The sequence below is a fragment of the Pseudomonas sp. Irchel 3H7 genome (assembly GCF_900187605.1).
Lineage (GTDB): Bacteria > Pseudomonadota > Gammaproteobacteria > Pseudomonadales > Pseudomonadaceae > Aquipseudomonas.
The window spans coordinates 114,328-229,670 of sequence record NZ_FYEA01000003.1 but is presented as its reverse complement, the minus strand read 5'-3'; the positions used below and the strand labels follow the sequence as shown (position 1 = coordinate 229,670).

At 58.9% G+C, this 115,343-nt stretch carries 87 protein-coding genes, 1 tRNA gene and 4 pseudogenes (2 of these 92 only partly in view); 47 read left to right on the top strand and 45 right to left on the bottom strand.

All coding sequences use genetic code 11. The features are described from left to right. The 5 genes and pseudogenes from CKW38_RS07070 to CKW38_RS07050 all read right to left on the bottom strand — a co-directional run. A pseudogene (locus CKW38_RS07070) lies at positions 1 to 645 on the bottom strand (ATP-binding protein) (it extends 1,116 nt beyond the left edge of the window). Positions 646 to 729: 84 nt separating this feature from the next. Next, the gene (locus tag CKW38_RS07065; protein ID WP_095112302.1) at positions 730 to 3,375 is read right to left on the bottom strand and encodes an RHS repeat-associated core domain-containing protein; all 2,646 of its coding nucleotides are present in this window, start codon (positions 3,373 to 3,375) and stop codon (positions 730 to 732) included. A 27-nt stretch (positions 3,376 to 3,402) separates the two neighbouring features. Beyond that, positions 3,403 to 6,171: an RHS repeat domain-containing protein gene (locus CKW38_RS07060; RefSeq protein WP_095112301.1), complete on the bottom strand. Its 2,769-nt coding sequence runs from the start codon at positions 6,169 to 6,171 to the stop codon at positions 3,403 to 3,405. Then, positions 6,168 to 10,676: a SpvB/TcaC N-terminal domain-containing protein gene (locus CKW38_RS07055; RefSeq protein WP_095112300.1), complete on the bottom strand. Its 4,509-nt coding sequence runs from the start codon at positions 10,674 to 10,676 to the stop codon at positions 6,168 to 6,170. Before CKW38_RS07055 ends, CKW38_RS07060 begins: the two co-directional genes overlap by 4 nt. Before the next feature lie 201 nt (positions 10,677 to 10,877). Beyond that, positions 10,878 to 12,401: a fumarate hydratase gene (locus CKW38_RS07050; RefSeq protein ID WP_095112299.1), complete on the bottom strand. Its 1,524-nt coding sequence runs from the start codon at positions 12,399 to 12,401 to the stop codon at positions 10,878 to 10,880. 622 nt (positions 12,402 to 13,023) lie between these two features. Here CKW38_RS07050 and CKW38_RS07040 point away from each other — a divergent pair. From CKW38_RS07040 to CKW38_RS07030, 3 genes are read left to right on the top strand one after another with little or no spacing between them, the layout of a single operon-like run. Then, the gene (locus CKW38_RS07040) at positions 13,024 to 14,130 is read left to right on the top strand and encodes a diguanylate cyclase (RefSeq protein ID WP_095112297.1); all 1,107 of its coding nucleotides are present in this window, start codon (positions 13,024 to 13,026) and stop codon (positions 14,128 to 14,130) included. After that, positions 14,123 to 15,058 (top strand): iron-sulfur-binding ferredoxin reductase, encoded by a 936-nt coding sequence (locus CKW38_RS07035; protein ID WP_095112296.1) that lies wholly within the window; start codon positions 14,123 to 14,125, stop codon positions 15,056 to 15,058. The genes CKW38_RS07040 and CKW38_RS07035 overlap by 8 nt, the downstream gene beginning before the upstream one ends. Before the next feature lie 28 nt (positions 15,059 to 15,086). After that, positions 15,087 to 15,836 (top strand): enoyl-CoA hydratase-related protein, encoded by a 750-nt coding sequence (locus CKW38_RS07030; protein ID WP_007916244.1) that lies wholly within the window; start codon positions 15,087 to 15,089, stop codon positions 15,834 to 15,836. A 238-nt stretch (positions 15,837 to 16,074) separates the two neighbouring features. On the opposite strand, the gene pyk is transcribed toward CKW38_RS07030, so the two are convergent. Further along, on the bottom strand, positions 16,075 to 17,526 hold the full coding sequence (gene pyk / locus CKW38_RS07025; protein WP_007916243.1) for a pyruvate kinase: 1,452 nt from the start codon (positions 17,524 to 17,526) through the stop codon (positions 16,075 to 16,077). 170 nt (positions 17,527 to 17,696) lie between these two features. Between pyk and CKW38_RS07020 the strand changes: the two genes are divergently transcribed. The 7 genes from CKW38_RS07020 to CKW38_RS06990 all read left to right on the top strand — a co-directional run bounded on the left by CKW38_RS07020 (position 17,697) and on the right by CKW38_RS06990 (position 34,294). Then, a complete protein-coding gene (locus tag CKW38_RS07020; protein WP_007916242.1) occupies positions 17,697 to 18,083 on the top strand; it encodes a tol-pal system YbgF family protein in 387 nt (128 codons plus the stop codon). A 229-nt stretch (positions 18,084 to 18,312) separates the two neighbouring features. Next, positions 18,313 to 18,669 carry a PilZ domain-containing protein gene (locus CKW38_RS07015; protein WP_007916241.1) on the top strand — a complete coding sequence of 119 codons (357 nt, stop codon included), beginning with the start codon at positions 18,313 to 18,315 and terminating at the stop codon, positions 18,667 to 18,669. 359 nt (positions 18,670 to 19,028) lie between these two features. Then, positions 19,029 to 19,496, top strand: a complete 468-nt coding sequence (locus CKW38_RS07010; RefSeq protein WP_095112295.1) for a hypothetical protein — start codon at positions 19,029 to 19,031, stop codon at positions 19,494 to 19,496. 50 nt (positions 19,497 to 19,546) lie between these two features. Beyond that, a complete protein-coding gene (locus CKW38_RS07005) occupies positions 19,547 to 22,279 on the top strand; it encodes a hypothetical protein (protein WP_095112294.1) in 2,733 nt (910 codons plus the stop codon). A 144-nt stretch (positions 22,280 to 22,423) separates the two neighbouring features. Beyond that, entirely contained in the window at positions 22,424 to 26,155 is a 3,732-nt protein-coding gene (locus CKW38_RS07000; protein WP_095112293.1) for a Tc toxin subunit A, read from the top strand. Further along, a complete protein-coding gene (locus CKW38_RS06995) occupies positions 26,152 to 30,258 on the top strand; it encodes a neuraminidase-like domain-containing protein (RefSeq protein ID WP_095112292.1) in 4,107 nt (1,368 codons plus the stop codon). The genes CKW38_RS07000 and CKW38_RS06995 overlap by 4 nt, the downstream gene beginning before the upstream one ends. Next, complete coding sequence (locus CKW38_RS06990; RefSeq protein ID WP_095112291.1) at positions 30,209 to 34,294, top strand: Ig-like domain-containing protein; 4,086 nt, start codon at positions 30,209 to 30,211, stop codon at positions 34,292 to 34,294. The genes CKW38_RS06995 and CKW38_RS06990 overlap by 50 nt, the downstream gene beginning before the upstream one ends. Here CKW38_RS06990 and CKW38_RS06985 read toward each other — a convergent pair whose 3' ends face one another. Genes CKW38_RS06985 through CKW38_RS06960 form a run of 6 tightly spaced genes read right to left on the bottom strand, consistent with a single transcriptional unit; the run spans position 34,295 to position 41,014 of the window. Further along, the gene (locus tag CKW38_RS06985; protein ID WP_007949646.1) at positions 34,295 to 35,626 is read right to left on the bottom strand and encodes a DUF58 domain-containing protein; all 1,332 of its coding nucleotides are present in this window, start codon (positions 35,624 to 35,626) and stop codon (positions 34,295 to 34,297) included. Continuing rightward, entirely contained in the window at positions 35,623 to 36,624 is a 1,002-nt protein-coding gene (locus CKW38_RS06980) for a MoxR family ATPase (RefSeq protein WP_007912781.1), read from the bottom strand. The genes CKW38_RS06985 and CKW38_RS06980 overlap by 4 nt, the downstream gene beginning before the upstream one ends. Then, complete coding sequence (locus CKW38_RS06975; RefSeq protein ID WP_095112290.1) at positions 36,621 to 37,784, bottom strand: DUF4350 domain-containing protein; 1,164 nt, start codon at positions 37,782 to 37,784, stop codon at positions 36,621 to 36,623. Before CKW38_RS06975 ends, CKW38_RS06980 begins: the two co-directional genes overlap by 4 nt. Beyond that, positions 37,781 to 39,328, bottom strand: coding sequence for a DUF4129 domain-containing protein (locus CKW38_RS06970; protein ID WP_095112289.1), 1,548 nt, complete (start codon positions 39,326 to 39,328; stop codon positions 37,781 to 37,783). The genes CKW38_RS06975 and CKW38_RS06970 overlap by 4 nt, the downstream gene beginning before the upstream one ends. Further along, positions 39,315 to 40,292: a stage II sporulation protein M gene (locus CKW38_RS06965; RefSeq protein ID WP_007912778.1), complete on the bottom strand. Its 978-nt coding sequence runs from the start codon at positions 40,290 to 40,292 to the stop codon at positions 39,315 to 39,317. Before CKW38_RS06965 ends, CKW38_RS06970 begins: the two co-directional genes overlap by 14 nt. Beyond that, positions 40,289 to 41,014: an RDD family protein gene (locus tag CKW38_RS06960; protein ID WP_007912777.1), complete on the bottom strand. Its 726-nt coding sequence runs from the start codon at positions 41,012 to 41,014 to the stop codon at positions 40,289 to 40,291. Before CKW38_RS06960 ends, CKW38_RS06965 begins: the two co-directional genes overlap by 4 nt. Before the next feature lie 181 nt (positions 41,015 to 41,195). Here CKW38_RS06960 and sbcB point away from each other — a divergent pair, with 181 nt between their 5' ends. Then, positions 41,196 to 42,626, top strand: a complete 1,431-nt coding sequence (gene sbcB / locus CKW38_RS06955) for an exodeoxyribonuclease I (RefSeq protein WP_007912776.1) — start codon at positions 41,196 to 41,198, stop codon at positions 42,624 to 42,626. 97 nt (positions 42,627 to 42,723) lie between these two features. Here sbcB and mvaT read toward each other — a convergent pair whose 3' ends face one another. Continuing rightward, positions 42,724 to 43,101 carry a histone-like nucleoid-structuring protein MvaT gene (mvaT, locus tag CKW38_RS06950; protein WP_007912775.1) on the bottom strand — a complete coding sequence of 126 codons (378 nt, stop codon included), beginning with the start codon at positions 43,099 to 43,101 and terminating at the stop codon, positions 42,724 to 42,726. A 336-nt stretch (positions 43,102 to 43,437) separates the two neighbouring features. Between mvaT and purU the strand changes: the two genes are divergently transcribed. Beyond that, positions 43,438 to 44,286, top strand: coding sequence for a formyltetrahydrofolate deformylase (gene purU, locus CKW38_RS06945; RefSeq protein WP_007912774.1), 849 nt, complete (start codon positions 43,438 to 43,440; stop codon positions 44,284 to 44,286). A gap of 86 nt (positions 44,287 to 44,372) precedes the next feature. Further along, positions 44,373 to 44,552 (top strand): hypothetical protein, encoded by a 180-nt coding sequence (locus tag CKW38_RS06940; RefSeq protein ID WP_095112288.1) that lies wholly within the window; start codon positions 44,373 to 44,375, stop codon positions 44,550 to 44,552. Here CKW38_RS06940 and CKW38_RS06935 read toward each other — a convergent pair. The 5 genes and pseudogenes from CKW38_RS06935 to CKW38_RS30630 form a co-directional block, all read right to left on the bottom strand. Then, the gene (locus CKW38_RS06935) at positions 44,536 to 45,534 is read right to left on the bottom strand and encodes a lysylphosphatidylglycerol synthase transmembrane domain-containing protein (RefSeq protein WP_007912772.1); all 999 of its coding nucleotides are present in this window, start codon (positions 45,532 to 45,534) and stop codon (positions 44,536 to 44,538) included. The two genes, CKW38_RS06940 and CKW38_RS06935, sit on opposite strands and share 17 nt — an antisense overlap. After that, the gene (locus tag CKW38_RS06930; RefSeq protein WP_095112287.1) at positions 45,531 to 46,307 is read right to left on the bottom strand and encodes a DUF2334 domain-containing protein; all 777 of its coding nucleotides are present in this window, start codon (positions 46,305 to 46,307) and stop codon (positions 45,531 to 45,533) included. The genes CKW38_RS06935 and CKW38_RS06930 overlap by 4 nt, the downstream gene beginning before the upstream one ends. Continuing rightward, positions 46,300 to 47,412 carry a glycosyltransferase family 1 protein gene (locus CKW38_RS06925; protein ID WP_095112436.1) on the bottom strand — a complete coding sequence of 371 codons (1,113 nt, stop codon included), beginning with the start codon at positions 47,410 to 47,412 and terminating at the stop codon, positions 46,300 to 46,302. Before CKW38_RS06925 ends, CKW38_RS06930 begins: the two co-directional genes overlap by 8 nt. A gap of 283 nt (positions 47,413 to 47,695) precedes the next feature. After that, positions 47,696 to 48,460 (bottom strand): methyl-accepting chemotaxis protein, encoded by a 765-nt coding sequence (locus CKW38_RS30635; protein WP_371043227.1) that lies wholly within the window; start codon positions 48,458 to 48,460, stop codon positions 47,696 to 47,698. A 93-nt stretch (positions 48,461 to 48,553) separates the two neighbouring features. Next, positions 48,554 to 49,585: pseudogene (locus CKW38_RS30630) on the bottom strand (cache domain-containing protein); the annotation flags it as partial. 189 nt (positions 49,586 to 49,774) lie between these two features. Here CKW38_RS30630 and CKW38_RS06915 point away from each other — a divergent pair. After that, positions 49,775 to 51,262 carry a helicase HerA-like domain-containing protein gene (locus CKW38_RS06915; protein WP_095112434.1) on the top strand — a complete coding sequence of 496 codons (1,488 nt, stop codon included), beginning with the start codon at positions 49,775 to 49,777 and terminating at the stop codon, positions 51,260 to 51,262. A 108-nt stretch (positions 51,263 to 51,370) separates the two neighbouring features. Here CKW38_RS06915 and CKW38_RS06910 read toward each other — a convergent pair whose 3' ends face one another. Next, the gene (locus CKW38_RS06910; protein WP_007912767.1) at positions 51,371 to 51,826 is read right to left on the bottom strand and encodes a DUF721 domain-containing protein; all 456 of its coding nucleotides are present in this window, start codon (positions 51,824 to 51,826) and stop codon (positions 51,371 to 51,373) included. 308 nt (positions 51,827 to 52,134) lie between these two features. On the opposite strand from CKW38_RS06910, the gene secA reads away from it, so the two are divergent. The 4 genes from secA to CKW38_RS06890 all read left to right on the top strand — a co-directional run bounded on the left by secA (position 52,135) and on the right by CKW38_RS06890 (position 57,943). Next, on the top strand, positions 52,135 to 54,870 hold the full coding sequence (gene secA, locus CKW38_RS06905; protein WP_007912765.1) for a preprotein translocase subunit SecA: 2,736 nt from the start codon (positions 52,135 to 52,137) through the stop codon (positions 54,868 to 54,870). Between the two features lie 122 nt (positions 54,871 to 54,992). Continuing rightward, positions 54,993 to 56,210 (top strand): bifunctional glutamate N-acetyltransferase/amino-acid acetyltransferase ArgJ, encoded by a 1,218-nt coding sequence (argJ, locus tag CKW38_RS06900; protein ID WP_007912763.1) that lies wholly within the window; start codon positions 54,993 to 54,995, stop codon positions 56,208 to 56,210. A 156-nt stretch (positions 56,211 to 56,366) separates the two neighbouring features. After that, complete coding sequence (locus tag CKW38_RS06895; protein WP_007912762.1) at positions 56,367 to 56,999, top strand: glutathione S-transferase family protein; 633 nt, start codon at positions 56,367 to 56,369, stop codon at positions 56,997 to 56,999. Further along, complete coding sequence (locus CKW38_RS06890; protein ID WP_095112285.1) at positions 56,996 to 57,943, top strand: Nudix family hydrolase; 948 nt, start codon at positions 56,996 to 56,998, stop codon at positions 57,941 to 57,943. The genes CKW38_RS06895 and CKW38_RS06890 overlap by 4 nt, the downstream gene beginning before the upstream one ends. A gap of 121 nt (positions 57,944 to 58,064) precedes the next feature. Here CKW38_RS06890 and CKW38_RS06885 read toward each other — a convergent pair whose 3' ends face one another. Genes CKW38_RS06885 through CKW38_RS06875 form a run of 3 tightly spaced genes read right to left on the bottom strand, consistent with a single transcriptional unit; the run spans position 58,065 to position 61,652 of the window. After that, on the bottom strand, positions 58,065 to 58,649 hold the full coding sequence (locus tag CKW38_RS06885; RefSeq protein WP_095112284.1) for a cob(I)yrinic acid a,c-diamide adenosyltransferase: 585 nt from the start codon (positions 58,647 to 58,649) through the stop codon (positions 58,065 to 58,067). 3 nt (positions 58,650 to 58,652) lie between these two features. Beyond that, positions 58,653 to 60,689, bottom strand: coding sequence for a HAMP domain-containing sensor histidine kinase (locus tag CKW38_RS06880; protein WP_095112283.1), 2,037 nt, complete (start codon positions 60,687 to 60,689; stop codon positions 58,653 to 58,655). Positions 60,690 to 60,734: 45 nt separating this feature from the next. Continuing rightward, positions 60,735 to 61,652: a putative 2-dehydropantoate 2-reductase gene (locus CKW38_RS06875; RefSeq protein WP_095112282.1), complete on the bottom strand. Its 918-nt coding sequence runs from the start codon at positions 61,650 to 61,652 to the stop codon at positions 60,735 to 60,737. A gap of 140 nt (positions 61,653 to 61,792) precedes the next feature. Between CKW38_RS06875 and CKW38_RS06870 the strand changes: the two genes are divergently transcribed. Continuing rightward, positions 61,793 to 62,278, top strand: a complete 486-nt coding sequence (locus tag CKW38_RS06870; protein WP_007912755.1) for a YajQ family cyclic di-GMP-binding protein — start codon at positions 61,793 to 61,795, stop codon at positions 62,276 to 62,278. A 139-nt stretch (positions 62,279 to 62,417) separates the two neighbouring features. Then, positions 62,418 to 63,260 (top strand): mechanosensitive ion channel family protein, encoded by an 843-nt coding sequence (locus CKW38_RS06865; RefSeq protein ID WP_034153426.1) that lies wholly within the window; start codon positions 62,418 to 62,420, stop codon positions 63,258 to 63,260. Positions 63,261 to 63,378: 118 nt separating this feature from the next. On the opposite strand, the gene CKW38_RS06860 is transcribed toward CKW38_RS06865, so the two are convergent. Beyond that, positions 63,379 to 64,728, bottom strand: coding sequence for an OprD family porin (locus CKW38_RS06860; protein WP_095112281.1), 1,350 nt, complete (start codon positions 64,726 to 64,728; stop codon positions 63,379 to 63,381). Between the two features lie 895 nt (positions 64,729 to 65,623). On the opposite strand from CKW38_RS06860, the gene CKW38_RS06855 reads away from it, so the two are divergent. Beyond that, entirely contained in the window at positions 65,624 to 66,049 is a 426-nt protein-coding gene (locus CKW38_RS06855) for an HIT domain-containing protein (protein ID WP_007912749.1), read from the top strand. A 3-nt stretch (positions 66,050 to 66,052) separates the two neighbouring features. After that, a complete protein-coding gene (locus CKW38_RS06850; RefSeq protein ID WP_007912748.1) occupies positions 66,053 to 66,259 on the top strand; it encodes a SlyX family protein in 207 nt (68 codons plus the stop codon). Between the two features lie 70 nt (positions 66,260 to 66,329). Here CKW38_RS06850 and CKW38_RS30535 read toward each other — a convergent pair whose 3' ends face one another. Continuing rightward, positions 66,330 to 66,932, bottom strand: coding sequence for a cold-shock protein (locus CKW38_RS30535; protein WP_007912746.1), 603 nt, complete (start codon positions 66,930 to 66,932; stop codon positions 66,330 to 66,332). A gap of 312 nt (positions 66,933 to 67,244) precedes the next feature. Here CKW38_RS30535 and CKW38_RS06840 point away from each other — a divergent pair, with 312 nt between their 5' ends. The 19 genes from CKW38_RS06840 (at position 67,245) to nadA (ending at position 82,304) form a co-directional block, all read left to right on the top strand. Then, positions 67,245 to 67,715, top strand: coding sequence for a Dps family protein (locus tag CKW38_RS06840; protein WP_095112280.1), 471 nt, complete (start codon positions 67,245 to 67,247; stop codon positions 67,713 to 67,715). 185 nt (positions 67,716 to 67,900) lie between these two features. Beyond that, positions 67,901 to 68,239 carry a ribbon-helix-helix domain-containing protein gene (locus CKW38_RS06835; protein WP_007912743.1) on the top strand — a complete coding sequence of 113 codons (339 nt, stop codon included), beginning with the start codon at positions 67,901 to 67,903 and terminating at the stop codon, positions 68,237 to 68,239. A gap of 132 nt (positions 68,240 to 68,371) precedes the next feature. Next, positions 68,372 to 68,593 carry an FmdB family zinc ribbon protein gene (locus CKW38_RS06830; protein ID WP_007912741.1) on the top strand — a complete coding sequence of 74 codons (222 nt, stop codon included), beginning with the start codon at positions 68,372 to 68,374 and terminating at the stop codon, positions 68,591 to 68,593. A 102-nt stretch (positions 68,594 to 68,695) separates the two neighbouring features. Continuing rightward, positions 68,696 to 70,471: an aspartate--tRNA ligase gene (gene aspS, locus CKW38_RS06825; protein ID WP_007912740.1), complete on the top strand. Its 1,776-nt coding sequence runs from the start codon at positions 68,696 to 68,698 to the stop codon at positions 70,469 to 70,471. 129 nt (positions 70,472 to 70,600) lie between these two features. After that, positions 70,601 to 71,347 carry a YebC/PmpR family DNA-binding transcriptional regulator gene (locus tag CKW38_RS06820; RefSeq protein WP_007912738.1) on the top strand — a complete coding sequence of 249 codons (747 nt, stop codon included), beginning with the start codon at positions 70,601 to 70,603 and terminating at the stop codon, positions 71,345 to 71,347. Positions 71,348 to 71,503: 156 nt separating this feature from the next. Then, entirely contained in the window at positions 71,504 to 72,031 is a 528-nt protein-coding gene (gene ruvC / locus CKW38_RS06815; protein ID WP_007951206.1) for a crossover junction endodeoxyribonuclease RuvC, read from the top strand. Positions 72,032 to 72,146: 115 nt separating this feature from the next. Continuing rightward, the gene (gene ruvA / locus CKW38_RS06810; protein ID WP_003227522.1) at positions 72,147 to 72,755 is read left to right on the top strand and encodes a Holliday junction branch migration protein RuvA; all 609 of its coding nucleotides are present in this window, start codon (positions 72,147 to 72,149) and stop codon (positions 72,753 to 72,755) included. After that, complete coding sequence (gene ruvB / locus CKW38_RS06805; protein ID WP_007912736.1) at positions 72,756 to 73,817, top strand: Holliday junction branch migration DNA helicase RuvB; 1,062 nt, start codon at positions 72,756 to 72,758, stop codon at positions 73,815 to 73,817. It abuts the gene before it with no gap. 127 nt (positions 73,818 to 73,944) lie between these two features. Next, positions 73,945 to 74,412: a tol-pal system-associated acyl-CoA thioesterase gene (ybgC, locus tag CKW38_RS06800; RefSeq protein WP_007912735.1), complete on the top strand. Its 468-nt coding sequence runs from the start codon at positions 73,945 to 73,947 to the stop codon at positions 74,410 to 74,412. Continuing rightward, positions 74,402 to 75,097 carry a protein TolQ gene (tolQ, locus tag CKW38_RS06795; RefSeq protein WP_007912733.1) on the top strand — a complete coding sequence of 232 codons (696 nt, stop codon included), beginning with the start codon at positions 74,402 to 74,404 and terminating at the stop codon, positions 75,095 to 75,097. The genes ybgC and tolQ overlap by 11 nt, the downstream gene beginning before the upstream one ends. A 23-nt stretch (positions 75,098 to 75,120) precedes the next feature. Continuing rightward, positions 75,121 to 75,573 carry a protein TolR gene (tolR, locus tag CKW38_RS06790; RefSeq protein WP_161806672.1) on the top strand — a complete coding sequence of 151 codons (453 nt, stop codon included), beginning with the start codon at positions 75,121 to 75,123 and terminating at the stop codon, positions 75,571 to 75,573. Then, positions 75,573 to 76,640: a cell envelope integrity protein TolA gene (tolA, locus tag CKW38_RS06785; RefSeq protein ID WP_007912728.1), complete on the top strand. Its 1,068-nt coding sequence runs from the start codon at positions 75,573 to 75,575 to the stop codon at positions 76,638 to 76,640. The genes tolR and tolA overlap by 1 nt, the downstream gene beginning before the upstream one ends. Positions 76,641 to 76,657: 17 nt before the next feature. After that, complete coding sequence (tolB, locus tag CKW38_RS06780; RefSeq protein ID WP_016983828.1) at positions 76,658 to 77,938, top strand: Tol-Pal system beta propeller repeat protein TolB; 1,281 nt, start codon at positions 76,658 to 76,660, stop codon at positions 77,936 to 77,938. Between the two features lie 52 nt (positions 77,939 to 77,990). Next, positions 77,991 to 78,488 (top strand): peptidoglycan-associated lipoprotein Pal, encoded by a 498-nt coding sequence (gene pal, locus CKW38_RS06775; RefSeq protein WP_003178634.1) that lies wholly within the window; start codon positions 77,991 to 77,993, stop codon positions 78,486 to 78,488. 6 nt (positions 78,489 to 78,494) lie between these two features. Further along, a complete protein-coding gene (gene ybgF / locus CKW38_RS06770) occupies positions 78,495 to 79,328 on the top strand; it encodes a tol-pal system protein YbgF (RefSeq protein ID WP_007912724.1) in 834 nt (277 codons plus the stop codon). Positions 79,329 to 79,494: 166 nt separating this feature from the next. Beyond that, a complete protein-coding gene (gene queE, locus CKW38_RS06765; RefSeq protein ID WP_007912722.1) occupies positions 79,495 to 80,142 on the top strand; it encodes a 7-carboxy-7-deazaguanine synthase QueE in 648 nt (215 codons plus the stop codon). Position 80,143: 1 nt separating this feature from the next. Continuing rightward, on the top strand, positions 80,144 to 80,836 hold the full coding sequence (gene queC, locus CKW38_RS06760) for a 7-cyano-7-deazaguanine synthase QueC (RefSeq protein ID WP_007912720.1): 693 nt from the start codon (positions 80,144 to 80,146) through the stop codon (positions 80,834 to 80,836). 62 nt (positions 80,837 to 80,898) lie between these two features. Continuing rightward, positions 80,899 to 80,974 (top strand) — tRNA-Lys (locus CKW38_RS06755). A 271-nt stretch (positions 80,975 to 81,245) separates the two neighbouring features. Next, the gene (gene nadA / locus CKW38_RS06750; RefSeq protein WP_095112279.1) at positions 81,246 to 82,304 is read left to right on the top strand and encodes a quinolinate synthase NadA; all 1,059 of its coding nucleotides are present in this window, start codon (positions 81,246 to 81,248) and stop codon (positions 82,302 to 82,304) included. A 135-nt stretch (positions 82,305 to 82,439) separates the two neighbouring features. Here the strand turns inward: nadA and CKW38_RS06745 are convergent, their stop codons facing one another. The 12 genes from CKW38_RS06745 to arcD (CKW38_RS06690) form a co-directional block, all read right to left on the bottom strand. Next, positions 82,440 to 82,928, bottom strand: coding sequence for an RDD family protein (locus CKW38_RS06745; RefSeq protein ID WP_007950167.1), 489 nt, complete (start codon positions 82,926 to 82,928; stop codon positions 82,440 to 82,442). Between the two features lie 97 nt (positions 82,929 to 83,025). Beyond that, positions 83,026 to 83,238: a cold-shock protein gene (locus CKW38_RS06740; protein WP_003227496.1), complete on the bottom strand. Its 213-nt coding sequence runs from the start codon at positions 83,236 to 83,238 to the stop codon at positions 83,026 to 83,028. Positions 83,239 to 83,642: 404 nt separating this feature from the next. Continuing rightward, positions 83,643 to 84,767, bottom strand: a complete 1,125-nt coding sequence (gene gcvT / locus CKW38_RS06735; RefSeq protein WP_095112278.1) for a glycine cleavage system aminomethyltransferase GcvT — start codon at positions 84,765 to 84,767, stop codon at positions 83,643 to 83,645. A 167-nt stretch (positions 84,768 to 84,934) separates the two neighbouring features. Continuing rightward, positions 84,935 to 86,311 (bottom strand): L-serine ammonia-lyase, encoded by a 1,377-nt coding sequence (locus CKW38_RS06730; protein ID WP_095112277.1) that lies wholly within the window; start codon positions 86,309 to 86,311, stop codon positions 84,935 to 84,937. A gap of 203 nt (positions 86,312 to 86,514) precedes the next feature. Further along, positions 86,515 to 89,367 carry an aminomethyl-transferring glycine dehydrogenase gene (gene gcvP, locus CKW38_RS06725; RefSeq protein WP_095112276.1) on the bottom strand — a complete coding sequence of 951 codons (2,853 nt, stop codon included), beginning with the start codon at positions 89,365 to 89,367 and terminating at the stop codon, positions 86,515 to 86,517. 11 nt (positions 89,368 to 89,378) lie between these two features. Beyond that, positions 89,379 to 89,762 (bottom strand): glycine cleavage system protein GcvH, encoded by a 384-nt coding sequence (gcvH, locus tag CKW38_RS06720; protein WP_095112275.1) that lies wholly within the window; start codon positions 89,760 to 89,762, stop codon positions 89,379 to 89,381. 439 nt (positions 89,763 to 90,201) lie between these two features. Continuing rightward, the gene (locus CKW38_RS06715; RefSeq protein WP_095112274.1) at positions 90,202 to 91,710 is read right to left on the bottom strand and encodes a sigma-54-dependent transcriptional regulator; all 1,509 of its coding nucleotides are present in this window, start codon (positions 91,708 to 91,710) and stop codon (positions 90,202 to 90,204) included. A gap of 262 nt (positions 91,711 to 91,972) precedes the next feature. Next, the gene (locus tag CKW38_RS06710) at positions 91,973 to 92,335 is read right to left on the bottom strand and encodes a DUF5064 family protein (protein ID WP_007908047.1); all 363 of its coding nucleotides are present in this window, start codon (positions 92,333 to 92,335) and stop codon (positions 91,973 to 91,975) included. Positions 92,336 to 92,397: 62 nt separating this feature from the next. After that, positions 92,398 to 93,327: a carbamate kinase gene (arcC, locus tag CKW38_RS06705; RefSeq protein ID WP_007908046.1), complete on the bottom strand. Its 930-nt coding sequence runs from the start codon at positions 93,325 to 93,327 to the stop codon at positions 92,398 to 92,400. A gap of 148 nt (positions 93,328 to 93,475) precedes the next feature. Next, entirely contained in the window at positions 93,476 to 94,486 is a 1,011-nt protein-coding gene (locus CKW38_RS06700; RefSeq protein ID WP_007950113.1) for an ornithine carbamoyltransferase, read from the bottom strand. A 69-nt stretch (positions 94,487 to 94,555) separates the two neighbouring features. Continuing rightward, positions 94,556 to 95,812: an arginine deiminase gene (arcA, locus tag CKW38_RS06695; protein ID WP_095112273.1), complete on the bottom strand. Its 1,257-nt coding sequence runs from the start codon at positions 95,810 to 95,812 to the stop codon at positions 94,556 to 94,558. Between the two features lie 33 nt (positions 95,813 to 95,845). Beyond that, positions 95,846 to 97,273, bottom strand: a complete 1,428-nt coding sequence (gene arcD / locus CKW38_RS06690) for an arginine-ornithine antiporter (protein WP_007908042.1) — start codon at positions 97,271 to 97,273, stop codon at positions 95,846 to 95,848. A gap of 437 nt (positions 97,274 to 97,710) precedes the next feature. Between arcD (CKW38_RS06690) and arcD (CKW38_RS06685) the strand changes: the two genes are divergently transcribed. Both arcD (CKW38_RS06685) and CKW38_RS06680 read left to right on the top strand, forming a co-directional pair. Continuing rightward, complete coding sequence (arcD, locus tag CKW38_RS06685) at positions 97,711 to 99,138, top strand: arginine-ornithine antiporter (RefSeq protein ID WP_095112272.1); 1,428 nt, start codon at positions 97,711 to 97,713, stop codon at positions 99,136 to 99,138. Further along, positions 99,135 to 99,998: a DNA-3-methyladenine glycosylase gene (locus CKW38_RS06680; RefSeq protein WP_095112271.1), complete on the top strand. Its 864-nt coding sequence runs from the start codon at positions 99,135 to 99,137 to the stop codon at positions 99,996 to 99,998. Before arcD (CKW38_RS06685) ends, CKW38_RS06680 begins: the two co-directional genes overlap by 4 nt. 727 nt (positions 99,999 to 100,725) lie before the next feature. Here CKW38_RS06680 and CKW38_RS06675 read toward each other — a convergent pair. From CKW38_RS06675 to gap, 9 genes and pseudogenes are all read right to left on the bottom strand, one after another. Then, positions 100,726 to 102,075: a CoA transferase gene (locus tag CKW38_RS06675; protein ID WP_095112270.1), complete on the bottom strand. Its 1,350-nt coding sequence runs from the start codon at positions 102,073 to 102,075 to the stop codon at positions 100,726 to 100,728. A 206-nt stretch (positions 102,076 to 102,281) separates the two neighbouring features. Next, a pseudogene (locus CKW38_RS30625) lies at positions 102,282 to 102,812 on the bottom strand (methyl-accepting chemotaxis protein); the annotation flags it as partial. A 375-nt stretch (positions 102,813 to 103,187) separates the two neighbouring features. Further along, positions 103,188 to 104,147, bottom strand: a pseudogene (locus tag CKW38_RS30620) (chemotaxis protein); the annotation flags it as partial. Positions 104,148 to 104,632: 485 nt separating this feature from the next. Continuing rightward, complete coding sequence (locus CKW38_RS06665) at positions 104,633 to 105,022, bottom strand: YbaN family protein (protein WP_007917897.1); 390 nt, start codon at positions 105,020 to 105,022, stop codon at positions 104,633 to 104,635. 153 nt (positions 105,023 to 105,175) lie between these two features. Next, complete coding sequence (locus CKW38_RS06660) at positions 105,176 to 105,772, bottom strand: biliverdin-producing heme oxygenase (RefSeq protein WP_095112268.1); 597 nt, start codon at positions 105,770 to 105,772, stop codon at positions 105,176 to 105,178. A gap of 111 nt (positions 105,773 to 105,883) precedes the next feature. Continuing rightward, entirely contained in the window at positions 105,884 to 108,469 is a 2,586-nt protein-coding gene (locus CKW38_RS06655; RefSeq protein ID WP_007917895.1) for a TonB-dependent receptor, read from the bottom strand. Positions 108,470 to 108,591: 122 nt separating this feature from the next. Beyond that, entirely contained in the window at positions 108,592 to 109,557 is a 966-nt protein-coding gene (locus tag CKW38_RS06650; protein WP_095112267.1) for a FecR domain-containing protein, read from the bottom strand. A gap of 125 nt (positions 109,558 to 109,682) precedes the next feature. Then, the gene (locus CKW38_RS06645) at positions 109,683 to 110,201 is read right to left on the bottom strand and encodes an RNA polymerase sigma factor (RefSeq protein ID WP_007917886.1); all 519 of its coding nucleotides are present in this window, start codon (positions 110,199 to 110,201) and stop codon (positions 109,683 to 109,685) included. A 187-nt stretch (positions 110,202 to 110,388) separates the two neighbouring features. After that, entirely contained in the window at positions 110,389 to 111,390 is a 1,002-nt protein-coding gene (gap, locus tag CKW38_RS06640; RefSeq protein WP_007917884.1) for a type I glyceraldehyde-3-phosphate dehydrogenase, read from the bottom strand. A gap of 220 nt (positions 111,391 to 111,610) precedes the next feature. Between gap and edd the strand changes: the two genes are divergently transcribed. The 4 genes from edd to CKW38_RS06620 all read left to right on the top strand — a co-directional run. After that, entirely contained in the window at positions 111,611 to 113,437 is a 1,827-nt protein-coding gene (gene edd, locus CKW38_RS06635; protein ID WP_095112266.1) for a phosphogluconate dehydratase, read from the top strand. Further along, the gene (locus CKW38_RS06630) at positions 113,434 to 114,384 is read left to right on the top strand and encodes a glucokinase (RefSeq protein WP_095112265.1); all 951 of its coding nucleotides are present in this window, start codon (positions 113,434 to 113,436) and stop codon (positions 114,382 to 114,384) included. The genes edd and CKW38_RS06630 overlap by 4 nt, the downstream gene beginning before the upstream one ends. A 166-nt stretch (positions 114,385 to 114,550) precedes the next feature. Then, the gene (locus CKW38_RS06625) at positions 114,551 to 115,282 is read left to right on the top strand and encodes a response regulator (protein WP_007917879.1); all 732 of its coding nucleotides are present in this window, start codon (positions 114,551 to 114,553) and stop codon (positions 115,280 to 115,282) included. Further along, positions 115,272 to 115,343, top strand: partial view of an ATP-binding protein gene (locus CKW38_RS06620; protein ID WP_007917878.1) — the 5' portion only. Its footprint extends 1,398 nt past the window's final position; 72 of the gene's 1,470 nt are visible here — the first part of the coding sequence; it begins with the start codon at positions 115,272 to 115,274; its stop codon lies off the right edge, out of view. The genes CKW38_RS06625 and CKW38_RS06620 overlap by 11 nt, the downstream gene beginning before the upstream one ends.

Below are 115,343 nucleotides of genomic sequence, written 5' to 3'. Positions count from 1 at the left end.
GCCGGGCTGATTGGCGATGAAGATAATCCCGCGCGCATCGCTGACCAGCAGCGTGTCATTGCCCTGACTCCACTCCCGTTCCAGTTCGGGGAATTCCAGCTTGACCACCATCGCGCCAAGGAACTCGTCGTTGTCACCCAGCACCGCGCTGGAGAGAAAGTAGCCGGGAATTCCGCTGGTCACGCCCACGGCATAAAAGCGCCCGGTGCCCTGGGTGCGGGTCTGGCTGAAGTAGGGACGAAAACCGTAATTGTGGCCGACGTAACTGCTCGGCAGACGCCAGTTGCTCGCCGCCACGGCGAGGCCCGTGTGGTCGAGCAGTTCAAGGGTCGAGGATTGTGCCGCGCCGTTGATCTTTTCCAGCTTGAGATTCAGCGCCGCCTGTTCGGCGGCATCGACTGGCCCGGCCAGTGCCGAACGCAATTGCGGGTCCAGCGCCAGCACGGCGGGCAGGGCACGGTAGCGGTCGATCAGGGTGTGCAGGGAATTGGCGTACAACGCCAGTTGCTGGTTGGCGCGGGCGGCGTCTTCCTCCAGCGCCTGACGTTCGGCGTGGCGGATCGCAAGTGTGGCGGCAAGCGCCGCGCCGGCAATGATCAGCAGGGTATACAACGACAGACGCAAGGTACGGGAAGTCGGCAGCATGCTGGGCGAAGGGTCGGCAGGTCGGGCGGGCACGATAGCATGCGCCGAGGTGGCTCGGCGTGCTGTTCGCGCCGGTCACATTGGTCATACAGACGTTTCCTGTATCTGAGGTCGACGCTGAAGATTCAGCCGTGGTTTCGGCACGGGTCTGGGGCGTGGTTCGTCAGCAATTGACTGCTCCAGTTGTTGCAGGCGTTCAGTCACACTGTCGGCTTCGCTGAGGTTATCAAGCATGTCTTGAGTCGTTGCCAGTGTGTCCCGGGTGTCGTTGATGAGCGCAGTGGTTTTAGCCGTTATCGTGCGGTAAGCGTCAGCGACTGAAATGCCCTGGTCCACCATTTTTGTGAAATCAAGCTGATCCAGAGGGGCGAATTTTTTGACCTCTTGCAGAATGGCCTCTGTGGCTGTTTGCCGGATCTGGTTGACCCCATCCTGAATAGACTGTGGCAGCGTGCCGTTGGCCAGATCATTTGCACCCTGGGCAAGGGTTTGTGTGGCATCGCGGACTTGAGCCGTGTGCAGTGCTTCGGTTACGCGAATGCCGCGCTTGAAAAAACGGTAGCGGATATAGGCTGCGCCCAAACCGCCTAGCAGGCCGCCGACAACACCGCCAATCGTGTTACCGATTCCCAGCGCGAATGATCCGGCTACTCCGCCGAGAGCGGCACCCACGGTGAAACCGAGTCCAAACGCCGCTAATCCGTTTTTACTGAACAGGTAGCGGCGAAAGGTCATACCTGCTCGGGTTTCCTGACTGACATTGGCTTCGTCGTCGGGGCCATCAAATTCAGTTGCGGCATCATGGGCGTGGCTGGCGACGTTGGCGGTGGTGCGAAATACACCGACGAGCTGGGAGACATCGAACCGTCCGCGCCCATCGGTATCGACGTAAATCATCGGGTTGTTCGACACCATCACGTACAGATTCAATCCATCCACATCCCCTGCCGGATCGGCACTGATCCAGCGCTGCAACCACGGTGCGTAATAGCGTGCGCCGTAGTAATACAAACCGCTGATATCCATCTCCTTGCCCGAATAGCGGATGAACTTGTAGGGGACCTCAATCTCTGAAGGCGCGGTTATCCACGCCGTGGCGCCGAACGGGTAGTACCCTTCGGCGCTGATCAGTTGTGCCTGTTGATCGAGTTCCATGACGCAGGAGCCGAGGTGATCTTCCAGGCTGTAGCGCAGTTGATCGGTGGCGATGCCTTCGGGTTTTTTCGCTGCCCAATGCAGACAACGGGCGTTGCCGAGGGTGATGACGTGCAGCTCTTCGCCGTTGTCGCGGGTGCGGATTTCCAGCCCCGGCAAATAACGCACCTGATGAAAGTGTGCGGCTGTGGAGGTATGGAATTCGTGGCGTTTGAACACGCGCATGCCCTGGCTGTAGCGATAATGTTCGGCATCATCGGGGCCGTCCTCGCACTGGATCAGAGTCACGCTTTCCAGCTCATCGCGGGCATTCCAGGTCAGCGGTTTGCGGGGGGGCATCGCGTTCAGGTTTCCGTGGCGATCAAACAGATCGTCGAACACCGGTTCCGGCTGGCCTGTTTTCCAGCGTACCCCGCGATTACTGCTCGGATCGATGCGCATTTGCCGGGTGTAATTGTTGCCCGCCCGTACATGGCACAGTTCGATCAGGTTGCCACCGTGATCGTACTGATAGATCTGGGTGTAATTGAGGCAATTGTTCGGATCGCCCGGTTGCGGCAGGCCGGGAATTTCTGACGGCGGCGCGTCGTCGTGGCCGGTGGCGCTGGTCAGCCGATAGAGCGAGTCGTAAGTGAAATCGCGATGGCCGTCGACTCGTTGATTGGCAAAATATCGCGGCTGAAAAGCGTGGTCTTCGATGCGGGTGATGTTGCCGACGCGGTCGTAGATGTATTCGAGGTCTTGCACGACGCCGCCGCCATTTTTGTGGCTGGACTGGGTAAGCAAACGACCGTCCGCCGGGTCGTACGTCCACGTACTGAGCACACGATTACCGGCCAGTTGCTCAATGATCTGGTCGTTGGCGTTGTACTGCCCGTCCAGCAATACCGGTTGCCAGTCAGACGTGCCGTTGATCAGCAGTTTAGTTCGTTTGAGTTGCCCGGCCAGGCCGTAGTGCGAGCGTCGTTGATGGCCGCAGGCGTCAGTCTGTTCCAGCAACGCGCCGAGCGGGCTGAACACCTGGTGGCTGGTGAACGGTTCACCGTCGTGGAACGTGCGGGTTTCGCACAGCGGTGTGCCGGTCAGAGAAAAACTGTCCGTGAGCAGCGAACCGGCACGATCTTTCTGCTCCCGCAACTGGCCACGCTGGTTGTGCCCCGCATCGGCCGAGGCATCGGCGTAGGTGAACGCATCTACATTTTGCTCGCCATTTTCCTCGACCGCGATGACTCGTAATTGCTTGTCGAAGGTCGCGCGCCAATGGCTGCCACGCTCGTCCCAACGCTGCAACGGCTCACCGGCCAGCCCCGGTAAAGTCAGACGCCAGCCGGCGTCGACACTGTCGGACTTCAATACCGCGCCGATCAGGCTGTAAACCGTAGTCAGACAAGGTGCCGACAGACGCGGGTCCCATTGCGCGACCAGATGCCCGGCGTGGTCATGCTGCTGACGGGTGATATGGCGCTCTACTTGCGCGCCGGCCACTGTACGCAGGTACGAGACATTGCTGAGCGGTAGATCTCTGGGGTCATGAACGCGCAGCGTTGGCGTATGCCAGTGTACTGACTGATTCATGCCCAGACACTCGCACAGACCGTCATCTCAGGCAGCCTTTTTCTTGTTGGTATGTTTCTGCTTATGCAAAAACTGATTGTCCGTGGTGCCCATTTCCTTGTACCAGGCGACCATGGCCTGAGCGCGTGAAATATTGCCCAGTACGGCGTTGGTTTGTTCACGCATGGCCGAGCGCGTGATCGGTTTCAGCCTTTGCGCGGAGGTCATATGGGTAATGTTGGGCAATATCTCGGCGGGCGAAATGACGTCGGTGCCCAGAGCGTCAAACGCGTTCTCTGCCCAGCCAGCGCGTTGTTCTACGGCGGCTTTCCATTCATCAAGCATGTTTTCGATTTTTTCGATTTTCGCTGGGTCCAGTCGATTCTTGATGTCCTCGTTATCCATTGCCTTTTTAAACAGATTAAGAAAGTGGGGGACGAACGATATGACTGCGCCAAGCACTCTGCCGATAATAAGTTCCGGGTTGAACACGGCGTTGAGGACAGGGTCGCGCAATTCGCTTTTTACATCTTTCCACGATTTGATCTCCTTGACGGGACCTTCGATGCCCAAACTTTTGTCAATGGCGCTGACAGACATTTTCGAGGTCTGAGGAATCAGCGGGCCCAAATTGATTCCGAAACTTTCCGCTACCGGATCTATCATTTTCGTAGCGACGTCGCCAGCGGCGTTGCCGCCGAACACGTTCCCTACTGTCGGATAAGCGGCGATTTCAGTGGGAGGGGGGATAATTCTATCGACAAATCCGTTACCGAGACTTCCTCCGTGGGTGGATGCGGCATACCAATAACCGCCTTCGACGACTAAGCTCAGCACCATATTTCTGTTGAGTCCAATCGGATGGAGAATGTTATGCAGCTGATTCACCACCTCCGTGGAGTAATTGTTGACGACTGAAACAAATTCCGACGTCAGTAAAATCACGCTTTCCGCACGTTTGTTGCCGTCAGGATCGACGTAGCGCATCGGGTTGTTGCCCACAAACGCATAAAGATTCAGCCCATCGGCCTGCTCTGCATCCGCACTGATCCAGCGCTGCAACCACGGCGCGTAGTACCGTGCTCCGTAGTAATACAAACCGCTGACGTCCATCTCTTTGCCCGAGTAGCGGATGAACCTGTATTCAACGTCGATCTCGTGGGAGGCGGCTATCCACGCTGTTTCGCCGAAGGGGTAGTAACCTTCCTCGCTGATCACATCGGCCTGTTGATCGATCTCCATGACGCAGGAACCGAGGTGATCTTCGAGGGTGTAGCGCAGTTGATTGTTTTCAATGCCGCCGGGGCGTCCGCTGACCCAGTGCAGACAACGCGCATTGCCGAGGGTGATGACGTGCAGCTCTTCGCCGTTGTCTTTGCTGCGGATTTCCAGGCCGGGCAGGTAACGCACCTGATGAAAGTGGCGGGTCGTGTCGGTAAACCATTCATGGCATTTGAAGACGCGCTGGCCCTGGCTGTAACGGTAATGCTCGGCGTCGCTGTTGCTGTTTTTTCGAGTCACCAGCGGCACGCTTTCCAGCTCATCGCGCGCGTTCCATTGCAACGTCGACCCTTGCTTGAGTTCCAGCTGATTGCCGTGGCGATCAAACAACGTGTCAAAGTCCGGCAGATCGTCGCCGGTTCTCCAGCGCACGCCGCGGTTGCTGTTCGGGTCGACGCACATTTGGCGAGTAAAGGGATTGCTGTTTCGTACGTGACGCAGTTCGATCAGATTACCGCCGTTGTCGTATTGATAGGTCTGGGTGTAATTGAGTCGATTGTTCGGATCGCCCGGTTGCGGCAGGCCGGGAATGTCCGGTGGCGGGGCGTCGTCGTAGCCGGTGGCGCTGGTCAGTCGATAAAGCGAGTCGTAGGTGAAATCGCGGTGGCCGTCGATCAACTGGTTGGCGAAGTAGCGTGGCTGAAAGGCGTGGTCTTCGATGCGAGTGATATTGCCGACACGGTCGTAGAAGTATTCGACGTTTTGCAGGACGCCCCCGCCGTCCTTGCGACTTGATTGAGTGTGCAAACGAGCGTCCGCCGGGTCGTAGGTCCACTGACTGCGCACCTGATTGCCGGCCAGTTGCTCGATGATCTGGTCGTTGGCGTTGTACTGCGTATCCAGCAGCACCGCTTGCCAGTCCGGCGTGCCGCTGATCCACAGATCCGCTCGCTTGAGGTGCCCGGCCAGACCGTAACAAGAGCGGCGCCGATGGCCGCCGGCGTCGGTCTGTTCCAGAACTGCGCCCATCGGGCTGAACACCGAGTGGCTGCTGAACGCTGCCTCATCCTGGAAGGTGCGCGTCTCGCTCAGCGGCTGGCCACTGAGGGCAAAACTGTCGGTGCGCAGCGAACTCGAGCGATCTTTCTGCTCCCGCAACTGGCCACGCTGGTTGTGCCCCGCATCGGCCGAGGCGTCGGAATAGGTGAACACATCGACATTGACCTCGCCATTTTCCTCGACCGCGATCACTCGTAATTGCTTGTCGAACGTCGTGCGCCAATGGCTGCCGCGCTCGTCCCAACGCTCCAAAGGCTCACCGGCCCGCCCGGGCAGGGTCAGGCGCCAACCGGCGTCGACGCTGTCGGATTTCAACACCGTACCGTCCAGACTGTAGACCGTGGTCAGGGCAGGTGCCGACAGGCGTGGGTCCCACTGCTCGATCAGACGTTCGGCGTGGTCATGTTGCTGGTGGCTGACAAGGGCAGCAGGTGTGTCATCGGCCACGTTACGCAGGTAAGCAACTTGCCGTACCGGCAGGCCCCGGGCATCGCTCACCGCGAGCGCGGGTGTACGCCGGTGCACATTGGCAGTCATGACCGCGATGCCTTGGCTGGCGGGGACGGCTCGGCGGTGTCATTGAAGTCTTCGCTAGTGTGAAACCAGGGGTGGTACGTTTCTCGAGAGCAATCGCCCTTGGCGTTGACCACTTTGATCTGTCGGCCAAGGGCGTCATAGAACACCTGATCGAAGAAGCCCATTTCGCGCAGCGACTGATCGTTGACGTAACCGTGGGTATCGGCGAAAAACGGCCGAAACTGACGGACCGGCAACCCCTTGTTGTTGTATTCGACCCGTTCGCTGATGCGCCAGCGCGAGTCAGTATCGACCTCTTTGAACTGGCCATCTTCGACGATCAATGAACCGTCGTCGCCCACGGCATATGCCTTGCCCGGATCGACCCGTTGCTGGGTTTGCAGAGCCCTGCCAAAGCCGTCGACACAGGCTTTGACGATCTGGACCTGCCTTAACGGATCATCGGGGTAGCGGTCGGCACTGAGGATCACGCTGTGCACCGGTTCTCGGCGCACCGCACCGATCGCCTGGTGCAATGCCCGCTCTTCAGGCGTCAAGGCTCCCTGGCGCCGGGCGAGTTTTTGCCGCGCACTGGCCCTGATGTGGCCGCTGGGCAGGAGATAGCCTTGGGCAATCCATGCGCTGGCGCCGTTGGCGATCTGCCCCATCCAGCTGAACAGATCCTTGCGCAGGGTACTGGCGGCTTTTTGCACGGCGGCGGGCGGATCGGCAATCGCCGTAGCCGGGCGCCGATCCTGCGGAGGCAAGTAGTCGCTCAGCGGGTTAAAACCCGCAGCCTTGTCGTTTTCGGTGCCGTAAAAACTGCTGGCCAAGGGCTGGCCGGAAGGTTCATGGAGCGCTTCGTGAGTGTTGTCGTTGGCATCGATGATGCGCAGCGGTTGCAGCGCGTGGTAGTCGTATTCAATGCGCGTGGTGCAGCCATCCGGCAGTTCCACGAGGATAACGGCCAGCGCATGAGCGTCATATTCGGCTCGGGTGTGGCCATGGCTGAGGGTTTCGCGATAGCGCAGTACCTTGTAGAAACCGTCGAGGCTGGCGTATTCGGCGTAGCCGAAATTTGCCGACCACAGGTCATGCTCCGTGCTGCCCAAGGGATTTACCCAGAACAGAAACGGCATGGGCAGATAGCCAATCTTCTCCAGTTCGTCACGCACATTGAAGGGCGCAGGCAACACGCTGTAAGCATCCAGCGCAGTCTTGTCCAGTTGTGCCAATTCCAGTGGACCGGCCAGGGCCTCGAATCCGGCAACGCCGTCGTCCAGCAGTTGGCCATCGGTGCTCAAGTAGCGCTGTACAGATTGCGTGATCAGCATCCGTTCAGCGTTCCAGTGCGCCGAATCCTCATGTTTCTTCAGGCACTCATAGGACACTTGCTCAGGCGTAAGCCCGGTGGGCAGTGTGCCTTTGGACAAGACCAGCGCATTGCCACGCTGCTGATAGGGCAAGCCGAGGCGCCAACGCAGCAGGTCTCTGATCAGATCGATAAACGTTGCACGGCTTTCATTCAGGTAAAACGACTGTTGCGCCAGGTCATGGGCGTCGCGCCACCATCGCTGTTCATCAGGATCCTTGAACGGTGGCGTATCCTTTTCTGTGAGTCGCCGGCCGTAGCTCACTGTGATGGAATGCGTCGGCTGACCGTGGACGTTGTGGCGCAGGGTCACCTCATTGCGACAGCGTGGATCATCGATAAAACCGTCGTACTGGTAACTGATCTTCTCCACCACAAGGGACAGCAGAACGGCGGCAGCATAAGGACCTTGCTCGCGCACTTCACGTACCAGGTAACGCAGCTCCTCGACGGTATAAAGCGTCGCAGTTTCGCCGCTGTCCACAGCTGTATCGGCATAGGTCTCGATGCGTGTGACGGCGCCGACCAGCGCCCGGGAGATCTGATACCGGGCGTCGTCATCGTGCGCAGGAATGATTTCATCGACATCGTCTTGTGAGTGATATCGACTGAACAGGGTGTTGCCCAGGGCTACCGCGTGTACATCCCGATTGAAGTAGTCGTCGCGCGGTCGATCCATTGATTGCCCGGTATGAAACCAGGTGCAGACCCGCATCGGTTCGCTGAATCCGGTGCCCTCAGCGCCGGTGGCGCTCTCACTGTCGGTTTGTTGCAGCAGGCCGAAACCACGGAACTCGCGCTCACGGCTGTCGTAGAAGCCTTCGCGCCAAGTGAAAGTCTGCGTCAGAACGTTGCCGGTGATTTCATCCAGTTGCTGCTGTTTATGGACCACCGCCACCGGGAACGGCAGGTGGCACGCCGGAAAACGTCTAAGGGTGGGCATTTGGCGTTTTTCATCCAGCCATTCCTGCGCCGAGCTGCGGTAGACCACGCTGGCACTGCAACCCATGTTGTTGTTACTGCTGGTCAGCAGATACGGCTTGGCCGAGACGAAATCGTAGCGCCAGTGCTGCGGTTGCATGTGCGTCACCGTCAGGATCAGGCTGGCGCAGCCCAGGCCTTGCAGATCGGCGAAGCTCACTTGACTGAGCCGGTCGTAGCGCACGCCGTCCGGCCACGGTACGTTGATCGGTGTTTGCTCCAGACCATTGCCGCCGCGATTCAGGTAGATCTCGAAGAACTCCGATTGCAGGTAAATCAGCGACGCGGCACCGGAGCCGTCCAGGTCAGCAAGGCGCACGCGGGACGAGTCGAACGTTTCGTATCTGAAAGGCAATTCGCCGATCTTGCGACCTCTGCCAAACCGGCCGTGACCCAGGTTCGGCCAGCAGCGAATTTCGTCGTGACGTATCCGGCACAGCTCGGGCATGTCGCTGCCCAGCAGGTTGCCCAACAGCACCAGTTCCGTGCGGGAGTTGCTAAACAGTGGCAAGCGGTCGTCGTCGGGCTCGTGCGGCACCTCTTCAGGCGCGGCGAAGCCTTGTTCGCGCTGGTTGGCGTACAGCCGCACGGAGTGCGGCCCGATCAACGCCAGGCTACTCAAACCGTCGCCGATCAAGTCACCAAGCGTCGAGAGGGTGTTGAAAAACTCCGGCGGGAATCTGCCGAAAGGGACGAAGTCGGCAAACGTGCGTTGTTCTGTCAGGGTGCGAAAACCACTGATGCCCGGTTGTGCGGTGACCCAGTCGAGCCGACCGTCACCCGTCAGGTCGGTCAGCAGTTGCTGGACCGGACGGTTGCGATCAGCGACCGGAATCTTGTCCAGCGCGAGCCAGGGCGCATAGTCGATTTCATCGGGGCCTTTCGTCGCGCGGCGTGGTTCGCGGTAGTACCAACTCTGGTCATAGCGGCAGAGAAAACCCGGGATGCCTTCGCCATAAAGATCGACGCACTGGTAAAAACCACCGTCCTCGATACCCGGCTGAACATCGAATTCGAGGAAGCGCGCCGGGGTTTTATTGATGTCGAAAGGGGCGTAGTCGAACTCGACCGGTGGTGTGTTTTCGACTACGCCGCTGGCATCGAATGCCTGATAGTGCGCCGCGCTGATCTGGCTGTAGGCCCACTGCGCGATATTTTGCGGTTGTTGATATTCCAGTAACAGGCGGCGCACCAGTTTCGGTTGCTCAGTCGATTGCCCGGGAAAGTGATGAAACAGCAACGCCTGTTGGCAGAGTCTGCGAGTGCCCAGTTCAAAACCCTGACCGTGGGTTGAAAAACGATCAGGACGGACTGTCCAGGGTTTGAGGGAGTCACCGTCATATACCGGGATATCGGTCAGTGACGTGCTGCGCTCGCCGTAATCGAACAGCAGATGAAAGTGCCAATCCAGTTCGGCCGGATTATCCGTTGTCCAACTGTACAGATCGCTGCTGGCCGTGAAGTTGCCGTAACACACGCGGCGCAGATAACGCTGGGCGCGGTAGTCATGCAGCGGGTCGGGATCCTGATCATCGGCCTTGTATTCGAAGCAGATGTGTTCGCCGCGCGCGTTCATGCTTTCGCACAGCAGCCATGTGGCTATGTGTCCAGGGGCGTCCGGGTCGGCAACTCGTGTGGCTTCGGTTTTGCCGTAAAGGTGCAGCGAGCCGTCAGCGCCGTGTATCAACCAGAATACCGGTGGATCGGCTTCCCCGGTTTGCCGCTGCCAGCGCTCGCGCAGGGCGAAATCGCTTTCCACTCGAGGCCAGTAGCGCACGACTCTGTGCGGGCCGATGTCGACGCTGTTGTAGGTGCTTTCCTCACGGAATTTGAATTCACCGTTTTCATCCAGCTCCGGCATCCACACTTCGCCATCGACCCCGATGATCTCGTCGTGGTCGGAGTAACGCGGCACGCCTTTGTTGGTTCTGCGATTGATCTGACCGACGCCACCCAAATGCCAGGACAGGCCGAACGGACCATTGCCGCTTTGGCTGCTGTAATTCAGCGAAAACTGCGGATCCCAGCCCCGCCCGGCAGACGTCGGAATCGGCAATTCGAACGACGCCGCCCCGGTCGGCCCCACTGCGCCCCAGCTTTTGCCGATGGTAGCGATCGATGCGCTTTTGGCGATGGAAGGGGTGGTGATGCTCAGCTCTTGTTGATCAGGCATGGTCGAATCCATTGCGCGCGAGAGGGGCGTGAATGGACTGACGCTAACAAGAACAGCGCATAAATGAACCTGTCAGATCTGACAGGTGCGCAAGATCATTTTGTGTGCTTCGGCAGGTTTTTTATCGCGATTGGTTTGCACATATAAAAACGGCCGGGTCATCCCTCTGGATGAACCGGCCGTTTTCAGGGGGCGAAGGGCTTACTGCACTTCTACCGCCAGGCTTTCGCTGATCTTCTGTTGCCAGATCGCAGGGCCGGTGATGTGCACCGACTCACCTTTGCTGTCCACCGCAACGGTGACCGGCATGTCCTTGACCTCGAACTCGTAGATCGCTTCCATGCCCAGTTCGGCAAAGGCCAGCACTTTCGACTTCTTGATCGCCTGAGCGACCAGGTAGGCAGCGCCGCCGACAGCCATCAGGTACACGGCTTTGTTGTCCTTGATCGCTTCGATCGCGGTCGGGCCGCGCTCGGACTTGCCGATCATGCCCAACAGGCCGGTCTGCTCGAGGATCTGCCGGGTGAACTTGTCCATTCGCGTCGCGGTGGTCGGGCCCGCCGGGCCAACCACTTCGTCACCGACCGGATCAACCGGGCCGACGTAGTAGATGAAGCGACCTTTGAGGTCCACCGGCAGGGTTTCACCTTTGTTGAGCATCTCGACCATGCGCTTGTGCGCGGCGTCGCGACCGGTGAGCATTTTTCCGTTGAGCAGGACGGTTTCGCCCGGCTTCCAGCTCTGCACGTCTTCCGGGGTCAGGGTGTCGAGGTTGACGCGACGGGCCGACGGGCCGGCTTCCCAGACGATTTCCGGGTAGGCGTCCAGCGGTGGCGCTTCCAGCGAGGCCGGGCCGGAACCGTCGAGCACGAAGTGTGCGTGACGGGTGGCGGCGCAGTTCGGGATCATGCACACCGGCAAGGACGCGGCGTGGGTCGGGTAATCCATGATCTTCACGTCGAGCACGGTGGTCAGGCCACCGAGGCCCTGGGCGCCGATGCCCAACTGGTTGACCTTCTCGAACAGCTCCAGACGCATTTCTTCGATGCGGTTCTGCGGGCCACGGGCTTTCAGCTCGTGGATGTCGATGGATTCCATCAACACTTCCTTGGCCATGACCGCGGCTTTCTCGGCGGTGCCGCCGATGCCGATGCCGAGCATGCCCGGTGGGCACCAGCCGGCGCCCATGGTTGGAACGGTCTTCAATACCCAGTCAACGATCGAGTCGGACGGGTTGAGCATGGCCATTTTCGACTTGTTCTCGGAACCGCCGCCCTTGGCCGCCACGTCCACTTCCACGGTGTTGCCCGGGACGATGGAGTAGTGAATCACGGCCGGGGTGTTGTCCTTGGTGTTTTTCCGAGCACCCGCCGGGTCGGCGAGGATCGAGGCACGCAGGACGTTTTCCGGCAGGTTGTAGGCGCGACGCACGCCTTCGTTGATCATGTCGTCCAGGCCCATGCTGGCGCCATCCCAACGCACGTCCATGCCGACGCGCACGAACACGGTGACGATACCGGTGTCCTGGCAGATCGGGCGGTGGCCGGTGGCGCACATGCGCGAGTTGATCAGGATCTGCGCCATCGAGTCACGGGCCGCTGGCGATTCTTCGCGCAGGTAGGCTTCGTGCATCGCCTGGATGAAATCCACGGGGTGGTAATAGGAAATGAACTGCAGGGCGTCGGCAACGCTCTGAATCAGGTCGTCTTGCTTGATCACGGTCATGAGTCGCGCTCCTCTAAAAGACGGGAACATTCAATAAGGTGCCTGCGGCTTGGGTGCATCGGTCGGTCGCAAGCACCTTTCAAGGCACGCCGGGGCTGCTGGCGCGACGCTAAAAAGGCGCGGCAGTATACCGCGCCTCGGTGGGGCGTACACGCGCCGGCAGTCATTCGTTGGTCGCATGGGTGGGCGAATATCGGACAGCGGGTTTGCACGTCAAGATTTACCCCCTCACCCCAGCCCTCTCCCCCAGGGGGGCGAGGGGGAAAGGGAGCCGATCTTGATGCTGTTCAAACCTGAGCTCGACTCAGGAAAGGGGTCGATGTGCATGCTGTTCAAATCTGGTTTCGACTCAGGAAAGGGAGCCGATCTTGATGCTGTACAAACCTGAGTTCGGCTCGGTATTCCAGGTCGGCGTATCACCAACAACCGACTCGGTCAGTCCCCTCTCCCTCTGGGAGAGGGCTAGGGTGAGGGGCTTTTGGCGGTATAAGCAGGCCACACTTTTGACGTCAAATTTCGAGCCCGAAAATCGGTGGTCATTTATCGACTACGCCTCTAAAGTGGCAGCCGGTCTGTAGAGTAGGACACTCGGTCAGCCTCTTATCGCACGGTGAGTCAACGATTGACCCATAACGCCATTCAACGTCTTTTGCTCAAACGCTTTGCCCTCGCTGCGGCCACCTATGGATTGGCTTTGCTGCTGCTGTGGCTGTCGTTTTTCACGGGTCATTACGAGCAGTCCCTGACTTCTGTGGCCGTCGGCAGTGCGCTGGTGGTGATCAGCCAGTCGCTGCTGTTCGCACTGTTCTGGAGCGGGCGCAATCTGCGCTTTGCCGATCCCAGCCTGACCGAAGCACAGGTGCTGATCGGTCTCGGCTGGCAGACCTGGCTGATCGCCCATCTGGATGAAGCCCGCGGCGCCTTTCTGGTGTTCTACGTGTTGATCCTGCTGTTCGGCCTGTTCCACCTCAGTCGACGGGCGTTCATACGCTGTGCCCTGCTGGTGTTCTTCAGTTTCTGTGCCATCACGCTGTGGGACGGCTACTACTTCCGCTTGCGCGAGCCGGCGCTTGCCGCCTTGCAGGTGTGCATTCTGGCGATGGTGCTGGCGTGGCTGGTGCTTTACGCGCGCTTCGTCCAGGTTTCGCGACAACGCCAGCGCCAGCGCCGGTTTGCCTTGCAGGCGCATCAGGACACCCTGCGCGGGATGATGCGTCAGCTGGAAGATCTGGTCGCCACCGACGAATTGACCGGGCTGTTCAATCGTCGGCATTTTCTGCGTCTGGCCTCGCGAGAGCTGAATGCGATGGACGACGATGTCGTGCACGGCCTGGCGTTGATCGACCTCGACCACTTCAAACGCATCAACGACCTGCACGGTCACGCGGCGGGCGATCAGGTGTTGCAGGCCTTCGCCGGCGTTGCTCAAGCATGCCTGCGCGACGGCGATGTGCTGGCGCGTTATGGTGGTGAGGAATTCGTTGTGTTGTTGCCCGATTGTGATGCCGAAAGGTTGACCGCGTGCTGCGAGCGTCTGCGTATTGCTTTCACCGACGTTGAACTGGTCGGCCTGAATGTGCGCAACCTCAGCCTGTCGGCCGGCATGACGCTGTTGGCATTGGGCGATGATCTGGACGACGCCTTGCAGCGCGCCGATCAGGCCTTGTATCGGGCCAAGCGTGACGGGCGCAATCGTTGTGCGGCCGCGTGGGAGAACGTCGATGCCTGAACTTCGCGTCGGTGAACGACACTGGTCAGTGGCCACGGGCAGCAACCTGCTCGATGCCCTCAATCAGAATGGCGTCGCGGTGCCTTACAGCTGCCGCGCCGGCAGTTGCCATGCCTGTCTGGTGCAATGCGTGCAAGGCCTGCCGGCTGACAATCGGCCGGACGCCTTGAGCGCCGAGCAGCGTCAGGAGGGCTGGCGCCTGGCGTGTCAGTGTCAGGTCGTCGAAGATTTGCAGGTGCATACGTTCGACCCGATCACCGACGGTCGCCCGGCAGTGGTCGAAGCGCTGGACTGGCTCAGCGACAGCGTCCTGCGTTTGCGCCTGACCCCGCAGCGGCCGTTGCGCTACAGCGCCGGGCAACATCTGGTGCTGTGGATCAATCACATCGCGCGGCCGTATTCGCTGGCAAGCCTGCCGGAAGAAGACCGCTTTCTCGAATTCCATCTCGATTGCCGCCAGCCCGGTGAATTCAGTGATGCCGCACGGCGCTTGCAGATCGGCGACCCGATCCGCCTCGGCGAACTGCGTGGCGGCGCCTTGCATTACGACCCGGACTGGCACAACCGGCCGCTGTGGCTGCTGGCCGCCGGCACCGGTTTAGGCCCGCTGTTCGGCGTGCTGCGTGAAGCCTTGCGTCAGGATCACCAAGGCGCGATCCGCGTCATTCACGTCGCCCATGATGCGGGCGAGCATTATCTGGGCAAACCCCTTGCAGCGCTGGCTGCACAGCGGGAAAACCTCAGCGTCGAGTTGTGGACAGCGGCCGAGTCAGCCGCCGCTTTGGCGCAACTGCGCCTTGTTTCCCGACAAACCCTGGCCTTAGTCTGCGGCTCGACGGCCAGTGTCGATGCCTTCGCCCGACGTCTGTACCTGGCCGGATTGCCGCGCAACCAACTGCTGGCCGACGTATTTTTGAGCCGTGGTTGAGCGCTGAATTTCAGACGCGAGACACGCCATGACTGATGCCATCCTGCTGGAACGCGAACGCGGTTTGCTGACCCTGCGCCTCAACCGCCCGGACAAGAAAAACGCTCTGACCCGCGCCATGTACAGCCGTCTCGCCGAGGCGCTGAAGCAGGCCGATGGCGACCCTGAAATCAACGCCGTGCTGATCACCGGCAGTGCCGAGTGCTTCACCGCCGGTAACGACATCGCCGACTTTGTCCAGCAACCGCCGAGCGACCTCGACAGTCCGGTGTTTCACTTCATGCTCAATTTGCTCGAGTGCCGTAAACCGGTGATAGCGGCTGTGGCCGGCGCGGCGGTGGGCATCGGCACCACGCTGTTATTGCATTGCGATTTGGTCTACGTCAGCCGCGATGCGCGGTTGCGCATGCCGTTCGTCAATCTTGGATTGTGTCCGGAATTCGGCTCCAGCCTGATTCTGCCGCGTCTGCTCGGCCAGGCCAAAGCAGCAGAGCTTTTGTTATTGGGCGAAGGCTTTACCGGTGAACAGGCAGCGGCGTGGGGCATTGCCACCGAAGCATTGGGCAGTGGCGATGCGGCGTTGCGCAAGGCACGGGAGGTGGCGTTGCGTTTCGACGAACTGCCGGCTGAGGCGGTGCGTATCAGCAAGCAATTGATGAAGGCGCCGGATCGCGAGTTGATTCGTAAGGTGATCGAGGAGGAGGGCGCATTGTTCACTCAAAGACTGCGCTCGCCGGAAGCGTTGGCGGCGTTGACCGGATTTATCAAACGACATTGAAAAGCCAGCCCTCACTCAGAGGGAGAGGGAGCCGACCGAGGTGTAATGCGTTATACATCGACTTGAAAGAACCGGTCGGATTCAGCGCAGAGATAACAGGTCGGTGCAATTCTGCAATATCCCTCAATCGGTTCCTTATCCCTCTGGGAGAGGCTAGGGTGAGGGGCTTTCGATTCAACGCAGACAACAAAAAGCCCCGGCACTCACATGCCGGGGCTTTGGTTTTTCAGCGTGTCACTCAGACCTGCGGGTCGCCCACGTGCAGGATCTTCATGCCGTTGGTGCCGCCGGTGGTGTGGTAGCTGTCGCCTTTGGTCAGGATGACCCAGTCGCCTTTTTCCACAACGCCGCGCTTGACCAACTCGTCGATCGCCTTTTGGCTGACTTCGTGCGGTTCCAGCGAAGCCGGGTCGAACGGTACGGTATACACGCCACGGAACATCGCTGCGCGCGCCTGTGTTTCACGGTGCGGCGAGAACGCATAGATCGGCACCGAAGAGCGGATACGCGACATGATCAGCGGGGTGTAGCCACTTTCGGTCAGCGCGATGATCGCTTTGACGCCCGGGAAGTGGTTGGCGGTGTACATGGTCGCCAGTGCGATGCTTTCGTCGCAGCGGGTGAATTCCTTGCCGATGCGGTGGCTGGAGGTTTTACCGGTCGGATGCTTTTCAGCGCCGACGCAGATGCGCGCCATTGCCTGCACAGCTTCCAGCGGGTACTGGCCAGCGGCGGATTCGGCCGAGAGCATCACGGCGTCGGTGTAGTCGAGCACGGCGTTGGCCACGTCGGACACTTCGGCGCGGGTCGGCATCGGGTTCTGGATCATCGACTCCATCATCTGGGTCGCGACGATCACAGCCTTGTTGTGGCGGCGTGCGTGCAGAATGATTTTCTTCTGAATGCCCACCAGTTCGGCGTCGCCGATTTCCACACCCAAGTCACCACGGGCAACCATCACCGCGTCGGACGCCTTGATCAGGCCGTCGAGGGTTTCGTCGTCGGCCACGGCTTCGGCACGTTCGATCTTCGCCACCAGCCAGGCGGTGCCGCCGGCTTCGTCGCGCAGTTGACGGGCGTATTCCATGTCGGCAGCGTCACGCGGGAAGGACACCGCGAGGTAGTCGACTTCCATTTCAGCGGCGAGCTTGATGTCGGCCTTGTCTTTTTCCGTCAGGGCCGGTGCAGTCAGACCGCCACCGCGACGGTTGATGCCTTTGTGGTCGGACAGCGGGCCGCCGATGGTCACGGTGCAATGCAGTTCAGTGGCGGTGGCGGTATCAACGCGCATCACCACGCGGCCGTCGTCGAGCAGCAGCTCGTCGCCCACGCCGCAGTCTTTGACCAGATCCGGGTAGTCGATGCCGACCACTTGCTGGTTGCCTTCGGTCAACGGATGGCTGGTGGAGAAGGTGAACTGGTCACCGATCTTCAGCTCGATCTTTTTGTTGGCGAATTTGGCGATACGGATTTTCGGGCCTTGCAGGTCACCGAGCAGGGCGACGAAGCGACCGTGCTTGGCTGCGAGGTCACGCACCAGCTTCGCGCGAGCCTTGTGCTCGTCGGGGGTGCCGTGGGAGAAGTTCAGACGGGCAACGTCCAGACCAGCCAGAATCAGCTGTTCGAGAACTTCCGGCGAGTTACTGGCCGGGCCAAGGGTAGCGACGATTTTGGTACGACGGACGGACATGCAAAGACTCCTGAGTTCAAGCGCTAGCGAAGGCTACTATGCTCTTGGGGTGTAGTCATTGTTCGTTTGCACTACTTAATGTTTTCTTTATTGAACTCGACAACTGGCGCAAACACTTCTGAAGATTTCTCGGCAAGGGTCGATACAGAGCACAAGACAGGAGAACCTTCATGCGATTCGTACCCATTGCCGCCCTTGCCCTCAGCGTCCTCGCCGTTTCGGGCTGCACCCGTTGGTCGATGAACCATCATTTGAACAACGCCTACAGCGCCTATGACCGTGGCAATTGCGAGCAGGTCATGCTCGAACTGTCCAAGGTCGAACGCGCCAGCCGCGCCCGTCCGTACGTGTGGCCGGAAGTGTCGATGATGCGCGGCCAGTGCCTGGAACGGCAGAAAATGTTTGTCGACGCGGCGCAGACCTACCAGTTCATCATCGCCTCGTACCCGAACAGCGAATACGCCTACCGCGCCCGTGCCCGTCTGGAAACCTTGCAGAGCCTGGGCCACTACCCGACGCGCAGTGCCGCTGCCGTGGTGCGACCGACCCGTTTCTGATGACAGTTGTCATACAAAATCTGGCTGTGTGTACAAGCTGAGCTATAGTCGAATAACCCGGATTCAGCGTCAGGTTCCTGAATCCGGAGCAACACCCGCGACTGGCAGTTGTAAGGTGACGGCGACGTAGCGACCGTTACACCGGAAGCGGGGAGAGCGGCCGGCGAATCCGGCTCGTTCCGAAGCAAAGGTGCGGCTCTGTGATGGAGCCTTGCATGGCGAACTGCGCATGTTTACCGAACGGATCGAACGGCATCAGTTGCCGTATTTCCTCAGAGTGTTCAACAGCGTCACCGACAAGCCCATCGGTTTTCTCGGCAACCTCTCCGAAGACGGGCTGATGCTCATCAGCCAACTGCCCATGATGGTCGGTGTGGATTTTCAGTTACGCCTGAAAATCCCCGCCAGCGATGGCTGTCAGCAGGTAATCGACCTCACGGCTTGTTGCGTGTGGTGTCACGAAGACGCCACCCCGCTGCACTACGACGCCGGCTTCGTCCTGCAACGCGCGCCGCCGGAATTTGGGCAGCTGGTGCAGGCGTTGCAGCGCTATTTCAGTTTTCAGCCGTTGCCGGCTTCTGCCTGATTCAAAACCGCTAAAAGCTTTGCGAGCAGGTTCACTCCCACACTGGATCCGGTGCACCTGCATCCTGTGAGAGCGGGTTTGTCCGCGAAAGCATCTTCACTGGCACGCGCTTATTAACGGTCGGGTTGCATCAATTGCGCCCGCTCGTTATTCAGCCTTCTCTCTCAGAAACAGTTTCCGATCAGTCAGTTGATCGACAACTGATCAGGGGTTATCCGACCGAAACAAGTCGGTTTATTCGCTGGAAAAAATACCGTTCGTCGGGACTGTCAGATCTTACAGGTGTGCACTTGCACAGGCTGAGCGTTCAATGTTTTTGCAACAGGAACAAATCAGCTCAGCAAAGTGCGGAGGTTTTTATGAGTGACAAGAGAAAAAAACTGACAACTTCAAATCCGGACGGTCTTGAGGACGTCAGCGCTACTCAGTCGATTTCAGAGGAGGAGTTCAAGTCGATCGATAGTGCTCAGACAGTCACCAAAACACTGCGCGTCAGTGTGGGTAACTTTATAGGTGATCTGACTTTTAGCTATTGGTGGAAACATGGTGGAGGTTTGTTTTATTGCTATTCCTCACAATATCGTATTACCCAGTTGGTTAATCAAGGAGGCAACAAAGCAAACTTGCATTTTAGTTTCGACTCTAGTCAATGGTGGGGCAACGACTCCCCTGATGCCATGTGGCAGGACGGCGAGTGGCATAGCTATCCTCGCGGTGGATGGATTGCTGCCAACGGACGTGCTCGAGTCTTTATCAGATACATCTTCGATAAAGGGGGGTCTGATCCAGTGGGCTCCAATGAAATTTGGGTGGACTTTAGTATTTGAATGATGTTTGGCTTTTTTATGTAAAGTCTTAAACAACAGGGAGGCTGCAGATGATTACTGAAGGCGAGTCAGAGGGAGTGCTGATTACTTCGATTACAACTCCGGTGAATAATGCCTATGTGAGAAATGGCGATATTGTCGTTGCCGGTAATTCAGATGTTAACTTCCCTATCGTTTTGCGTATGTTCAGTGGAAATGACGAGGTCGCTGCCGAAACGATTACGCCAAAAAATGGGCGCTGGGACACTGTGATAAAGGGCGTGTTCCGACCCGATCAATACAGGCTTGAGCTCCAGCCGGTTGGTGGCGTGAAGGTGACGGTGAATCTACGCGTCACACCAGTGACGATCATCTCTCCCGTTTCCGGAGAGGAAGTCGACGAACAATTCTCCATACGAGGAGCCGGTGGCGAGTATGGCGTGGGGACGGTGAGGGTGCATAACGCATCGACTGGCGGGGTCTTGGGCAATGCTGACATTCAACCCGATGGGACGTGGGAAAAGCGCTTGACGCTATCAGGTAACAGCGCGTCTTACTTTGCCACGCAAATCATCGGCGATTTTCCTTCGCCCCCATCTGCAACGATCAATGTCACGAGCAGATCGACGCCCGTCATCACCAGCCCGGTTGAGCCTTTACAGAATTGCTCTTTCTCGATCGGTGGCACGCAGGGCTGGCCCGGCTCAGTCATGCAGATTTTCAAGGATCTATCGACCATTCAAGTGGGGGAAGATGCAGTATCCGCTGCCAACTGGTTTGCTCCAGTCATTGTCGAGCCAGGCCCCGTCTCGCTTGTCGCGATGCAAACCTTTGGCGGCGTACCGTCCAAGAGAAGCGCCCCCCGCTCTTTCCGAATCCGCCCTCCCAAACTGGCAGAGCCTGACGTCACCCTTCTTCCTGATACAAGCTTGAAGTTCTCCGGCTCCGGCCATTTCGATCAAAACCTCTCGACCGAAATCCAGTTCTCTGCCAGCGACGGCTCGCTGCCTTTGCCGCCCAACGTCCGCGTCAATGCCCAGGGCTATTGGGAAACGGCCCCCGTTGTCTGGTCTCTGGGCAGCTACAAGATGAAGGTGATTCAAAAAATCGCCGACAACGCCAGTGGCTGGATCGAATCAGAGCCTGTTGAATTCGAAGTTCACAACGACATGCCGGATATCACCGAGGCGAGCTACACCGAGGAGTATCTACCGGTCTTCAGCGGCAAAGGTTATACAGGTGCCACCGTCTCGCTCAGGTTTCCCGATACAAACGAGGCTGCACGGAGTGTAGTGGTCGTGAACGGCCAATGGTCGACGTCTGCATTGGTGGATTGGGGGCCAACCAACAAGCGGGAAGTGCGCATTACACAGCATCTGGGAGACCATCCCTCGCAACATCCTTTCATCGTGTACGTCACGATTCCACCGTTGGCGCCAGGCGTGGATGATCTTGGCGAAGAGGGGCTGGAGCCGGTATTTCGCGGCACTTGCTTGTCGGGCGCCACGGTGAGCATCAGGTTCAGCGACGATACCGAGACGCATGTGGCGACCGTGACGGGATCCACCTGGACATTTCAGCGACCAACCCCGTTCGAGGCAAATATCGAACATGCTGCGGAGGTCACGCAAACAATCCTCGATCTCCTTTCAAAACCGACCTCGAAAACCTTCACTGTCCACAGAGTCATGTTGCAACCGCTCATTGTCGCGCCGGGATCCGGCTCGGAAGTGGGGTTCGACGTCACCATTGAAGGTGATAACGGCATGCAGGGCGCGGTGATGCAATTACATGACAGCCTGATGGGAGGAACGCTGGGTGATCCGCTCGAATTGCTTGAGGAGGGCAAATGGTCTATCCAGTTGCTCGGTCTGGACCTGAGGGAATATTTCCTCCATGCGCAGCAGACGCTCAACGGGCGAGATTCGGCAAACAGTGCTGAGCACAGGCTCAAGGTGGTGGTGCCGCCGCCTCGATTCACGATGCCGATCCCTGGCGGGAGAGCGCCGCGCACTTCGAAAATTGCTGGCACCGGCAGAGCTACCGCGCAGGTGGAGGTCTGGCTGGAAGGCGCTACTGAGCCATTGCTGACGGATATTGAGGTGAACGCGTCAGGCAACTGGGATGCCGAAGTGAGTTTGCCGGTGGGCAACACGACCATCTGGGCTTTTCAAACCTTCGTCCACAATGGCATTGCGCAGCGCTCTCAGGCCAATGAGCGTTTGCGTTACAAGGTTGTGCCGGCGGCTCCGTTTATCGAAACCCCGACTGCCGATGACCATGTCGGCCGACGGGTCGTGGTCTCGGGTTTCGCGACGCCCGGCGATACCGTGACCGTGACGCTGGGTAGCGACCAGGCCAGCGCCGAGGTGCGGGAAAACCGGACGTGGTCGGTAACGCTGGAGCCCGGTCAAGACGAGGGCAATCATGAGCTGGACGCTGTGGCGGCTTGCGAAGGGTTTGTATCCGATAGCGCGAAACGCACGCTTCAGCTGGCAACTTATCTGCCCACCGTTGAGATCCCAGAACCGGGACGCTGGGTCAGCAACCCGGTGCTGTTTGCCGGCAAGGGCCGTCAAGGCGTCGGTGTTCTGGTCGATCCGTTCAACCCGGACAAGACATGGCTAGCGTCGATTCAGGTCGACCCTGACTGGCAAGGCCTGTCTGACCAAACGCTACCGTTGGGCGGCAACTGGTGTCGTTTCAAGCTGCAGCCGAGCGACAGCGATCCGATGGGTTCTGACTGGGTCGTCAGTGAGCGGTTTGAAATCGAATCAGTGCCGACGGATAAAACCCGGTTGTAAATTTCCGATGAGCGGTCATAAAACCTGTCATTTCTGACAGTTGGCAGCGACTGCGTTCAAGCGCTAAATCCTTATGCAACGCTGGGTCCGCCTGACACCACAGTCAGGCGGCCCGGGCCGGTTATCGACTCAAGGAAAGTGACCATGGCTGACTCACTCCGTCCCGCTGCGCAGTTGTTCATTCAACTGTTTGGTGCGCAAACGTCTTCTGCGCAAAACCGGCTTTCAACGCTCTGGAGTTACCTTGAGCAGGGGGGATCGTTTTTCCCTCTGGTCGAAAAGGGTCTTCCGGTACTGGTCGGCGAGTACGGACTTGAGCAGGAAGAGGCCCGGCGCTTTTTGCGTCGGGCCAACAGCCTGGCGACCTATGTGCGGCGTCGGTTTATTGAGCATCACGCGCAGTGGGACAAAGCCGGGTCGACAGGACCGTCCAGCGGTTTGATGTCGCTCTTTGACGGGCCGCAACTGGAGCGAATATTCGATCTGCAGTTGAGCGCCAAATGCCCTTCGGATTCTCTGGAGTCCATGTTCGGGCCTTCGGCGTATCTCGTCTTCCTGTATCGCTTGATTCGCGACTTGATCGAATCCGTTGGTGACGGCACCAAGCTGCCGTTGCATGAACGTCGCACGGATTTGATGAAGTTGACGGTCGACAGTAAAACGGTGAACGCGCCGGAGCCATCAGTCGACGTGATCGTACGCGTGCTACAGGCGTTCATCACTACGAACACGGAGGTTCCAATTGAACAGGCATTGATCAACGCACGCTATCCCAACGGTCTGCCGTATTACCAACATTGGGACACGATTGATGGGGTTGCGGGTTTCAACGGACGATCAGTGGGGGATTTTGCCAACATTGTTGACGGGAAATTCCCCAACTTCTTGCACTCCGGGTCCCTGACCAGTCTTGCCGCTGCTGCCTTGGCTCATGCCTCTCGGCTTGGTCCGTACCAGCAGAAGTTGGTGACTGAAGAATACAAAAATTCCGAGGATATGTATCAGTTCTATCTGGAGAACTTTGGCACCGAAGACGTTGAGTATATGAATCTCAACCAGATATTTTATTTGGCTCAACGTACAAATCTTGTGGCCGAGGAGGTTACAAGTCTTTTTTCGGTTGGGGACTACGCGCCGCGGCGTTCGGACAATGTGGATTACCCCAGTAAACCCGACGTCCCGGAAGGCGGCCGATCCGGCTCGGTTTACATCAATGGTAACGCTCACCCCGGTATCGGTATCAGCACGCAGTCAGGGACTAATCTTCATCGGATACTCGTTAATCCCAATAACCCAAAAGGCTTGAATACATTTGATCGGCTCAACCGCAAGTTACGCCTGGATAAATGGCTGAATCTGCCTCCTGAGCAGACTGACGCCTTGTTGGCGGCAGCCATCAGGGCTGAAGCACGTGGTGCCGAAAAACCTGAGGTTTGGGCGATTTCGGTAAACGTGATCCATGCATTGGGTCTGTTTCAGCGACTGCGTGAACGCTACAACTGCACGGCAGCAGATTTCGCCGTGTTCCTCGATGAACTGTCACTGTACGGTCGCGGTGATGCACTGTCGCAGTTCGATCAGGTCTTCAATAATCAGGACAATTATCGCAAACCGCTGAAACTCGACGACAAAGCGTTTGCGCTGATACCGACATCGGATCAAGACAATCTGACGGTCAGCCAGCTATGCAGTGGTTTGGGCATTGATCTTCAGACTTACCACTATCTGGCGTTGGCGATAGCCCAGGCTCATGATCTTACCGATGATCTGGTGCGCAGTTCGGCGGTCATCTCCAGTTTTTACCGTTTGGTAAAACTGCCCCGGCTGTTGAATATCACGCCGGTCGAAGGCGTGTTGATGCTCCGTGTGCTGGGCGGAGAAACCTGGCTCAAAGGGCTGGCAGGCAAGCCGCGTATTGTCGACGTGGCGGTTGATGACAGCCGCACTGACGCTACGCCGGGTGTGCTGAGCCTGATCGAAGCCATGCAGGCCTGTGTGCAATGGTGCGAGCAAAGCAACATATCGGTGCTGTGGATGTTGCAGCACGTGAGTGCACCACTGCGTTTAAGCGAGTTCTCGCAGCAGGATCAGCAGTTCTTCGACAAGATCGGCGCCCTCCTGCCCAGCGCGCGGTTGTCCGGTAATTCTTTTCTCCTGGCCGGTATTCCACCGGCCGGAGAAAGCGACTGGCTGGATTTACTCTCGATTGACAGTGAGGGGCTGGCGCCGGTTGTCGATGTCAATGGCCTGATACTGGCCACTGACCTAACGCCGGAAGATTATTTGGCCTTTGCCCGCGAGAAACTCGAATGGGCCGTCAGGAACGGCCTGGAGATTGAGGAAACCCAGGTCAGCGTCTTGGTCGAGATCATGCTCACCGTTCTTCTGCGGGCCAGAGACGCGCAGGTGTCGCTGGTCAGGGAGTCGCTGGCAATCTACGCCGGCATCGAGGGCGAATTGGCCATTCTGGTGTTGGACTGGGTCGATGCCTCGGTATATCAACTGTTGCGCCAGGTGTATGACCGCACCGCCCTCGAATCGCCAGCGAGGGCGCGCAGGCGCGACGAACCTTCCGATCCGTTACTCGAGCTGCTGGCTGTTGTGCGTCAGCGCGCTGAAGTTGTTTCGACACTGGGCTTGAGTGCGGCATTGGTCCGGGACTATCTGGATTATGGATACGCCAAGTGGATCGACCAAATCACCATCATCGATCCCTCTGAAAAATTTGTGTTCTCGGTGCGCATACTTTACGCAATGACCACGCTGACTCGCGCGTTCAGTCTGAGCGAACAGCCGGAGCAGAAGTTGCTGGATTATCTGCGCCAGGTCCATTCATTACCTCCCATGCTCAGCGCCGATGCATTACGCGTGGTGCAGCAGGCCGCGGCCATCAAACTGGCTGAGTTCTTTGCCTGGAGCGCGCAGGAAGTCAGCGAATGTGTTCGCCATATCGATCCTGAAACCCAAGTGTTGAAAACCCTGGATCAACTGGATCTGCTGATGCGCGTTTATCAGTTGTCGATGCAGACCGGTATGGATGCGCGGACCATTTTGCGGATCGGTACCTTGCCGGAGACAACCGATGCCAGTGAGGCCTACGCCCAGGCGGCTGAACTGGCTTTGCTGAGTCAGACCCAGACGCGTGTGCCGGTCGTGCAAGCACCGGGCGAACTGAAGCAGTTGGTCCGGATGACTTGCACCGTAACGCCTACAGAAGTCTTCGCTGGTAAACCAGACGAGAAAGCGATCATTACGATGACGCTTACTGACGCCCGGGGCGCAGCGTTGAAAGGTGTCGCGGTTGACTGGCACTCCGAGCTAGGGACCATCAGCTTGGGTATCACCGATACCCAAGGAGTCCTCACGGCTGAGTATGTTCCGGGCAAAGTCTTGGGCACGGACAGTCTTTATTTTTCCATGAGCCTGCTCGAGCCTGAGTGGGCAGTGAGCATCAACGTCATTGCCGACGCCGAAAGCATGAATTTCCCGACATCGGAAATGTCTCCGGTGCCAACGGAGGTCGTGGAGCTTGGTAAGACAATCACACTTTTCGCCAAGATGGTGGATCAGTACGAAAATCCTGGGGCCAACATGCTGGTGGACTGGGCCTGGGAAGAAGGAACAGATCCCGAGAAAAGGCCAACGATCCGCCCGGCACAGGGTTTCACCGATCAGGACGGTAGAACCACGGTTTATATCACCAGCGCTTTCAGCGGGGAATTCGAAGTCGGTGTACGCAGCCTGGCAAGCGCGAAGGGGATTGTCTTCGAACCCATCAGGTTTGGGGTGTCGCAAGGCCGCAGCCACTCGCTAGAACAAGCGTCACCGCCTTCTGACAGTGACGCGGGAACCTCTTCCACGGAGCAAGGATCATGACATCGAACAACATTGGTCTGTTGCAGGAAAAACGTCGTACCGCGTTGCTTGATTATTGCATCGGGCAAGTAAGGGCGGAGCGTTACCCGCCTTTGCGGACCCCGGAGGACCTGTTCGAATTGCTACGCATCGACCCGCTGGACAGTGCTCGGGTGCAGACGTCGGGGGTGGCCGAAGCGATCAGTTGTGCGCAGCAATACATCAGTGCCGTGTACAACAAAATGGAGCCCGGTTTCGAAAACCACGAATTTCCCCCAGAGCAGTTGGAAAACTGGGCGCTGTACAACAACTACTCGGACTGGGCTGCGGTGCAGATGATCGCGCTCTACCCGGAAAACTACATCAATCCGTTTGTGCGTCAGCGCAAGACGGATCTGTTCAAGACCCTTGAAAACAATCTGAACCAGGCCCGTCTCAACACCGATTCGGTTCAGGCGGCGCTGCAGGATTACTTGCAAGCCTTCGAGCAGATCTGCGATCTGGATGTCGTCAGTGGCTACATGGACGGCACAAACCCTGAGCGCGCCGATTATTATTTTGTCGGGCGTCAGCGGGTGCCGCCGTTCCAGTACTTCTGGCGCAAGGCGCAAATCGAGATAACGCCCACTTGCCGCGCCGTCAACCCGGCGGCGTGGAGTGAATGGAAAGCGGTGGACATTCAACCCGCCGGGCGGGTGCTGGACATACGTCCGGTGATCTGGAACGGACGCCTGTGTCTGGTCTGGGCGGAGTGGCGGGACAAGGTCGGCGAGATCATCAAAACCGATCCTCCGGATCCCGATAAGGACGACAAATCCCGGTTCGTACCGCATCAGCTGGATATCAATGTGGCCTTCATGAGGCAGAACGGCCAGTGGTCGGCGCCTTTGAATTTACGCCATCGCGAGTTTGATGAGGATCTCTCTGCAGGTGCCCGGCTGATTGCAACTGTGTGGGTCGATCCTCAGATCCCCAAAGGCAAGCTGGGGGTATTGCTGGTCAACGATAAAACCGGCACAGGTGCCTTGAAAGAGATCGCGATCATCGATGTGCTGATGCGTCCCGTTACCGGGGACAGTGGTAACTGGCTTGAGCTGGCCAATACGGATCGATTTGTTTCTGCCTTGACGGTTCAGCACCCCTTGGGTCTTGAGGTTACGGTGGTATCCAGCGAGTCGCCGTCAGGCTCCATGGCCGCTTTTCTGGGACTGAACGTCTTCGCCATGCGCGTGAATGACAACGACGTGCTGACGGTTGAGGGCTTTTGCAGGTCAACAGGGTTACCAGGCATCGGGAAGACTGCGTTTACCTTGCAGTTGGAACTTGCAACTGTTAACGACCCTGAACCTGTGAAAAGTGACGTTGCAATCGCCGGCGATTGGACAATGGCGTTCTTGAAGACCTTCACTCGACCAAAAGGGACGTGGAAAAACGTCAGGTTCACTCTAAAGAATGATACTGAAGGCTTTGGCGGTAAACAGTTTGACCTGAAGATTGTCGATCTCTCGGATTTCCTCGCGCCAACGCTGCTGAAAAACACCACGGATGCCGCCCAGTTCCTCGACTTTCAACTGGGCGCTGGCTGGGCGATGCAATACGTTCGGCTCAATTCGCTGTTCGGTCCCGAGTTGGTCACACGCTCCACTGTCTCTCCAGCGACTCTGATTAATTGGGACTCCCAGCATCTGTCAGAGCCGCCGCCTGCCGGTGTTGATTTCGAGGAACGCAATGGCGCTTTCGACGGTGCCAACGGGCTGTTTTTCTGGGAGCTGTTTTTCCACTTGCCGCATTTGATCGCGACACGCTTGCGTGATGAAGAGCGGTTTGCCGAAGCACAGACGTGGTTGCATTTCGTCTTCGATCCCCGGGCTAATGCCGACAGCAGCACGGTACCCGAGAAACCGAATTACTGGCGCTGCCGACCGTTGATCAACGATCTGGGCAATGTCGGCTGTGAAGCCGTGGCGCCCGCCGACCCGGACGCGATTGGATATTCAGCGCCTGTGCATTTGAGGCTGCTGATGTTCATCGAGTATGTGAAGAACCTCATGGCCTGGGGGGACTGGCATTACCGTCAACTGACCCGCGAAAGTCTGGTGGCGGCAAAGCTTTGCTATGTGCAAGCGGGATCATTGATGGGCAAACCGCCTCTGACTCAAACGGTGAACTTGTGGCAGACCGCGACGCTGAAGGACCTTTTGGCCCAAAGTTGCACGCGTACGGCACTGGAAACGTTCGAGCAGACATTGAATTACAGCCTGGCAGATGTTCCGGCCGGCTCCGATAGGGCTCCCATGCTGGGCATGTTGGGGTGTCCGCCGTTCAGGGCACCCATCAATGATGAGTTGTTCACTTGGTTCAACCAGCCGCAGGACCGCATGAACAACTTGCGCAACAACCTGACGATTGATGGCAAGCCCATGCTCCTGCCGTTGTTCAACCCACCGACCGACCCGAACCAATTGCTGCGCGCTCTGGCTGCAGGTGGTGTCGGTGGCGCCAGACCGATGGGCGGACGGCTGGTGGTGATTGCGTTTCGCTGGCGCGTGATCTTCGAGGTTGCCTTGCGTGCGGTGCAGGCCTTGCAGGATTACGGCAGCCAGGTACTCAATCTGCTTGAGCGGCGTGATCGTGCCGAGCAGGAAGAGCTGCAGCAAAACCATCTGGTGGAGTTGGGCAACTACGCCAAAACCGTACAGGAGCAATCCATCGCTCAGTTGGAAGCGAGCATGACGGCGCTTGAGCAGAGCCGGGCAGTGGCGCGGGAACGGGCTGATGCTTACGCAGCACGCTATGACGAAAACGTATCGGCTGTCGAATATCAGGTCATGGCAAACCTGGACCAGTCCAAAGAGCTGGCGCTGGCTGCCAAAATCCTCAAACCGGTAGGCGTGGCATTTGCGACCGCACCCAATATCTTCGGTATGGCGAACGGTGGTTTTCGGATCGACAAAGTTACGGATGCCATCTGCTTTGGCCTGGAAATCGCTTCGTCGATGCTGCAAATCGATGCCGACAAGCAAGCCACCACCGAAGGTTATCGCCGTCGCCGCAATGAATGGGGGCTGCAACGCGATCAGGCGCTGGCCGAAATCGCTGCCATCGATGCGCAGATCGTCGCGCAGAGCCATGCGATTGATGCGGCCAGAACCAACCTCGCGCAAACGCTGCGAGCTAACGCTCAGGCGTTGACGATGTACAACTATCTGAAAAAGCGCGCGACCAATGCCGAATTGTTCGGCTGGATGCTCGGCCAGCTCAAGGCTTTGCACTATCAGGCTTACGACGCGGTGGTCAGTCTGTGCCTCAGCGCACAAGCGGCGATGAGCGCCGAAACCGGCGATTACGATTCATACATTCCCTTGCCGCAGGTCTGGCAGGATCAACGCCACGGTTTGACCGCTGGCGAGCATCTGCGCGCGTATCTGCTGCGTATGGAGCATGAGTACCTGCAGCGCACCGAGCGACGAGTTGAAGTGGTAAAAACCATCTCCTTGCGTCGCCTGTTCAACGATGCAATAGACCCTCAGCTCGGCATCGGTAGTTGGGAGGCTGCATTGGCGCAATTGCTGGCGACCGGCTCGCTGGTGTTCAAACTCACCCAATTGCTGTTCGATCGGGATTATCCGGGACATTACTGTCGGCAGATCAGTTCGGTGGAAATGGACTTTGCAGTGTTGACGGGCCCATTCGAGGACGTGCGCGCGACCTTGCTGCAGATCGGCAGCATGACCACCAGCCGGGCTTCGGTGCAGTCAGTGCAGTACTTGCACAATCCTGATCCTGATGTAGTGGCCCCTTCCGATCTGCTGTTCAACTTGCGTCCGGGCCAGCAGATAGCCCTGTCTGTGGGGATTGCCGACAACGGCATGACGGCGGTGAAGCCAGATGAAGGTTTGCTCTATCCATTTGAAAATACCGGTGTGGTGTCCACCTGGGAGCTGAAATGGCCATGGCATAAAGAACCGCGACAGGAGGCCATGCTGCGCTCGATGAACGATTGCATCTTGCGCATTCGCTATTCGTCCAAGTGCGGAGATCAGTCGTTTACCGATTCGGTGAAGGAGTTGGTCAATGCAGCGCAAGAACGCCTGGCCGGCAAGGGAGTGCGCAATCATGAGTGATCCTGTCGTTCGGATGAATGAAAACCTGGTGTGCAACGGTGATTTCGAAGAAAGGTTCGAATGTTGGGCAAGGACGGGGACAGTTGTCATAGGCTCAGCGTATTACGAAAACAAGCCTGTCAAGCACCTCAAAGCGCCGAAGGGCGCGGGGGTCACTCAGGACGTCACACTTCCCAGAGATCCCGATGGCAATGGTGCTTATTGGCTGAGTTTTCTATGGGAAAGCAGTTTCGGCCAATCAGGCTGGGTGAAGATTTCTCAGGGAGAAGCGGAGCATTACCGCATCGAACTCGAACCCGTCGGTAAACCTGATCTGGCACAACAGCGCGAGGGTTTCGGATCTGGGCCAGAGAGGCGATTCAGTCCGACCCTGCATGAGGTAGAACTGACATCGCCCATCTCAAGTTCAAAGCCACTGCGCATCGAAATATACAGCTCGACAGAGTCTTCGAGTCCATTTGGCGAACTCTGGGTTACACGCGTCAAAGTCGAGTTGAAACTCGCGCCACTTGAGTTGCAGGAAATTGAGCTGGACGGCATCTCGTTCCTGCCCTTGCGCAAAATGTACCTGTGTCAGGGCGCCAGCAGCGGCGGAGCTTTTGGCAGCGACGCATTGATCACGCCCCACATGCTCGGTTTTGTACCTGTGCCGGATAACCCTTGGGACGGCACCCAGGTCGCATTGAGCATCGACAATAACCCGCAGGGCGCGATTGTCGCGACGCCTGCCTGGGACACCCCGCAATTGCTGGACGAGCCATGGACGCTCGATTGCCCGCTGATCGATGATCAGGACTACGAATTCACCCTGAGCTTGCGCAACCGTTACACCGCGCAGGCCTACGAGATCCCTGTATCGCTGGGGCATCATCGACTGATTTTTCGTGAGGTGGTCGAGGCCGCTTACTACCCATTGATTGAGCAAAGTGTCCGTTTGGGGGTGCAAGTGGCGTCGTATTACACCGGCCAGCCATTTGCCGGGCTTACGGTGAACTGGGCGACCGCCGAGCGGGGGGTGTTGGCGGCGGCCGTTACTGATGAACAAGGTTGGGCCTACTACTGTTATGAGGCGAAGGCAGCAGGGGACTTCGTTATTGAAGCCTCTGTGGTCAGCCTTTATTACGAGCAGGGTGTGTGGACTCAGACGTTTGACGTGCGGGTACTGGGAGAGGATCCGTGGGCACAGATGACTGTCTGTGAGAATAACGAAATCAGGGACTGGATTGATAACAGTTATCCGAACCGGGGTTCTACCCATTCCATTGATGTAATGCTGGCGGCCAACAGTCCTCTGCGAGGCAGCGACTTCTATCTGCACTGGCACGGTGACAGGCATGAGCAACTGGGTGTCGTGGTCAGTCCGCCTCTGGAAACGGCAGTGCCCATGCCGATCGATGGTGAGGGCACTGCCTCGTGGAGGCTGAGTTGTGAAGACCGGCGCGACGGGATGTTCGAATTGTCACTGGTCTGCTCGAAGCTGTTGTTGCCGTCGCCCAGAAAGCGCATGTCGCTGGCGCGCAACAGGATCAAGATCAAAGAGGTACGCCAGGCCGAGAATAGTCCGGTAGTGGATGAGAACGGAGTTGCGTACCTGCGCTTGCAAGTGGTGCATGTTACTGATCAGGGGGACGGCGAGCCGGTAATCGGTGCGAAGATCGAGTGGCAAACCGACAAAGGCATTTTCCGCAGCCAAACGGGAAGCGCTGGTTGGGGGAGCCTGAAGTATTACACCAGAGAACCCGGGATTCACGCGATCACCGCGGCGGTCCGAGCGCATGAATCGGCCGAGTCGCATGAGTGCGAATTTAGCGTGACCGCGATTGCCAGGAGTTCCTGGAAAGACAAGGTCAACATCACATTTGATCGTGGTCGGATCGAACAAGATCTAGGGGTTGCCTGCAAACGAGGTCTCACCCATTCCCTGGAGGTCACTGCCCTCGCCGGCAGTCCTCTTATCGGCCAGGAAATCACGCTGGCATGGGGCATTGACGAACCAGGCATCGGGCTGGTGGTGAGTGAGCTTGACGAACCCAGGGAGTTGCGGGCAGATGAACCGCTGATCTGGACTCTGAGTTCTGAATACGCCAAGAGCCGCAGCAGTATGTTCGGACTGCGGTTGTTGACCGATTCACTGGAAGATCGAGAGTTGCTCGGCCGCTTGGTTTCACCGGATATTCACGATGAGTTCACGCTTGTTCTGGATCAAATGAGCCCCGAACGAGGTCAGTCGCTGTATCCCTGCCTGGGCGCCGTACACCGGTATATTTTTAGAACCCATGCGCTGAGTGCCCTTGTGGGGCTTACGATGGATTTGCAATGGAACGGAACTCCAGCATCAGAATTGGGCATCGTCCTCGACCCTCCTCCAATGAGCCGCAATGTTATTGATGAAAGTGGCATGACTTGGACACTGAATTGTTTGGCGAGTCGGGTTGCCGGAAGTTTTAGAGTTAATTTTAATGCGGAGCTTGGGGGCCGAACCGATTCAACCACGCTGCACTTGGGCCACAACAAACTCAGCATTGAAACCGTGCGTGAGTCTGCCATTTTCCCTATCGTGGGTCAGGCCCCGGCATGGATGTGGGCGAAGGTCCGTTCGGACTTCTCGGAAGAAGCCATGGTTCAAGTACCAACGCAGTGGAAGGTTGATGGTCACTCTGAAGAACATGTGACTGCTGACGATGGCTGGGCAGGCTTTGCGCATTGGGCAACCACAGACGGATCGGCGACGGTTGAGGTGTCTGTCAGCAGTCCGTATGACAATGTTACAGATACACGTTCGATGGCGGTCTGTTCGCTGGCCGACGATCCGTGGGATCGATTGCAGTTCAGTATGGACAACGGGACTGCGCAGCCTTTTGGCCAGGACACCGGTTTTGCGCGGCGTAAACAGACCCATAGAATCGATATAACTGCTCCGGAAGACACCTTCTTGTCCGGTAAAAGGTTGATGCTGGGCATGGTCGGCACCGGGCCTGAGGCACTCGGTATTCGTTTTACTCAACCAGTACTCGGTTTGCCACGGACCTTCAGCCGCGAGGCGGGATTCACCGATTCCTTCATGGTCGATGACAAGCGTAACGGCAGTTTCGGCTTGTTTCTGGCCTGCGAAAGCCTGGCTCGATGGTCACCTGTCAATGCAATATCGGTGGGTGAAGGCGCGCAAGTGGTGAAGATTGCCGAGCGTTCGCGGCTTAGCCAGACGCTGTACTGGGGCGAAGCTGTGTCCGAGCGGATCACCCTTGTTTCGGCTGTCAGCGGCAGGCCGATGGCGGGGATGAATGTTGTCTGGCGCACTCTGGATCTTGGCGAGGTGACGACGACCACCAACTTCTACGGCGAGGCGTGGATCCGCTTTGTGCCCAAGACTCCCGGAGCGGCGCAACTGACCGCGACGGTGGGGGACGCGCAGTATTCGGAATCGATTTCATTGCCGTATTTCCTGCACGAGCCGCGAGAGATCAAAGAGCTGGTCAGTGATGATTTGACCGGTTATCCGGGACAAGAAATTTCAGCTCAGGCTTTGGTGGTTTCAGCCAATACCGGCGAGCCTTTGGCCAATGTCGAAGTGATGTGGGAGTACGACAACACATCTTTACCGGCAACACTGACGGGTGCCGATGGGATGGCAACGGCGCGCGTTGTCTTGGGCGCAGCAGGTGAGGCTTCGTTGTGGGCGTCGGTAAATGGCAGCTTGGCTGGCTGGGACGTGAAAGCGCTGTGGTTGACTGTCAATGAACGTCCAGCGACTGTGAAGTCCGTTGTCGCCTCGCCGAATCCGGCTTTCGTGAACGACTGGGTAACCATGACTGCGTTGATCGTAGACAAGGCTTCTGGAGAAGCGATACGGGAAAGGAAAATACTTGTCTCCATTAACGGGAGGCCATTCATTGAGTCCAGTACGAATGGCAACGGTAAATACGAAACCGCTTGGAGGGTGATGGATCTGTCGGAAACCGTGTCCCTTGAGGTCAAAGTCGAGAATCCTGACGGGACCTCGAGCAGCGGATCTGTGCACGTCAAGATCGAGAGATGATCAAAGCGCCGCACTTCTTTTCCAGCTCAGATACAGCGTCACCAGTTCGGCCCCCAACTCCGCGGGCCGGACATCCAACACCGGAACGCCATGAGCGCTCAATCGCTCATGGAGTTCTGCCCGCTCATTCATGTAGTTCACCGTGCCGCAGTAAGCCAACGCCTCGGGCAATGTTTGCACCGTGGTCTGACGTAACGTATCCAGCGTTTCTTCGCGCAGACTGGCGACCAGCACCCGATGCTGTGCGCTCAGGCGTTTGACCGCACTCAGCAGTTCCTCATCGTCCTCATCGCGCAGGTTGGTCACCAGCACCACCAGTGCCCGGCGTTTCTGGCGGCTCAGCAACTGATTGGCGGCGGCCTGAAAGTCGGCGGGGCGCTGCGTGCTGTCGAGGTCATAAACCGTGTTGAGCAGCACGTTCAGTTGCCCGCTGCCTTTGACCGGCGCGAGATGGCGTGGCTGATCGCAGGCGAAGGTACTCAAACCCACCGCATCGCCCTGACGCAGCGCCACATAACTGAGTAGCAGACAGGCATTGAGCGCATGGTCAAAGTGCGACAGCTCATCGTCCTGGCTGCGCATGCGGCGGCCGCAATCGAGCAGGAAGATAATCTGCTGGTCGCGCTCGTCCTGATATTCCCGGGCAATCGGTGTGCGTTGACGGGCCGTCGCTTTCCAGTCGATCTGACGCAGGCTGTCGCCTTCACGAAACTCGCGCAGTTGGTGAAATTCCAGGCCCTGACCGCGACGTTGCCGCTGGCGTACGCCGAGCTGGCTGAGCCAGTTGTCCACGGCCAGCAGCTCACCGCCGTAGAGCCGGGCGAAGTCGGGGTAGACGCGGGTCTGATCGCTGACCCTGAGCAAGCGTTTGCCTGACCATAATCCCAAGGGACTGGGCAGGTTGACTTCGCAGTGGGCAAAGCTGAAATGACCGCGTTGGAGCGGGCGCAGGCGATAGCCGAGCAGACTGCGCTGGCCGGGTTGCAATTCAATCGCCAGCGGCAGGTTTTCGAAACTCAAACCTTCTGGCGGGTGGTCGAACAGTTCAATGTGTATCGGCTCGCTGAAGTCATGTTCGATTTCCAGACGCACTTCACCCCAACGGCCTAGTGCCAGACTGCCGGGCATCTGTCGCGTGATGCGCGGTGTCGGCAGACGTTGCAGGCGTAGCGCATCCAGCGCCGCCAGAGCCAACAGCGCCAGCAGCAACCCCCAATTGATCGATACCAGGCTCGCCGGAGTTTCGATCTCCAGTGTGCGCAATGTGCCCAGCACAATACCGATGGTCAGCAGCAAGGCCAGCCAGATCAATAGCAGGCGCGAGGGTTTCACAGACGCGGCGCCGGAATCTGGTCGAGCAGTTGCTGGAGCACTTGATCTACTTGCAAACCTTCAATGTCCAACTCCGGGGCAATGCGTACACGATGGCGCAGCACGGCCAGCGCGCAGCCCTTGATGTCGTCGGGAATCACAAACTCACCGCCACGCAACAAGGCGCGGGCGCGGGCGCAACGCACCAGGGCAATCGACGCGCGCGGCCCGGCGCCAAGGGTCAGCCCCGGCCAGGTGCGCGTGCCGCGCGCCAGACGTACGGCGTAATCGAGGACCTGATCGTCCAGTGGCAGGTCACTGGCGATACGCTGCAAGGCTTGCACGTCCTTGGCTTGCAACACCGTGCGTAGCGGTTGCACATCAAGCATGTCAGCGCGGGTCGAACGGCAGACCTGACGCACCATGTTCAGCTCTTGATCAGCGTCGGGGTAGTCCATGCGTACCTTGAGCATGAACCGGTCGAGTTCGGCTTCCGGCAGGGGATAAGTGCCTTCCTGTTCGATCGGGTTCTGCGTGGCCAGGACCATGAACGGTTGCGCGATGGGCAGGGCACGACCTTCGAGTGTGACCTGACGCTCCTGCATCGCTTCGAGCAAGGCGGCCTGGGTTTTCGCCGGCGCGCGGTTGATCTCGTCGGCCAGCAACAGGTTGGTGAACAACGGGCCTTTGCGCAGCTTGAACTGTTCGGTTTGCAGGTCGTACACAGCGTGGCCGGTGACGTCGCTGGGCATCAGGTCCGGGGTGAATTGAATCCGTGCAAACTCGCCACCGAAGCAGCGGGCCAATGCCCGCACCAGCAGGGTCTTGCCCAGCCCCGGCACGCCTTCAAGCAACACGTGACCACCGGCGATAAGTGCCGTCAGCACGTCGTCGATTACCTGGTTCTGGCCAATCAGCGCTTTCTGCAATTCGCCGCGCACCGCTTGTGCCAACTGGCTGGCACGCTGGCGTTGCTGGGCGGCGTGGCTGGCGCTGCCGGGCTCGATCTGTTCAGTCATAGCGTGTTCCTCAGGGTTTGCAGGTGGGCGACCTGGCGGCAGAAATCGGCGCTGGAAACCCGCCGGTTCGGCACCGGGCTCAGGGCCTGGCTGATAGCGCGGGTGGGTTGTCGGGTCAGGCGCGACAACGCCAGCCATTGTTCGGCAACGTTCAATTGGTCAAAGCCTGGATGGCGGCGGCGGGCGCGGCGCAGCACGTCCTGTTGCAGTGCTTGCAGCAGCGCCTGCTGGCCGTTGTGGCGCAACAGGAAATCGGCGCTGGCGCGCAGGTGTTCATGCAATTGCCGACGTCCACTCGGGGCGGGTAATTGCAGTGGGCCGTGGCGTACGCCGACGTGCCAGAGCCACAGGCCGATCAATGCGAGCAGGGCGACGATGGCTTGCGGGAAGTAGCGCCAGAGCAAGGTGAGCAGACCATCATGCTCGGTGTTGTAGATCAACGTGACGTCGGTGTCGGCGCTCAAATACCAGAGCAGCCAGGCGTTGTCGTACTGGGCGATGGCTGCGGTTTTCCACAGATCGGCGTCGGTGACCACGGTAATCGTGCCCAGGCTGTAGGGCAGTTGCATCATGTGCGTGGCTTTGGCGCTGTTGGCCCAGGCTTGCGCAAGATTCTTCGGGTCGTCGAGGTGGAAGTCGGTGTCGAAGCCAGCGTAGGCCGGTGCGTCTTCGTCTTCCAGATAGAGTTTGGTCAGTTGCGGGAAGCGATCGGGTTCAGCGTCGGCGGGCAAGTCTTTCAGATCCTTGCTCAGGGATTGATGCAGTTGCACCTGATCGAGCAACAGGTCGTTGCTCTGTCTGGTTTGCTCATCCCACAGCGATTCGGCGACGAACACCAGACGTCCGCCGGCTCGCGTCCAGTTCAACACTTGATCGACCTGCCGCGGCGTCATTCGCGAGCGGTCGTTGAACAGCAGAAGCGTATGCCGGCGCGGATCGATATCGGGGAGCATCGCGAGGCTTTCGGCATGGCTGACGTTGAGGCCGCGCTCACGCAAAAACAGCTCGGCCGCCAGATAAGGATTGGCTTGCGCGGCGGGCGAGGGGCCGTGATCGACTGCTTCCTGATAAGGCTTGGCCTTGAGGACGAGGAAAACGCTCAGCGCGCCCAGCAGCAAGGCGATCAACGCAGCGACCCACCACAGTGTCCAGCGACTCAACGGGCGGCTCCGGGGCCGAACAAGGCGCGCCAGCCATCGCACAATTCCTGCTGCAGAGACGCCGCCGGCACGCGATGCCCGTAGGCCATGTTCTGCCAGTGGGTAGTCAGGTTGCGGCTGAACGCGAGCAGCTCGGGACGCTGCAATTGTTCAACGTGCGCCAGTACCTGGAGTTCGGTGTCGGCGGGTTTCAGCGTCAGGTCGAAATCGTGGAGCAGATGGCTGAGCAGTCCTCGATACAACAGGCCCAGTGCTGCGCGGGGTTGGCTTTGCCAGAGTTGTTCGGCGCTGGTGGCGATGTCGTCAGGCAACGCGTCGCGGTTCAAGTCCAGGCCAAAGGCTTGTTGCGGCACCGCACGTTTGGGCTTTGCCGGCAGTCTCGGGCGGCGGCTGACGAAGGCTTGGAGAAAATCGCGATAACGCCAGATCAGCCAGCCGATTGCAGCGATGACCGCCCCCCACAGCAACACTTCAATGAGCTTCGCCAGCACGTTGAGGTGTTGCCCATCGAGCCAGCCCAACAGGCTTTTCAGCCACTGCGGCGCTTCACCCGGTGTTTGCGCTTTGGCCGGTTCTGCGGGGTCCTCGCCGAAGCGATAGCGGGTGACGAATTCCTTGTTCTTGAACGGCGGTTGCTCAAGCAGTGCCTTGATGCTGTCACGCGATGCCTGACTGGTCAGCGGCTGATTCAACAACCGCGGTGTCTGTGGACCGTCATCGGGCTCGGCGGCCCAAACCGTGGGCACGTTCGGCACAATCAGACAGACTGCCAGCAGCAATCCCAACACACCGTTGTTCAGACGCTGACGCAAGCGGCGGAATACCAATTCGATGTCCCATGCTTCCAGTTGCGTGCGCCGGTTCAGATAAAGGCTGAAGCCGCAGGCGACGTAGACCGGTTCCCACACCACGAGCACCAGCGCATAGAAGACATTGGTCAGATGTTCCAGCCAGCGCCACTCGTTGTCCGCCGCGAGAACCAGTGACTGCCAGTCCCAATCCGTTTCGATCTGCTGCGGCAGCAACATGTAGAACAGCACCATCAGGCCGATCCACAACGCGGTTTCCAGATGCACGCCGATGATGGTCAGCCATTGCGCCGCGCCGGCGTTGCGTTGCAGCAGCACCTGCAGGCGCTGTTGCCGGGCGCTGCCGTCGAGGCCTTCGAGTTGCAGCACCGGCAATAGAAAGCTGCGGCTGAAACTCAAGCGGCGCCAGGTCAGGCTGGCCAGCAGTTGGGGTCTGAGCAGGCGCGGCCATTCGCGCAAGGCTTGTTTGAGCGTCGGCGTTTCGCCAAACAGCGCTTTCGACAGGATGTACAACGGCAGGCGTTCATACGCCGGTTTCAGCCACCAGAAGATAAACACCGCCAGTGATGGCGAATCCCACAGCAACAGGCTGAGCAAGGTGAACAGCGGCAGGGTGACGATCGCCCAACTGCTCATCAGCAGACGCCGATGTTGCTGGCTCATCAGCACACCAAGGTCCATGGCTTCCCAGGTTGTGCGCGGACGGATCACCACGGTGGCGTCACTCAGGCGCATGGCGGGTCCTTCCGGCGAACGACAGATAGATCGCAACCAAGGCCCAAAGTCCGGCCCCGACCAGATATTTGGTCAGCGGCGTGACGCTGGTTTTCGATGACCAATAGGCTTCGATAAACGCGGCAATCAGCAGGAACAACATCACCCCGCAGACCAGCAATACGCTCTTGCGCGCGGCCCGTTTCAGCGCTTCGCCGCGAGTCAGCCGTCCGGGTGCGATCAAGGCCCAGCCGAGTTCCAGGCCAGCCGCGCCAGCGAGGGCAATGGCCGTGAGTTCAAAGGCGCCGTGGGCGATGACGAATGACCAGAAAGTCTGGCCGAAACCGATCTCGCTCAGGTGCCCGGCCACCGCGCCGATGACCATGCCGTTGTAGAACAGAAAGAACGCACTGCCCACGCCCATCAGCAAACCGCTGGCAAAGGTCTGAAAGGCGATGCCGATGTTGTGCATCACGTAGTAACCGAACATCACCCAGTCTTCGCTGGCCGCGCGTTCGGCGGGGCGCCCGAGGTGGCCGGCGACCGGGTCGTACATGCCTTGCATTTCACGCACCTGATCGGCGGGGATCAGGTTGTAGACCAGCTCGGGAAACACATATACCAGCATGCCGACGCCAATCAGGCTGCCAAAGAACAGCAGGCTGGCAACCAGTACAAAGGGCCATTCGGCGCGCACCAGACGTGGAAAGTCAGCGAGAATGAAACTCAGCAGATTGGCACCGAGCCGGCTGCGGTGGCGGTACAGCTGTTGATGCCCGCGTAACACCTGTTGCTGCAATGAGTCGATGAGAAAACTGCTGTAACCGCGCTCCTGTGCCAGCGCAAGATGCTGGCAAAGCCTGCGATAGGCCTTGGGGAAACCGGCGACTTGTGAGGTGTCCTTGCCCCGTTCAAGGCGTTCGAGGGCCAGCGCAAAACGCTCCCATTCGTCCTTGTGGCGACTTTCGAAAAGGCTTTGCTTCATGTCGGGCCCAACAAGCCGCGAGCGATGCCGTTGAGTTCAGCGACAGCTTTGGGCGCAGAAATATGCAGGGGCTGGGCGAGCAGGGCCGCCAGTTCATTGACCCGCGCTGGCGATAACTCTCCTTGGCGCTCGGCGAAACCAAGCACGGCGCGTTGTTCGCTGAGGGTGAGTGGCACGGGTGAGCGCCGCGGTTCGGCGTCAGGCAATTGTGGACGGCTGAGCGGGCGTTCACTGTAGATCACCAGCGTACCGGCAGCCATGTCACCGAGGCGTTTGAAGGTCGGGTGTTGCAGGCAACTGAGGGTGCCGAGAAAGTAGCCAAAAGGCAGCAGATCGACAAAGCGCAGCAAGTTTCGCAATAGCGACGCCGACCAGCCGATCGGTGTGCCGTCGTCGTGCACCACGCGCAGCCCCATCCATTGTTTACCCGGCGAGCGGCCCTGACGCAGCACTTCGAACAGCACCATGTACCACCAGCTGATTGCAAACAGCAGCAGCGAACCAAGACCCATGCCGAGCTTGCCGAGAAACGCCAGGGCAATGAAAAGCACGCCCATGATCACGCCGCGAATAACCAGATCGAGCGCAAAGGCCACGGCACGCACCATCAACCCGGCGGGACGCAATGGCAGGTCGATGCCTTCCGGCGTTTCGACCTGATGCCGCGTATCCAGCGGCGGGGCCAGCGGTGCTTTCCTTGGCGGTGCTGTGGGCTCGAGCATGGGCTACCTGATGTTCGCCTGTTCGGGGTGCAAGTGAGGCCGATGCTAGCAGCCTCTCGGGGGAAAACGACATAACTATGTATTGCACATCGTGAAGCGCGAAGTGTTTGAATGACGCGAGGCTGGCCGCGAGCGCGGTCGAGCGCCTAGACTTTGCCGATCTTCAGTTCAGGAACCGCCCGTGACTTCAATCTTCTGGTACGACTACGAAACCACTGGCATCAATCCGCGTAACGACCGCCCGTTGCAGGTGGCCGGGATCCGCACCGACCATGCGCTCAACGAGATCGACGAGCCGGTCAATCTTTATTGCCAGCCCAGCGAGGACATCCTGCCGCATCCGGCAGCGTGCGCGATCACCGGCATCACCCCGAGCCAGCTCGCCGAAAAGGGTTTGAGCGAGGCTGATTTCATGACTCGCGTGCATGCCCAACTCGCGGCACCGGGCACCTGTGGCGCCGGTTACAATACGCTGCGCTTCGACGACGAAATGACCCGTTACAGCCTGTATCGCAATTTCTTCGACCCGTACGCCCGGGAGTGGCAGGGCGGCAACAGTCGTTGGGATCTGATTGATGTGGTGCGCGCCGCTTATGCGCTGCGTCCTGACGGCCTGGTCTGGCCGACCGATGACGAAGGCCGGGTGACCCTCAAGCTCGAACGCCTGACGGCCGCGAACAATATCGATCACGGGCATGCCCACGAAGCGTTGTCAGACGTACGCGCGACCATCGCACTGGCGCGGTTGATCCGCGAGAAACAACCAAAACTGTATGACTGGCTGTTCCAGTTGCGCAGCAAGCAAAAAGTCATGGATCAGATTCGCCTGCTGCAGCCGCTGGTGCATGTTTCCGGGCGTTTCTCGGCGGCGCGCAGTTATGTCGGTGTGGTGCTGCCACTGGCCTGGCACCCGAAAAACCGCAATGCCCTGATCGTCTGCGACCTGCACCTCGATCCGCAGGGGTTGCTCGATCTCGACGCGCAAACCCTGCGCGAGCGTTTGTACACGCGCCGCGACGACTTGCTGGAAGGCGAGTTGCCGGTGCCGCTCAAGCTGATTCACATCAACCGTTGTCCGGTGGTGGCACCGCTTGCGGTTTTGCGCGCGCAGGATCAGCAACGTCTGGGGCTGGACATGGCCCTGTATCAACAGCGAGCACTGCGGCTAACTGACGCACAACAAGTTTGGAAAGATAAAGTAGCGGAAATTTATGTCAGCGAAGATTTCATTCCGAGTGAGGATCCGGAACAACAGTTGTACGACGGATTTATCGGTGACCGCGACCGGCGTCTATGTGAGCAAGTGAGGAGCGCCGACCCGTCACAACTAGCGCAAGAGCAATGGCCTTTCGATGACGAACGTTTGCCCGAATTACTTTTTCGATATCGCGCACGCAACTTTCCCGAGACGTTGAATTTCGAAGAGCAAGAACGCTGGAGATTATTTTGTCAGCAGCGCTTGTCCGCGCCTGAATGGGGCGCGCCGAATACCTTGAAGTCTTTTACAGAAGCGGCAGAGCAGTGGTCACTTAATGCCACGCCGCTGCAGAGTGAAGTGCTCAATGAATGGCAAAATTATGTCCAGGCATTACGCAAACGTTTGAGTCTTTGAAATCGAACATGACCGGGCTTAAATGCCGGGCATAAAAAAACGCCAGCATTCGCTGGCGTTTGTTTTTTCGCGGATATCTCTGCGAAGGCGTTGCGGCTTAGCCCAGCAGGGTAGCCCAGCCTTCAACCACGTCACCGCCCCACTTGGCTTTCCACTCTTTCAGAGTTTTGTGGTTGCCACCTTTGGTTTCGATGACTTCGCCGTTGTGCGGGTTTTTGTATTGTTTAACTTTGCGAGCACGCTTGGTGCCGGTAGTTTTTACTGCGCCGCCGCGTACTGCTTTGGTTTTTGCTTCCGGGTCCAGCAGCGCGATGATGTCACGCAGGGACTTGGAGTATTCGCCCATCAGGGTGCGCAGTTTGCCTTCGAATTCCAGCTCGGCTTGCAGTTTGTCGTCTTGGGACAGGTTCTTCAAACGGGCTTGCAGCTCTTTGATAGCTTCTTCGGTGGCGCGGTATTCGTTGATCAAGGACATGATTACTACCTTAGTAGAGTGCTGAATGGCAGGGGGACAGTGCCGCAATAATAGTCAGGCTGTTTCATCAAGTAAACATTTAACCTGAGTTTTTATTTAAATTAGTTACGAGAAACTGCCATCTATTGAATATTCAGTTAAATAGTGTGACCCAGTCATCACAGATATTCACAGTTGTCTGATCAAGCGATACCACGGGATCACTGTCAGGTGGACGATCACCCCGTCAAGCATCCGTCATGCCGAGCCTGCCCCGGACCGTGCTGATCAATACTGCAGTTTTCCTGCGCAGCCGCTAGAATGGCGGCCTTTGCGAAGTTCTGGAGTTTCCCCCTCATGCGCACTTTTCGGCTGGTGATATCTTGCCCGGACCGCGTTGGCATTGTTGCCAAAGTCAGTAATTTTCTGGCAGCCCATAACGGCTGGATCACCGAAGCGAGCCACCACTCGGACAACCAAGTCGGCTGGTTCTTCATGCGTCACGAAATTCGTGCCGATTCGCTGCCTTTCGGTATTGAAGTGCTGCGCGAGAAGTTTGCGCCGATCGCCGAAGAGTTCTCGATGGACTGGCGCATCACCGACACCGAGCAGAAAAAGCGCGTTGTGCTGATGGCTAGCCGCGAATCCCACTGCCTCGCCGATTTGCTGCACCGCTGGCACAGCGATGAACTGGACTGCGAAATATCCTGCGTGATTTCCAACCACGATGACCTGCGCAGCATGGTCGAGTGGCACGGCATTCCTTATTATCACGTCCCGGTCAACCCGCAGGACAAGCAACCGGCCTTCGACGAAGTGTCGCGCCTGGTCAAACAGCACGACGCTGAAGTGGTGGTGCTGGCGCGTTACATGCAAATCCTGCCGCCGGACATGTGCCGCGAATACGCGCACAAGGTCATCAACATTCACCACAGCTTCCTGCCGTCGTTCGTCGGCGCCAAGCCGTACCACCAGGCTTCCCTGCGTGGCGTGAAACTGATCGGTGCGACCTGCCACTACGTGACCGAAGAGCTGGACGCCGGCCCGATCATCGAGCAGGACGTGGTTCGCGTCAGTCACAGCGACAGCATCGAAGACATGGTGCGTTTCGGCCGTGACGTCGAGAAGATGGTGTTGGCGCGCGGCCTGCGTTATCACCTTGAAGATCGCGTGCTGGTGCACGGCAACAAGACTGTGGTGTTCTGATCGAACCCACACAGGCTTGAAAAACCAAGGGTCTGGGCGTTCAATCGTTCCAGGCCCTTCGCCGTTTCTGACCCGAGGAAATGTTCATGAGTGATCCACTGGACAAAGCCACTTCCAAAGCTCCGGCAACGTTGGGCGAGGGTTGTTTGAGTCGATATGATCCCGAGGACATGAGCCCTGAGGATGGTACCGAGTTTCTCGGCGCTGCCGAGTTGTGGGAACAACTCAAAGAACAGCAGCAGGACGACGTCAAGAAGCCTGTCTGACGTTCATCAGCTTCTTCAACAGCGGCCGCCCCAGCATCAACAGAAACACCGGGCCACCCACCAGCAGGTAAAAGTAATACGTCACCACCCGCCAGATCAGAATCGCCGCCGCTGCGGTGGATTTCCCCACCATCGGCGCCAATAAGGCCGCCGAGGTCAGTTCCGCCGCCCCCGCACCGCCCGGCAGCAGACTGAATTGCCCGGCGCCCAGCGACAGCATCTGCACCAGAAAACTCCAGGCCCATTGCAAGTCTGCGCCCAGGCCGCGCAACGCCAGATACAACACGCTGTAACGCAGCAACCAATGCACACACGTCAGGGCGAAGACTTTGCTCAGCGTCTGCCAGGGCAACTTCAGCGTGTCGGTGAACGCAGCGAGAAAGTGCAGCAACTTGCGCGCCCAGCGGCGTCGGGTGCTGGCCTTGACGTTCATTCTGGCTAACAGGCGCCCGCTCAGGCGAATCAATGCGCGGTGATAACGCGCGAGCAATACACAACTGAACAAGCCGCCGAACAACGAAACGGCGCTGACCATCAGCAGCCACTCCAGCCGATCGCTGAGGTGTTGAAACAACGCATAAATCAGAATCCCGCTGAGGGCGCAGAGAAAGAACAGCAGGTCACTCAACTGATCCATGGCAAACACTGCGCTGCCTCGCGCCGGGCGCACACCCGATCGGGCCAGCAGGGCCATGATCGTCAGTGGTCCGCCGCTGCCACCGGGTGTCGCGCAATAGGCGAATTCGGCGGCCATGACCACGCCAAGACTCTTCATCGGCGTGACGCGATCGCACTGATCGCCGAGCAGCAAACGTAAACGCAGGGTATTGATGCCCCAGCACAGCAGGATCATGCCGAACATCACCAGCAGCCAGTGCAGCGGAAAGCTTTGCAGGCGCGCCCAGGTTTCGCTGCCGCCGAGCACCACCGGAATCAGCACGGCCGCGAGCAGGCCGATCAGCAGCAGAATGCCGCGACTCATGCGGCGCGCTCCCATTGGCTGTGCTGTTGCGCCAGCCAGTCGATTTTAGTCATCGGTACGCGTCCTTCCGCCAGCAGTCGTTCAAGGGTTTTCAACCAGTAATCGCGGGAGAAACGGTGGCGCATGTCCACCGGGTGCAAGCCTAGCCGAATCACCGGTGCCTGGCACCAGCGCTGTTCCCGCTGCTCGCAGACTAACTTCGACAAGCCTCGGCGCCAGGCACTGCGGGCGCTCCAGACCAGACCTGGAGCATTGATGGCGGTGAACTCCGGCAACCGATACAGATGCTGCGGATCACTGGTATAGCTCAGCGGCAACTCACGCAGGGCCTGGCGGGTGCCGTCACTCATCAGCCAGGCAGGGGCGACGAAACCGTGCAGGGGCCAGTCGTAACGCTGAAATACATCGATACCCGCGCGCAGACGGGCGAGGGCGGACTCGCGGGACAAGCGGTAGAACTCGCCTTCATGGGTGTAGACCCGGCGCATGAACCAGTCGCGCGGGGTTGTCGGGCCGGGTTCCTGATCATCATGGAAGTAACCGTGCAGGGCCAGTTCATCGCCACGGGCAACGCGTTCATCGAGCAATCGGCGAAACGCCGGGTGAGCATTGAGGGCGTTGTGCCGATGGAAATCCGGCACCACCAGCCACGTCATCGGCACTTGTCCCAATGCGTCGACCGCTGCGACAAACGGTTGGTAATCCGCCCAAGTCGAGGGCGCCACGTCGTGCAGCACCAGCAGCACAGCCGGGAGATTCGTCGATTCAGCCATTGGCGACTCGTGGCAGTGTGTGGCCGAGGACGGCGTGATAGTGATCGAGCAGACTGTCGACCACCGTGTCCCACGCGTAATGCTGTTCAACATGCTCGCGCGCCTGTTGGCCGAGTTTCACGCAGCCGCGACTAAACAGTTCGCGCACGGCATTGGCCATCGCTTGCGGGTTGTTCGGCGCGCACAGCAAGCCACAGGACTCGCTGATGATTTCCTCGAAGGCACCCGCGGCCACGGCGACCACTGGAATGCCACAGGCCATGGCTTCAAGAATCACCAGACCGAAGGTTTCCTGATCACCGGCATGGACCAACGCGTCTGCGCTGGCCATCAATTGCGCGACTTTGTGTGGCGGGCAGAACTCATCGATCACACTGACGTTGTCCGGTACGGCAGCGGGCATTGATGAGCCGACCAACAGCAGGTGATAACGCGGGCCAAGGCGTTTCATGCAATTGAGCAGTACTGGCAGGTTTTTCTCTTTCGAACCGCGCCCGGCGAAAATCAACAGGCGCGTCTCTTCGGCGATGCCCAGTTCCGCGCGCAGATTGCGGTTGCCCGCGTCTGGATGAAAGGTCTGCAGGTCCACGCCCAATGGCTGCACGAAAACATTGCGCACGCCGAGTCCGCTGAGCTTGTCAGCCATGACCTGACTGGGCGCCAGGACCCGGTCGAAGTTGCCGTAAAGCCGGGTGACATAGGCCTCGATATTCGGCGTTACCCAATGGCCCATGCGATTGCCGACCAGCAAGGGCAGATCCGAGTGATAGAAACCGATCACCGGCACGTCCAGCTGCCGCCGCGCATCCAGCGCAGCCCAGGCGGTCAGATAAGGATCGCCGACTTCGATCAGATCGGGCTGCAAATCCTGCAGCACATTGCGCCATGGCGCGAGGCGTACAGGGAAGCGGTAACCTTTGCCGAACGGCAGGGCAGGGGCGGGAACCGTGTAAATGCCGTCGTGTTCGCCGAAATGCGCGCCGGGAATCAACAGGCTGTGGCGAATGCCGGGTTTGACCCCGAGCCGGCGGTGTTTGGCATCCAGATAAGTGCGCACGCCGCCGCTGGCCGGGGCGTAGAACATAGTGATGTCGGCGATATGCACGGTGACCAACCCTCCGCTGCGTGGTTCTCCCTTGGTTGACCTTTATCAAGAATAGATGTTCGGTCGGGATTGCGCGGTAGAGCTGAAGAGCTTCAGAGCGGAAGAGCCCCTCACCCTAACCCTCTCCCGGAGGGAGAGGGGACTGACCGAGGTGTTTGGGTTTTATGCATCGACCTGAAAGTCTTCAGTCGAACTCAGGTTCTGAACAGCATGAAGATCGGCTCCCTTTCCCCCTCGCCCCCTGGGGGAGAGGGCTGGGGTGAGGGGGTAAAGCTTTTGATCTTCAGATGCGGAAACTACCCACCAACTGTTTCAACCGCGAAGCCTGCTGCTCCAGATCCGAACAAGCACGCAACGTCGCCTGCAAGTTCTCCACGCCCTCCTGATTCAGCGTATTGATCTCGGTGATATCGACGTTGATCGATTCCACAACAGCGGTCTGCTCCTCGGTCGCCGTGGCCACCGACTGATTCATCCCGTCGATCTCGCCAATGCGCTGCGTCACGCTGTTCAAGCGCTCCCCGGCGAGGTTGGCAATCTCGACGCTGTCCTGGCTGTGGCGCTGGCTGTCGCTCATGGTGCTCACCGATTCACGAGCGCCAACCTGCAGCTCCTCGATCATGGTCTGTACCTGTTGCGCCGACTCCTGGGTGCGGTGCGCCAGATTGCGCACTTCATCGGCCACCACGGCAAAACCACGGCCGGCCTCACCGGCACGTGCCGCTTCAATCGCAGCGTTGAGCGCCAGCAGGTTGGTTTGCTGGGAAATGCTGGTGATCACTTCGAGAATCTGACCGATGTTCACGGTCTTGCTGTTCAGCGACTCGATATTGCTGCTCGATGCGCTGAGCATGCTCGACAGTTGATTCATCGCCTTGATGCTGCGATCGACCACTTGCTGGCCGTCTTCAGCCAGACCGCGAGCGTCGCTGGCCTGATTCGAAGCCTGGGCGGCATTGCGGGCGATTTCCTGCGCGGCGGCGCCGAGCTGGTTGATCGCCGCGGCGACACTGCTGGTGCGGGAGGCTTGCTGATCGGAGTTGTACATCGACGAGTTCGACGCGGCGACTACACGCAGGGCGACCTCGTTAACCTGGCCGGTCGCCGAAGACACTTCGCGGATCGAACCGTGAATTCGCTCGACGAAACGGTTGAACGCGGTACCGAGGATGCCGAATTCATCGTTATTGACGATGGTCAGGCGTTTGGTCAGATCACCTTCGCCGTCGGCAATGTCTTCCATGGCGCGGGTCATTACATGCAGCGGCTGGATCAGCAGGCGGATCAGCATGCCGAGCAGGGCAATGATGATCGCCACGGCAATCACTGTCGCGATCACTGCCGAGGTGCGGAACTCGCTGAGCATCGCGAACGCCTGATCTTTGTCCACCGACAGACCGATGTACCAGTTCACTGACGGCAGGCCTTTGATCGGCGCGAAGGTGACGATGCGGGTCTTGCCATCGACGGTGACTTCACTGAAGTCGCTGCTGATGCGCGGGGTGTCCTGTGGATAGGCTTCTTTCAGTGATTTCATCACCAGCGCCTTGTCCGGGTGCACGAGGATCTTGCCGTCGGCGCTGACCAGGAACACATAACCCATGCCGTCGAAATCGCGGGCGGCGAGGGTGTCGACCAGCGATTGCAGGCTCAGGTCGCCGCCGACTACGCCCACGCTCTGGCCGGCCTTTTTCGAGGCGGTGGCGATGGAGATGATCAACTGGCCAGTGGCGGCGTCGATGTACGGCTCGGTCAGGGTCGAGGTGCTGCTGCTCTCGGCACCTTTATACCAAGGGCGCACCCGTGGATCGAAACCGTCCGGCATCTTCGCATCCGGGCGGATGGTGAAGTGGCCGGTGGCATCACCGAGGTAGGACGCCATGAACGTCGAGGTCAGGGCTTTCTGGTCCAGCAGGCTGGCGACATTGACCGGTTCCGGGTTGATGGCGATGTTCTGGGCGGCGTTCTCGATCAACAGAATGCGGCCGCTGAGCCAGGTCTGGATATTACCGGCAGTGACTTCGCCCATCTCGTTGAGATAGTTGTTCAGGTCATCGCGGATCGCATTGCGCTGCAACCAGTCGTTGTACAGCGTAAACGAGGCGAAAGCGGCGATGACGATGAGGGCGGCGGCAAGCAAAATTTTATGGCTGAAGCGCAGATTTTTGTTCATGGCTTGGGGTTCCGCTAAGGTCTTAATGTCCAGGGCGTGCTTTTATAGAAGCGCGCAAAATGGGCAAGGGTGAAAACAAGCTGATATTTCCGTCTCTCCTTAGGGAAATGTCCGGCCTGACTTGTGGTCGGGTCTCTCACTCTTCTGTATCGGCCATGCGTAATCAAAGATTAACCATTGGGTGACAAAATGCCTGACTCCTCGCAACTCGTAATCGGCGCAGACCTCGCAGGCCAGCAGATTGCTCAGGCCATGCGCCTGGCAAACCGTCACGGACTGGTCGCCGGCGCCACCGGTACCGGTAAAACCGTCACCTTGCAGCGTTTGGCCGAGGCGTTCAGTGACGCCGGGGTCGCGGTGTTTGCCGCGGACATCAAGGGCGATCTGTGTGGCCTCGGTGCGGCCGGCAACCCGCAAGGCAAGGTCGCCGAGCGTATCGCCGGGATGTCGTGGTTAAACCACAAGCCGCAGGCGTATCCGGTGACCTTGTGGGATATCCACGGTGAGTCCGGTCATCCATTGCGCACCACCTTGAGTGAAATGGGCCCGCTGTTGATCGGCAGCCTGCTGGAACTGACTGACAGCCAGCAATCGGCGCTTTACGCAGCCTTCAAGGTCGCTGATCGCGAGGGCTTGTTGCTGTTGGATCTGAAAGATCTGAAGGCGCTGCTCAATCACCTCAAGGACAATCCGCAACTGCTGGGCGAAGACGCGGCGTTGATGACCACCGGTTCCAGTCAGGCGCTGTTGCGCCGCCTGGCGATCCTTGAGCAGCAGGGCGCCGAAGCCTTGTTTGGCGAACCGGCACTGCAACTCGAAGACATTCTGCAACCGACTGCCGAGGGGCGGGGGCGCATTCATCTGCTCGACGCCAGCCGTCTGGTGCACGAGGCGCCGAAAGTCTATGCAACGTTCCTGTTGTGGCTGCTGGCTGAGTTGTTCGAGCAGTTGCCAGAGCGAGGCGATGCCGACAAACCGCTGCTGGCGTTGTTTTTCGATGAGGCGCATTTATTGTTTGGCGATACGCCCAAGGCCTTGCAGGAGCGCCTTGAGCAAGTGGTGCGCCTGATCCGCTCCAAAGGCGTTGGCGTGTATTTCGTCACGCAGTCACCGGCGGATTTGCCCGATGATGTGCTGGCGCAACTCGGTCTGCGCATCCAGCACGGCTTGCGTGCATTTACCGCCAAAGAGCAGAAATCCCTACGTGCAGTGGCGGACGGCTTCCGGCCGAATCCGGCGTTCGACAGTTTGTCGGTGTTGACTGAATTGGGGATCGGCGAGGCGTTGGTCGGCACGCTGACCGAGAAAGGCACGCCGGAAATGGTTCAGCGCGTACTGGTCGCACCGCCGCAATCGCGGATCGGGCCGCTGACCGAAACCGAACGCACGCTGCTGATTGCCGGCTCGCCGTTCAAGGGGCGCTATGACAAGCCGATTGATCGTGAATCGGCTTATGAAATTCTGATGGGGCGCAAAGGCCTGGCGCCTGAAGCCGAGGCGCCCGCCGGCAAGCCTGCGCCTGAAGAGCCGAGCCTGGCCGACAGAGCAGGAGAGTTCCTCGGCACCGCTGCCGGGCAAGCGCTGAAATCGGCGATGCGCCAGGCTGCCAATAACCTTGGCAAACAACTGGTACGCGGCTTGATGGGCTCTTTACTCGGTGGCAGCAAACGCCGCTGACCTAATGTAGGAGTGAGCCTGCTCGCGATTGCGGTATGCCAGTCACGACAATGTCGACTGTTTCACCGCTATCGCGAGCAGGCTCACTCCTACAATTATTGATAGCTGTCAGGACTTGTCTTTGGCGTGCGCCGCCAGGCGCTCCAGCGCCGCGCGCAATCCCGGATCAGTGATCCCGTCTGCCGTGGCCTGAATCGTCGCCGCTGCATCCGTGGACAAATCCATCGTGTGCCCGGCTGACCCGCGTTGAACCGTCGGCGGCTGCACCTTGAACAGAATCCGCGTCAGACTCGCGAACTCGTCAAACATCTGCAATTGTCGCTGCAAGCGTTTTTGCTGGTAACGCAGGCGCGTGGCCCAGTGACCATCGGTGACGATCAACAACAAACTGCCCTCACGCCACGACGCTACATGGCAATGTTCGCGGGCGGCGGGCTGCAATTGGCTTTCGAGCAGGCGTTGTAAATGGCCCAGGCGCTGGGCATGGCCGAGGATGGCTTTGAGCGGCTTGGCTTCGCGCAGGAGAACGGCGGGTGCTTTGGCCGTAAGAGGGCGAAATGCCATGATCGAACACCTGAAGTAACAGAATCGCCATGGTAGCAGAAAGGCCAAACTCACTCGCCCATTGCTTTTGCCCCCGCTTTACCCATTAAATCAACAACTAACTTCTGCCTTGTATGACTTGAAGTTGAGCAAAACGCCCCTATTTTAAGTGAGCCCCGTCAAAGCGCAGTGCCAGCATCGTGGAACATCGCCACTTTCCTCACTTCCGTTTCCGGGTAGAATGCTCGTTCGCATGCGGCCATGAGGGCTGCACGGGCGACGCTCACGGGGCCGCCCTCCATCCCTTTAGTGTGGAAGATCCTGCCGATATGTTTGCGCCTTTGTTAAAGAAACTTTTTGGAAGCAAGAACGAGCGTGAAGTCAAACGCATGCTCAAGACGGTGCAGCTCGTCAATGCCTTCGAAGAGCAAATGGTGGCCCTTTCGGACGATCAATTGCGCGCCAAGACCAATGAGTTCAAGGCCCGCATCGCCAAAGGGGAAACCCTCGACAAGCTGCTGCCAGAAGCCTTTGCGGTCGCCCGCGAAGCCGGCAAGCGCATCATGGGTATGCGCCACTTCGACGTGCAGCTCGTCGGTGGCATGACCTTGCACGAAGGCAAGATCGCCGAAATGCGCACCGGTGAGGGTAAAACCCTCGTAGCGACCCTGGGCGTTTACCTCAACGCACTGTCCGGCAAGGGCGTGCACGTTGTGACGGTGAACGACTACCTGGCGCGTCGTGACGCCAACTGGATGCGTCCGCTGTATGAATTCCTCGGCCTGACCGTTGGCGTCGTGACACCGTTCCAGCCGCCGGAAGAGAAACGTCTGGCGTACGCCGCCGACATCACCTACGGCACCAACAACGAATTCGGTTTCGACTACCTGCGCGACAACATGGCGTTCAGCATGGAAGAAAAATTCCAGCGCGAACTCAACTTTGCCGTGATCGACGAAGTCGACTCCATCCTCATCGACGAAGCGCGTACCCCGCTGATCATCTCCGGTCAGGCCGAGGACAGCTCCAAGCTGTACATGGAGATCAATAAACTGATCCCGCAGCTGGAACTGCACGTTGAAGAAGTCGAAGGCGAAGTCACCAAGGCTGGCCACTACACCGTTGACGAGAAGACCCGTCAGGTCGAACTCAACGAAGCCGGTCACCAGTTCATCGAAGACATGCTCACCCGCGTCGGCCTGCTGGCTGAAGGCGAGAGCCTGTACTCGGCACACAACCTGGGCCTGTTGACCCACGTGTATGCCGGTCTGCGTGCGCACAAGCTGTTCAATCGCAACATCGAATACATCGTGCAGGACGGCCAGGTCGTACTGGTCGACGAACACACCGGTCGCACCATGCCGGGTCGTCGTCTGTCCGAAGGCCTGCATCAGGCCATCGAAGCCAAAGAAGGCCTGAACATCCAGGCCGAGAGCCAGACCCTGGCCTCGACCACGTTCCAGAACTACTTCCGTCTGTACACCAAGCTGTCCGGCATGACCGGTACCGCTGACACCGAAGCGTTCGAATTCCACCAGATCTATGGTCTGGAGGTCATGGTCATTCCGCCGAACAAACCGTTGGCGCGTAAAGACTTCAACGACCTGGTGTTCCTGACCGCCGAAGAGAAATACGCGGCGATCGTTGCGGACATCAAGGAAAGCATGGCGGCCGGTCGTCCGGTGCTGGTGGGTACTGCCACCATCGAAACCTCCGAGCACATGTCCGCTTTGCTCGTGAAAGAAGGCATCGAACACAAGGTTCTGAACGCCAAGTTCCACGAAAAAGAAGCCGAGATCATCGCGCAGGCCGGTCGTCCGGGCGCCCTGACCATCGCCACCAACATGGCCGGTCGTGGTACCGACATCCTCTTGGGCGGTAACTGGGAAGTTGAAGTTGCCTCGCTGGAAAACCCGACCCCTGAGCAGATTGCCCAGATCAAGGCCGACTGGCAGAAGCGTCACCAGCAAGTGCTGGAATCCGGCGGTCTGCAGGTGATTGCCTCCGAGCGTCACGAATCGCGTCGTATCGACAACCAGCTGCGTGGCCGTGCCGGCCGTCAGGGTGACGCCGGTTCCAGCCGCTTCTACCTGTCGCTGGAAGACAGCCTGATGCGCATCTTCGCTTCTGATCGAGTGAAGAACTTCATGAAAGCCCTGGGCATGCAGCCGGGCGAAGCGATCGAGCACCGCATGGTGACCAATGCGATCGAGAAGGCGCAGCGCAAGGTTGAAGGCCGTAACTTCGACATCCGTAAGCAACTGCTCGAGTTCGACGACGTCAACAACGAACAGCGTAAAGTGATCTATCACATGCGTAACACGTTGCTGGCCGCTGACAACATCGGTGAAACCATCGCCGATTTCCGTCAGGACGTGCTCAACGCCACCGTCAGCGCACATATTCCGCCGCAATCGCTGCCTGAGCAGTGGGACGTGGCTGGTCTGGAAGCGTCGATTGCCAGCGATTTCGGCGTGACATTGCCGATTCAGCAATGGCTCGACGAAGACGATCACCTGTACGAAGAAACCCTGCGCGAGAAGCTCATGACCGAGCTGATGGCGGCGTACAACGAGAAAGAAGATCAGGCCGGTGCCGACGCACTGCGCTCGTTCGAGAAACAAATTGTGCTGCGCGTGCTGGACGATCTGTGGAAAGACCACCTGTCGACCATGGATCACCTGCGTCACGGTATCCACTTGCGTGGCTACGCTCAGAAGAACCCGAAGCAGGAATACAAGCGCGAGTCGTTCACGCTGTTCTCCGAGCTGCTCGATTCGATCAAGCGCGATTCGATCCGTGTGCTGTCGCACGTTCAGGTGCGCCGCGAAGATCCGGAAGCCGAAGAGCAACGTCTGCGTCAGGAAGCCGAAGCACTGGCCGCCCGCATGCAGTTCGAACACGCTGAAGCCCCGGGCCTGGAGCAACCGGAAATACTCGGTGAAGAGGTCGATGTGGCCCTCGCCACTGCCCCGGTTCGCAATGAGCAGAAGCTGGGCCGCAACGAACTGTGCTACTGCGGTTCGGGCAAGAAATTCAAGCATTGCCACGGGCAGATCCAGTAAAACCCGTTTCAGTCGCTGAAATACCCGCGCCGCGACCGGCTCCTGCCGTCGCGGCGTTTTGCCATTTAAACCACCGTTGCCGCGCGCGACGGTGCTGACATCATTGAGTAAGGAGCGCATTCATGGCTGTTGGTCTTGGTCCTTTGCCAACGTTGCACCCGGTTGCCGGTTTTGAACTCGGTATCGCCTCGGCCGGCATCAAGCGCCCCGGGCGCAAAGATGTTGTTGTGATGCGCTGCGCCGAAGGTTCGACCGTGGCGGGCGTGTTCACCTTGAACGCCTTTTGCGCAGCGCCGGTGATTCTGGCGAAGAAACGCGTACAGAACGCCGTGCGTTATCTGCTGACCAATACCGGCAATGCCAACGCGGGCACTGGCGAGCCAGGCCTGGCTGCCGCTGAGCGCACCACCGCCAGACTGGCCGAACTGACCGGTGTTGATGCCAGCCAGATTCTGCCGTACTCCACCGGCGTGATCGGCGAGCCACTGCCGGTCGAGAAGATCGAAGGCGCGCTGCAAGCCGCGCTGGACGACCTGTCGGAAAACAACTGGGAAGCCGCTGCTACCGGAATCATGACCACCGACACCCTGCCAAAGGGCGCCAGCCGCCAGTTCGAGCATGACGGCGTCACCATCACCGTCACCGGCATCAGCAAAGGCGCGGGCATGATCCGCCCGAACATGGCGACCATGCTTGGCTATATCGCCACTGACGCTAAAGTCTCCCGCGAAGTCCTGCACAATTTGATGCTCGACGGCGCCAATAAATCGTTCAACCGCATCACCATCGACGGCGACACCTCGACCAACGATTGCTGCATGCTGATCGCCACCGGCAAGGCTGCGCTGCCGGAAATCACCCGCGCCGAAGGCGAGCTGTTCGGCAAACTGAAGCAAGCGGTGTTCGAAGTGTGCATGGACGTGGCCCAGGCCATCGTGCGTGACGGCGAAGGCGCGACCAAGTTCGTGACGGTTGAAGTGAATGGCGGCGGCAATCATCAGGAATGCCTCGACGTCGGCTACACCGTGGCGCACTCGCCGCTGATCAAGACCGCGCTGTTCGCCTCCGACCCGAACTGGGGCCGTATCCTCGCTGCCGTTGGCCGTGCCGGCGTGCCGGATCTGGACGTGAGCAAGATCGACGTGTTCCTTGGCGACGTGTGCATCGCCAGCCGTGGTGCTCGCGCCGCGACCTACACTGAGGCGCAGGGTTCGGCAGTGATGCAGCAGGAAGAGATCACTATCCGTATCGAGTTGGGTCGCGGCGATTGCAGCGAAACCATCTGGACCACCGACCTGTCGCATGAATACGTGAAGATCAACGCTGAATATCGCACGTGATCTAACCTGAGACCGAGTCGCCTGCATCGCCAGCAGGCTGGCTCCCACAGGGATCTGTGTATTTCACAAATCCCTGTAGGAGTGAGCCTGCTCGCGATGGCGACCTGTCAGGCACCGAAGATCCGGCCTGTCCATCCTGATGAAAGGCACCCAACCATGTCCCTGCACCTGATCATCGGCGACAAACTGCTTTCCTCCTGGTCCCTGCGCGCCGCCCTGGCGCTTGAACTGACCGGCGCACCCTATACCGAAGAGCTGATCAAACTCGGCAAGCCCGATACCCGCGAACGGCTGCTCAAGCACTCGCCGACCGCCAAGGTACCGCTGCTGCAAACCTCGCGCGGTACCGTCGCGGATTCGCTGGCCATCGCCGAATACCTCGCTGAACAGTTTCCGTCCGAGCAGCTCTGGCCGAGCGATATCTTCGCCCGTGCTCAGGCCAGATCCGCCTGCGCGCAAATGCACAGCGGTTTCTTCGCCATGCGCAATCACATGCCGTTCAACCTCAACCATGACGCACCGCTGAACCCGGTACCGCCGGAGGTCAAGGCTGATATCGAGCGCATGCTCGCGCTGTGGGCCGAGTGCCGTGCCGCTGCCACCGAGAGCGGCCCCTATCTGTTTGGCCGTGTCAGTCTGGCCGATGCCTTCTTCGCGCCGATTGCCGTGCGTCTGCGCACTTATCAGGTGAAGCTGCCGGCCGCCGACGAAGCCTATGTTGAAACCGTCTACCAATGGCCCGCCTTCAAGGCGTGGCAAAAGGCTGGACTGGAGGAGTTGAATCCGTGAAACGTGTACACGTCGCCGCTGCCGTCATTCGTGACGACAGCGGCAAAATCCTCATCGCCCGCCGCGCCGACACCCAGCATCAGGGTGGTCTGTGGGAGTTTCCCGGCGGTAAGGTCGAGGCCGACGAGTCGGTCGAAAGCGCACTGTCCCGTGAGCTGCACGAAGAGTTGGGCATCGTCGTTGGCGCCGCCCGACCGCTGATCAGAGTGCGCCATGATTACCCGGACAAGCAGGTGTTGCTGGATGTCTGGGAAGTTTCGGCATTCACCGGTGAACCGCACGGTGCCGAAGGCCAGCCATTGGCCTGGGTTACCGCGAAAGAACTGGCGAACTACGAGTTCCCGGCCGCCAACCAGCCCATCGTCGCGGCAGCGCGTCTGCCGGCGGAGTACCTGATCACGCCTGAGGACCTGGAAACCCCGGCGTTGCTGCGCGGTATCCAGAAGGCGATTGCCGGCGGGATCAAGTTGATTCAGCTGCGCGCACCGAACGGCTATGACCCCAAGTACCGTGATCTGGCTGTAGACGCGGCGGGGCTATGTGCCGGTAAGGCGCAGTTGATGATCAAGGGGCCGTTCGAATGGCTCGGCGATTTCCCGTCGGCCGGTTGGCACATCACCTCCGCACAGTTGCGTAAATACGCGGCGGCGGGGCGTCCGTTGCCGGCGGAGCGCTGGTTGGCGGCGTCGTGCCACAACGCAGAAGAACTGGCGCTGGCCGAGCAGATGGGCGTGGATTTCGTCACGCTGTCGCCGGTACAACCGACTTTGACCCACCCGGATGCGCAGGCGCTGGGTTGGGAACAGGCTCAGGTGTTGATCGAGGGCTTCAGTAAACCGGTATTTTTGTTGGGTGGGGTTGGCCCGGCGGAGCGCGAAAAAGCCTGGGGCGTGGGTGCGCAAGGCGTGGCGGGGATTCGCGCGTTCTGGCCTGACTCTCTGTAAAGGCTAGCGGTCTCATCGCTGGCAAGCCAGCTCCCACAGGTTTTAGTGCCGTTCACAAATGTTGTGTACACCATGAAACCCTGTGGCAGCTGGCTTGCCAGCGATGGCGGCCGATCAAACACTACATCTCTGCGGGTTTTGCCGCCGGCTGCCAAAGAATCTCCGCAATCCCCTGCCGCCGCGCAATCAACCGCGCCGCGACAAACAACAAATCCGATAACCGATTGATATACGCCAGCCCCACCCCGGCCAACGGCTCCAGCGCATTCAAATGCTGACAGCGCCGCTCTGCACTCCGCGCCAGGCTCCGGCATACATGCGCCTGCGCAATCAACATCGACCCGCCCGGCAGAATGAAATTCTCCAACGGCCCCAATTCCTCGTTCCACACATCGATCGCGGCTTCCAGTCGTTCGATCTCTGCGGCATTCAACGCCTGATACGCCGGCATCGCCAACTCGCCACCCAGATCAAACAAGCGGTGCTGACAAGGCGCCAACACCTCGATCAGTTCATTCAACCCCGGAAACGTGTTGCGTTCGGCAATCAACCCGGCCAACAACACGCCGACCTGACTGTTCAGCGTATCGACCTCACCAATCGCTTCGATGCGTGGGTGATCCTTGGGCACGCGGCGGCCATCGCCCAGGCCGGTTTCGCCTTTGTCACCGGTGCGGGTGTAGATTTTCGACAGGCGAAAGCCCATGGGTTACCTCGATAATGGATTGGTTTCGGCAGCGATGGACAGCGGTTGCGTCAGCGGCAGGCGCAAGGTGAAACACGTGCCCTGGCCCGGTGCTGACTGCACCTCCATCTGCCCTTTGTGATTGTTGGTAATGATGAAATACGACACCGACAAGCCAAGCCCGGTGCCCTGACCGATTTCCTTGGTGGTGAAGAACGGCTCGAAGGTGCGTTTGCGTACGTTCTCGCTCATGCCGATGCCGTTGTCCTCGACCTGGATTTCGGCCCACGGTGGATTGAGCTTGGTGCGCAGGATGATCCGTCCCGGTTCGCTGTCGTCTTCACGCTGATGGATGGCCTGCGCGGCGTTTTTCAACAGGTTGAGCAGCACTTGCTCAAGTTCATTGGCGGTGCCCGGCACCGGACCGAGCGCCGGGTCGAACTGACGGATGATCGCCTGGCCCTTGAAGTCGAAACCGATGGCCAGATCGAAGTCATTGCCGGCGATTTCCACCGCTTGATCGATCAATGCCGGCAGATCACACGGCGCCATTTGCCGGGTGCTGCGCCGGCTGAAGCTGAGCATGTGCGTGACGATTTTCGCCGCACGGGCGCCGGCCTGTTGAATGCCGTCGAGCAGTTGCGGCACTTCCCGGCCCTGCAGGTAGCGGTTCACGGTATCCAGTTCGATGCCCAGTTGCTCGGCGGTTTCGAGGTTCTTCGGCAGATCGGCGGACAGGCGCCGCCGGATGTTCTGCACGTTGTGCAGGATCGCGCCCAGCGGGTTGTTGATTTCGTGGGCCATGCCAGCGGCGAGACCGCCGACCGAGAGCATTTTTTCCGACTGCACCATCATTTCTTCCAGCGACAGACGCTGGGTGATGTCGTCGATACGGATCACCACGCCACGCCCGGCACCGCCCATCAATGGGTAGAAGGTCAGCGCGTAATGCTTCGGTTCGTCGTCCTTGAACCAGGTTACCCGTTCGATTTTCGCCACGGTGTGCTGCTCGACGGTCTGCTTGAGCTGCGGCAGAAACGGCTTGAGCGGTTCGAAGGCGAGGAAGATCGGCTGGTTCAGCGCTTCGTCGAGTCGGGTGCCGGAGAGGGCGCTGGCCTCCTGGTTCCACTGGGTGACGTAAAGCTGCTCGTCGAGGGCGATCAGTGCCGAGGGCATCGAGTCGATGATGCTGTTGAGGTAATTCTGGAAGCCGGTGAGCTTCTTCTCGATCTTGCTGCGCACCTGGACTTCCAGTTCCAGCTTGCGGTTGGTGTGGCGGGTTTCCTCGGCCAGCCCCTGCGCCTGATCATAGGCCGCTTGCGAGTCATCGCGGGCACGTTTGAGTTGCTGTTCGCGGGCTTCGATGCGCGACAGCATGGTATTGAATGCTTCGGCGAGGCTGCCGATTTCGTCATGATTGCCGCGTGAGGCACGCAGAGCGTAGTTCTCCTCGCGGGTGACCTGACGCGACAATTCCTCGAGTTGATGGATCGGCCGGGTGATCAGGCGTTTGATCTGCCGGGCAATCACCAGCCACAGCAACACACTGAAAATCAGAATGCCGAGGCTCGCGGTCAGGGTGCCGGTGTAGAACGCCATCGGCAGTTCGCTGCTGGCGACCAGCAACAGATGGCCCGGCGCGGTGCCGGGGCGGGGCAGGGTGATCAACTGGTTGCTGCGAAATTCAGTCAGTTGCCACGCTTCGATGTGCCGATAGCGCTCCGGCAAGTTGAGTTTATCGCCACGCTGGACTTGCGCCAGGCGTTCGCCCTTGCCGTCATACAGCGCGGCGGCGCGTAGCGGTGAGTAACTGTCGAGTTCTTTGAGCAGGCGCTCGGCGCTTTGCGGTGATTGCAGGGCTTCGCTGACCAGACTCGGGTTGGAAATCAGTCGGCCGATGGTCTGCAAGGCCTGCGGTGCCATGCTTTCCTGGGAGATGTAATAGGCGGCGCTGATAAAGGTCAGGTTGGCGACCAGCAGAACAGTGGTCAACAGCACCAACAGGGCAGCCAGCAGTTTCTGGCCGACCGGCAGGTTTTCGAGACGCTGGCGCAATGGCATCAGGTTTTTCGCAGCAAAGGAACAAGTGGCCAGCGTAGCCGCTGCTCAGTCGCTGGGCAATCCAAGGCTGTGCAGATGAGTGACCAGGCGCTGCTGCAATTGATTGAGGTGCGGCAGGTTCAGTTGATGGCGCGCGGCGACTTTGCAGGCGTGGCCCAACAGATAGCTGATCTCGGTGCGGCGCTGGTTGGCGACGTCCTGATACATCGACGAGTAATTGGCGGCGGTCGCGTGGATGACCCGTTCGACTTCCTGTTGCAGATTGTCGGCGGCGGCCGGCTGGCCGCAACGCTCCAGCAGCTCGGCGAGTTCGCCGCACAGGGTGGCGACTTCGCAGTAATGCTCCTGCAGCCCGCCATTGCGACAGTTGTGCAACACCGTCAGCGGATTGATCGCGCAGTTGAGCGCCAGTTTGCGCCACAGCCGCGTGAGGATATCGATGCTCCATTCGTGGGGGATTTTCGCGGCCTCCAGGTCGTCCAGCCAGATCGGTGCGACGGGATGGCCAGCGTCGCCCAGCCAGGTGAAACCGTGGCCGGCAAACACTACGCGCCAGTCGCCATCGCGAAATGCACCCTCGGTGCTTGAAGCGCTGATGCAGCGTGCCAGTGGCACACGGTTGGCGACGGCGTCCTGACTGCCGAGGCCGTTCTGCAGAAGGATCAGTTCGGCGTCCGCTGTCAGTCGTGGGGCGAGGCGGGCGACGGCGTTTTCTGCGTCGTAGGCTTTGCAGGCCACCAGCAAACGGCTGATCGGCTCGGGACTATCCGGTGTCTCGCCGGGGATCGCGTAGGTGCTGGCCAAGCCATGTTCGACCAGCGTCAACCCGCCCGCTGCTTCATAGCTGCGCAAGCGCTCGGCATCACGCACGATCAATCTGACCGGTAGGCCGGCGCGGGCCAGACGTGTAGCCCACAGCGTGCCGAGGCTGCCGGCGCCCAATACATGCCAGGGGGTGGACATCAGTTTTTTGCTCGATTGCGTACAGGCATGTGCGGCTCGCCGTGTCGGTGGGAAAAGACCCGTTATAATGAGCCCGATTTTAACCGCAAGCCAAGCGCGCTCCATCCACATCGAGCGCGCCTTTTTATTGGAGAGATTACATGCCGTCGTTCGACGTGGTATCCGAACTGGACAAACACGAACTCACCAACGCGGTCGAGAACGCCGTGAAGGAACTTGATCGTCGTTATGACCTGAAAGGCAAAGGCAGCTTTGAGTTCAAGGAAAAGGACCTCACCGTCAGCCTGACCGCCGAAGCCGGGTTCCAGCTGGAAGCGATGATCGAAATCCTCAAGCTGGCGCTGGTCAAGCGCAAGATCGACGTGCAGTGCCTTGAAGTCAAAGACGCCTACGCATCGGGCAAACTGATGAAGCAGGACGCCGTGCTCAAGGAAGGCATCGACAAGGAGCTGGCGAAGAAAATCGTCGGCCACATCAAGGACGCCAAACTCAAAGTGCAGGCTGCCATTCAGGGCGAGCAAGTGCGTGTGACCGGCAAGAAGCGTGATGACCTGCAAGAGGCCATCGCGGCACTGCGGGCCAAGGAATTCGGCATGCCCCTGCAGTTCAACAACTTCCGCGACTAAGCTTCCCGGTCGGGGAACCTCTCGGCGTTTTCAGCGTCCGAGGCCCAAGCAACGGCAGAAACGATTGAGCCCCAACAGGTTCAGTCTTTCTGCCGCTGATTTTTTACAGCCCGGGTAGCCGGAAATCAGGAGATAGAACATGGATTTGAATGCTGAGGTGGACAACCTGGTCAAGGCATCCCAGGCGTGGATCCCGATGATCATGGAATACGGCAGCCGCGTGCTGTTGGCAGTGATTACCCTGGCCATCGGCTGGTGGCTGATCAACAAGGTCACGCAAAAGCTCGGCGGTCTGTTGGCTCTGCGCAACGCTGACTTGGCGCTGCAAGGCTTTATCAGCAGCCTGGCGAACATCATTCTCAAAGTGCTGCTGATTGTCAGCGTCGCTTCGATGATCGGCGTTGAAACCACCTCCTTCGTTGCGGCGATCGGTGCGGCTGGTCTGGCCATCGGTTTGGCGTTGCAGGGCAGCCTGGCGAACTTCGCTGGCGGCGTGCTGATTCTGCTGTTCCGTCCGTTCCGTATCGGTGACTGGATTGAGGCGCAAGGCGTGTCGGGTACGGTTGACAGCATCCAGATTTTCCACACCGTGCTGCGTACCGGTGACAACAAAACCATCATCGTGCCAAACGGCAACCTGTCGAATGGCATCATCACCAACACCAACCGTCAGCCGACCCGCAAAGTCGTATTTGATGTAGGCGTTGATTACGAAGCCGATCTGCAGAAGGCCCGTCAGGTGTTGCTGGATCTGGCCAAGGATGAGCGCGTGTTGCAGGATCCGGCGCCGCAGGCCGTGATTTCGACCTTGGGCGACAGTTCGATCACTGTTTCGCTGCGTGTGTGGGTTAAAACTGCAGATTACTGGGACGTGATGTTCATGTTTAACGAACAGTCGCGCGATCGTTTAAAGACTGCAGGCATTGATATTCCTTTTCCACAACGGGTGATTCGTGTGGTGCAGGAATCGGCAACACAATGATAGGTTGCTAATTAATTGCCTGACTTGTCGGTCAGGCAACTATTGCAAGTGACCGGCAATAAAAAAGGCCCATCGCAAGATGGGCCTTTTTTTATGCTTCCAAACTAACCACTGACAATTACAAGATGTTCAGTGGGTATTCGGTGATCAGACGGAACTCTTTGACATCGCCTTCGCCTTGGTCAGCGTTGGCAGTGTGCCAGGCTTGACGAATGCGGAAGGACAGGTCTTTAGCCGGGCCAGACTGAACAACATACTTGGCTTCAAAGTTGGTTTCGTGGTGTTTGCCATCTTCACCGTACAGACCGGTGTAAGGGCTGCCAGCTGGAGTGCTGGTACCGTCGATGTCCCAACCTTTAACGTAACGAACCATGAAGCTCAGGCCTGGAACGCCGTACTCGGCCATTTTCAGGTCGTAGCGAGCTTGAACGGATTTCTCGCCAGGACCGTTGAAGTCAGAGTACTGGATGGAGTTAGCCAGGAAGATCGAGTCGCCACCGCGGTTGTTCTTGCCCACGCCGATGTAGTCGAACGGGGTATCGCCGTTGACCTTCTGGAAGGCCAGGGTGAAGGTGTGTGCTTTCAGGAACGACAGCGCGGTTGCCAGGGAGAAGGCAGTGTTGCTGATGTCACCTGCCAGCTTGTCACCGGTGTCGGTGGTGCGGTAGATGTTGAAGTCAGTGTTCAGCGAAGTGTCACCACTGAATGGGGTGGTGAGGTTCACGTTGGCGTAGTACTGGTTCCAGATATCTTCCAGCTTGGCGCCGTAGAGCGATGCGCTCAGGTTTTCGGTGATGCTGTATTTACCACCGAAGTAGTCGATCGAGTCGGCTTCTACGCCTGCGTAGTTAGCGTACAGACCGCCGTTACGGGCGTTTTTGTCCTGGCTGGAAGCCGAGTAGAAATGACCGGCTTCGAGGTCCAGGTCTTTGACTTCGCTGCTCTGCAACTGGAAGCCAGTAGCCGTTTGCGGAAGGATACGGGAGCCGCCGACAGCGAACACTGGAGCAGTGCTTGGCTGCATGTCGCCGAATTTCAGTTCGGTTTTGGAAACGCGGAATTTGACCGACGCGCCGGCTTTGCCCTGGCTGTCGTTAACGTCGCGAGCGCCGTTGTTCGGGTTAACGGTATCGCTGCGGCTCATGTTGCCCGAACCGGAAGTACCGTCGCCGCCGTCCAGTTTCAGTGCCAGGTAACCGTAGGCATCGATACCAACACCGACAGTACCTTGGGTGTAACCGGAGGTGAAGTTACCAAGGAAGCCCTGGGTCCAGTCTTTCTGGTCGCGGCCGCCGTTCTTGTTGTCGCGGTTGAAGTAGTAGTTCTTCAACGTCTCGGTGAGTTTCGCGTCTTCAACAAAACCTTTGGCTTCAGACTGGTCACTTACAAACGGTGCGGCCGTAGCCATTTGAGTACTGGCTGCTGCTGCAACTGCCAGTGCGATCATGCTCCACTTCATCACGCGCATCGTGATTTGCTCCTTTGGTTTTAGAAGAGTACTGCCGTCCCACCTGTTTTATTATCTGGGCGGCTCTTTCTTTTTGTGTCGGCGCAAACTTATATCACGCCGACAATGTTGGCGATACTTGCTAATCCAACCTTTCAGCATCTTTACGACGTTGTCGCAAATGGCGTGGTGGATGTCGCAAATTCACAGTACCGACGCAGCCGGACTGACAACTTTCTCGCTGTTTATGGGCCTTTTTGCATCGGTAAAAAAGAGTCCCTGGCAAAACACTTGAATCTCCATCGGGCAACCCTGCCACTGTTCTTATGGGGCTTAAGGCATCCACTTCCAGTGGTGCGCTTATAGTCCATATGGGTACGAATGCAACAAGCGTGCACAAACCGCAATTTTGCTGCGGTTATTTTTCTGAACACCCGCCTGTGTTTGTGAAAACCTTGTGAAAGCGGGGCTTCAAGCCTGATTTTTTCTGTGCTTGACGCCATACCTCCTATGGTGTTGCCACGCCGAGAAACGCGCGTGACAACCAAAAACGTTACCGGTTCACCCCGCCAGTGAGTATTTGGCGGATGCCCGACGCAGTGAGCGTAGACGCACTGTGCAGTTTTGGTGCAAAAAAATTTACAGCTGTTCTGAATTCATACAGCTTGCAGGGGCGATGACGCTGAACGTCTCTGCTGTTTTCGGTCATTTTGTCGGGCTGAGTCTGGATGCTGGTTTCATGCTGGTGCGTTGTGCTCGCAAATGTCACATGTCGGGGCGTTCGCAGGGCGATGGGGTACACCGTCGCCGTGAAGGCAGGCGCATTCGCAGGTATGCTGCCGTCCTGTCGCTTGGTGCGCCGTCCATAAGGATCGCCGCTAAGCTGAATAATGAAGATCAGCCGGGAGTGCGCGCAGTGTTTGCTTTAGATTCACGACTTCAACAGGACACGCTGACCATCGGTGATTTCCCTCTGTGCCGACTGCTGCTGTCCAATGACGCCAACTACCCTTGGTTCATCCTGGTGCCTCGTCGCGACGATATCAGTGAGTTGTTTCAGTTGGATGTCGCCGATCAGCAACAGTTTTGGCTTGAAACCACCGCGCTGGCTGAGCTGCTCAAGGATCTGTTCGATGCCGACAAAATGAACGTCGCCACCCTGGGTAACGTTGTCAGCCAGATGCATATGCATGTGATTGTGCGCAAACGCGATGACGCAGCCTGGCCGGCGCCGGTCTGGGGCAAGCTCCCGGCCAAGCCTTACAATGCCGAGCAAGTAGAGGCCATTCGCGCAAAGTTGCGTCTGGTGTTGACCGAAGACTTTACGTTTCTGGAGGGCTGATTCATGAGCCTGGAAGACCGCGTTACCGATCTGGAAAGCCGTCTGGCATTTCAGGATGACACTATTCAGGCATTGAACGACGTACTGGTCGCTCAGCAGCGCGTGGTCGAGCGCCTGCAATTGCAAATGGCAGCAATGCTCAAGCGTCAGGAAGAGATGGTCGGTCAGTTCGAGTCCTTTGAGGATGAGGCGCCCCCGCCACACTACTGAGGCAGGTACTTTTCATCAGGCGTAAAAAAACCGCGAACAGCAGGCTGCTCGCGGTTTTTTTATGCCTGGATCAGCGTCGCGGCAGTGCGGCGATCACATCCTCGGCTTGCAGGCCTTTGTCGCGGTTCATCACCGAGAACTCCACGCGCTGGCCTTCGACCAGTACGCGATGACCTTCGCCACGGATCGCGCGAAAGTGCACGAAAATATCATCGCCGGAATCCCGGGAGATAAAACCGAAGCCTTTGGAGGTGTTGAACCACTTGACGGTACCGGTATCACGATTGGTCATGTCATAGCTGGTTGGAGCAGCAGCAGGTGAAGAACGATAGAAGCTCACAGCCAGATGCAGGACCACGGCAACCAGCGCGATCACCAGGGTGAACAGTACGGCTGGCTGGCCGGCGATGACGGGCATCGGCGCGATCAGGGTCAGGGTTTGCAGGACGACAGTCAGTACCAGCAGCGCGCTGACCAGGTTTTGCAGATGCTGACGAGGGCCTTTGTTCCAGAAAGGAATCACAGGAGCAATCACCAGGTTCAGCAGGCCGAAAAAGGCCAGGTAAAGTGCATCGGGTTGTTGCAGGTAGGGAACGGCTTCGGATTTCAAGCTGGGTATGAACGACAGCAGCAGTGCCGCTGCGCCCATTAGCAGGTGGACGATTTTCAACATTTTGATTGGCTCACGTTTATGACGGCTCACAAGGAAGAGCTGAAGGCGCACGGTTCGCTTCGGGACAAAATAAGAGGCGGTGGACACGTTCACGGCATCAGCCTATGCGCAACGCCCCGAAAAATGGGGCATGGCGACACACTGCCTATTTAACAGCAAAGCCTGCGGCTACTCAAATCAGCCCGGCCAGCGGCATGGCGTCGGTCGATTTGTCGCAGCGTGTGCATCTGATCGGGGCTGCGGGGTGTCGATAGCCTTGCTAGAGTGGGTCTGCACCTGTTGGATGAATTCAATCGCCGTTAGGGGGTAAACATGGCAATCGATATCGGTATCAGTGAAGAAGACCGCAAGTCCATCGTCGAAGGCTTATCGCGTCTGCTGTCGGACACCTACGTGCTGTATCTGAAAACCCACAACTTCCACTGGAACGTCACCGGTCCGATGTTTCGGACGCTGCACTTGATGTTCGAAGAGCAATACAACGAACTCGCGCTGGCCGTTGATTTGATTGCCGAGCGTATTCGCGCCTTGGGCTTTCCGGCGCCAGGCGCCTACGCCACCTACGCACGCCTTTCTTCTATCAAGGAAGAAGTGGGTGTGCCGAGTGCCGAAGACATGATCAAACAACTGGTCGACGGCCAGGAAGCCGTGACCCGCACGGCGCGTGGCATTTTCCCGCTGCTCGACAAGATCAGCGATGAGCCGACCGCAGACCTGTTGACCCAGCGCATGCAGGTTCACGAGAAAACCGCGTGGATGCTGCGCGCCTTGCTGGAAGCGTAAATCTGCCGGTGCGCGGGCCAGCAGCAGAAGGCTCGCGCGCTGTCCGCAATCCCACCTGTATCGTTGGCTTTTCCTACGTTGTCGGTCAATAAGTCGTCTGGCTATAACGTTGTGTCTGCGCTTTTATGAAAGCCACAGGATGTGACTTTTCAAACAAGCAGAGATGGCAAAGGAGTGTCACCGATATGGTAGAGGGAGACAGGCGAGGCGACAGGATTGTCGGCTTGCCACATGAATTGAAAGTCGATCCGTTCGTCCACGAATTCGACATGGCATTGGTTCAGCCATCGTCACGATCCGTGCGTCTGAACGGTTATGCGACCTGCCTGCGGCTGGAGCGGGTCTACTGGAACATCCTTGGCAATATGGCCGCAGACAACTGCTGTTCGATCAGCTCGCTGTTGTCCCACGTCGACCGTGAAGTGCATCTGCGTCATGGCGGGGTGAGAAATTTCAGCGCGCTGGTGCGGGTGGTGTGTGTCATGAACGGCGTCAAGCAAGCTACACCTGTCGAATCGCTCTGAAACGGCAGTTGCAAACGAGGTCGCGGCCTGTGCAGTCTTACGGCTGCACAGGCCGCATTTAATCGATATAATCCCGCTCTTTCGCCGCAAAGCCCTGCGCGCGGTGGCAACCTGATCGCCGAGACACCCCCCATGCCGATGTACGATTATCAATGTGCTTCCTGTGGTCATCAGTTGGAAGCCATTCAAAAGATCAGCGAGGCACCGCTGGTCGACTGCCCTGCCTGTCAGGCGCCAGAGCTCAAGAAGCAACTGTCGATGCCAGGCTTTCGCCTCAGTGGCGGCGGTTGGTACGAAACCGATTTCAAGACCGGCGCCAAGAAGAACCTGGCCGGTGGCGACAAATCTGACTAGGGTTCAACCCCGGGTTGAACGACACGCGTGAGTTTCCGCATTGCTTGAAAAGCAACGGGAGCTCCACCGAATTTTTCGAATTACGAGAAGCGAACCACGACCATGATGCGCAGCCACTATTGCGGCCAACTGAACGAAAGCCTGGAAGGCCAGGAAATTACCCTTTGCGGATGGGTTCACCGTCGTCGCGACCACGGCGGGGTGATTTTCCTCGATATCCGTGATCGTGATGGTCTGGCTCAGGTAGTGTTCGATCCGGATCGCGCCGAGAGCTTCGCCGCTGCCGATCGCGTGCGCAGCGAGTACGTCGTGAAGATCACCGGTAAGGTGCGTCTGCGTCCGGCCGGTGCCACCAACGCCAACATGGCGTCGGGCATGATCGAAGTGCTGGGTTATGAACTGGAAGTGCTGAACGAGTCGGAAACCCCGCCGTTCCCGCTGAACGAGTTCTCCGACGTTGGCGAAGAAACCCGTCTGCGTTATCGCTTCCTCGACCTGCGTCGTCCGGAAATGGCCGAGAAGCTGCGTCTGCGCTCGCGCATGACCACCAGCATCCGTCGCTTCCTCGACGAGAACGGCTTCCTCGACGTTGAAACGCCGATCCTGACCCGCGCTACGCCTGAAGGCGCGCGTGACTATCTGGTGCCTAGCCGTACCCATGCCGGTTCGTTCTTCGCCCTGCCGCAATCGCCACAGCTGTTCAAGCAACTGCTGATGGTCGCTGGCTTCGACCGTTACTACCAGATCGCCAAGTGCTTCCGCGACGAAGACCTGCGTGCCGACCGTCAGCCAGAATTCACCCAGATCGACATCGAGACCAGCTTCCTCGATGAAAAAGAGATCATGGGCCTGACCGAGCAGATGATCCGCAACCTGTTCAAGGAAGTGCTGGGTCTGGAGTTCGGCGAATTCCCGCACATGACCTTCGAAGAAGCCATGCGCCGCTACGGTTCCGACAAGCCAGACCTGCGTAACCCGCTGGAACTGGTCGACGTCGCCGATCAGCTCAAAGAAGTTGATTTCAAAGTGTTCAGCGGCCCGGCCAACGATCCGAAATGCCGTATCGCCGCACTGCGCGTTCCAGGCGGCGCAAGCATGCCACGCAAGCAGATCGACGATTACACCAAGTTCGTCGGCATCTACGGTGCCAAGGGCCTGGCGTACATCAAGGTCAACGAGCGTGCAGCCGGTGTTGAAGGTCTGCAATCGCCGATCGTGAAAAACATCCCGCTGGAAAACCTCAACGCCATCCTCGATCGCGTGGGTGCAGTTGACGGCGACATCGTGTTCTTCGGCGCCGACAAGGCCAAGATCGTCAGCGAAGCCTTGGGCGCACTGCGCATCAAACTCGGTCACGACCTCAAGCTGCTGACCTGCGAGTGGGCACCAATGTGGGTCGTCGACTTCCCGATGTTCGAAGAAAACGACGACGGCAGCTTCTCCGCGCTGCACCACCCGTTCACCGCGCCGAAGTGCTCCCCGCAAGAACTGGAAGCCAACCCGGCTGGCGCTCTGTCCCGCGCGTACGACATGGTGCTGAACGGCACCGAGCTGGGTGGCGGTTCGATCCGTATCCACCGCAAGGAAATGCAGCAAGCGGTATTCCGCCTGTTGGGCATCAACGAAGCGGAACAGGAAGAGAAATTCGGCTTCCTGCTCGACGCGCTGAAATACGGTGCGCCGCCGCACGGTGGTCTGGCCTTCGGTCTGGACCGTCTGGTGATGCTGATGACCGGCGCCCAGTCGATTCGTGAAGTGATCGCATTCCCGAAAACCCAGAGTGCTGCCGACGTGATGACGCAAGCGCCGGGTGTCGTGGATGCCAAGGCACTGCGCGAGCTGCACATTCGTTTGCGCGAAACGCCAAAGGCTGAGTAAGACGGGCCTGAAGGCGCATCTTCGGATGCGCCTTTTTTCTTTCTATAGAGAGCAGGTCGAGATTTTTTTGTTTGCTGGCCGCTGCATGAGCAGGGCGGGCAACGTTTCAAAGAGAATTCGGAGCGAGTTATGGCAGGTCATTCCAAGTGGGCGAACATCAAGCACCGCAAAGAACGTCAGGATGCCAAGAGAGGCAAGATCTTCACCAAGTGGATCCGCGAACTGACCGTTGCGGCCCGTCAGGGTGGCGGTGATCCCGGATCCAACCCGCGTCTGCGTCTGGCCCTGGACAAGGCACTGAGCGCGAACATGAGCCGTGACATCATCGATCGCGCCGTGGCGCGCGGCGCCGGTGCCACCGAAGCGGACAACGTTGAAGAACTGACTTACGAAGGTTACGGCCCGGGCGGCGTCGCGGTGATGGTCGAGTGCATGACCGACAACCGCAACCGTACTGCGGCAGCCGTTCGTCATGCTTTCAGCAAGTGCGGTGGCAACCTCGGCACCGACGGTTCGGTGGCGTATCTGTTCGAACGCAAAGGCCAGATCAGCTTCGCGCCGGGCGTCGATGAAGATGCGCTGACCGAAGCGGCGCTGGAAGCCGATGCCGATGACGTGGTCAGCCATGAAGACGGTTCGATTGACGTGTTTACCTCGTTCACCAGTTTCTACGCGGTGCGTAACGCGCTGGAAGCCGCCGGGTTCAAGGGGGATGACGCGGAAATCGTCATGCAGCCGACCACCAGCGCCGAGCTGGATCTGGAAGGTGCGGAGAAGGTACTCAAGCTGATCGACATGCTCGAGGACCTGGATGACGTGCAGAACGTTTACTCCAACGCGGACATTCCGGAAGACGTGGCCGCTCAGCTCGGTTGATGCAAATAGAAAGGTCGCAGTTTTTGCTGGCTCTACACTTCACCTGTAGGAGCTGCCGAAGGCTGCGATCTTTCTGTTTTTGAAAGATCAAAAGATCGCAGCCTTCGGCAGCTCCTACATGTACCCTCAGCTTTCGCATCAATTTCTGCAGGCGTTATGACTTTAATTCTTGGTATCGACCCCGGTTCGCGCATCACCGGTTACGGCATTGTTCGAGATACCGGGCGTGGCGGTTGTATTTATGTGGCTTCCGGCTGCATTCGTACCGGTGCGGGCGAACTGCATGAACGCCTGCAAATCGTCTATCGCGGAGTGCGGGAGATCATTCAGACCTACGGTCCGGTGACCATGGGCATCGAAAAAGTCTTTATGGCGAAAAACGCCGATTCGGCGCTGAAGCTCGGTCAGGCTCGCGGCGCTGCAATCGTGGCTGGCGCTGAAGAGAGTCTGGAGATCGCCGAGTACACCGCCACTCAAGTTAAACAGGCTGTGGTCGGCACCGGCGCGGCGAATAAAGAACAGGTGCAAATGATGGTCATGCACATGCTCAAACTGACCAGCAAACCACAAATCGATGCCTCGGACGCCCTGGCCATTGCCATTTGCCATGCGCACACGCGTTCCAGTCTGCTGCCCCACGGTTTGGGAACGGCACGCAGTCGTGGCGGGCGCCTGCGTCTCTGATAGCATCAGCATCAATTTTCTTGAAAGTGGATTTCCTGCGCCTGAGTCGTCGGCGCGAAATTCGCCTTTCGATAGTCGCCAGCCCACGGCTGGCCAACGCTCAAGGATCTGAAACGTGATTGGACGCTTGCGCGGCACCCTGGCTGAGAAACAGCCGCCGCACCTGATTCTGGATGTAAACGGCCTCGGGTATGAGCTGGAAGTGCCCATGACCACCCTTTATCGTCTGCCGTCGGTCGGTGAACCGCTGACCCTGCACACCCATTTGGTCGTACGCGAAGACGCGCAGTTACTCTATGGTTTTGCCGGCAAGCGTGAGCGAGACTTTTTTCGCGAGTTGATCCGTCTCAATGGTGTCGGGCCAAAATTGGCCCTGGCGTTGATGTCGAGCCTGGAAGTCGATGAGCTGATCCGCTGTGTGCAGTCGCAGGACACCTCGGCCTTGACCAAAGTGCCGGGAGTCGGCAAGAAAACCGCCGAGCGCTTGCTGGTTGAGTTGAAAGACCGCTTCAAGGCCTGGGAAACTTCGCCGGCGATGTTTGCCCTGGTACCGAATCAGCCTGATGGCCCGGCGCCGGTCAATACCGCCGAGAACGATGCGGTCAGCGCGCTGATTTCCCTGGGCTACAAGCCGCAGGAAGCGAGCAAGGCGATTACCGCCATCAAGGACAAGAATTTGAGCAGTGAAGACCTGATCCGCCGTGCCCTGAAGGGAATGATTTAAGTGATTGAAGCTGATCGTCTGATCACCGCCGCGCACAGCCCGCGTGAGCGCGAAGAAGTCCAGGACCGGGCCATTCGACCGGTCAGTCTGGCCGACTACATTGGCCAGCCGACCGTGCGCGAGCAGATGGAACTGTTCATCCAGGCCGCCCGTGGCCGTAGCGAATCCCTCGACCACACACTGATCTTCGGCCCGCCTGGTCTGGGCAAGACCACGCTGGCGAACATCATTGCCCAGGAAATGGGCGTGTCTATCAAGAGCACATCCGGTCCGGTACTTGAGCGTCCGGGTGATCTGGCGGCGCTGCTGACCAACCTCGAACCGCACGACGTGCTGTTCATCGACGAAATCCATCGCCTGTCGCCGATCGTTGAAGAAGTGCTGTACCCGGCGATGGAAGATTTCCAGCTCGACATCATGATCGGTGAAGGGCCGGCCGCGCGTTCGATCAAACTCGATCTGCCGCCGTTCACTTTGGTGGGCGCAACCACTCGCGCCGGCATGCTGACCAACCCGTTGCGTGACCGCTTCGGTATTGTCCAGCGTCTTGAGTTCTACAGCACGGCCGATCTGGCGACGATTGTCAGCCGTTCGGCGGCGATTCTCGGTCTGCCGCTGGATCCGGAAGGTTCGTTCGAAATCGCACGTCGTGCCCGTGGTACGCCGCGAATCGCCAACCGTCTGTTGCGCCGCGTGCGTGACTTCGCCGAAGTCCGCGCCAAGGGCCACATCACCAAAGCGGTGGCGGATCTGGCGCTGAACCTGCTGGACGTCGACGAGCATGGTTTCGATCATCAGGACCGGCGTCTGCTGTTGACCATGATCGAGAAGTTCGATGGCGGCCCGGTCGGTATCGACAGCCTCGCCGCTGCGATCAGTGAAGAACGTCACACCATTGAGGATGTGCTGGAACCGTATCTGATCCAGCAGGGTTACATCATGCGCACGCCACGGGGCAGGGTGGTGACGCGCCATGCGTACCTGCACTTCGGTTTAAACATTCCGTCACGAATGGGTGAAATGCCCGTGGCAGACGAGTTTCTCGATGCCGTGGACGATTAATACACATTTGTTGTCGATTTATTCAGGGTTTGTACGGTCACAGGACGGTACTTTTGCGGTAAAGCTCTGAAACCATGAAAAACAGTTGCCTGGCCGGATTGGCAACCTGAGGAGTAAGCACTAGAGTATGCGCGCGCAAAACGGGCTTGAGCCGTTCGCACATCGTTGTCGCGTTTATTACGAGGACACCGATGCGGGCGGCATCGTGTATTACGTTAATTACCTCAAGTTTATGGAACGGGCTCGAACCGAGCGGCTTCGCGAACTGGGCTTTGCCCAATCGCAGCTGGCAGGGGAGGACCTGTTGTTTGTCGTGCACTCCAGCGAAGCGCGCTATCACGCGCCGGCGCGACTGGACGACGAACTGCTGGTAAGCGCTGATGTAATCGAATTGAACCGGGTCAGCCTGCGCTTCAAACAGCAGGTCAGGCGGGCAACGGATAATGTGCTGCTCTGTGAGGGGCAGTTTTTGGTGGCCTGTGTGCGCACTAACAGTTTGAAACCCCGGGCCCTTCCCGAAGATTTGCGTGCGGCCTTCGCCGACGCGGTCGGCCCGGGTACACACTCAAAGCAGGAGATAAAGCGTGGAAGCTAACGTCGTCGACCATTCCTCCATGTGGAGCCTGGTCAGCAATGCCAGCATCGTGGTGCAGTTGGTAATGTTGACCCTGGTGGCCGCATCGGTGACCTCATGGATCATGATCTTTCAGCGCAGCAATCTGCTGCGCGCCGGTCGACGCGCCCTGGAGAGCTTCGAAGAGCGCTTCTGGTCGGGTATCGACCTGTCCAAGCTGTACCGTCAGGCGGGCAGCAACCCGGATCCGGATTCGGGCGTTGAGCAGATCTTCCGTGCCGGCTTCAAGGAGTTCTCGCGTCTGCGTCAGCAGCCAGGCGTCGATCCTGAAGCGGTGATGGAAGGCGTGGCCCGGGCCATGCGCGTCGCCATCTCCCGTGAAGAAGAGAAACTGGAGCAGAGCCTGCCGTTCCTCGCCACTGTCGGTTCGGTCAGCCCGTACATCGGTCTGTTCGGTACCGTGTGGGGCATCATGAACTCCTTCCGCGGTCTGGCCAGCGCCCAGCAAGCCACTCTGGCCACTGTGGCCCCGGGTATCGCCGAAGCCCTGATCGCCACCGCGATCGGCCTGTTCGCGGCAATCCCGGCAGTTATCGCTTACAACCGTTTCTCTGCCCGCAGCGAAACCTTGCTGAGCCGCTACTACACCTTCGCCGATGAATTCCAGGCGATCCTGCACCGCAAAGTGCACACCAGCGAAGAATAAGCAGGTAATTTCCAATGGCTTTAATCGCTCGAGCTCGCAAAAAGCGCAAGCCGGTCGCCGAGATGAACGTGGTGCCATACATCGACGTGATGTTGGTGCTGCTGGTCATCTTCATGGTGACCGCGCCGATGCTCAATCAGGGCGTGAAAGTTGATCTGCCCAAGGTTTCCAGCGAAGCCTTGCCGCAGGACAACAACACGCAGGTCCTGACTATTTCGATCAAGGCTGACAAGACCTACTACTGGAACCTTGGCAGCGAAGTCGACACCGAGAAGCAACAGGACAGGGCCATGACCCTGCCGCAAATGACCGACGCGGTGACCAAGATCATTCGTGCCGGCACCGAAGGCGGCAAGCGTACCCAGGTCTTCATCCGCGGTGACAAGACCGTCGACTATGGTTCTGTCATGGGCGCCATGGGCGGGTTGCAGAAAGCCGGGGTCGGTAATGTTGGTTTGATTACCGAGGCCCCCTGATGCAGCAACAGCGAGAGCCGTCCGCCTCGGAAAGCTACTTCTGGCCTAGTGTTCTGGCAATTGTCCTGCACGTGCTGGTGTTCGGCATGCTGTTCGTCAGTTTTGCCTTCACACCAGAGCTGCCGCCGGCCAAGCCGATTGTCCAGGCGACCCTGTACCAACTGAAATCGAAAAGTCAGGCAACCACCCAGACCAATCAGAAGATTGCGGGTGAGGCGAAGAAATCCGCCGCGCGCCAGACTGAAGTCGAGCAGATGGAACAGAAAAAGGTCGAGCAGGAAGAGATCAAGGCCGCTGCGGAACAAAAGAAAGAAGAAGCGGCTCAAAAAGCCGAGGAAGCCAAGAAGGCCGATGAGGCTAAAAAAGCGGATGAAGCTAAAAAGGCGGATGACGCCAAGAAAGCTGACGACGCGAAGAAAGCCGAAGCCAAGAAGGCCGAAGAGAAACAATTGGCTGATATAGCCAAGAAGAAGGCTGAAGAAGAGGCTAAGGAAGAAGCCAAGAAAGAAGCCGCTGAAGAAGCCAAGAAGAAGATCGTCGAAGACGCGAAGAAGAAAGCCGCCGAAGACGCCAAGAAGAAAGCTGAAGCTGAAGAGGCGAAGAAGAAAATCGCCGACGAAGCGAAGAAGAAAGCCGCTGCCGATGCTGCGAAGAAGAAAGCGCAGGATGCAGCACGTAAATCGACCGAAGACAAAAAGGCTCAGGCCTTGGCCGATTTGCTTTCCGATACGCCGCAGCGCCAGCAGGCCTTGGCCGATGAGCAGGGCGACGAAGTCGCGGGCAGTTTCGATGACCTGATTCGTGCGCGAGCTGCAGAAGGCTGGGCCCGTCCACCTTCGGCACGCAAAGGCATGACGGTGGTGTTGCAGATCGGCATGTTGCCGGACGGTACGGTGACTTCGGTCAGCGTGGCCAAATCCAGTGGCGATGGTCCGTTCGATGCTTCGGCAGTGGCAGCGGTCAAAAATATTGGACGTTTGACAGAAATGCAGGGAATGAAGCCGAGCGATTTCGCTCCGTATCGTTCATTCAAGATGACATTCACACCTGAGGATCTAGCCTTGTGAGAAACCTTCTTCGAGGAATGCTGGTCGTGATCTGCTGCATGGCAGGGATCGCGATGGCGGATGAAAAGAACATTCTGGTCACCAGCGGCAGCGATCGGGCAACCCCGATCGCCGTTGTACCGTTTGGTATGCAGGGCGGTGCCGTGCTGCCGGACGACATGGCTGAAATCATTGGTAACGATTTGCGCAACTCGGGCTACTACTCGCCGATTCCAAAGCAAAACATGATCAGCCAGCCAAGCCAGCCGAGCGAAATCATCTTCCGTGACTGGAAGGCGGTGGGTGCTCAATACATGATGGTCGGCAGCATTGCGCCAGCGGGCGGTCGCTTGCAGGTGCAGTGGGCGCTGTTCAACGTAGCCACCGAGCAAAAAGTGGCAGACGGCAGTGTTTCCGGTACCACCGAGCAATTGCGCGACATGGCGCACTTCATCTCCGATCAGTCGTTCCAGAAACTGACCGGTATTGAAGGTGCGTTCTCGACGCGTCTGCTGTACGTGACGGCTGAGCGCTTCTCCGAGAAGAACACCCGTTACACCCTGCAGCGTTCGGACTACGACGGTGCTCGCGCCGTGACGCTGTTGCAATCGCGTGAGCCGATTCTGTCGCCGCGCTTCGCACCGGATGGCAAACGCATCGCCTACGTGTCGTTCGAGCAGAAGCGTCCGCGCATCTTCATGCAGAACATCGACACCGGTCGCCGTGAGCAAATCACCAATTTCGAAGGCCTGAACGGCGCGCCAGCCTGGTCGCCGAATGGTGATCGCCTGGCGTTCGTACTGTCGAAAGACGGTAACCCGGACATCTATGTGATGAATCTGGCTTCGCGTCAGATCACCCGCGTGACCGCAGGTCCTGGCATCAACACCGAACCGTACTGGGGCAAGGATGGCTCGACCATCTACTTCACCTCGGACCGCGGCGGCAAGCCTCAGATCTACAAAACCAGCGCCAGTGGCGGTGGTGCCGAGCGTGTGACGTTTGTAGGTAACTACAACGCCAACCCGAAACTTTCGGCAGATGAAAAGACTTTGGTGATGATCCATCGTCAGGATGGCTTCACCAATTTCAAGGTGGCAGCTCAGGATCTGCAGCGAGGTAGTGTAAAGATCCTCACTGATAGCACTCTGGACGAGTCACCTACTGTTGCGCCCAACGGCACCATGGTAATCTACGCCACCCGCCAACAGGGCCGGGGAGTCTTGATGCTCGTGTCCATTAATGGACGCGTTAGGCTCCCGCTTCCTACCGCTCAAGGCGAAGTCAGAGAACCGTCCTGGTCCCCTTACCTGAAGTGAGCGGGCGCTACACGTTTTACTTAACACACTGGGGTTCATTAGGAGTTTCACGATGGAAATGCTGAAGTTTGGTAAATTTGCTGCGCTGGCTCTGGCCATGGCTGTAGCTGTAGGTTGCTCGTCCAAAGGCGGCGACAACGCCGGTGAAGGCGCTGTTGATCCAAACGCTGGTTACGGCGCAAACACTGGTGCCGTTGACGGTTCCCTGAGCGAAGAAGCTGCTCTGCGCGCAATCACCACCTTCTACTTCGAATACGACAGCTCGGACCTGAAGCCAGAAGCCATGCGCGCTCTGGACGTTCACGCCAAAGACCTGAAAGCAAACGGCGCTCGCGTTGTTCTGGAAGGCAACACCGACGAACGTGGTACTCGTGAGTACAACATGGCACTGGGCGAGCGTCGTGCGAAAGCCGTTCAGCGCTACCTGGTACTGCAAGGTGTTTCCCCAGCTCAGCTGGAACTGGTTTCCTACGGCGAAGAGCGTCCAGTTGCTACCGGCAACGACGAGCAGTCCTGGGCTCAAAACCGTCGCGTCGAACTGCGTAAGTAATTCGATATGCGAACGTGCCGTCGTGCTGTAACTGTTCTGGCTCTCAGCCTCGCGCCGCTTGCGGCGTGGGCTGCGGTTCCTGTGGTCGATGACAACTCCGGTTATAACAATAGCGGGAGCAGTTATCCGCCTGCAGGTTACGGTACGAACGGCGCCTATGCCGGGGGAGCGGCTTCGGCCCCTGCCTCGGCACAAGGCATGCTGTTCAACCAATTGCAACAGATGCAGGATCAGATATCGCGCCAGCAAGGTGTGATCGAAGAACTGCAGAATCAGGTTGCGCGCATGAAGCAGGAATCCCTGGAGCGATACCAGGATCTTGATCGGCGCATAGGATCCGGCGTTGCACCTGCCGCGACTCCTGAGAATTCTTCTGCCGGTGGCGATGCAAGTGCTGCTGCCGGTGCTGCTGCTGGCGCCGGGGCTGCTGCCCAGGCACCTGCTGCAAGCAGTGAACCGGGTGATCCGGCCAAGGAAAAGCTGTATTACGATGCCGCTTTCGACCTGATCAAAGCCAAGGATTTCGACAAGGCCAGCCAGGCTTTTGCCGCTTTCCTGCGCAAATACCCGAACAGCCAATACGCGGGTAACGCCCAGTACTGGTTGGGTGAAGTGAATCTGGCCAAAGGCGATCTGCAAGGCGCAGGTCAGGCTTTCGCCAAGGTTTCGCAGCTGTATCCCAAGCACGCCAAAGTGCCGGATTCGCTGTACAAGCTGGCTGATGTAGAGCGCCGCCTCGGTCATACCGACAAGGTCAAAGGCATTCTGCAGCAGGTGGTGGCCCAATATCCGGGTACCTCGGCTGCTCAGTTGGCCCAACGCGATCTGCAACGCATGTAAGCAGGCTTGACCCGTTTGGAAGAAACCCGCGCTTGTCGCGGGTTTTTTCGTTAGAATTCACGCCCTTTTTCTGAAACACGCTTCTTGCGGTCTACGCGTTGGCGGGATTGCCTGAAGTGCCTGACGGAGGCGGACAGCCTGTTTAGCTGTTACGCCCGTGGCGACTATGCAAGACACATTGAGAATCACCGAAGTTTTCTACTCTTTGCAGGGGGAAACGCGGACTGCCGGTCTGCCCACGGTTTTTGTGCGCCTGACCGGTTGCCCATTGCGTTGCCAATACTGCGACAGCGCCTATGCCTTCAGTGGCGGTACCGTGCGCACCCTCGACGACATCCTCGAGCAAGTGGCCGGATTTCGCCCGCGCTACGTCTGTGTCACCGGCGGTGAGCCGTTGGCACAGCCCAATGCCATTCCTTTGCTCAAACAATTGTGTGATGCCGGTTATGAGGTCTCGCTGGAAACCAGCGGCGCCCTCGACGTCTCGGCTGTCGATCCGCGCGTCAGTCGCGTTGTCGACCTGAAGACGCCGGATTCGAAAGAAGCCCATCGCAACCGTTACGAGAACATCGAACTGCTGACGCCCAACGATCAGGTGAAGTTTGTCATCTGCTCGCGCGACGACTATGACTGGGCCGTCTCCAAACTGATTCAGTACGGTCTTGATCGACGTGCCGGCGAAGTGCTGTTTTCCCCAAGTCACCATGATCTCAATGCTCGCGATCTGGCGGACTGGGTGGTGGCGGACAACCTGCCGGTGCGGTTGCAATTGCAGTTGCATAAATATTTGTGGAATGACGAGCCGGGGCGCTGAGATGACCGAACAACTGAACACCACCGAAAAACGTGCGGTCATTCTGCTGTCCGGTGGTCTGGACTCGGCCACTGTAGTGGCCATGGCCCGAGCCGAAGGCTACCGCTGCTACACCATGAGCTTTGACTATGGCCAGCGTTCCCATGCCGAATTGCACGCCGCCGCCCGCGTCGCCCGCGACTTGGGTGTGGTCGAGCACAAGGTGATTGGCCTGAACCTCAATGGCATGGGCGGCTCAGCCCTGACCGACGCCAGCATCGACATCCCTGAAGAGCTGGGCGAAGGCATTCCAGTGACGTACGTGCCAGCGCGCAACACGGTGTTCTTGTCGCTGGCGTTGGGTTGGGCGGAAGTGCTCGGCGCCCGCGATATCTTCATTGGTGTTAATGCGGTGGATTACTCGGGCTATCCGGATTGCCGTCCGGAGTTCATCGAGTCGTTCGAGCGCATGGCCAACCTGGCGACCAAGGCCGGTGTGGAAGGCAACGGTTTCCGTATTCAGGCGCCGTTGCAGAACCTGAGCAAGGCGCAGATCGTGCAGGCGGGCGTGAAGCTCGGCGTTGATTATGGCCTCACCGTTTCCTGCTATCAGGCCGACGATGATGGCCGTGCGTGCGGTAAATGCGACAGCTGCCGCCTGCGCGCAGAAGGCTTCGCGGCCGCTGGTGTAAGTGATCCAACACCTTATTTTTGATTATTTTCAAAAAGGTGTTGAATAGTCCTTAAAAATCAGTATTATACGCGCCACCACACAGCGGGTCGTTAGCTCAGTTGGTAGAGCAGTTGGCTTTTAACCAATTGGTCGTAGGTTCGAATCCCACACGACCCACCATATTTGGCGGTTTAGAAAATCCGGAAGGCCCACGAAAGTGAGGATTTCCGGGTTTTTTTTTGCCTGCAATTTCGCTATGCGTTATTTCAATACCCGCAGCGCTGACGCAGGTCAGAATCATCTTTTGTATCAACGGGATATTCTGTAGCCTTGCGCAGCTTCAATGCTGTCCGTGCCTGATAATACTCACTCTCCCGGCGGTACCCTCAAGCGGTCCGGAGCCGGGTGTATACTCGACTTTCGCGCGAACGCGCCTGCAGGTCTTGCGAACATGACGCAGATTTCCGAACGCCTTCTGGTTCAAGCCCACCTCGATGCCAAACAGCCCAAACCGCTGACCGCTGAGGAAGAGGCTTATTACCGTACCGCCATTGCCGCCGAGCTGAAGGCTCAGGACGCGGTGCTGGTGGCCCACTTTTATTGCGATCCGGTGATTCAGGCTCTGGCCGAAGAAACCGGTGGTTGTGTCTCTGACTCCTTGGAAATGGCCCGCTTCGGCAACGCTCATCCGGCCAAGACCGTAGTGGTCGCCGGCGTGAAGTTCATGGGCGAGACCGCGAAGATTCTCAACCCGGAAAAACGCGTGCTGATGCCAACTCTGGACGCGACCTGCTCGCTCGACCTGGGTTGCCCGGTCGACGAGTTCTCGGCGTTCTGTGATCAGCACCCGGAACGCACGGTGGTGGTGTACGCCAACACTTCCGCAGCTGTTAAGGCTCGAGCTGATTGGGTGGTGACTTCAAGTTGCGCACTGGAAATCGTCGAAAGCCTGATGGACAACGGCGAGACGATCATTTGGGGCCCTGACAAGCATCTGGGCACCTACATTCAGCGCAAGACCGGCGCCGACATGCTGCTCTGGGACGGTGCCTGCATCGTCCACGAGGAGTTCAAGTCCAAGCAACTCGAAGACATGAAGGCGCTGTACCCGGACGCCGCGATTCTGGTGCACCCGGAGTCGCCGACTTCGGTGATTGAGCTGGCAGACGCCGTGGGCTCGACCAGTCAGTTGATTGCCGCTGCACAGTCGTTGCCGAACAAGACGCTGATCGTCGCGACCGACCGTGGCATCTTCTACAAGATGCAGCAGTTGTGCCCGGACAAGGTCTTCATCGAAGCGCCAACCGCCGGTAACGGTGCCGCGTGCCGCAGTTGCGCGCATTGCCCGTGGATGGCCATGAACACCCTTGAGCGCACGCTGAAGAGCTTGAAGGAAGGCACGAACGAGATCTTTGTTGATCCGGCGTTGATTCCGCAGGCGATCCGGCCGTTGAAGCGCATGCTGGATTTCACCCAGGCCGCACGGATGAAGCTGGCCGGTAACGCCTGAGGTCTTTCAAGCAACAAATAAACCTGTAGGAGTGAGCCTGCTCGCGATAGCGGTGTGTCAGATAACAATTATGTTGACTGACGCACCGCTATCGCGAGCAGGCTCACTCCTACAGTAGTTTTTGGTGTCTGGAAGTTATTTGGTCTTCTTCGGGATTCGGACGAGGCGGGTATCCGAATAGATGTCATGCCAGGTGCGCTTCTGCTTGTCATACAGCGACCAGAAGAATCCCAGCCCTACGCACAGCCACGACGCAATCGACACCATAAACCGCAACAGCGCCTGCCACAGGCTGATCGCCGTGCCATTGGCGTTCTGCACGCGAATGCCCCACACCTGCATGCCCAATGTCTGCCCGCCATGGGTCCAGAACTTGGCGAAGAACGCAAACAGCACCAACAGCAGCACGGTGGAGTAGAGCGGATCACCGTCGAGCTTGCCGGCATCGGTCATTACCCGCAGACGCTCTTCACCGATAATCGCGGCCTGGATCATTTTGTAAACGAAGCCGGTGACGATCAGCAGTGCGGTGCACAGCAGAAAGTCATAGAACATCGCTGCCAGGCGACGACCTAGGCCAACGGGAGGAAAGTCCCCTTGGGGCGTGAGCAGGTTTTTCGACATGGCAGCCTCTGGATGCAAAATGAAGCGCCATTTTACGGATTCGCGCGTACAAAAAAGCCCCTGATATCAATATCAGGGGCTTTTTCGTAACAGAAAATCAGGCTTCTGCTTGTACTTCGTCAGCCTGCATGCCTTTCTGGCCCTGCACAGCAACGAAGGTCACTTTTTGGCCTTCTTTCAGGCTTTTGAAGCCGTTGCCCTGAATGGCGCGGAAATGCACGAACAGATCCGGACCGCTTTCTGGAGTGATAAAACCAAAACCTTTCTCGTCGTTAAACCACTTGACGGTACCGCTCTGACGTGTGGACATTTCTTATTTCCTTTGACGCAAAAATTGATGACAGTCTCTTTCTCATGAAAGAGTACTGGGGCTGGTTGCAGGAGAGTAAGAAGACGTCGAACGGGATGTAGCTAACTTGTAGGCTACTGCCCAGGTCACGATTCAAAGCTGACCCATGCAAACACAGTGGACAAACTCTACGCCAACTACGGGAGAAAAAACAAGCCCCGTGAAGAGCCCGGTTTTCCTACGCTTGCTGGCACTTAGTCGGTTCGCTAGTGCGGTCTTAGACGATTCGCTTGTTCAATTGTTTTCGAACGTTATAAGCAAAGTTCAAATGCGAATCGAATGTTAGAAAATGCACTTTTTTGTGGCGATTGCGTTACACATTAGTGCACGCATAACGCAATCGCGTTACTTATAGAAACAGTCAATCAACCGCGATAGTAGCGTTGTGGAACAAATGGCATTTTGCTTACAAGCATTTGCACCTTTTTCCCACGAACGATGGCCCAGACCGGTGTGTCGAGGGTTACATAAGCACTGTCGAGGTAACCCATCGCCAGCGGCCCGCCCAAGGTCGGACCGAAACCGCCACTGCACACGCTGCCGATGATTTCGCCGGTTTCGTTGACGATTTCCGCGCCTTCACGCACAGGCGTACGTTCTTGCGGCAGCAGGCCGACGCGTTTGCGCGCGACGCCGTTCTGTTGTTGCGCGAAAACAGTCTCTGCCCCCGGGAAACCGCCAGCCCGTGCGCCATCAGCGCGGCGCGGCTTGGAAATCGCCCACAACAGGCTCGCTTCGATCGGCGTGGTCTCGGTGTTCATGTCGTGGCCGTACAGGCACAGGCCGGCTTCCAGACGCAGCGAATCGCGGGCACCGAGGCCGATGGCTTGGACTTCCGGTTCGGCGAGCAGGGCGCGGGCGAGTTTCTCGGCATCGGCAGCCGGAACGGAGATTTCGAAACCGTCTTCACCGGTGTAACCCGAACGGCTGACGAAGCAATCCACGCCGAGCAACGACACGCGGTTGAATTGCATGAAGGTCATCTTTGCTACTTCCGGCGCAAGACGCGCCAGCACTGTAACGGCCGTCGGGCCTTGCAACGCGAGCAGCGCGCGCTCTTCGAACAGCGCCGTAATGGTGCACTGATCGCCAATGTGTTGTTGCAGGTGAGCCAGGTCCTGATCCTTGCACGCGGCGTTGACCACCAGAAACAGTTCATCGTTGCCGAGGTTGGCGACCATCAGGTCATCGAGAATGCCGCCGTTGTCGTTGGTAAACATCGCGTAACGCTGCATGCCCACCGGCAGATCGATGATGTCCACCGGCACCAGGGTTTCCAAGGCTTTGCCAGCGTTGGCGCCGGTCAGGCGAATCTGGCCCATGTGCGAGACGTCGAACAGCCCGGCCTGCTCACGGGTGTGTTGGTGTTCTTTCATCACGCCAAGCGGGTACTGCACCGGCATGTCGTAGCCGGCGAACGGCACCATGCGGGCGCCGAGTTCGAGGTGCAGAGCGTGCAGCGGGGTTTTCGACAGTTGTTCGGTGGACATGCGTGGCTCCTTGAAAATGTGGTTCGAGGGTCGGGGCTAGATCAAGATCAAAGGCCCCTCACCCCAGCCCTCTCCCGGAGGGAGAGGGAGCTAGTTACGTTTCTCTCCCGGGGGGAGAGGGGGCTAAGTACGATCGTCTCCCTGAGGGAGGCCGAGTTGAATAAGGCTCAGCATTCGATAATGTTGACCGCCAGACCGCCGCGGGCGGTCTCTTTGTATTTGCTTTTCATGTCGGCGCCGGTCTGGCGCATGGTGCGGATGACTTTGTCGAGGGAGACGAAATGCTGGCCGTCGCCTCTCATGGCCATGCGTACCGCGTTGATGGCTTTCACCGAACCCATGGCATTGCGCTCGATGCACGGCACCTGCACCAGTCCGCCAATCGGGTCGCAGGTCAGACCGAGGTTGTGTTCCATGCCGATTTCCGCGGCGTTCTCGACTTGCTGCACGCTGCCGCCGAGCACTTCGCACAATGCCCCGGCCGCCATCGAACAGGCCACGCCGACTTCACCCTGGCAACCGACTTCGGCGCCGGAGATCGAGGCGTTTTCCTTGTAGAGAATGCCGATGGCCGCCGCCGTCAGCAGAAACCGTACGACGCCGTCGTCATTCGCGCCGGGGATAAAACGCATGTAGTAATGCAATACCGCCGGAATAATCCCCGCCGCACCGTTGGTCGGTGCGGTAACCACACGCCCGCCGTTAGCGTTTTCTTCGTTGACTGCCAAGGCGTAGAGGTTGACCCAGTCGAGCACCGACAACGGATCGCGCAACGCTGATTCCGGGTTTTTGCACAGTTGCCGATGCAGCGCTGCCGCACGACGTTTGACCTTCAAGCCGCCCGGCAAAATACCTTCGTTACGGCAACCTGCAGCCACGCAGTCCTGCATCACCTGCCAGATGTTCAGCAGTCCAGCGCGGGTTTCCGCTTCCGGGCGCCAAGCGCTTTCGTTGGTCAGCATCACCTGGCTGATCGACAGACCGTAGGTGGCGCAATGACCGAGCAAGTCTTTGGCACTTTTGAACGGGAAGGTCAGCGGTGTGGCGTCTTCGACGATGCGGTCGGCACCGGCGGCATCCTCGTCGACGACGAAACCACCACCCACCGAGTAGTACTCGCGGCTGCGAATCTGCAGGCCCGCCGCATCGAAGGCGCGGAAGATCATGCCGTTGGGGTGATAGGCCAACGGCTTGCGGATCATTGCCAGGTGTTCTTTCTCGTTGAACGCAATGCTGTGCTCACCGAGCAGATTCAGTCGGCCGTTGCCGCGAATCTCTTGCAGGCGTGCGGCGACGGTTTCGGTATCGACGGTGTCGGGGTGTTCGCCTTCGAGGCCGAGCAACACGGCTTTGTCGCTGCCGTGACCTTTGCCGGTGGCGCCGAGGGAACCGTAGAGCTCGATGCGAACGCTGGCGGTGGTGGTCAGCAGATTTTCACGTCGCAGGCCTTCGGCGAAACGCGCAGCAGCACGCATCGGGCCGACGGTGTGGGAACTGGAGGGGCCGATGCCAATCTTGAACAGGTCGAACACGCTTAACGACATGAGTGGTTCTCCGGTTTCTTGTTATAGGAATTGGCGGAAATATCAGGCTTGATGCGTTCCTTGTGGGAGCTGGCTTGCCAGCGATGGCGGTGGGTCAGGCAACAAAGATGTAGGCTGATCCACCCTCATCGCTGGCAAGCCAGCTCCCACAGGGATTTGTGGTGTTCTGGAGAAAGAGGCAGGTATTCCTGCCCCTCATTCCATTAAGCGTAGCTTTCGATCGACGGGCAGGCGCACACCAGGTTGCGATCGCCGAAGACGTTGTCGACGCGACCGACCGGTGGCCAGTATTTGCCTTCGATCAACGACGCTACCGGGTAAACGGCCTGCTCGCGGCTGTACGGGTGAGTCCACTCGCCAACCAGTTCTGCCGCGGTGTGCGGAGCGTTCTTCAGCGGGTTGTCGTCCTTGTCCAGCGTGCCGTTTTCCACCGCGCGGATTTCTTCGCGGATGCGAATCATCGCGTCGCAGAAGCGGTCCAGTTCTTCCTTGGATTCGCTTTCGGTCGGCTCGATCATCAGCGTGCCCGCTACCGGGAACGACATGGTCGGCGCGTGGAAACCGAAGTCGATCAGGCGCTTGGCGACGTCATCAACGCTGATGCCGCTGCTGTCTTTCAACGGACGCAGATCGAGAATGCACTCGTGCGCCACCAGACCGTTGCTGCCGGTGTACAGGACTGGGTAGTGCTCTTCGAGGCGACGGGAAATGTAGTTGGCATTGAGGATTGCCAGTTGCGAAGCGCGTTTCAGACCGGCGCCGCCCATCATGCGAATGTACATCCAGGTGATCGGCAAAATACTTGCGCTGCCGAACGGTGCCGCGCAGACCGCGCCTTCCTTGCGTTCCATCTGGCCGTGGCCGGGCAGGAACGGCGTCAGGTGCGACTTGACGCCAATCGGGCCGACGCCCGGGCCGCCACCGCCGTGCGGGATGCAGAAGGTTTTGTGCAGGTTCAGGTGCGAGACGTCGCCGCCGAACTTGCCCGGTGCGCAGAGGCCGACCATTGCGTTCATGTTGGCGCCGTCGATGTATACCTGACCGCCGTTGTCATGAATGATCCCGCAGATTTCGCGGATGCCTTCTTCGAACACGCCGTGGGTCGACGGGTAAGTGATCATCAGCGCGGCGAGGTGTTCGCGGTGCTCGATGGCTTTGGCACGCAGGTCTTCGATGTCGACGTTGCCGCGCGCATCGCAGGCGGTCACGACCACGCGCATGCCCGCCATGTTGGCGGTGGCCGGGTTGGTGCCGTGGGCGGACGAGGGGATCAGGCAGATGTCGCGGCGTTCATCGCCACGGCTCTGGTGATAGGCGCGGATCGCCAAGAGGCCTGCGTATTCACCTTGCGAACCGGCGTTCGGTTGCAGCGAGATCGCGTCGTAACCGGTAGCGGCGCAGAGCATCGCTTCCAGTTCATCGGTCAGTTGCTGGTAACCGGCACTTTGCGCGGCCGGGGCGAACGGGTGCAGGGCACCGAATTCAGCCCAGGTCACCGGGATCATTTCGCTGGCGGCGTTGAGTTTCATGGTGCACGAACCCAGCGGGATCATGGTGCGATCCAGTGCCAGGTCTTTGTCCGCCAGTTTGCGCAGGTAGCGCATCAGCTCGGTTTCCGAGTGATAACGGTTGAACACCGGGTGGCTGAGGATTGGCGACTGACGTACCAGCGAGGCTGGAATAGTGCTCTGCACGGTCGCAGCAAGTGCAGCGAAGTCCGGCAGGGTTTTGCCGTCGGCGAACAGGCTCCACAGGGTTTCGATGTCAGCCTGAGTGGTGGTTTCGTCGACCGACAGACCCAGACGCTGAGCGTCGATCACGCGCAGGTTGATCTGTGCAGCGTGCGCCTTGTCGTGCAGCGCTGCGGTGTGTGCGCCGGTGGCCACGGTCAGGGTGTCGAAGAAACTGGCTTGTTCGACATTAGCGCCCAGCGCGGTCAGGCCCTTGGCCAGAATCGCGGTCAGGTGATGCACGCGGTTGGCGATCTGCGTCAGGCCTTTCGGGCCGTGGTAGACAGCGTACATGCTGGCGATGTTGGCCAGCAGCACCTGCGCGGTGCAGATGTTCGAGGTGGCCTTCTCGCGGCGGATGTGTTGCTCGCGGGTCTGCATCGCCAGACGCAGCGCAGGCTTGCCGAAGCGGTCAACCGAGACACCGACCAGACGGCCCGGCATATCGCGTTTGAACGCATCTTTGGTGGAGAAGTAAGCCGCGTGCGGGCCACCGAAGCCCAGCGGCACGCCGAAGCGTTGCGCGGAACCGATGGCGACGTCAGCGCCGAACTCGCCCGGGGCGGTCAGCAAGGTCAGGGCCAGCAGGTCGGCGGCGACGGCGACCAAGGCGTTGGCGGCGTGGAAGCGTTCGGTCAGTTCGCGATAGTCGAACACATCACCGTTGCTCGCCGGGTATTGCAGCAGTGCGCCGAAGAACGGCGTCACGTCAGTCAGTTCACGCTCATCGCCGACCACAACATCAATGCCCAGCGGCTCGGCACGGGTGCGCAGCACGTCGAGGGTTTGCGGGTGGCAGTGGATCGAGGCGAAGAATTGGTGGCTGCCCTTGTTCTTGCTCAGGCGTTTGCAGAAGGTCATGGCTTCGGCAGCGGCGGTGGCTTCGTCGAGCAGCGAGGCGTTGGCAATCGGCAGGCCGGTGAGGTCGCTGATCATGGTCTGGAAGTTCAGCAGCGCTTCGAGACGGCCTTGGGAAATTTCTGGCTGGTACGGCGTGTAAGCGGTGTACCAGGCCGGGTTTTCCAGCAGGTTGCGCAGGATCGGCGACGGCGTGTGGCAGTTGTAGTAGCCCTGGCCGATGTAGGTTTTGAACAGCTGGTTTTTGCCAGCGATCGATTTGATCATCGCCAGGGCATCGGCTTCGCTCAAACCGTCGTCCATGCCGAGCACGCTGGTGCCCTTGATGCTTTCCGGGATGACGCTGGCGCTCAGCGCTTCGAGCGAATCGAAGCCGAGGCTGTTGAGCATGGCTTGCTCGTCACCGGCGCGCGGGCCGATATGACGGGCGATGAATTCGTTGGCGGTGCCAAGGTTTACTTGAGTCATGTCGGTGTTCCTCAGGCTTCGGCTTGGGCTTTGATCAGACGGTCGTACGCGTCCTGATCGAGCAGTTTGCCGACAGCGGCGGCGTCGCTTGGCTGGAAGCGGAAGAACCAGCCTTCGCCCAGCGGATCTTCGTTGACCAGTTCCGGGGCATCTTCCAGCGCCGGGTTGACTTCCAGTACCTCGCCGTTGAGGGGCATGTACACGCCGCTGGCGGCTTTTACCGATTCCACGGTGGCGGCTTCGGCGCCTTTTTCGTAAGCCTGCAGCTCAGGCAGTTGCACGAACACCACGTCGCCCAGGGCGTTCTGCGCGAAAGCGGTGATGCCGACAGTAACGCTGCCGTCAGCTTCGGTGCGCAGCCATTCGTGATCTTCAGTAAAACGCAACTCGCTCATGGAAACTCCTCAGGGGGCCAGACTCGTCTGGTGGACGCGGTGGAATAGTCGGGCGCGAAGGCCCTTATTTATGAGGGGTTGATTAGCAAGAATGCGGCCAACGTTTATTTATTTATATAAATCAATAAGTTATCTGTTTTGGTGAGATAGCTTGAGCTGGGGTGTGTAGCGAAATCGCTACAGCCTGGAGCGAGGATAAAAGCTGAACGGGATCAAAGCCTTGCACAGCGGTGATCGGAGGAGGGTGTAGCGATATCGTTCCGCTGTAGCGCTTTCAGTACAGTTGGAGGTCGTTTTTAAACTGGGAACCCTGATTTTTTGAATTGCAAACCCGGACTGTAGGAGCTGCCGAAGGCTGCGATCTTGATCCGGGCAATACACATCCAAAGTCAAAAGATCGCAGCCTCCGGCAGCTCCTACAAGGGAATTTGTGGTGATCTCAGGGTTTGTTGGGAATGCCGTATTTGCGCAGGCGATGGGCGATGGCCGTGTGCGAAGTTTGCAGGCGGCTGGCCAGTTGCCGGGTCGAGGGGTAGCTGACGTAGAGTTTTTCCAGCAGCGTTTTTTCGAACGACTCGACCGCTTGTTCGAGGCTGTCGACATCGCTGTCGGTTTGCCGCGCCACCGAGGTACCGGCAATGTCGAGGTCGCCAATATCCACCAGGCTACTCTCGCAAATCGCCGCCGCGCGGAAGATCACGTTCTGCAATTGCCGCACGTTGCCCGGCCAGCGGTTGCCGAGTAGTGCCGGGTAAGTCCCCGGGGCGAGGCGGCAGACCGGGCGCTGAATCTGCGCACAAGCCTGCTGCATGAAATAGCGGGCCAATAGCAAAATGTCCTGGCCGCGCTCGCGCAGCGGCGGCACTTCAACGTTGAGCACGTTGAGGCGGTAGAACAGGTCTTCGCGGAACAAGCCTTCGCTGACCATTTTCTCCAGATCGCGGTGGGTCGCGCTGAGGATGCGCACGTTGACCTTCACTTCGCGATCACCGCCCACGCGGCGGAAGCTGCCGTCGTTCAAAAAGCGCAGCAGTTTGGCCTGCAAGTACGGCGACATTTCGCCGATTTCATCGAGAAACACCGTGCCCTGGTTAGCCAGTTCCATCAGCCCCGGTTTACCGCCGCGCGCCGCGCCGGTAAAGGCTCCCGGGGCGTAGCCGAACAGTTCGCTTTCGGCGAGGTTCTCCGGCAGCGCTGCGCAGTTCAGGGCGAGAAACGGTGCGCTGTGGCGAGCGCTGATCGCGTGGCAGGCACGGGCGACCAGTTCTTTGCCGGTGCCGGTTTCGCCTTGAATCAACAGCGGTGCGTCGAGGGCGGCGACTCTTTGAGCGCGGGCCTTGAGGGTGCGGATTGCCGGGGATTCTCCGAGCAATGCATCGAAACCTTCGGCATGGTCGTGGTGCAAGGCCGAGAGTTGTTCGCCGATGCGGTTCGGTTGATACAAGGTCAGCAGGGCGCCAGCGTCGGTGATCGGCGTGGCATCGAGCAACAAGGTCTGACCGTTGACGGTGATTTCGCGCAGCGGCAAACGGAAGCCGTGTTCGAGCAAGGTGTCGAGCAGCGCGGGATCATTGAACAGTTCTGCAACACTCTCACCGGCCGGTTCGCGACCGTACAACGCGATCAACGCCGGGTTGGCCAGCAGCACCTTGCCGGCGCTGTCGAGCGCCAGCACCGGATCGGTCATTGCCGCCAGCAACGCGTCGAGCTGCAAGTGCCGACGCTGGCCAGGGAGGATGTCGACCACGGTTACCGCCTCGACGCCGAGCACGCGAAACAAAGCATCTTTCAGCTCTTCGAGCACTTGCGGGCTCAACGTTGGCGCGTCGATGTAGACGTTCGGCGGGATCATCTCCACCGCATCCAGATTGAGATTGCGCCCACCGAGGATAGCCAGGACTTCCTGGGTGATGCCGACGCGGTCGATGAAACTGACGTGGATACGCATGGGGCGGTTCAGTGATCTGCAGAGCGGAGGGTGGCAAGTATGCCTTGGGCTTGGAGAGAGGTGAAAGCAAAAGCACCCTCACCCCAGCCCTCTCCCAGGGGGAGAGGGGGCCGACCGAGGTGTCTGAGGTTTGACATCGACCTGAAAGAACCAGTCGATTATGGATTCGGTAAAGCAAGTTCAGGTCGGCGTAACTCTGAAGCATTCCCCAATCAGTCCCCTCTCCCTTTGGGAGAGGGCTAGGGTGAGGGGCTTTTGCGGGTTACTCGAAATGCTCAAGATTGACCGGATCCCCGGATTTCATATCAAGTTGCTTGCGGATGTCTTCAAACATCATGTCGTAATGCTTGTGCACCGAACCGATCTGACTGTGAGTCTTGGGAATGCCGTACTTCTCGGCGATTTTCGTCACGTTGTTGGCAAAGTTGTAGGCCTCCTCTTTGGGCAGGAAGAAGGTCTCTTTCATGTCCTTGCCCTGAAGGTTGCCATGCATCGTGAACTGGATGCCTTTGCCTTTTTGCGGATCGGTGAACACTTCATAGTCGAGGTGCACGTTGTAACTGACGTCATCCGGCGTCAACGCATGCCGCTCAATGTGCAGATGACCGGGTTCAAACTGGGCCATGGGTTTCTCCTTTCAAGGCATGGGAGAAGGGCAGACCCTCGGTCTGCCCCCGGAGTTTCTGATTATCGGTAAGTGATGCCCGGCTTCGCCGTGGTCACGCGAGTACCGGCAGTGCCCTGAACGATGGCTTCGATATCCGCCAGCGAACCGATCACCGCGACCTTGCCAGTATGGCGCGCGAATTCGCAGGCTGCCTGCACCTTGGGCCCCATCGAGCCGGCGGCGAAACCGAGGCGTTCGAGTTCATCCGGGTGCGCTTCGGCAATGGCTTTCTGCGTCGGCTTGCCGTAATCGATGAACGCCGCGTTGACGTCGGTGGCGATCACCAGCAGGTCGGCTTCCAGTTGCTCGGCGAGCAGCGACGAGCACAGGTCCTTGTCGATTACCGCCTCAATACCCTTGAGATTACGGTTCTCGTCATACATGGTTGGAATCCCGCCGCCACCGGCGCAAATCACGATGCTGCCCTTGTCCAGCAGCCACTTGATCGGGCGGATTTCGAAGATGCGTTTTGGCCGCGGACTGGCGACCACGCGGCGGAATTTGTCGCCATCCGGAGCAATCGCCCAGCCTTTTTCAGCAGCGAGTTTTTCCGCTTCGGCCTTGTCGTAGACCGGGCCGATCGGTTTGGTCGGGTTCTGGAAGGCCGGATCCTTGGCGTCGACTTCAACCTGGGTCAGCAGGGTGGCAAACGGCACTTCGAAATCGAGCAGGTTGCCCAGTTCCTGTTCGATGATGTAGCCGATCATGCCTTCGGTTTCGGCACCGAGCACGTCCAGCGGGTAAGGGCTGACGGAGGTGTAGGCCGCCGCTTGCAACGACAGCAGGCCGACTTGCGGGCCATTGCCGTGGGCGATGACCAGTTGGTTGCCGGGATGGATCTTGGCGATTTGCTCGGTGGCGATGCGGATGTTGGCGCGCTGATTGTCAGCGGTCATCGGTTCACCACGGCGGAGCAGGGCGTTACCGCCCAGCGCTACGACGATACGCATAATGCAATCCTTTCAGAATTCGATGACCCTGTAGGAGCTGCCGAAGGCTGCGATCTTTTGACTTTGTTTCTTAAGATCCAGATCAAAAGATCGCAGCCTTCGGCAGCTCCTACAGGTCAGTGGTTGATCAGGAAATCCCGATCAGCTGTTACAGATCAGCCAGGGTCGAGACCAGAATCGCCTTGATCGTGTGCATGCGGTTTTCCGCTTGCTCGAAGGCGATGCAGGCTGGGGACTCGAACACGTCGTCGGTCACTTCGATGCCGTTGGCCAGGTGCGGATACTGCTCGGCAATCTGTTTGCCGACCTTGGTATCGCTGTTGTGGAACGCCGGCAGGCAGTGCATGAACTTGGTGCGTGGGTTGCCGGTGGCTTTCATCAGCTCTTTGTTGACCTGATACGGCAGCAGTTGCTGGATACGTTCAGCCCAGGCCTCAACCGGCTCGCCCATCGATACCCAAACGTCGGTATGGATGAAGTCGACACCTTTGACGGCGGCTTTCGGGTCTTCGGTCAGGGTGATGCGCGCACCGCTTTCTTCCGCGTATTTGTTGCAGCGCTCGACCAGATCGTCATGCGGCCACAGCGCTTTCGGTGCGCAGATGCGCACGTCCATGCCGAGTTTGGCGCCGACCAGCAGCAGCGAGTTGCCCATGTTGTTGCGCGCGTCGCCCAAGTAGGCGTAGCTGATTTCATGGATTGGTTTGTCGGCGTGTTCACGCATGGTCAGCACGTCGGCGATCATTTGCGTCGGGTGATATTCATCGGTCAGGCCGTTGAACACCGGCACACCGGCGAATTTTGCCAGCTCTTCGACGATTTCCTGTTTGAAGCCACGGTATTCGATGGCGTCGTACATGCGCCCGAGTACGCGGGCGGTGTCTTTCATGCTTTCTTTGTGGCCGATCTGCGACGAGTTCGGGTCGATGTAGGTGACGTTGGCGCCTTGGTCATAGGCCGCCACTTCGAACGCGCAACGGGTGCGGGTCGAGGTTTTTTCGAAGATCAGGGCGATGTTGTTGCCCTTCAGGTGTTGCTGCTCGGTGCCGGTGTATTTCGCGCGTTTGAGATCGCGGGACAAGTCGAGCAGGTAACGCAGCTCACGTGGGGTGTGGTGTTCCAGGCTGAGCAGGTTACGGTTGTGAATGTTGAACGCCATGATGATTCTCCTTGGATTCGGTAATCGGCCCGGCCGCTATGGGATGGGTGCGGCCGGGGAGATGGTCGTTTAGTAATCGATTGGGTCACGCACGATCGGGCAGGTCATGCAGTGGCCGCCGCCACGGCCTCGGCCCAGTTCACCGGCGCTGATGGTGATGACTTCCACGCCGGCCTTGCGCAGCAGGGTGTTGGTGTAGGTGTTGCGGTCGTAGCCGATGACCACGCCCGGTTCCACGGCCACCACGTTGTTGCCGTCGTCCCATTGCTCGCGTTCGGCGGCGAAGCTGTTGCCGCCGGTTTCCACCACGCGCAACTTCGGCAAATTGAGGGCTTTGGCCACGGTGTCGAGGAAAGTGCCTTCTTCGCGGCGGATGTCGATGCCGCCCTGTTTGCTTTCGTCAGGGCGCAGGGTGAAGGCGACGATCTGATTCACCACTTCCGGGAAAATCGTCACCAGGTCGCGGTCGCAGAAACTGAACACGGTATCCAGGTGCATCGCCGCGCGGGACTTCGGCAGGCCGGCAACGATGACTTTTTCCACGGCTTTGTTTTTGAACAGGTTCAGCGCCAGTTGGCCGATGGCCTGACGCGATGAGCGCTCGCCCATGCCGATCAACACCACGCCGTTGCCGATTGGCATGACGTCGCCGCCCTCGAGGGTGGAGCTGCCGTGGTCCTTGTCCGGGTCGCCGTACCAGATCTCGAATTCGGCGTTGGTGAACTGCGGGTGGAATTTGTAGATGGCGGTGGTCAGCAGGGTTTCCTGACGACGCGCTGGCCAGTACATCGGGTTCAGCGTCACGCCACCGTAGATCCAGCAGGTGGTGTCACGGGTGAACTGGGTGTTCGGCAGCGGCGGCAGAATGAAGCTGGAGTGGCCGAGGAAGTCGCGGAACATCTGGATGGTCTTGCCGCCGAAACTGTCCGGCAGATCATCGGCGGACACGCCGCCAATCAGGAATTCGGCGATGTGCCGTGGCTCAAGGCTTTTCAGCCAGGATTTGACTTCGTTGATCAGGCCCAGGCCCACCGAATCGGCGGTGACCTTGCGCTCAAGAATCCAGTCCAGCGCTTCCGGGATGGCGACGATATCGGTCAGCAGGTTGTGCATTTCCAGCACATCGATGCCGCGCTCGCGCATTTTGGTGACGAAGTCGAAGTGGTCGCGCTTGGCCTGAGCCACCCAGAGCACGTCGTCGAACAGCAGTTCATCGCAGTTGTTCGGGGTCAGCCGCTGATGGGCCAGACCTGGGGAGCACACCATGACTTTGCGCAGTTTGCCGGCTTCGGAATGGACGCCGTACTTAACTTTTTCCGTGGTCATTTCAGATCCTCCAGATAACAAATCAATCAGGGATTACAGAGTCAGGAAGCCGTCGTAGAGACCGTAGGCAGCCACCAGGGCACCCACGACCACTGCGGCGAAAATCAGCTTCTCGACGTTAGTGAAAATCGGTTGTTTGAGTTCCAGCTTGGCTTTGGCGAACAGGATCGCGCCAGGTGCGTAGAGCAGGGCCGAGAGCAGCAAGTACTTGACCCCGCCGGCATACAGCAGCCACACCGCGTAGATCAGCGCGATGCCGCCGATAATCAGATCCTTGCGTCGCTCGGCCGCAAAGCCTTCGTAGCTTTCCCCGCGCACCGCCAGCAGCAGGGCGTAAGCCGCCGACCACAGGTATGGCACCAGAATCATCGAGGTGGCGAGGTAGATCAGCGACAGGTAAGTACTGGCCGAGAACAGCGTGATGATCAGGAAAATCTGCACCATCGCGTTGGTCAGCCACAGGGCGTTGACCGGTACGTGGTTGGCGTTTTCCTTGCGCAGGAACTCCGGCATGGTGTGGTCTTTGGCAGCGGCGAACATGATCTCCGCACACAGCAGCACCCACGACAGCAGCGCACCCAGCAGCGAGATGATCAGGCCGACGCTGATCAGCACCGCGCCCCAGTGACCGACCACATGCTCGAGCACGGCGGCCATCGACGGGTTCTGCAGTTTCGCCAGTTCCGGTTGGGTCATGATGCCCAGCGACAGCACGTTCACCAGCACCAGAAACAGCAGCACGGTGATGAAACCGATCACGGTGGCTTTGCCGACGTCCGAGCGTTTTTCCGCACGGGCCGAGAAGATGCTCGCACCCTCGATGCCGATGAACACCCAGACGGTGACCAGCATCATGTTGCGCACCTGGTTCATCACACTGCCCAGATCCGGGTTTTTGATGCCCCAGATGTCGGCGGTGAAGATGTCCAGTTTGAAGGCGAACACCGCGATCAACACGAACAGCAGCAGCGGTACGACCTTGGCGACCGTGGTCACCAGGTTGATAAACGCCGCTTCCTTGATCCCGCGCAGCACCAGAAAGTGCACCGCCCACAACAGCACCGAGGCGCCGATTACCGCCGCAACGGTGTTGCCTTCACCGAAAATCGGGAAGAAATAACCGAGGGTGCTGAACAGCAGAACGAAGTAACCGACGTTGCCCAGCCAGGCGCTGATCCAGTAACCCCAGGCGGACGAGAAACCCATGTAATCGCCGAATCCGGCCTTGGCGTAGGCGTAGACACCGCCGTCCAGGTCAGGCTTGCGATTGGCGAGGGTTTGAAAGACAAAAGCGAGGGTGAGCATGCCGACAGCGGTGATGGCCCAACCGATCAGTACTGCACCGACGTCGGCGCTGGCGGCCATGTTTTGTGGCAAAGAAAATATCCCGCCACCGATCATTGAGCCGACTACCAATGCAACCAGTGCACCTAGTCGTAGTTTTCCGGGAGCTTCAGACATTGCATGACTCCATTGCAGGAGAGAAGAGATCACAGCGTAGTTCTGTTGTCTGTTCAAACAGCTGACTTAGATCAGTGCATGGTCACATTCCATTGTTAATGAATGACTTAGGCTTCGACTGAAGGCATAAATACTCTGCCCGCAAGGCCCGTCCTAGAGGCGTTGTGGCTACATTGTTGGGAATGGCTATTATTACTTTTGAATTATCACGCTAGTTCTTTTTCAGCTTTTGGCAAATTTTCAGCGTCTGTTTTCAGTACAGAATTGATTTATCAGGATCAGCGCACAAAACTGTCTTAACGTGCTAGGCGTTAGCGTCATCGGCTATATATAAACAGGCGTTAATTGGCGTTACCTGATAAACGTCATCTACCTTTATCCGTTTAGTTAATAGTTGTTACAAATGCACGCTCACCACACTTCAAAGGGAAACTGAAATGTCGCAACCGACGCAAAAGCTGCGATTAGGCGCGTTGATCGCCCTGGTGGTGGGTTCGATGATTGGCGGAGGGATTTTCTCGCTGCCGCAGAACATGGCGGCACGCGCCGATGCCGGGGCGATCCTGATCGGTTGGGGCATCACGGCGATCGGCATGCTGACCTTGGCGTTCGTGTTCCAGACGTTGGCCAATCGCAAACCCGAGCTGGATTCCGGCGTGTACGCCTACGCCAAGGCCGGGTTTGGCGACTACATGGGTTTCTCGTCCGCGTGGGGTTACTGGATCAGTGCGTGGCTGGGCAATGTCGGCTATTTCGTCCTGCTGTTCAGCACCCTCGGTTACTTCTTTCCGGTGTTCGGCCAAGGCAATACGCCGATCGCCATCGGCTGTGCATCGGTGCTGCTGTGGGCCGTGCATTTTCTGGTGATGCGCGGGATCAAGGAGGCGGCGCTGATCAATCAATTGACCACGGTGGCCAAAGTCGTACCGCTGATCATGTTCATCGTCATCGCCGCCATCGCATTCAAGGCTGACATTTTTACCCGCGACATCTGGGGCACCAGCAACCCGAATTTCGGTGGGGTGATGGATCAGGTGCGCAACATGATGCTGGTCACGGTGTTTGTGTTCATCGGCATCGAAGGCGCCAGTGTGTACTCGGCGCGGGCGGAGAAACGCAGCGACGTCGGCCGCGCCACGGTGATCGGATTTATCGGCGTGCTGGCGCTGCTGGTACTGGTCAACGTGCTGTCGCTGGGGATCATGAGCCAGCCGGAACTGGCGAATCTGCAGAACCCGTCGCTGGCGGCGGTGCTCGAGCACATTGTCGGGCCATGGGGCGCGTTGCTGATCAGCATTGGCCTGGCGATTTCCCTGCTCGGCGCGTTGCTGTCCTGGGCCTTGCTGTGTGCGGAAATCCTCTTCGCCACGGCCAAGGACAAGACCATGCCGGCGTTCCTGAAAAAGGAAAACAAGAACCATGTGCCGGTCAATGCGTTGTGGCTGACCAACGCGATGATCCAGATTTTCCTGTTGATCACGCTGTTCTCGGCGGGCACTTACACCAGTCTTATTTATCTGGCCTCGTCGATGATTCTGGTGCCGTACCTGTGGTCGGCGGCGTACGCGGTGCTGCTCAGCGGGCGCGGCGAAACTTACGAACACGCCTCGGCTGAGCGCACCAAGGATCTGCTGATCGGTGGCATCGCCCTCGGTTATGCGGTGTGGTTGTTGTATGCCGGCGGGGTGAAGTATTTGCTGTTGTCGGCGTTGCTGTATGCGCCGGGGGTGATCCTGTTTGCCAAGGCCAAGCATGAGGCGGGCGAGCCGTTGTTCACTCATGTCGAGAAGGGCATTTTCACCTGCGTGGTCATCGGCGCGGGGCTGGCGGCGTATGGGTTGTACAGCGGTGTGCTGTCGTTGTGAGGTTATCGCTTGCCTATGCGCCGCCGTATGACTGGGAGGCGATGTTGGGGTTTCTCGCGGCGCGGGCGGTGGTCGGGATGGAGGCCGTGGGCGATGGCGTGTATTCGCGCAGCATCGGGTTAAACGGTGTTCACGGCACGGTTTCGGTCTGGCTAGGGACGGCGGATGCGCTGGAGGTCGAGCTGGACTTTCCTGATCCGGCAGCCGTGCCCGAGATCGTTGTCAGGTTGCGGCGGATGTTTGATCTGGATGCGGATCTGGCGCTGAGGCAAGGGCATCTGGCGAATGATCCGTTGCTGGCGCGGTTGATTGTCGAGCGTCCGGGGTTGCGCATTCCCGGTGCGTGGGATGGATTGGAGTTGGCGTTTCGCGCGGTGCTTGGGCAGCAGATTACGGTGGTGGCGGCGATTCGTCTGGCGGGGAAACTGGTTGCGCAATATGGCGCGCCGCTGGATTCCACCGTGCCCGGATTGACCCATGTATTTCCCGAGGCGCACGTAATGGCGGCGGCAGATCTGGCAGCGTTGGGCATGCCGAAAAGTCGTGGGCGCACGTTGTCAAGCGTGGCGCAGACGTTGCTGGATGAACCCTCGTTGTTTGAGCCGAATCGCGAGGGTGGCGTGGCGCGGTTGTTGGCGCTGCACGGGATTGGCGAGTGGACGGCGCAGTACATCGCGTTGCGGCAGTTGCGGGATATGGATGGGTTTCCCCATGGTGATGTCGGGTTGCTGCGGGCGCTGGAAGTGCTGGAAGGCAAGCGGCCGACAGCGCGGGAATTGTCGTTGCGCGCTGAGGCCTGGCGACCTTATCGAGGGTATGCGGCGCAGTTGTTGTGGACGTCTTTGAGCCGGGCAGATTGATACATCATCGCTCGGCCTGAAATTGCAGCCCTCACCCCAGCCCTCTCCCGGAGGGAGAGGGGGCCACCGAGGTGTCCTGCGTTTTACATCGACCTGCAAGACCGAGTCGATTATGGATTCAGCGCCGATCGTTCAAGTCGGTGAATGTCTTCAGTATCCCCGAATCAGCCCCTCTCCCGGAGGGAGAGGGGGCCGACCGAGGTGTCTTGCGTTGTACATCGACCTGAAAGACCGAGTCGATTATGGATTCAGCGCCGATCGTTCAAGTCGGTGAGTGTCTTCAGTATCCCCGAATCAGCCCCTCTCCCGGAGGGAGAGGGGGCCGACCGAGGTGTCTTGCGTTGTACATCGACCTGAAAGACCGAGTCGATTACGGATTCAGCGCCGATCGTTCAAGTCGGTGAATGTCTTCAGTATCCCCGAATCAGCCCCTCTCCCGGAGGGAGAGGGGGCCGACCGAGGTGTCTTGCGTTTTACATCGACCTGAAAGACCGAGTCGATTATGGATTCAGCGCAGATCGTTCAAGTCGGTGAATGTCTTCAGTATCCCCGAATCAGTTCCTCTCCCGGAGGGAGAGGGGGCCGACCGAGGTATCTGGCGCTGTCCATCGACCTGCAAGACCAAGTCGATTATGGATTCCGAATCAATCGTTCAAGTCGGTGAATCTCTTCAATATCACCCGATCGGTCCCCTCTCCCTCTGGGAGAGGGTTAGGGTGAGGGGCTTTTAATTCCACTGTGGGTGATGAGAACCCAGCTCTGTAGCCGGCAACGCCCACTGAATCGGCGTGCCGCTGATCTTCACCGGCACCTGCAAACGATGCGCCGGGCCCCAAGGGGTCTGTTCCAGAAATGAACCCTGATCCTGCTCATCTTCCGCTCGCAATGCCTCACTTGTCCCCGGCCCATGCTCGATCAACAACTTCGCCGTCCGCGCCAGCGACAACCGCGCCGAGCCACCGCGTCCGGTGTTCAAACGCTCGGTCAACAGTCGGAGCGCACTCGCCGCCATCAAATACCCCGTCGCATGATCCAGCGCCTGCACCGGCAATGGCGTCGGTTTCTCAGCCTGCTGCCAGCGCTGGCCGGCCTCGGCGATGCCGCTGCTCATCTGCACCAAACTGTCGAAGCCCCGGCGGTTCTGCCACGGGCCGTTCCAGCCGTAGGCGTTGAGGGCGACATCGATCAGGCCCGGTGCCAGATGGCGACGGCGCTCAACGCCGAAACCGAGATTGTCCAAAGCGTCGGCGCGGTAACCGTGCAGCAAAATATCGGCGTCTTTCAACAAGCCTTCGAACACCGCGCGATCCACCGGATCCAGCAAGTTCAGCCGCGCGCAGTGTTTGCCGAGGGTCATTTCCGGAATGACACCAGGCTCATTCCAGGTCGGGGAATCGATGCGCAACACGTTGGCGCCAAGGCCTGCGAGAAAACGGCTGGCGGTGGGGCCGGCGAGCACGCGTGTCAGATCCAGCACCTTGATCCCGGCCAACGGTTGCGCCACCGAGCCTTGCCACGCTTGGTGCTGTTCATCCTGCGAATCAAGGAAATGCACCAGCGGCTCGGCATTCACCGCGAGCCCCTGCGGATGCTTCTGCCATTGCGCCCAACTGCGCATTTCGGCGGCGCAGCCCTGGGCTTCGACCACCGCTTGTTCCAGATCCGTACTCGTCCATTGCGCGACTTTCGCCGCCATTGCATCACGGTCGGCGCAGGCGCCGAGCACACGTTCAGCGGCGGCGCGGTGATGTGGAGCGTTGGTGTGCAGGCGGATCCAGCCGTCGCGGGTCGCGTAGTCGCCGGCGATCGGGTCCCACAGCGGTGGCACCTGCCAGCCGATTGGTCGCAGCGAGCTGGAGAACCAGAACGAGGCCAATCGACGGTCGACTGCAACGGCCGGCAAATGACCTGACTGCTGCTGGATCAACTCGCTGACGGTCTGACCGGCAGCAGCGATGCTGGCGCAGGCAAGCTCCGTGACGGCGAACGCCGAGGGCAGGGCGCCTTGCTCGGTGAAAGGAATCGGTGTGCGAGGCAAGCCGAGTGCGGCTTGAATGGACGTGAGTAAATCAGTCATCGAAGGCCCTCCGGAGCGAGAGGGCGATGATAGTGCAAAACAATCCCGTGTCAGATGAAATCCCCGATTGCAGGGTTGCCACTTGACCCTGTGGGAGCTGGCTTGCCAGCGATAGCGGAGTGTCAGTCAACAATGTACTGACTGATGTGCCGCCATCGCTGGCAAGCCAGCTCCCACAAGGTTTTGTGGTGGATTGAGTGGCGGGCTCAGACGCGAAACTGATCCATCAATTTCATCTGCTGACTCGCCAGGGCATTGAGCTGGCTGCTGATCGCCGCCGACTCAGTAGCCTGCTCGGTCAGGGTTTCAGTCACGGTACGAATCGCCGAAACGTTGCGATTGACCTCTTCGGCGACCGCACTCTGCTGTTCGGCCGCGCTGGCAATCTGCAGGTTCATGTCGCTGATCACCGTCACCGCATCACTGATCTTGCCCAGCGCATCCACCGCCTGACGAATCTGCCCGGCGTTGTTGTGTGCCTGAGTCTGGCTCGAATGCATGGTCGCGACCACGCCACGGGTGCCTGTCTGAATCTTCTCGATGACTATGCGAATTTCTTCCACCGAATCCTGCGTGCGCTTGGCGAGGTTGCGCACTTCGTCGGCAACCACGGCAAAACCACGGCCGCTCTCACCGGCGCGGGCCGCTTCAATCGCCGCGTTGAGCGCCAGCAAATTGGTCTGTTCGGCGATACTGCGGATCACTTCCAGCACCGAGCCGATCTGCTCGCTGTTGACTGCCAGCGCTTCAACTTCGGTCACCGCTTTGCTGACTTCTTCGGCCAGTTGATTGATATCGCGGGTGCTGCGCTCGATGATCGACATGCCGTCCTTGGCCGACTGATCGGCACCTTTCGCGGCGTTGGCGGCGTTTGATGCGCTGTTGGCGACGTCGTGGGCGGTGGCGCTCATTTCGTTGGACGCGGTGGCCACCTGATCGATCTCGCGGAACTGCACCTGCATGCCTTCGCTGGTCTGGCGGGCGATTTCCGAAGACTGGTCGGCGGTGCCGCGCGCCTCGGTGATGCTCTGCTTGATCTGCGCGATGGTCGGTTGCAGCTTGTCGAGGAAACGGTTGAACCAGTTCACCAGTTCGCCCAGTTCATCCTGTTTGCTGTAGTTCAGGCGTTGGGTCAGATCACCTTCGCCGCTGGCAATGTTCTTCAGCATCTCGGCAACGCTATTGATCGGGCGAGTAACGCCGGACGCAGTCAGCCAGATCAGCAACAGGCCAACCAGACCGGCAACCACGGCGACCAGCAGCGCGGTGATCACGCCGGTTTCCTGAGCATCGTCGAGTACCGCTTGCAGCTTGACCGAATCGGCCAGCAGCACTTGTTTTGGCAGGTCGATGACTACGCCCCAGGCGCGTGAGTTACCGATCGGATCGACCGGGTATACGGCGCGAATCAGATCGCCCTGTTCGAGAATCTTCGGTGTGCCTGAGCTCAGCAGTTGCAGTACGTCCTTGCCATCGGCGCCGAGAGTGTCGCTGATCTTTTTGCCGACCTTGCTCGCGTCGGAACTGTCAGCACCGAGCACGCCGCTGCCGGAAACAATCAGCATGTGCCCGGCGTTGTTGAACAGGTTGCGCTGGGAATCCACGGCCGCTGCTTGCAGGGCATCGAGCGCGATGTCGACACCGACCACGCCGATGGCCTTGCCGTCGACGATCAACGGCACGGAAATGGTCGTCATGAGCATTTCCTTGCCACCGACGGTGTCGGCATACGGGTCTAGCAGGCAGGTGCGTTTGGCATCGCGAGGGCAGGTGTACCAGCTGTTGTACGGCGTGCCGCTGACGCTGAGGGTGGTTTTGGTCAGGTCTTCTTCGACCATGATGGTGTTCAGCGAGGCGCCGGCGGCGCGGCTCCAGTACGTGGCAAAACGTCCGGCTTCGTTGGACTGGCGCGCAGCATCGTTGGCGAACTCGCTGTCCTTGCCGTCGAGAGCGTTCGGTTCGAAAGCGAGCCAGATGCCGAGCACTTTGTCGTTGCGCTCAAAAGCGGTTTTCAGGCTCAGGTTCAACTCTTCGCGCAAGGCACCGGCGTCCAGCGAACGCTTGGCGGCCATGACGCGCATGTCCTTGATCTGGTCAGCCAGGGCAGTGATCACCGTCAGGCTTTCGCCGAAGGTCTTCTGCACCCGCACGGCTTGCTCGGCGGCTTTGGCTTGCAACAGATTCTGCACGCTGGCGGTGAGCAATTTATTGCTCGAGTCACTGACCAGTTGGTCGTTCTGGTTGGTCTGGTAGATGTTCATGCCGACGATCAGCGCAACCACACCGAGCAGGCACAGGCCGGAGAGCAGAACGATTTTCAGGCGAATGGACAGAGAGTCGAACATGGGGCGATCTCGCGAATGAATAAACGGGTGGCAGGCGGATATGAACTATCCGGTTCGCCAAATCCATTCAGCGCCATGCAATGCTCATCGGCGTGGAAGCAGAGGGCATGAGGCGCGTGCCGACGGACGGTCAGCGCTAAACGTTTGCGCAGGAGAAAGTGCTGAAAAAGCGATTAATTACAGGGATGTTTCAGTGTGAAGACGGGGCGGGATCAAGCAGGGATTGATTCCGGGCGCGACCAGATCCACAGATTGCCCAGGCTCATCCCGGCAATCGCCAGATAGACCGGCCAGCCGTGATCGAGCATCACCAGCATTAACGTCGCGCAAAGCAACATGCTCACTGTCGCGCTGACTTTGGCCTTGCGCGCGATGATCTTGCCGTTGCGCCAATTGCTGAGGATCGGTCCGAACAAGCGATGGTTTTCCAGCCAGGCGCTCAGGCGCGGCGAGCTGCGGGTCGCGGCCCAGGCGGCAAGAAGGATGAACTCGGTGGTCGGCAGGCCGGGCACGACGATGGCGATCAGGCCAATGCCAAGGCTGACGTAGGCCAAGAGGCCGAACAGCACGCGGGCGAGTTTCGAGGAGGCGGGTTGCGGCATGGGCTACGCGGTGGCTTCTGAAGCGGAATGGAGATCTTACAGGCTTACGCAGTTCCCCTGTAGGAGCTGCCGAAGGCTGCGATCTTTTGATGTTGTTTTCAAGATCAAAAGATCGCAGCCTTTGGCAGCTCCTACAGGGGGATGTGTGTTGTGTCAGGCAGGTTCAGCTTCGGTGGCGTAAGCCTGTTCCAGCAACACGGTGAAGCGGTTGAACGCGTCGATCGCACCTTGCTCCACTTCAGCCTCTTCTTCAGCACTGAACTGCAGCGAATCGAGGGTGCGCACGAAGCTTTTCCAGCCTTCGGCACGGCCACCTTCAGGCTCACCCAGGTGACGGGCACCGAAGGTTTCGCTCAGCTCCAGCGCCACCGCGCGTTTGATCAGGAATGCCGCACCGAGCTTCGAACCTTCGGAAACAAAGATCCAGCCCAGAGCACGAGCCTTGCTCGGGTTTTTCACCGCGCCTGCTACCGGGGCCGGTACTTCGGTTTCCAGGTCCGCGAGGTCAGCCTTGGCCGCTTCGGCGCGGCAGCGGGCCGGCAGATCAGGCACGATGGCGGTCAGTTCAGCGTTGTTGTACAGGTCGACCAGTTCCGACTGGAACAGGTACTGCGCGACGACGAAACGGGCGAAATTGGCGCGGGTCTCGAACGGCGCGTGGGCTTTGACCAGGGCGTCGAGCTTGCTGTGCGGCTCGTGGGTGATCTGGTTCAGGCGTTGTGAACGCAGGGCTTTTTCCGATGTGCTCATGACATGTCCTTGATAAAAGAGGCGCTTGATAACGAGACGAACAAGGCGACGTGCAAGCGTAAAAAAACCTCACTGCGCGGTGCCTGAACACGCACAGTGAGGTCGACCGGATCAGATGTCCCAGATCAGATTGATCGCGAAGTTGCGACCCGGTTGGGTCAGGCGATCGAGGTTGGCCGGTTGCGTCACCGACGCTTCGCCGACGCTGTCGTAACCGCGCACGTCATCCCACAGCCAGTATTTCTTGTCGGTCAGGTTGTAGATGCCGCCGCTGACGGTGACGTCGTCGGTGACTTTGTAATAACCGGCCAGATCAAGAATGCCGAAGCCCGGGGTTTTGAACTGGCTGCTGACGCCATCCGGCGACTTGAAGTTGCTGTCGTCGACGCGATCCTTTTTCTTCACCACGGTCCAGCTCAGCAGGCCGCCGTAGTTGTCCTGGTCGTAACCCAGACCGAACACGCCAGTCAGCGGGTTGACGCTGTTGATCGGCTCGCCGTTGTCGTTGTTGCGACCGTAGGCGTAGGCAATCGAGCCTTGGGTGTAGAGGCCTTGCGGCGCGCCAAACGCATCCAGATTCAGACGACCTTTGACTTCCGCACCCTTGATGGTGGCGTGCTTGATGTTGGCCGACTGGAAGGTCAGTTCGTTGCGGCCCGGGGTCACGGCGTCTTCGTTAATGAAATCGCGGTACTTGTTGTAGAACACCGCTACGTCGAACGAACCTTGTTCGAAATTGCCGCGCAGACCGGTTTCATAGCTTTTGCTTTTTTCCGGTTCCAGGTCGGGATTCGGCGCCACGCTGTAACCAGTGGTGGTGTTTTCGAAGCGGCCGTACAGGGCTTTCGCGGTCGGGGTGCGGAAGCCTTCGGCGTATTGACCGTACCAGGTGTAGTTTTCGGTCAGGGCGTAGGTCAGGCCGAATTTCGGCGAAACTTTGTGCCAGGTCTTGTTCTTGTCGCTGACCGTGCCTTGGCCGTCAGCCGCCACGGTGTTGAGGAATTCCTGGGTGATGTGCGGCTTGAGCTGGGTGTAGTCGTAGCGCAGGCCCGGCAGGAAGGTCCAGTTGTTCCAACTGATCTGATCCTGAGCGAACACGCTGTAGGTGTTGATGGTCGGGTCCGGGAAGTCGGTGGCTTTGGCCAACACGTCCGCGGTACTGGTCGCGCCGATGGCGGTGCAGCCACGACCGACGGCCAGGCAAGTGCCGTTGCCGCTGCGCGAGCCGGTGACTTTCTGTTGCTTGATGGTGGTGCCGTAAGTCAGCACGTGATCGGTGGCGCCGAGGGCGAACGCCTTGTCCAGCTGCGCGTCGAACACCCACTGCTTTTCTTCGTAAATCGTGTCGCGAGTACGCAGCACTTTACGGGTGATCGGGTAGTAGAACTCGGTGGTGCTCTGGTCGGTCTTGGCGATCTGGTGGTTGAGGCTCCACTTCACGTTATCGACCAGCAGGCTGTCGAGGGCGAACGAGTGCTCGATGCCGAAACGCTCACGGGTGATCGTGTCGTTACCGGTGCGCCACTGATACATGCCGCCGGGCAGCACGCTGTCGGGGATAGTCGGGGCGCCGTTGAAGTACGGGCCGCCGTAAGCGCTTTTCTGATCGGTGTCGCGATCGTCCTTGTACTTTTCGTAGGTCAGACCCAGACGCGAATCTTCGTTGTAGTTCCAGCCGATCTTGGCCAGTACGTTGTAGGCGTTGACGTCTTCCGGGTTGGCGGCGGTGCGCTCAAGGCCGGTGCCATTGTTGCTGCCGTAGGAATCGGTCTCGTGCCCGTCGCGCTGGCTGTAGTGCAGCAAGCCGTCGAACTGGTCGGCGCGGCCGGCAACGGTGGCGGACTTCAGCCAGCTGTCATCGGCCGAGCTGTAACCGCTTTTCAGGCGCGCACCGACGTCTTTGCCTGGCTTGATGATGTCGTCGGCATCGAGGGTGTAATAGCTGACGGCGCCGCCGATGGCGTTGCTGCCGTACAGCACCGAGGCCGGGCCCCGGAGGATTTCCACGCGTTTGACGATTTCCGGGTCAACGTAATTGCGCTGAGTCTTGGCGTACGGACCGTTGAAGAAACCGTCCGGGACTTCGACGCCGTCAACCTGGGTCAGGATGCGGTCGCCATCGATACCGCGAATGTTATAGCCGCTGATACCGCCACGCTGACCGGCGCCGCCCACGGAAACACCCGGCTCGTAACGCACCAGATCCTTGATGGTGTTGACGTTGTTGCGGTCCAGATCCTGACGGGTCTGCACGGTGACGGTGGCCGGTACGCTGTTGACCGACTGCTCCTGGCGGGTGGCGCTGATGGTCACCTGATCCAGATTGAGCGTGCCACTGGCGTTGCGCTTTTCCAGCACTACGTTGTTGTTGCTGATTTTGCGGAAGCTCAGGTTGGTCCCCACCAACAGGCGCTCAAGGGCTTTTTCCGGGGACAACGAGCCACGCACGCCCGGCGACGACACGCCCTGACCCAGTTCTGCCGGCAAGCCGACCTGCCAACCGGTCACGGCAGTGAAGGCGTTGAGCGCCGACACCAGTGGCTGCTGGCCGATGGCGAACGAGTAATCGCCCATGTTGCGCGTCGGTTGCTCGGTGGCAGCCATCAGCGGCGCGGTGCCGGCCATCAGAATGGCCGCGGTCAGCAGCGACAAGACGCGGGAAGGGGAGGAAGTCTGGCGGGTAAGGCGTGAGGACATCGATAGCGCTCCGTGTCGCACGAATCTTTATAGGGGCTGATTGGCTTCGCGTGTTGCGAATCAATTGCATTGGCTATAACGAGACGTACTGACGTTGGCTATCGAGTAAAAATAATTCTCATTTAGTTCAGGATGACCACGGCGGGGAATTCTTTCAGTTGCGCCGAGGTGATGTGCGCGAGGGAGCGAACCACGTCGAGTGGCTGATCGAGGCGGTAATTGCCGGTCACAGCGACGTCGGCCAACTGCTCGTTGGTGTTGATGATCCAGCCTGGATAGTAGCGGCGCAATTCGGCAAGCACCTGATTCAGCGGGCAGTTCTCGAACACCAAGCGACCTTGCACCCAGGCCAGGTCAGTGTTGACGTCGAGTTTGGCCGGGCGGTCGAAACCGTTGGGGCCGATACGAATACTCTCACCGGCCTTAAGACGTACGCGAGCGTCGTTATGCGTTGCCTGTAGATCGACATCGCCGCGCTGCACGTTGACCTGCGCCACGCCATCGAGATAACGCACCGCGAATGCGGTATCGCGCACGCTGGCACGGACCGGGCCGGCATCGATTTCCAGCGGTTGACTGCGGCCGCTGGCGATCTCGAAAAACGCTTCGCCCTGAAACAACCGGGCAACGCGCTGCTGATCGTTGATGGTGCTGGAAAATGCCGAATTGGTATTGAGCAGGACTTTCGAACCGTCCTCCAGTTGCAGGCGCTGGCGCTCGCCGACCACGGTCAGATGATCGGCCTGAATGCGCATCGGCAGATTACTGAAACTGAACAAACCGAGGATCAGCACGGCGGCGGTGGCCAGCGGTTTCCAGTGTGGACGCAGACGCTTGAGGAAAGTGACCTTCGCAGGTTTGGCCGCCAGGCTTTGCGCGCACTGGGCGATTTGCGGGCCGTCCCAGATCGCCTGGGCCTTGGCGAACGCTTCGGCATTCAACGGATCGGCCGCCAGCCAGGCATGAAATTGCCGGGTCTGCTCCTCGTCCGGACTGTCGAGCACGATGAGCCAGTCCAGAGCCTGGTCCATTGCGTTGGCAGCGTCCTGCACCGAATCCGGCGAAGGCGAGCGGTGGGTGTCCGTCACGGTGTTTCCTCGGCAGTGTCTGCGCACGGCTGTTTTTTTAAGTGAAGCGTAAAAGTCGGGCAAGGGTAACAAAGCCCACTGATCCGTGCAGGCGATCCTGGCACTTACAGAAAAGCCCTACAACTTCAGTCGCCATTCAGACGTTCGGCGACGCCGATACAAATGGTCATGATCAGCTTCAGTTCTTTCTGCACGGTGCTGAGGGAAACATTCAGCTCATCGGCGATTTCCTGATAACTGTTCCCGTGCAGACGGCTGAGGATGAAAATCTGCTGCTGACGGGGACTGAGTTGACTGAGGCTCACGTTCAGGCGCTCCAGCATCTGTTCGGCGTGGGCGGCATCTTCGGCGCTGCTGGCGGGGGCGGCGACGCTGTGCACGACATCCTGCGGCACGTCATCGACCATGGTTCGCGAATGGATCTTGCGCGCACGCAAATGATCCAGCGCCAGATTGCGCGCGGTCTGGAAGACAAAAGGTTCGAGGTGATCGATGGCCCGTTCGCTCAACGCCCGCGTCACGCGCAGGTAGGTCTCCTGCAGCAGGTCTTCAGCGGTGCTGTGATTGTTGACCATCCGTTCCAGCGTACGCAGCAGCGAGGTGCGCTGGGTGAGGAAGACGTGGTTGAAGCGCGATTGACTCACGGGAGGACCTGATCGATTTCAAGCGAATGATAATGCTTATCATCTAGTTGAATGGTCAAGTATTGTTTTGTGATCGACGCAGATAAATGTAGGAGCTGCCGAAGGCTACGATCTTTTGATGTTGATCTTACAAACAAGATCAAAAGATCGCAGCCTTCGGCAGCTCCTACAGGGGATCAGGACAACCTTACTCGGCGTTACACAGCGCCAGGCAGTTATCCAGCATGCGGTTGGAGAAGCCCCACTCGTTGTCGTACCAGGCCAGCACCTTCAGCAGTTTGCCGCTGGACTTGGTGTGGTTGGCGTCGAATATCGACGACAGCGGATTATGGTTGAAGTCGCTGGATACCAGCGGCAGGGTGTTGAAGCCGAGAATCTTCGAGTGCTGGCTCGCGGATTTCATCAGCGCGTTGACTTCCTCGGCGCTGGCTTCTTTTTTCAACTGCACGGTCAAATCCACCAGCGACACATTGATCACCGGCACGCGCACGGCCATGCCGGTCAGCTTGCCCGCCAGTTCCGGCAGCACCAGGCCTACCGCTTCAGCGGCGCCGGTCTTGCTCGGGATCATGTTCTGCGTGGCCGAACGCGCGCGGTACGGGTCGGTGTGGTAGACGTCGGTGAGGTTCTGATCGTTGGTGTAGGCATGAATCGTAGTCATCAGACCGCTTTCGATCCCCAGTTCGCGGTGCAGCACTTGCGCCACTGGCGCCAGGCAGTTGGTGGTGCACGAAGCGTTGGAGATGATCTGGTGCGACTGGCGCAAAATGTCGTGGTTCACGCCATAGACAACAGTGGCGTCGGCACCTTTGGCCGGAGCCGAGATGATCACTTTGCGCGCGCCGGCAGTAATATGCGCGGCCGCTTTGGCGCGATCGGTAAAGAGACCGGTGCATTCGAACACCACATCAATCTTTTCCGCCGCCCATGGCAGCTCGGCCGGGTTGCGAATGGCGCTGACCGCAATGCGGTCGCCGTTGACGGTCAGACTTTCGTTGTCATGCTCGACCTGAGCGTCGAACGTGCCGTGAACGGTGTCGTATTTGAGCAGATGAGCATTGATCGAGCTGTCGCCCAGATCGTTGATGGCGACGATCTGCAAATCCTGTCGATAGCCTTGGGTATACAGTGCGCGCAGGACATTACGGCCGATGCGGCCAAAACCATTGATTGCGATTCGAAGAGTCATGGAACAGCGCCGCCGTCGTTTTGTTGTTGGAATTACAAGATTATTCGCATAAAAATAGAAAACAAGCCTTTTTAGTGGCAATATTTTGTTTTATCTACAACGAGTGACCTGAATCAACTGGTCCGAATGGTCAAAAAAGCCGTCTGTCATTCCAACAACAACGGCGTTTGATCAGCATAGACAATCAGGTCGCCACATCCGTTAGCCTGGAGTTCTACACATGCATCCCCGCGTCCTTGAGGTCACCGAACGGCTTATCGCCCGCAGCCGCGCCACGCGTCAGGCTTACCTTGCACTGATTCGCGGCGCCGCCACTGACGGGCCGATGCGCGGCAAGCTGCAATGCGCCAACTTCGCCCACGGCGTGGCCGGTTGCGGCAGCGAAGACAAGCACAGCCTGCGGATGATGAACTCGGCGAACATCGCCATAGTTTCTTCGTATAACGACATGCTCTCGGCGCACCAGCCGTATGAAGTCTTCCCGGAACAGATCAAGAACGCCCTGCGCGAAATCGGCTCGGTCGGCCAGTTCGCTGGCGGCACTCCGGCGATGTGCGACGGCGTCACCCAAGGTGAGCCGGGCATGGAACTGAGCTTGCCGAGCCGCGAAGTGATCGCCATGTCCACCGCTGTGGCGCTCTCTCACAACATGTTCGACGGCGCGCTGATGCTCGGCATCTGCGACAAAATCGTCCCGGGCCTGATGATGGGTTCGCTGCGCTTCGGTCACCTGCCGACGATCTTCGTGCCGGGCGGGCCGATGGTCTCGGGGATTTCCAACAAGGAAAAAGCCGACGTGCGCCAGAAGTACGCCGAAGGCAAAGCCACCCGCGAAGAGCTGCTGGAATCGGAGATGAAGTCCTACCACAGCCCGGGCACCTGCACCTTCTACGGCACCGCCAACACCAACCAGTTGCTGATGGAAGTCATGGGCCTGCACTTGCCGGGCGCTTCTTTCGTCAACCCGAACACGCCGCTGCGTGATGCGCTGACCCGCGAAGCTGCGCATCAAGTTACGCGCCTGACCAAACAGAACGGCAACTTCATGCCGATCGGCGAAATCGTCGACGAGAAGTCGCTGGTCAACTCCATTGTTGCGCTGCACGCCACCGGCGGCTCGACCAATCACACCCTGCACATGCCGGCCATTGCCATGGCGGCGGGCATTCAACTGACCTGGCAGGACATGGCCGACCTCTCCGAAGTCGTGCCGACCCTGAGCCACGTCTACCCGAACGGCAAAGCCGACATCAACCACTTCCAGGCAGCGGGCGGCATGTCGTTCCTGATCCGCGAACTGCTTGGCGCCGGTCTGCTGCACGAAGACGTCAACACCGTGCTTGGCCACGGCCTGAGCAAATACACCAAGGAACCGTTCCTCGATAACGGCGAACTGGTATGGCGCGAAGGTCCGGTCGACAGTCTCGACGAAAATATCCTGCGCCCGGTCGCCCGTGCATTCTCGGCGGAGGGTGGTCTGCGGGTGATGGAAGGCAACCTCGGTCGCGGTGTGATGAAGGTGTCCGCCGTTGCTTTGGAAAACCAGATCGTCGAAGCGCCAGCGATGGTGTTCCAGGATCAACAAGATCTGGCCGACGCGTTCAAGGCCGGCCTGCTGGAAAAGGATTTCGTCGCGGTGATGCGCTTCCAGGGCCCGCGTTCCAACGGTATGCCGGAGCTGCACAAGATGACGCCGTTCCTCGGCGTGCTGCAGGATCGCGGCTTCAAAGTCGCCCTGGTGACTGACGGCCGGATGTCCGGCGCCTCGGGGAAAATCCCCGCTGCGATTCACGTCAGCCCGGAAGCTTATGTCGGTGGTGCTTTGGCGCGCGTGCAAGAGGGCGATATCATCCGCGTCGATGGCGTCAAAGGTACTTTGGAACTTAAAGTCGACGCCGCCGAATTTGCAGCGCGCGAACCCGCCAAAGGCCTGTTGGGCAACAACATCGGCAGCGGTCGCGAACTGTTCGGCTTCATGCGCATGGCCTTCAGCTCGGCGGAGCAGGGCGCCAGCGCCTTCACTTCTGCCCTGGAGACGCTTAATTGAAACTGGCTTTGGTCGGTGACATCGGAGGCACCAACGCGCGGTTCGCGTTGTGGAAAAACCAGCAACTGCAATCGGTTCAAGTGCTGGCCACGGCCGACCACGCCAGCCCGGAAGAGGCGATCAGCCTCTATCTGCGCGGGCTCGGTCTGGCGCCGGGTTCGATCGGTTCGGTGTGCCTGTCGGTGGCAGGTCCCGTCAGTGGTGATGAGTTCAAATTCACCAACAATCACTGGCGCCTGAGCCGCAGCGCGTTCTGCAAAACCTTGCAGGTCGAGCAGTTGTTGCTGGTCAACGACTTCTCGGCGATGGCGCTGGGCATGACCCGTTTGCAGCCGGGCGAATTTCGTGTGGTCTGCGAGGGCACGCCGGAGCCGTTGCGTCCGGCGGTGGTGATTGGCCCGGGCACTGGCCTTGGTGTCGGCACCTTGCTTGATTTGGGTGAAGGTCGTTTCGCGGCGTTGCCGGGCGAGGGCGGTCACGTTGATCTGCCGCTGAGCAGTCCGCGTGAAACTCAGTTGTGGCAGCACATCCACAATGAAATCGGCCATGTCAGCGCCGAGACCGCGTTGAGTGGCGGCGGTTTGCCGCGGGTCTATCGCGCGATTTGCGCAGTGGACGGGCATGAGCCGACACTCGACACGCCGGAAGCGATTACGGCAGCTGGTTTGGCCGGTGATCCGATTGCCCTGGAAGTGCTCGAGCAGTTCTGCTGCTGGCTCGGCCGTGTCGCCGGCAACAACGTGCTGACCACGGGCGGGCGTGGCGGGGTGTATATCGTCGGTGGTGTGATTCCACGCTTCGCCGATTTCTTCCTCGAAAGCGGTTTCGCCCGCAGCTTTGCTGACAAAGGTTGCATGAGCGATTACTTCAAAGGCATTCCGGTGTGGCTGGTGACAGCGCCGTATTCTGGCCTGGTTGGCGCCGGTGTGGCCTTGGAACAGGCTTGATACCGAGTCGCCTTCATCGCTGGCAAGCCAGCTCCCACAGGTTTTGTGAACGACACAGATCCTTGTGGGAGCTGGCTTGCCAGCGATGAGGCCAGAACAGGCAACAAATATCCAAGGTTCATCAGGCATAATCCGCCCCAATTCCAACAACAAGGATGCCTTCGAAGTGAGCTCAGTCAACAAGTCGATATTGTTGGTCGATGACGACCAGGAAATACGCGAGTTGCTGGAAACCTACCTGACCCGCGCCGGGTTTCAGGTGCGGGCCACCGCCGACGGTGCCAGTTTCCGTCAGGCCCTCAACGAGGCGCCGAGCGATCTGGTGATCCTCGATGTCATGCTGCCCGACGAAGACGGCTTCAGCCTGTGCCGTTGGGTGCGTCAGCATCCGCGTCAGGCGCAGGTGCCGATTATCATGCTCACCGCCAGTTCCGATGAAGCCGATCGCGTAATCGGTCTCGAACTCGGTGCCGACGACTACCTCGGCAAACCCTTCAGCCCCCGCGAACTGCAAGCCCGCATCAAAGCTCTGCTGCGGCGTGCGCAATTCGGTCAGGAGCGCAGTGGCAGCGACGTGCTGGCCTTCGATGAATGGCGCCTAGACATGGTCAGCCACCGCCTGTTTCACACCGACGGCGAGGAAGTGATTCTCTCCGGCGCCGACTTCGCCCTGCTGAAACTGTTCCTCGATCACCCGCAGGAAATCCTCGACCGCGACACCATCGGCAACGCCACCCGTGGCCGCGACCTGATGCCGCTCGATCGCATCGTCGACATGGCCGTCAGCCGTTTGCGCCAGCGTCTGCGCGACACCGAGAAACCGCCACGGCTGATCCGTACCGTGCGCGGCAGCGGCTACCAACTGGCAGCCAACGTGGTTGCCGGCAATGCTCACTGAGTCGCTGCGTAAACTCGCCGCCAAGGTGCCGGTACCGCGTTCGCTGCTTGGGCGGATGTTG

What these genes read in the sequence shown, in the direction of transcription:
- CKW38_RS07065 (WP_095112302.1), bottom strand. Translation starts at nt 3,375, where the DNA reads ATGAATCAGTCAGTACACTGGCATACGCCAACGCTGCGCGTTCATGAC.
- CKW38_RS07060 (WP_095112301.1), bottom strand. Translation starts at nt 6,171, where the DNA reads ATGACTGCCAATGTGCACCGGCGTACACCCGCGCTCGCGGTGAGCGAT.
- CKW38_RS07055 (WP_095112300.1), bottom strand. Translation starts at nt 10,676, where the DNA reads ATGCCTGATCAACAAGAGCTGAGCATCACCACCCCTTCCATCGCCAAA.
- CKW38_RS07050 (WP_095112299.1), bottom strand. Translation starts at nt 12,401, where the DNA reads ATGACCGTGATCAAGCAAGACGACCTGATTCAGAGCGTTGCCGACGCC.
- CKW38_RS07035 (WP_095112296.1), top strand. Translation starts at nt 14,123, where the DNA reads ATGCCTGAACTTCGCGTCGGTGAACGACACTGGTCAGTGGCCACGGGC.
- CKW38_RS07030 (WP_007916244.1), top strand. Translation starts at nt 15,087, where the DNA reads ATGACTGATGCCATCCTGCTGGAACGCGAACGCGGTTTGCTGACCCTG.
- pyk (WP_007916243.1), bottom strand. Translation starts at nt 17,526, where the DNA reads ATGTCCGTCCGTCGTACCAAAATCGTCGCTACCCTTGGCCCGGCCAGT.
- CKW38_RS07020 (WP_007916242.1), top strand. Translation starts at nt 17,697, where the DNA reads ATGCGATTCGTACCCATTGCCGCCCTTGCCCTCAGCGTCCTCGCCGTT.
- CKW38_RS07015 (WP_007916241.1), top strand. Translation starts at nt 18,313, where the DNA reads ATGTTTACCGAACGGATCGAACGGCATCAGTTGCCGTATTTCCTCAGA.
- CKW38_RS07010 (WP_095112295.1), top strand. Translation starts at nt 19,029, where the DNA reads ATGAGTGACAAGAGAAAAAAACTGACAACTTCAAATCCGGACGGTCTT.
- CKW38_RS07005 (WP_095112294.1), top strand. Translation starts at nt 19,547, where the DNA reads ATGATTACTGAAGGCGAGTCAGAGGGAGTGCTGATTACTTCGATTACA.
- CKW38_RS07000 (WP_095112293.1), top strand. Translation starts at nt 22,424, where the DNA reads ATGGCTGACTCACTCCGTCCCGCTGCGCAGTTGTTCATTCAACTGTTT.
- CKW38_RS06995 (WP_095112292.1), top strand. Translation starts at nt 26,152, where the DNA reads ATGACATCGAACAACATTGGTCTGTTGCAGGAAAAACGTCGTACCGCG.
- CKW38_RS06990 (WP_095112291.1), top strand. Translation starts at nt 30,209, where the DNA reads ATGCAGCGCAAGAACGCCTGGCCGGCAAGGGAGTGCGCAATCATGAGT.
- CKW38_RS06980 (WP_007912781.1), bottom strand. Translation starts at nt 36,624, where the DNA reads ATGACTGAACAGATCGAGCCCGGCAGCGCCAGCCACGCCGCCCAGCAA.
- CKW38_RS06970 (WP_095112289.1), bottom strand. Translation starts at nt 39,328, where the DNA reads ATGCGCCTGAGTGACGCCACCGTGGTGATCCGTCCGCGCACAACCTGG.
- CKW38_RS06965 (WP_007912778.1), bottom strand. Translation starts at nt 40,292, where the DNA reads ATGAAGCAAAGCCTTTTCGAAAGTCGCCACAAGGACGAATGGGAGCGT.
- CKW38_RS06960 (WP_007912777.1), bottom strand. Translation starts at nt 41,014, where the DNA reads ATGCTCGAGCCCACAGCACCGCCAAGGAAAGCACCGCTGGCCCCGCCG.
- mvaT (WP_007912775.1), bottom strand. Translation starts at nt 43,101, where the DNA reads ATGTCCTTGATCAACGAATACCGCGCCACCGAAGAAGCTATCAAAGAG.
- purU (WP_007912774.1), top strand. Translation starts at nt 43,438, where the DNA reads ATGCGCACTTTTCGGCTGGTGATATCTTGCCCGGACCGCGTTGGCATT.
- CKW38_RS06940 (WP_095112288.1), top strand. Translation starts at nt 44,373, where the DNA reads ATGAGTGATCCACTGGACAAAGCCACTTCCAAAGCTCCGGCAACGTTG.
- CKW38_RS06935 (WP_007912772.1), bottom strand. Translation starts at nt 45,534, where the DNA reads ATGAGTCGCGGCATTCTGCTGCTGATCGGCCTGCTCGCGGCCGTGCTG.
- CKW38_RS06930 (WP_095112287.1), bottom strand. Translation starts at nt 46,307, where the DNA reads ATGGCTGAATCGACGAATCTCCCGGCTGTGCTGCTGGTGCTGCACGAC.
- CKW38_RS30635 (WP_371043227.1), bottom strand. Translation starts at nt 48,460, where the DNA reads ATGTACAACTCCGATCAGCAAGCCTCCCGCACCAGCAGTGTCGCCGCG.
- CKW38_RS06915 (WP_095112434.1), top strand. Translation starts at nt 49,775, where the DNA reads ATGCCTGACTCCTCGCAACTCGTAATCGGCGCAGACCTCGCAGGCCAG.
- CKW38_RS06910 (WP_007912767.1), bottom strand. Translation starts at nt 51,826, where the DNA reads ATGGCATTTCGCCCTCTTACGGCCAAAGCACCCGCCGTTCTCCTGCGC.
- secA (WP_007912765.1), top strand. Translation starts at nt 52,135, where the DNA reads ATGTTTGCGCCTTTGTTAAAGAAACTTTTTGGAAGCAAGAACGAGCGT.
- argJ (WP_007912763.1), top strand. Translation starts at nt 54,993, where the DNA reads ATGGCTGTTGGTCTTGGTCCTTTGCCAACGTTGCACCCGGTTGCCGGT.
- CKW38_RS06895 (WP_007912762.1), top strand. Translation starts at nt 56,367, where the DNA reads ATGTCCCTGCACCTGATCATCGGCGACAAACTGCTTTCCTCCTGGTCC.
- CKW38_RS06885 (WP_095112284.1), bottom strand. Translation starts at nt 58,649, where the DNA reads ATGGGCTTTCGCCTGTCGAAAATCTACACCCGCACCGGTGACAAAGGC.
- CKW38_RS06880 (WP_095112283.1), bottom strand. Translation starts at nt 60,689, where the DNA reads ATGCCATTGCGCCAGCGTCTCGAAAACCTGCCGGTCGGCCAGAAACTG.
- CKW38_RS06875 (WP_095112282.1), bottom strand. Translation starts at nt 61,652, where the DNA reads ATGTCCACCCCCTGGCATGTATTGGGCGCCGGCAGCCTCGGCACGCTG.
- CKW38_RS06870 (WP_007912755.1), top strand. Translation starts at nt 61,793, where the DNA reads ATGCCGTCGTTCGACGTGGTATCCGAACTGGACAAACACGAACTCACC.
- CKW38_RS06865 (WP_034153426.1), top strand. Translation starts at nt 62,418, where the DNA reads ATGGATTTGAATGCTGAGGTGGACAACCTGGTCAAGGCATCCCAGGCG.
- CKW38_RS06860 (WP_095112281.1), bottom strand. Translation starts at nt 64,728, where the DNA reads ATGCGCGTGATGAAGTGGAGCATGATCGCACTGGCAGTTGCAGCAGCA.
- CKW38_RS06850 (WP_007912748.1), top strand. Translation starts at nt 66,053, where the DNA reads ATGAGCCTGGAAGACCGCGTTACCGATCTGGAAAGCCGTCTGGCATTT.
- CKW38_RS30535 (WP_007912746.1), bottom strand. Translation starts at nt 66,932, where the DNA reads ATGTTGAAAATCGTCCACCTGCTAATGGGCGCAGCGGCACTGCTGCTG.
- CKW38_RS06840 (WP_095112280.1), top strand. Translation starts at nt 67,245, where the DNA reads ATGGCAATCGATATCGGTATCAGTGAAGAAGACCGCAAGTCCATCGTC.
- CKW38_RS06835 (WP_007912743.1), top strand. Translation starts at nt 67,901, where the DNA reads ATGGTAGAGGGAGACAGGCGAGGCGACAGGATTGTCGGCTTGCCACAT.
- CKW38_RS06830 (WP_007912741.1), top strand. Translation starts at nt 68,372, where the DNA reads ATGCCGATGTACGATTATCAATGTGCTTCCTGTGGTCATCAGTTGGAA.
- aspS (WP_007912740.1), top strand. Translation starts at nt 68,696, where the DNA reads ATGATGCGCAGCCACTATTGCGGCCAACTGAACGAAAGCCTGGAAGGC.
- CKW38_RS06820 (WP_007912738.1), top strand. Translation starts at nt 70,601, where the DNA reads ATGGCAGGTCATTCCAAGTGGGCGAACATCAAGCACCGCAAAGAACGT.
- ruvC (WP_007951206.1), top strand. Translation starts at nt 71,504, where the DNA reads ATGACTTTAATTCTTGGTATCGACCCCGGTTCGCGCATCACCGGTTAC.
- ybgC (WP_007912735.1), top strand. Translation starts at nt 73,945, where the DNA reads ATGCGCGCGCAAAACGGGCTTGAGCCGTTCGCACATCGTTGTCGCGTT.
- tolA (WP_007912728.1), top strand. Translation starts at nt 75,573, where the DNA reads ATGCAGCAACAGCGAGAGCCGTCCGCCTCGGAAAGCTACTTCTGGCCT.
- tolB (WP_016983828.1), top strand. Translation starts at nt 76,658, where the DNA reads ATGCTGGTCGTGATCTGCTGCATGGCAGGGATCGCGATGGCGGATGAA.
- pal (WP_003178634.1), top strand. Translation starts at nt 77,991, where the DNA reads ATGGAAATGCTGAAGTTTGGTAAATTTGCTGCGCTGGCTCTGGCCATG.
- ybgF (WP_007912724.1), top strand. Translation starts at nt 78,495, where the DNA reads ATGCGAACGTGCCGTCGTGCTGTAACTGTTCTGGCTCTCAGCCTCGCG.
- queE (WP_007912722.1), top strand. Translation starts at nt 79,495, where the DNA reads ATGCAAGACACATTGAGAATCACCGAAGTTTTCTACTCTTTGCAGGGG.
- queC (WP_007912720.1), top strand. Translation starts at nt 80,144, where the DNA reads ATGACCGAACAACTGAACACCACCGAAAAACGTGCGGTCATTCTGCTG.
- nadA (WP_095112279.1), top strand. Translation starts at nt 81,246, where the DNA reads ATGACGCAGATTTCCGAACGCCTTCTGGTTCAAGCCCACCTCGATGCC.
- CKW38_RS06745 (WP_007950167.1), bottom strand. Translation starts at nt 82,928, where the DNA reads ATGTCGAAAAACCTGCTCACGCCCCAAGGGGACTTTCCTCCCGTTGGC.
- CKW38_RS06740 (WP_003227496.1), bottom strand. Translation starts at nt 83,238, where the DNA reads ATGTCCACACGTCAGAGCGGTACCGTCAAGTGGTTTAACGACGAGAAA.
- gcvT (WP_095112278.1), bottom strand. Translation starts at nt 84,767, where the DNA reads ATGTCCACCGAACAACTGTCGAAAACCCCGCTGCACGCTCTGCACCTC.
- CKW38_RS06730 (WP_095112277.1), bottom strand. Translation starts at nt 86,311, where the DNA reads ATGTCGTTAAGCGTGTTCGACCTGTTCAAGATTGGCATCGGCCCCTCC.
- gcvP (WP_095112276.1), bottom strand. Translation starts at nt 89,367, where the DNA reads ATGACTCAAGTAAACCTTGGCACCGCCAACGAATTCATCGCCCGTCAT.
- gcvH (WP_095112275.1), bottom strand. Translation starts at nt 89,762, where the DNA reads ATGAGCGAGTTGCGTTTTACTGAAGATCACGAATGGCTGCGCACCGAA.
- CKW38_RS06715 (WP_095112274.1), bottom strand. Translation starts at nt 91,710, where the DNA reads ATGCGTATCCACGTCAGTTTCATCGACCGCGTCGGCATCACCCAGGAA.
- CKW38_RS06710 (WP_007908047.1), bottom strand. Translation starts at nt 92,335, where the DNA reads ATGGCCCAGTTTGAACCCGGTCATCTGCACATTGAGCGGCATGCGTTG.
- arcC (WP_007908046.1), bottom strand. Translation starts at nt 93,327, where the DNA reads ATGCGTATCGTCGTAGCGCTGGGCGGTAACGCCCTGCTCCGCCGTGGT.
- CKW38_RS06700 (WP_007950113.1), bottom strand. Translation starts at nt 94,486, where the DNA reads ATGGCGTTCAACATTCACAACCGTAACCTGCTCAGCCTGGAACACCAC.
- arcA (WP_095112273.1), bottom strand. Translation starts at nt 95,812, where the DNA reads ATGACCACGGAAAAAGTTAAGTACGGCGTCCATTCCGAAGCCGGCAAA.
- arcD (WP_007908042.1), bottom strand. Translation starts at nt 97,273, where the DNA reads ATGTCTGAAGCTCCCGGAAAACTACGACTAGGTGCACTGGTTGCATTG.
- arcD (WP_095112272.1), top strand. Translation starts at nt 97,711, where the DNA reads ATGTCGCAACCGACGCAAAAGCTGCGATTAGGCGCGTTGATCGCCCTG.
- CKW38_RS06675 (WP_095112270.1), bottom strand. Translation starts at nt 102,075, where the DNA reads ATGACTGATTTACTCACGTCCATTCAAGCCGCACTCGGCTTGCCTCGC.
- CKW38_RS06665 (WP_007917897.1), bottom strand. Translation starts at nt 105,022, where the DNA reads ATGCCGCAACCCGCCTCCTCGAAACTCGCCCGCGTGCTGTTCGGCCTC.
- CKW38_RS06660 (WP_095112268.1), bottom strand. Translation starts at nt 105,772, where the DNA reads ATGAGCACATCGGAAAAAGCCCTGCGTTCACAACGCCTGAACCAGATC.
- CKW38_RS06655 (WP_007917895.1), bottom strand. Translation starts at nt 108,469, where the DNA reads ATGTCCTCACGCCTTACCCGCCAGACTTCCTCCCCTTCCCGCGTCTTG.
- gap (WP_007917884.1), bottom strand. Translation starts at nt 111,390, where the DNA reads ATGACTCTTCGAATCGCAATCAATGGTTTTGGCCGCATCGGCCGTAAT.
- edd (WP_095112266.1), top strand. Translation starts at nt 111,611, where the DNA reads ATGCATCCCCGCGTCCTTGAGGTCACCGAACGGCTTATCGCCCGCAGC.